Source organism: Vibrio rhodolitus (genome assembly GCF_003350325.1).
GTDB classification, from domain to species: Bacteria; Pseudomonadota; Gammaproteobacteria; order Enterobacterales; family Vibrionaceae; genus Vibrio; species Vibrio rhodolitus.
On record NZ_QLYZ01000017.1, the window covers coordinates 1 to 113,756 of the forward strand.

The window sequence follows — 113,756 nt, forward strand, 5'->3', positions numbered from 1 at the left end:
TCTGCGCTCACTGTCACCACGATGACCGACTGCCGCTCTCATGCGGTCATCGGCATTGCCCCCAATGCCAACACCGCACCACGTCGGACTGGTTACTGCGTCAAAAACGAAAGCTGTTACCTGTCCCTTACTTTATGGTGACCTTCACTTTGCCTGCTCAGTTACGAGCCTTAGCCTACTCACAACCTAAAGTGCTCTATCACATGATGTTCAGCGTCGCATCCAGCGTACTCAAAAGCTTTGCACAACGTGAACATCAAGGCGAGCTCGGGTTCACCGCAGTGCTCCATACCCATAGTCGACAACGAAATCTCCATCCCCACCTACACATTATCGTCGCAGGGGGGCGGTATGAAGCATCCAAGCAAGTATGGCACAAGAGCCATCCTCGCTACCTATTTAATGCCATGGCGCTGGCGAAAGTCTGGCGAGCGAGAATGCTCACCGCGATTCGCCAACACCCTCAACTCTGGCTGCCGAAATCCATACCGACTAAATGGGTGGTCGACTGCCGATGCGTTGGGAAAGGTCAGCCTGTGCTGGAATATCTGTCACGCTATCTCTATCGCGGCGTGCTGCCTGATAAAGACATCATTCGCTTCGAGGAGAATAGTGTCACCTTCCGCTACCAAGATAGCCAAGCTCAGCAATGGCAAAAGCGGACGCTACCCACGCTGAAATTCTTGATGCTCATCTTACAGCATGTGCTGCCAAAAGGGTTACAGCGAGTGCGAGACTACGGCTTTTTACGTGGACAAAATCGGCAAACGTTGATCCGAATACAACTATTGTTACTCAGGTTGTTTTGCACCCCGATGGCACTAGAGCCCACAATGAAAAGCAAAGCGACGCGGCTTTGCCCTTGTTGTCAGCATGAAATGATATGCGTGGGGATCACTCGACCGAGGTAGTCGAAAGGCATTAATAATAAGGATAATGACCGTCACGAAGATAAGGAGACGCAGCACATAAAACAGGCAATATAAAACAGTTAACTTATTGATAAGGCATAACTCTCTGCCTTGCAATGACGGCGCTCGCCTTGAGAAAAGCATCAAGGCCACCATCCTTCTAGAGCAGATCACACAATTTACTTATATAGAGGCTCGGGCTTGTTCAACACTCGGGATTTAACGCTGGCTACGCAGCGCTTAATCCTTATTTGTTAGCAATTTATAGTAATGCAGCAAGGGCTGGCAAAAACGGTCCTAAAACAGTTAGATGGTCGGCAGCCAATCCCATAAACTTCTGATACGCAGATAAAACAGAGCCACTTTTTGCTCCTTCACGCATTTCCTCAGTGGCAGTAACTAATGGCTCTTTATTGTCAATCTCTGAGGATTTGATCGCTTTGATAATGTCATCAAATAACGCGTCATTCACATTTAGCTGTTGATTTACATTTTCTGACTGGACCGAAATATTGCTATTTGAAACGTTTGAAATATGTACTGTATTGGTTTCTTTTTCTACTGGAATACCGTTTTCGAGTTTAAATAGATTTGTATTCTTTAGTAAGTTAATAGTTTGTCTTACCACCTTAGCAAGAGCAATTTGCTCTCTAAATGTAATAACCATTTGGTCGAAAGCCCAACAAGACTGACCATTTTGTTCTTTAGCCTTAATTGCTTCTTGAAGCGTTTGTTCTAGCCCTTCAATATCATCAATCCAAGTCCCGTCAAAACGCTCTGCTACAGCGGTTAATGTTGGATATTTTGTAATATCAAAATTAATAGACTCTAACTCTTCAGACAGAAAAAGCTCCATATCACGACCATCAGCATAGACTCGTTCAATTTTACTCTTAACACTTTGATCTTTGATTGGCCATACTAGCTGTCCCCAATCTTCTTTATGTTTAAGGTGAGACCACCAATTATCCTTCCCCCGAAACTCTTCTCCGATAGAGATTAGTCTACCGATGAGCCCTGAGACTTCTTCAAAATCGGTTCTAACTTTCAATTTATTCTCCCTAGTCAAATTTAAATTGCTAACGCCCGGCTCAGGCGCAAACAACCAGAGCGGGATTTGTGTCATAATTGGCGCTCGCTCCATTGGCACAAATGACGCAGCGGTTGGTTGTCGCTTGGAGCCGTTTGTTAGCTTCTAGACCACGGCTTCAAGCTCGTGTTTTACCTCATTGCAAATGAATGCTTTTATTTCCTTAAAGCTCCGATACCTTATAATATTCACTGACTCTCTAAAATCTGCTGCACAGAGCTCATTCACGAACGTAACATTATCTATTTCTTTAACGAAGAAAATGCACCTCTTACCTTTAGCAAGCGCGTAGCCAGCTTCAAAATGAACACTCGAAAAGAGCCGTTTGCTTAAAACAGCAATAAAATAATCACAATTATCAATTAGATTAAAGTACGCTGAAGCTTTTAAATTTGGAAACACGAAATCATCTAGTGACTCGAAACCCTCATTGATGTAATAAACATCATCTACATTTTCAAACTCTCTAAGGTCTTCGGCAATATCCACTATCGAACTTCTGAGCTCACTGTATTCTACATCAGTGAGAGTTGTGAAAGGTGTTGAGAAAAAGAGGTTTAACTTCTTATCTGGCTGTTTCACAAGTTCGAGAGGGCTACTCTCCTTTACCCAACCGCCCCGTGGGTGGGTTCGTTTTAGGTTGTAGATGCTATTAGAAATCTTCAGTCGCAAATCGAAAGTGTTTTCCCAGTATTTACACAACTTCTTTTCGGCTAATGCTCGAAAAGCTTGGAGTTTTTCTGCGGAACTTGGGTCTCTCTCACATTTATCTGCTGTCAAGGCATCGACATTCTCATAGAGAAACGAAATGATAGGTTTCCCTGTTTCTAGCGCATATCTGTATTCTTTTTCGGTATAGCTAATACCTTCACTCGAAAGTGAGCCATACCTGCCTGCAAGTATAAGAACATAGTAATCAGACTCATCGATCATCGACTTAATAAATGACCATTGGTCTACATTAGACGCAGGAAATAGCTCCATTACTACAGGGATGCAATCAGCCTCTAGTAAAGTTTGCGTCACATGTCGTCTTTCCTCAACAAGATCAAGGTATGTTGAGCTAACAAATACCTGATGCTTAACTGACATACTCGAATTCTCCTATTGAAGCTAACGCCAAGCGCAACGGTGGAATAAGCTGGCGGATTTTTTGCGCTTTTTGCAAAAAATGCGACAGCTTATGGAATCCGATTGACGCGCCTTGTTATGTTACCTGCCCGTTACATTTAAAAAAATCAAGAATCTCAACCATTAGCGAAATCCTCTTCCGAATAATGTCTTCAAGGGTATTATCATTTCCAGTCGGAGTATTAGTCATTGATGCTATTTTATCTTTGAGTATCGACTCATCAACTAAATGCCCATGATCATTTGCATATTGATTGATAAATTTAAAGAATCTATGTAAATCTAAATCATGATTCGAATGCCACGTATCTGTATTTGCCCAATTTGCTAACTTAGCTTCTGATTCTGTTGATAAATTCATAGTGCCTCACTTTGATTGGTAACATAACAGTGTATTAGGCTGAATTCTCGTTAAGATCCTCAGCCCTATCTGCACTTTCTTGCTAAGATAATATAATTTCCTTCCTATGCTCAACACCTTGCATACCTTACAAGAAAAACTGTCGCAGCCGTCTTAGTTGCAAAACGAGAACGTGTATTTATCGAGACCCAAAAAAGATGCTAATACGTGGCTTATATCACTAATTATCATCATGTTATCTACACCACTGGAGGTGAAAACGAGAATTTGGTTCTCATTAATACACTCACTATTTTGCCGAATCTACTGATTGCAATTATAACTGTATAAATAAACAGTACTCATATAACGGTGGTTTGTAATGGCAAAATCATCTTTATGGAAAAGGTAAGAACAGAGCTCAGAACTAAGCAATACAGTATACGTACAGAAAAATGTTACATGCACTGGATAAGATACTTCATTCGATTTAATGACCTTAAACACCCGGAATCGATGGGTAACGTAGAGATTGAGCGCTTTTTGAATCACTTAGCGGTTGATCGTAAAGTAAGCGCTGCGACGCAAAATCTTGCACTTTGCGCCATTATTTTTATGTATCGGCATATCATCCAAAGGGATATTCAAGGTCTAAAATATCAAAATACTCGTACCCCAAGAAGAGTTCCTGTGGTGTTGTCAGAAAATGAAGTCAGGCTAATACTCAACCAACTAAAAGGAAAATATTGGCTGCTCGCGGTTATTTTATATGGCAGTGGTTTACGTATCCAAGAAGCACTTTCTCTGCGGGTTAAAGATATAGATTTCGAATCTAAGTCTATTTTTATTTTCAACGGCAAAGGCAATAAAGACCGCTACACTATACTGCCAAAAGGCTTATGCAATCCTCTTGTTGCTCAAATAAAACAAGTGAGGGAATTGCACCAACGGGATATTTCAGAAGGCGCTGGAATGACTTCCGTGCCACCAGCTCTTTTTAGAAAATATAAGAACACATTGTCACACTATGGTTGGCAGTTTCTTTTTCCTTCAGCTAATCTCTGTATCCACCCTTATGATGGATATGTATGTCGGCATCATCTTCACGCCTCTGCATTTGCCAAGCAATTGAGAACCGCGGTGCGTTTAAGCGGTGTTGCTAAGAGAGTTACCGCCCATACATTCCGCCATTCCTTCGCAACTCGATTACTACAAAATGGAACTGATATTAGAACCGTTCAAGAGTTGTTAGGACATACCTACTTAAAAACCACGCAAATCTACACTCATGTCATCGGTGAGCGAAGGGCTGGAACCCGCAGCCCTATCGACTTTATTCTCTAGTGCAGGAAATTTTGCGCGCCGTTTAGCGTCGAAAAGTGGTAAACTTCTGCCATTACATGCTTGAATCCAACGGTTGCTAGTAAGCAAATATCCCGTAGATTTGACCAAAGTGAGCATAGAGTAAACGATTTTGACAAACACATTACCGCTCACTGGAAAATTGAATTAAAGGTAAAAGATACAAATGGTTAATAACTCTATCCAATGGTTTCCGGGTCACATGCATAAAGCACAAAAGGAGATTGCAGAAGCGATCCCACAAATCGATGTAATTATCGAAGTGCTTGATGCTCGTATTCCATTCAGTAGTGAAAACCCAATGATTTCGGAACTGCGCGGTGAGAAGCCGGTCGTTAAAGTGCTAAACAAACGTGATTTAGCTGATCCAGAAATGACACAACTGTGGATCGACCATTTAGAAAAAGAGAACAACGTAAAAGCGATGGCGATTACTACTTCTGAGCCACATGAAGTTCAGAAGATCCTCGAGCTTTGCCGCAAACTAGCGCCGCACCGTGAAGAGATCGGTAAAAACATTCGCACCATGATCATGGGCATTCCGAACGTTGGTAAATCAACCATTATCAATACTCTTGCGGGTCGCACGATTGCCGTAACTGGTAACCAACCAGCTGTAACTCGTCGCCAACAGCGTATCAACCTACAAAACGGTATCGTACTGTCTGATACTCCAGGGATCCTTTGGCCAAAAGTTGAGAACCCGCATAGTGGTTTCCGTCTTGCTGCTACTGGCGCAGTTAAAGATACAGCAATGGAATATGATGAAGTGGCGTTCTACACAGTAGAATACTTAGCGCAGGCTTATCCTGAGCTGCTTAAAGAGCGTTACCAAATTGAAGAGCTGCCAGAGTCTGATATTGAGATCATGGAAGAAATTGGTCGTCGCCGTGGTGCGCTGCGTTCAGGTGGTCGTGTTGATTTGCACAAAGTATCTGAAATTCTACTACATGAACTTCGCGGTGGTACTTTAGGTCAAATCACGCTTGAGCGCCCAGAAATGATCACTGAAGAACTGGTACAAGTAGAAATCGAAGCGACCCGTCGCGCTGAAGAAAAAGCAAAACGTAAAGAAGAGCGTCGTAAGCGCTACTTGCGCAACAAACGTTAAGCAGCATCATAAGCTTATATAAAGCAGTTACGATAAAGGGGACATTGAGTCCCCTTTTTGATTAGTTGGTATTATTGAATGCCTGCAAGTTTAAGTAGGATTTGTTCTAGTTCATCCCAAGGCATAAGCTGCGAATCAATCACTTCTAAACGAGATTCAAAACCCGACAAACTCATTTGGTTGACTGAAACAACACCATTGGCAACGTTGAAGGCATAACAGCCTTGGTCGGTGTTCACCACCGCTTTCACTCGCTCGGCAGTCAAAGCAGAAAGCATGGAAAATAGCGCATCGAAGTTAAACTCGTGTTCTGCACCAAACAACCAGCCGCAGCTAAAATATCCCTGCCCTTTGTTCTCGCGGCGGATAAACACCTCACCAGGCGGCAATTCAAATTGAGGCTCTAAGCTCGCATGTTGATGATGGTGATGTTCAATATGGCTCGAGGCACTCCCAAAAACGCGCTCAATATCCAATACCTCAAGCGGCAGTTCACCGTTTTTCACCAATTTGCTGAATACCTTTGGCGGCTGTTGCTCTGTCACCCAATTGCCAAATACATCAATATCGCTGGCATGGCAAAGATCCACCTTGTTGCCAATCACCACATCAGCACTATCCAATTGATCATTAAAATTCTGATTTGATGTGTATTTGATATTAGAAAGGTTACGCGGATCTACCAGCGCAATCGTCGCCTTTAAATCCACATAGTTTTGATATTGCTCAGAGGTTAAAGTGGCAATCACTTGTTTAGGATGACCCAAACCTGTCGGCTCAATGATTAAACGGTCAGGCTTTTGACGCAGCAAAGCGTTAATACCGACAGACATAGGCACGCCAGCAGTACAGCACATACAACCACCCGGCACTTCTTTGATCATTGCGCCTTGGTCGGTCATCATTGCACCATCGATACCAATTTCACCAAACTCATTCACAAGCACTGCCCACTTTTCGTTCTCGGGCTTACTTTTGAGTAGGTTGAGTATGGTGGTGGTTTTACCCACACCTAAAAACCCAGTAATGATATTGGTAGGGACTCTTGCTGTCATGATGCTTCTCCAAACTTAGTATGCTGGGAGTATATCGTTGATGGGTAAGTAACGTCGAGATGCTAAACGACAAAAGGCGCACTATAAAAGCGCGCCTTCTTCCCTCGTTACTCAATCGTGAGTCTGCGAATCAGAATGTCTATAGATGCATTCCGATATAATACGAGGATTTCGAAATGACTTTGTTGAATCCATCCAAATTGTAGGTAAGGCGCCATTCCTCCATGCGAGTTGATTCAGATTGCCTTACACTCTAAATATGGCTCAATACAGTAAATGTGCAAGTATTTTTTGCTATTAATTAGTTAAAACAACTCACTATTGAGCAACTAGTCACATTTATCACTATCGAGCCAAAATGCGATATTACCAGTTGATAAAACCAATTTTGGAATTCAATATTTCATTCTTATCGCTATAGTTATATCTGTAGAGGCGTATAATTTTATTTCCTTTCAAACTACTGGCTAAACAGCCATATCCGTAGGGGTGACGTTCCGAATGACCAAGAGAGAGAAAATTAAGCAATCTTTACTCGCTAAAGTTCCTAAAGATGCGATTAATCAATTTCTCTCGAAAGATAAAACCCCGGTTTCAGTGCTGTTTATGTCACTTATCGTTGGGGTATTAGCTGGGTTTGTCGGTACCTACTTCGAGCATGCCGTTGAGTTTGTGTCAGAGACTCGCACCGAGTGGCTCAAATCTGAATTAGGTAACGCACTTCCACTATGGTTAGCCGCCTTTATCATCAGCGCTGCGCTAGCATTCGTTGGTTATTATCTTGTTCATCGTTTTGCCCCAGAGGCGGCTGGCTCTGGCATTCCTGAAATTGAAGGCGCGATGGACGGTATTCGCCCTGTACGTTGGTGGCGAGTGCTGCCAGTGAAGTTCTTTGGCGGTATGGGCGCTTTAGGTTCAGGAATGGTGCTGGGTCGCGAAGGTCCGACTGTGCAAATGGGCGGCGCGATCGGTCGTATGGTGACCGATATCTTCCGTGTGAGAAACAGCGATACCAAACATTCTCTCCTTGCTTCTGGTGCAGCCGGGGGCTTAGCCGCTGCGTTTAATGCACCACTTGCCGGTATTATGTTTGTCGTTGAAGAAATGCGACCACAATTTCGCTACTCGCTCATTTCAATTAAAGCAGTAATTATCTCGGCAGTTTCGGCGAATATTGTTTTCCGCTATATCAACGGTCAAGCTGCCGTCATCACTATGCCGCAATATCAAGCCCCTGAATTATCGGCACTTTGGCTATTTTTGGTATTAGGTGCGCTATTTGGCATGTTCGGTGTGGTATTTAATCGTCTGGTGACTATTGCCCAAGATTTATTTGTTCGACTCCATCGTAATGATCGTAAACGTTATTTGCTTACTGGATCATTTATTGGTGGTTGCTTTGGCTTGATGCTGCTTTACGTGCCTGAAATTACCGGTGGCGGTATTTGGCTCATTCCGAACATCACCAACGGCGGCTATGGTGCGACATTTTTATTGCTGCTGTTTATTGGTCGTATCTTTACTACGCTGTTGTGTTTTGCCTCTGGCGCGCCGGGTGGTATCTTCGCACCAATGTTAGCGCTGGGCACTCTGTTTGGTTACGCTTTTGGCTTGATTGCTCAGCAACTTTTTCCTGAGTTACCAATCACACCGGGCATGTTCGCGATAGCCGGTATGGGCGCGCTTTTCGCTGGCACGGTACGCGCACCTATCACAGGTATCTTACTGGTAATCGAGATGACCAATAACTACTATCTCATCTTACCGCTTATCATCACCAGTTTAGGCGCGGTTATCTTCGCTCAGTTACTTGGCGGGCAGCCAATCTATAGCCAACTACTCCATCGCACGTTAAAAAATGAAAAATTACGTCAGGAAGACTTACCGCGAGATACCACACAAAATCAGCCCTAAAAACTCAGTCCCATCTCTTGAGAATCCCTTATTTTAAAGGTAAGAGATAGACCAATTGGCAATTGCCACCACCGCGTGAGGCTTGATACTATTCACGCCTCTTAAGGGGCAAGGAATGCCTCTGAATATTCGTTAAATTATGTAGTTAAGGTTAGGAGTTCGGCTTGAACTGGAGAAGGCTGACACAATTTCAAGGGGTTCCCCCGTCACAAGCAGCGCTGGCACTTGGTATTATTGGTCTTGGTCAGGCATGGGCACTGTATGTCCCTGCTGTTGGCGAAGCTATTCGCCCATTTATGGCCGGTCTTGGCGCGTTATTGCTTGCTCCTGTCCTAATTAAATACCTCAGCAATCCTAAGATTTTTGTTGCCGACTTACGCCATCCACTGAGTGGTAGCCTTATGGCGCCGATGAGCATGGCGCTGCTGATCTTATGTGATTATCTGGCGGTGATTTCGCCAATCATCGCCTACCCGATCTGGTTTGCTGCGGTCTGGCTGCATATTACGATGATGGTGATGTTTTTCACCTTCCAACTGACCAATTTTAAGATGTCGAACATCGTACCAAGCTGGTTTTTGTATCCGGTAGGCTTGATCAGCAGCTCGCTCGCAGGCACACAGTTTGGGCACACAGTATTCTCAGAAACGCTGGTCAATACATGTATTACCATCTACTTCTTTATGCTGCCGTTGGTGCTCTACCGTTTAGTGTTTGAAGGGATGTTGCCAAGACGAGCCAGACCGACCCTAGCCATTATGGCTGCACCGATTAACTTAACGCTTGCCACTTATTTGGTGAACTTTAAGCAGCCAGACCCGATCTTAACGGGCGCATTGGCAGGGATTGCGATCACCATGACGTTGATGATTTATCTGTGTTACTTCCGCTTAATGCGCCTTAAGTTTCAGCCATCAATTGCGGCGGTTACCTTTCCATCGGTGATCAGTGCCATCGCCATGCACCGCTTGACCAGTTTCTTTGAGCAATACCATCCGCGCTGGCATTGGCTGCATGACTTTGGTTTCTTTGAGCTGTCCATTGCCACCATTTTGGTGGTCTGGGTATCATTCGGTTACATCAAAATGTATTTCCCTGAAGGGTTTAACCGCTCAGCGAAAGAAAGTTAAACCAACAGGCGTGATTGAGCTATAACCATTGCCCCACTTTCCATAGCAAGGTGTCGCTGTCGGCGGGCTTAATCAAGAAGTCATTGATGCCAGAATGATAAATATCACGCGCCATTTGGCTGGATGAATCGCCGGTATAACCAATGATAGGTACAGAGACATAAGAAGAATCAACGCCGCGAATCGCTCGTGCCGCCGAAAGCCCATCTAAAGTTGGCATTTCAATATCCATCACGATAAGGTCGATTGGCGCACGCAGCAGCACCTCTAATACCTCTTCGCCATTTTGCGCTTCGATAACCTTAAAGCCATATTTCTTCATTAAGATTGCGGTATAAGCACGAATTGAGTGGTTGTCGTCCGCAATAAGCAGCGTCTTGCCGCGGAACTTTTCTTCCACAAGATCAAACTTGCGTCGGCTTTGGGGTGAATCAAAACAAAGCTCATCAATGATATTGCTGCACTGTGCAACGAACTTACTTTTCTCAACCGGGTAAAACTCAACGCTGCGCTCTAAGCCATAGCTATACACCGAATGTTTATCGAACAGATAAACTATCCGTCCTTGAGTAAAACTAAGCTTGGTCTCTAGCGCCTCAAACATCGTCTGATTTGCCATGTTACTGTCTAAATCGACCACCACCACATCATATTCAAACTCATATTCCTCTTTCTTTAATGCTTTTTCCGCACTCATATGAGAGACCTGATAGCCAAGATAGAAAGCACTATCATCCAGCGCCTTTGATAGCGAGTTGTGTGAGCCAATGTAGAGCACACTGCGGGTTTTGAACATGTCGAGTTTGATTTTCTTCACCGACGATGAGGCATACGGCGGGAAGGTTAAGGTAAATTCGGTAAACTGATTAAGCTCAGAGCGACAGCGAATCTCACCACCCATCGCTTGCATCACTTTTAAACAAAATGGCAAACCTAAACCATAGCCGCCCGCTTTGCCTTGGGTGTAAAAATCATCAAAGATCTGCTTAGTCACTTCCGAACTCATGCCGATGCCATTATCGCGCACAATCAATTGGTTAAAACCGTTAAAGCGCTGCAGTTCGATATCAATCTTAAACTGCTCACGCTTACCGTGGAAAAAGGCATTTTTCAGTAGGTTGTATAAAGTGTATTTAACTAAGGTATCGCTGCCAAAAAAGAAGAAATCTTGCTGCAAATTAACCGTCACACACTGTTTGTCCGCCTTACTTGAGTACGAGAAGCTCTTCACCGCTTGTTCAATCACCGACTGAATCGAATGCTTACGATAGGTGGCATTGGTAATACGATTTTGGTCAATCGATGTCAGCAGTAAATCGATGGTTTCCGTGCCAGAGCGAATCGCCTCATTAGCTTGGGATATCACTTCATGCGCCAGCGCCAACGAATCAGCGTCCAGCACTAACGATGGCGACTTTTGCGCATTACCGAGCGCTTTACTATCAACTGGCAATAAACTCTCTAATAGGTCGATTGATGCTTTCAAAGCGCTGAGCGGGTTACGCATTTCATGGGCGATACCCGCACCAAATGATTTCGCCAACGAGACGCGCGATTCATGTTCACTTTGGCTGCGCAGGTAAAACAAATTGCCAAAGAGATAGGTGAAGGCGAAGATTGCCACATACGCCCAGTTTACATTTTGGTTTATCACCGACCAACTCGGTCCATAAACCAATAACAGCGAACACAGCAGCGCAACACTAGTTTGCAGCAGCAAAAGCCCTGTTCGATAGACCACCAAAACATGGATAATGATCGCCGCCATAAATGACATCACCCAAATCTCTGACCAATCGTTTTTGAACATCATAAAAGAAAAGAAAAACGGTAAACAGATCGGGATGCAAAAGGCAAAATAGATGGGTAAGTAACGCTGCAACCTAGCAGGTACATAATGGCGCAGCGCAATCACAGCAAAAATTAACGAACACAAACAACGCAGCGCCAACGATTCGTAAGGCTGAGGGAAGAGATGCTGCCAAACATAGTAGTAGGCAGGAAAACCAAGAAAACCCATCCAGCCAATGACGGTCAGGTTTGGCTCAGCGTATTGATATACCTTACGAACCGATTCCATGAAACTTCTCATTCTATAAACAAGCAAAACAATTGCAGTGTGCGCTGTTTGATACAGTCTAATTGATAAACCGCACAATGAGAATTCCATTCCACACTTTCATTGTGGTTAAATAGTTTACGGATATGCTTGCCGCTTGCTCCTAGCCGCGACAAGCACATCGTGAGCGCAGCTAAGTTATTGAATGGCGCCTTGCAAGTTGATGTGGCTACCACTTCGATCCGCTTTGACATCAATTCTGAGTGGCATTTGCTCTTTTAGCTCACTAACGTGGGAAATCAGACCAATCGTGCGTCCACCTTGCTGTAGGTCGATTAAAGTTTGGATGGCTAGATCGAGTGATTCAGGATCTAAGCTACCAAAGCCTTCATCAATAAACAGCGTATCAAGGCGAATACCACCACTGTAAGACTGCACAACATCAGATAAACCAAGCGCCAGCGAAAGCGCCGCCATAAACGATTCTCCACCGGATAAGGTCGCTACATCACGCAGTTTGCCTGAATAGCTATCTTCAACCATCAAATCCAAGCCCGAGCCAGCCTGCCCTTTGGCGCGCTCTTCTTTACGACGCAACTCATAACGCCCTTTACTCATCACACGCAGGCGTTGTGACGCTTGAATCAGCACATCATCCAGCAAAACGCCAAGCACAAAGCGATGTAAACTCACCCTCGCACCGGTGCGACCATTGGCAATATCGCTCAGCGTACCAATCACTTGATACTCCGCTTGCAACGCTTGGTTTTGCTTATGAAGCTGGTGCAAAATTGTCGCCACTTTGTTGAGGTTATCAAGCTGAGACTGCAACTTCGTCATCGCTTCTTGCTGCGCCTGATGGGCGACTTTCGCTGCGCTGAGCGAATGTTGAAGCTGCTCTAAATCTGGTAGAACCTTATCGGTAAGCTCTTGCTCCAATGTCTCCAACGCACCATTTAAGCTAGAAGTGGTTTGAGCAAATTGCGCCAGTTGCTGTTCAATCTGCTCAATCTGAGCTGGCGCCAATCGTGCCTCTAAATAGCTTTGTTCGCTATCAAAATGGCTTTGTTGTAGCTGCGCTAACCACACAGATTCACACTCAGCCAGCAAGTTTAATGCCTCATTAAGCTGCTTTTCATTTTCTTGCTGCTGAGTGGTTGCTGTGACAAGTTGCGTCTGCTGCGTTTCCAGTTGTAGCTTGGCTTGCTGCTCAGCTTGCTGCAGTTGTTTGATTTGAGCATCAAGTTGGCGAATCGCGTGTTGAACATGCGCGGCGTCTTGCTCTTGCTGCGATAAATCTTGCAATAGGTTAGCTAAACTGCCCTCTAACTTGGCGACCCATTGTGAAGCTTCAACCAACTGTTGATTCGCTTGTACGTCTTGTTGCTTCAGCTGAGCGACAGATTGCTCGGTAGCTTGTAACTGGTGAGAGATTTGCTCCACCGCATTGAGATTTACCGCTGAAATTTGCTGCTCTAGCTGCCAACTTTGCTGTTGAATTACCTCGCGGGGTTGCGGGTTCTCCCCGAGTTGACCGAGCCAGCCTTGTACCGCCTGCTCAACTTTATCAACATCTCTTTGCGCAGCTTGAAGCGCTAAAGAGGCAGACTCTTGCAAGTTGTAGCTTTGTTGCTGCTTGGCACGCGCCTTATCAACTTGCGCCTTATTTACCTCTTGTGCGGTAAATTGAGCCGGTGCAGGGTGATCTTGACTGCCACATACTGGGCAAGGTTCACCTTGTTGGAGCGTTTTCGCCAGTTGAGCCGCTTGCGAGGTATGCCAATAGTATTCCTGTTGATCAGCAAAGCGCTTTGCCTGCTCAAATGCCGCTTTCGCTTGTTCAAATTCAGCCAACTTAACTTGGTAAGTTGCGCGGTAGTGCTCGGCCGCTTGTTCGGTTTTCGCTAACTCTTGGTAATTGTTAAGCTGGGTCTGTAGCTGCTTAAGCTCAGCTTGCTGAGCGGGTAACGCTGCTAAGCTGTCTTTGGCGATTTGCAACTGTTGTTGTTGATTTTTATAGGCCTCTTCCAGCGTTGCCAACTGCTTAGTATCGCGCTCATGAGCTTGTTGCAACTGCAATAACGACTGCTGCGCCTGCTGCAATTTGGCTTGCTCTTGATCGCGCTGCGCTAAGCGCTTGGCAATCTCATTAAAGGTGAAAAGTTGCTGAGTCAGTGCGGGTACAACTTGCGCTTCCTCGCTGGCTTTATCACTGTCGTGTTTAGCTTGATTAAACCGTGCAGTCGTCTGCTCAACAAGCTGCGCGCCTTGTTCACAAGCCTGCTTGGAACTCGCTTTTTTTTGTAAAGCTTGTGTCCATTGACTGTGCGACACATTGAGCTCTTGTGCTTGCAACGCCTGCTTTCTCTGGCTTGCCAATGCATCCATCGCAGGCTGTTTTGCTAAGTGTTCTGTGCGATTTGCAACAAGCTGATCTCGCTTGGCAAGTTTGGCTTGCAGTTCACTCGCCTCTTTGTGTGCAGATTGGGTCTGCTCAAATGCCTCACGAGCGGCGTTAAGCGCTTGCTGAGCCTCAGCAATTTGCGGTGCTACGCTCTCAATTTGCAGGTTTAGCTCTTCTTCACTGGCAACGCCAGCCACATCCAACGCACCCTTGATTTGATTATCAAATTCATCTTTTGCGCGGCGAATATGCGCGGCTTTTTCAAACAACGCCTTTTCTATCGCAACATAAAGGTGCGTTTGGAACAGTTGACCAAAGATCTGTTCGCGCTCTTTTGAGTTAGCAATCAATAGCTCACGAAACTTACCTTGCGGTAAAACCATCACCTGACGAAACTGTTTCACATCCAAGCCAATCAATTCACTCATCGCTTTGGCAACCGGGTTCGGTTTGTTGGCTAATAGCTCTTCTTGTTCATCTTGAATGGCAAACAATACCGCTGAATGCTCTTTTTTGGTCAACCCATCACCGCGTTTTTTTGGCAGCATTTGGCTTGGCGAACGTTCAATTCGATACTGTTTACAGCCAAGCGAAAACTCAAAGATCACTTCGGTTGGCAAAGCGGGATCGGCATGATCACAGCGCATTTGCTCACCAGTGCGCTCACTGCCCGTAGTTTCGCCGTACAGCGCAAAACAGATGGCGTCGAGTATTGAACTCTTACCCGAACCAGTCGGACCGTTAATCAGAAACAGCGGCGATTGACCGAGTTTTGAAAAATCAATCACTTGCTTATCAGCAAAAGGACCAAAGGCTTGAATGGTCAGTTTTAATGGCGTCATGGTTTAAGCCTCTTGCTCACGCGTAAGTTGGGAAATAATTGCACTGACTGCCGTTTCTTGTTCTGCAGTGAGCGGCTCTTGTTTCGCTTCTAAGAAGAAGTCTTTAAACATGTCGAGCTCACCACGAGCCAAACGCGCTTTACCCATTTGTTGATCAACACCAATCAGCATCCCCGGCTTTTCTAGATGCAATACATTCGGATAGACCTTACGCAGTTTTTCCATTGGGTCGAGAATCGCATGCTTGTCCATCAAACGAGCTAACAGGTAATCATGATTATTTGGGTCCGTTTTGCCCTGCTCAATTAAATCCGCCAATTCGCCCTCAATGATACGCATCTGATGAGGCGCGGTGAGCGGGATATGCGTCGCCGATTTAAAGCCATTGCTATCAAGCTCAACTAACGTCATCCCTTTGGCTTGATGTTGCTCTGAGAAGCTGTATTTCATCAAGGAGCCTGAATAACGGATGTATTCTTCGCCTTTTTTCTGCGGCTGATGCAAATGCCCTAACGCAACATAATCAAACACGCGAAAGTGTTCGTGGCTGACGCGATCAGAGCCGCCAATGGAAAGCGGACGCTCAGATTCAGATTCAATCGCACCATCGACAAAACAATGGCTTAACAGCACGTTTTTTTGCTGCGGCTGGAACTGTTCGCTGATTTTTTCCACCAGCAGTTGATGAGCTTGGTCGTGATCTTTGACCGCTTGCTGGCTGTAGTGACGCACCAATTCAGGGTCGTTGTAAGGCATACCATAAAACGCCACCTCGCCAATATCAGAGGTGATCACTACCGGTTTTAGCATCTCGTCAAAGTTGGCGATAATGTGCAGCCCAGAAGGTTTCATCTGACTGGCGGCAAAGCCAAGGCGCTGCGCGCCATCGTGATTACCAGGAATAATAATTACCGGTGTTGCTAGCTCACCGCACACCTTGTCGACAAACTGGTTCATCAATTCAATCGCGCTGGTTGGTGGTACGCTGCGATCATAAATATCACCTGCGATGACCAAAGCATCCACTGGATTCGATTGTAAATAAGTAATGATTTGCGCCAATACCGCTTGCTGATCTTCTAGCAAGGAGACGTTATGGAATTGTCGGCCTAAATGCCAATCGGAGGTGTGAAGGAACTTCATTTGCGCCCTAGCTTTACTGACTTAATTTATGTCTTCTAAGGCGCAAGTTTACCACTCTCAGAGTGGAGTAACTATCTAGAGAGGTTTGTTTTTACATTGCTTAATCGCATTTTCTAACAGTTCAAGCGCGCTAAGCTGACACTCAGCGAGTTGCGCATCACTGCTACCAAGTGGTGTAACTCGTTCGCCCCACTTAATATGCCCTGCGCCCCAGGTTAAACCCGCGCCAAATGCAGCAAGTAAAAGGTTATCACCCGCTTTGACTTTACCTTGCTCTAGCGCTTCACAAAGTGCGATAGGCACAGTAGCTGCCGAGGTATTGCCGTAATTGTGGATATTAACAAACGCTTTCTCTTGGCTAATACCAGCAAGGTCACAGAGCGTTTGAATGATACGGATGTTAGCTTGGTGTGGGATCACGACATCAACTTGATCAGTTGAGAGCTCACTACGAGCCAGTACGTTATGGGCTGCTGCGCCCATGCCTTTTACTGCGCGTTTGAAAATCTCTTTACCGACAAAGTCAAATTCCCAATAACCGTTATCTGCGGCGAAGCGATCCATTGAGGTACCAAATTTAGGTACAGCAAGAATATCACGACCTTGCGAATCACAACCCAGTTGCGCTTGCTGCAAACCAACTTTTTGTTCGGTTTTGCTTAACACTACCGAACCAGCACCATCGCCAAACAGCACCGCAGTATCACGCTGTGTCCAGTCAATATAGAAAGATAAGCGCTCAGCACCAATCACAAGTGCATGTTGGTAGTTACCTGCTTGAATTAAGCGGGTAGCAGTTTCTAAACCGTAAACAAAACCGGTACAGGCGGCGTTAAGGTCAAACGCGGCAGCACCTTTAATACCGAGGTTTTGCGAAACTTTTGAAGCGATATTCGGGATAAGTGAGTCAGGCGAGCAAGTCGCGACAATGATTAGGTCGATATCTTGGGCAGTGATCCCAGCACAAGCGATGGCATGCTCGGCAGCCACAGTCGCCATATCTGAGGTATCTACATGGCTGATACGGCGATTTTCAATACCAGTGCGGGTGCGAATCCATTCATCAGAGGTTTCAAGGAAAGTACTTAAGTCATCGTTAGAGAGCTTAGCTGGCGGCAGGCACTTTCCCCAACCGCTAATTTCTGCGTAATAGTTGGTCATTATTAGCCTTTATGTGTTCTTGTTTTACCTTCGATAGTATAACTATCCCCACCCTTCCTCAAGTCGACCTAAATCTAACATGTTGATTAGTGTGATTGGGCAAATAAAAACACGCCATGAATCTACCTATTTAATGCAACTAAACGATCAGATTGCGTGGGTTCTGGAAACAATCTAATTCCATTCGCAATACTATAATTGGCATGAATTTTTCTCTTAAAAATCATTCATTTATTTTCATTCCAAGCAGCGATAAATACAATCTTAATGCTCAAGAATAAACGTTTCTTTCTTCATTCGTTGGTGGGAGTATCCAGCCATGGCGATTAACTAAAACAATATTCAGCGAATTCCGAAAGGGAGAAATATTATGAAACAACAAGATAAAGTCATCACCATCGTAAACACTCACAGCGAAGCTGAGAATCTGGTAAAAATGCTTAAAAAAGAGCAGTACGATGTTTCAAAAATCTCAATTCTAGGTAAAGGCTACCATAGCGAAGAGCATGTTTCGGGTTTCTACAATACCGGCGATCGCGTAAAAAGTTGGGGTAAAACTGGCGCATTATGGGGCGGTGTTTGGGGTGCGCTCGTTGGTGCCGGTATGTTTTGGCTACCTGGTGTTGGCGCGTTAATGGTTGCAGGTCCAATTGTCGCTTCGGTTGTTGGCGCTGTTGAAGGTGCGGTCGTCACCGGTGGCGCTGGTGCAATTGGTGGCGCACTTGCCAGTATCGGCATACCAAAAGACAGCATTGTAAAATACGAATCTGCAATTAAAGCTGACAAATTTTTAGTGCTTGTACATGGCGACGCAGAAGACATTGTCAAAGCTCGAGCTATCTTGGCTGACTATCAAGCAGAACACGTTAAAGCTTAAATTTTGCTTAAGCTACCCTACCTAAACGCTTAAGCATTCAGGCAGCCTCGGCTGCCTTTTTCGTATTTGAGGTTTCGTTTGTCAAACTTCAATAGTATAACTATACCCACCCTAACTTACATCGACACAAATCTAAGTGGTTGATTGATGCGTTAGGGTGAAAAATAAAAACAAAGAGAGAATCAGTCATGTCAACATTTAACACCCGTTGCCCTTCATGTCAGGGCGTCAATCGCGTTCCTAGTGAGCGTGTTTCCGAAAGCCCAAAATGCGGTAAATGTCAGCAATCATTACTCGATGGCAAACCTATCGAAGGCACTGAATTAAACTTCGCAACCTTACTTAATAGCGACCAACCAGTCGTGGTTGATTTTTGGGCTCCTTGGTGTAACCCATGTGTTGGATTTGCCCCTGTATTTGAGCAGGTTGCAGAAGAGCTTTCTGAGCAAGTTCGTTTCGTAAAAATTGATACTGAAGCACAACAAAATCTTGCCGCGCAATTCCAGATTAGAAGCATTCCAACCATTATGGTGTTCAAAAATGGCAAAAGAGTCGATGTTATCAACGGCGCTCTACCGAAAAGCCAGTTCTCACAATGGCTAAGCCAAGCCATCCAAAAATAGTTTTATGCACTTAAAGCCGGAAATTTGCATGATTTTTCGGCTTTTTGCATATAAATATCTAGCCCAACAAATAACAAAAAACTTTTGTCGTAAAGGATAAAAGATTTCATTTTACCGCTGTTCAAAAAATCCCCATAGTCGCGCCCATAAACCACCTATTTTTTCTCCTATTTTTAGAGGGTACGACATTGGAAAACACTCTTGCTTCTGCGCCAAAAGCTCGCATTTCAGTCCCTGTGATTGCGCTTGCTCTGTATGCGGTTGCGTCTGGCTATTTAATGAGCTTAATTCCACTAATGCTTCCACACTACGGTTTGGAAAGTTCATTAGCGAGTTGGCTTGCCAGTGTGTTTTATGCCGGTCTTCTCGCAGGTGCGATGGTCTTTGAACCTATCGTAAACAAAGTCGGTCACCGTAAAGCCTTTATCTGGTGTTTGATTGCCTTTATCGCCACTATTGTGGTGCTACCTACGGCTGTTTACGCTTCTGCGTGGCTCGTTTCTCGCTTTGTTGCAGGTGTGGCAGTGGCTGGGGTTTTTGTTATCGTTGAGTCTTGGCTTCTACACGGTGATGAAAGTGCGCGCGCTAAACGCCTAGGCTTATACATGGGCTCACTTTATGGTGGTAGCTCACTAGGTCAACTTGGCATTGGCTTTTTAGGTATTACTGGTAGCATCCCATTTATTGCGATTCTAGCGCTACTAACGTTAGCAATCTTAGTATTGATGTTCGGTCGCACCGATCAACCTGAAGAAGGTCAAAGCAGTGCACTGTCACTAAAACAAATCAGCAAGCTTAACCATGCAGCGATCATCGGTTGTATTGTCTCAGGTTTAACCTTGGGTGCTATCTACGGTCTGATGCCTGTAGAACTGCATAACCGTGGCATTGCGAACGATAACCTAGGCAGCTTGATGGCACTTGTTATCCTTGGCGGTATGGCTGTACAACCGCTTGTACCTTGGTTTTCAAAATACCTTGGTCGTACCCTGTTGATGGCAATGTTCTGTCTACTAGGCGTAGCATCAATTAGCTTAGCGGCAATGAATGAAGGCATTCATGTTCTTGGTGTTAGCTTATTCATCTTAGGTATGGCGACATTTGCACTTTACCCTGTCGCAATCAACCTTGGCTGTGACAAGCTAGACCCAGCTTACATTGTCTCGGTAACGCAAGTAATGCTGTTTAGCTACAGCGTTGGCTCAGTGGCAGGTCCTGTATTGGCAGATAGCTTTATGATGGGCGAGCAAGGTTTGCTTGGTTACTTATTTGCAGCACTACTTGCAACATGCATCTACATGCTACTAGCAAGTATCAAAACCAAACGCCAAGCAATGGCTGGCGAATAAGCGCCAACAATCAATTCCAAAGGGAGCTCAGGCTCCCTTATTTTTTGTCCGTAGATGGCGGTTAGATAAATTAGCCGCTGGTTTGCTACTTGGCGCAGGGCGCTTTTCATGGCGAAGATGCCTTAGCGCTAACAGTGGATGTGGCAAGAGCATTCGGGGCCCTGAATAGCGCATTACCGCTTTCATTTGCGCTTTGGGCTCAGGCTTATAGCAATGGATCGGACAGCGATTGCATGTAGGTTTATTTTGACCATAAGGGCATCGGTCTAGCCGTACCTCGGCATAATCAAGCAGCTCACGGCACAAAGAGCAAAGCGTTCGCCCCTCTTCTCTTCTGTGATGGCGCTTACAATAGATTTCCATCATGTAGGCGACGGTTTGATATTCTTTCAACAGCTCTGCGGTTAAAAGCTCTGAGTGAGGCTTTGCCATGATTAATTACGCTGACTATCAATAATACTTTTATCATACCATCTTGTTGGCAAAGAGTGGTCATTTACCACACTTCCCAAAAAATCAGCCTTTGAGCTTTGCCACTATACTTGACGTATATAAGGAGAATTTGGTTTAGAAACATACTTAGGTACATATGTATGAAACGCCTTCTGACTCTCTGTCTTGTGCTCGCAACATTTTCGGTACAAGGCTATCCGGGCTATGGAAAACATTGGCCACACCGCAGCGTCATCTATTTCGCCCCCTCGCAAGATGAGCACGTCAATCAGTTTGAGCTGGAGACCTTGCTCAATGACTGTGCGCTGGATGCACGTGACGTCATTACCTTAGTGATCACGCAAGATGGCTACACGCAACCGGCGTGGGTTGAACAACAATTTGACTTAGGTATGCTGTTTAACCTCTATCGCGTCGATCCGACACAACACACCGCGATTTTGATTGGGAAAGATGGTGGAGAAAAGCTGCGCTGGGGAAAAACTACTGATTGGAATGAGGTCAAACAAACCATCGACAGCATGCCAATGCGACAAAAAGAAATGAAGAACAAGCAGGACCCGTGCTCAATTTAAACCGCCTTAAAAACGGATAACGAGTGATCCTGCTTGCTGGGTATTAACCCTATAACTGCGGAGCGATACTCGCAATAGCTTGTGATAACGCTGTATTTAGAGCAAGTACCAAGGATTGATAACCCGACTGTTTAAGCGCAACGCTTTGCGCAAACTGCTCACCTTTGATGATGACACCAGATTCATCAAGCAATAACCATTGCCCTGCCACTTCTGCATTACCAGAATAACTGCCATTGAACTTCTCAAGTTTGAGTAGAAGCTTGTGCGCTTGGTTAAGATTGAGCGTTGGATTTAGTTCCACCGGCCAAAACGCCTGTTGCTGACGACGTAACAAGGCAAGGGTTTGCTGCTCAACAATCTCATTAATATCCATTGCCCAAGCATGTTGCTTCGCCTGTACCACTTCTGTTGCTGACGTGCGATAAACAATACCATTCACGTCAAGATAAGGAGCAAGCTCAACTTCCACCATTAAAAGCGGAGCCTTAGGAGACGCAATTTGCTGCTGAGCCGGCTCCGGTAACAGATATTCTTGATAGCTCGTTGCTGCTTGATTGGAACAACCAGTCAGTGCCAAGATACCAATTAATAAAATATTTCTCATTGCTCTGCCCCTTTCACTGGCATTGGATCGGCTGGACTATCTTCGCCAAAAATCAACACATCTGGTTTTTGATCAATTTTCTTCAGCACTGGCTGCAATGCTTTCATGGTTTTCTCCATCTCAGCCAAACTGTTATCGAGGTTTTGATACACGCTAGAGGTAGAATTAAAGCTATCTAGCGTACGTTGCAGCTCTTGCAAGCTTTGCTTCAACTCTTGCGGAATGGACTGCGTATCGTCGCTCTCAACCATAGTGCGAATGCTGTCCATGGTTTTTTCAGCCGATGCTAAAGTCTTCTCAAGACCGGATAAAGAACGATTTAGCGATGAAACACTCTCATCAAGTGGTAGCTCACTTAAATTATTCAGTATTTCCATCATTTTGGTCTGCACTTCAGCCAATTCACTCTGCATTGATGGGAAGATGGTGTAGCCATCAACTTGCTGCGCGACAAAGTTGGCATCCGGGTCGACATAATCCAAATCAACATACAGCGCGCCTGTAAGCAAGCTGCCGGTATTTAATTTGGCACGTAACCCTTTGGCAAACTCTTGCTTGATAAGCTCAAGTAATTGCTCGTTGGTGATCGACTCACCATGGTCGAAGATGCGTCTTGGCTCTAGCTTGATTTGCACGCCCAATTTGGTTACTTCAAAACCGTCATCGAGCTTAGCTCGTTTCCAGGGCACCTTAGTTACGGTACCAATCTTCAAACCGCGAAATTCTACTGGTGCACCCACTTTCAGACCACGAAGCGAATCAGAAAACATAATCACAAACTTGAGTGACTGACGATAGATCCCTTCTTCAGCTTCGCTTTTGCTGTCATACAGCGGAAACTCACGATAGTCCTTCGCCACCACAATACCCGGGTTATCTTTTTCTAACGAGCCAAAACTCACCCCACCACCCAGTAGCGATTCTAGGGAGTCGACACGCACTTTAAAGCCTTCCGCGTTCAGTTCTAAATCCATACCCGAGTTAAGCCAAAACTGGCTGGCACTTCTGACCAACTGGTTAAATGGCTCGAAGATAAACAGCTGATATTGAGCAATACGTTTGTCAGCATCGATGGTGACTTTTTCAACGCGACCAGCAGTGAAACCTTGGTAAATAACGGGATCACCAACACTTAGTTGCCCAGCAAGTTCGTGATTTAATACCACACGTAAACCTTTCGCATTTGGCGGCGCAACAGGTGGGATATCAAGCACGTCAAAGCGCGTTTTGCGCTCGTCAGATTTGCCTGGCTGCAGTTGAATATAAGCGCCCGATAGTAAGGTTTCTAAGCCCGACACACCCTCTTTGCCGACGCGTGGCTCAACAATCCAAAATAAGCTGTCTTCGCGTAGCATGCGCTCGGCATCTTTATCCATTTGCGCCTTAACAATGATGTGCTCATAGTCTTTGCCGATTTTCACATCGGTAACGACGCCAACTTTTACGTTCAAGGCTTTGATTTTGGTTTTTCCAACCTCAATGCCTGACGCGTCGGACATGACTAAAGTGACGACAGGACCGGTGCTGTTAACGTACTGAAACAACATCCAAAGCCCAATCCCCAATGCGACCAGTGGCACCAACCACACCGCAGAAAGGCTCTTGCGCGAGCTGATATTCGCTTGAATATCATTTTTATCACTCATTTAAATTGCACTCCTCAAAGGTGCTAGCGTTGCTCCAGATACAACGAGAGTCGAACGATATAGCAGAAAGCATAGTAAGAATGACTACCGCAGCAAACGAGAGCGAAGCTGGTCCTGGGGTAATAGCCATTAAATTTTGTAGTTGCACTAACGCGACGAGGATCGCGACGACAAAAATATCAATCATCGACCAACGCCCGATAAATTCGGTCAAACGGTAGAGCTTTTGCCGCTTGATTGCTTGGGTAAGGACGTAGCTCTTAGGTCTATTGGCATTCCAGTAAATCCATGCCAAAGCGAACATTTTTGCCATAGGGATAAATACACTGGCGATAAAAATTACTAACGCAATCGGATACGATCCCAACTGCCAAAGCAAGACAACACCACCCATAATGGTTGATGGCGTTTCGTTACCTAAACTCGTGGTGTACATGATTGGGTATAGGTTGGCAGGGAAATAGAAAATGATGGCTGCCAGCAAGTAGGCCCAAGACTTTTGCAAACTCGCTACGCGATCAAACGGATGCAAGGCACTGCCACAACGTACACAGCTATTGTCATGCTCAGATTGCGGCAGATTAACCTGAAAGCACTGATGACAATCTAGGTGCTCACCTGAAATATGATCGCTCCCGACTTTGACACCGGGCTGAGAAATAGGTGGAATAAGTTGGTTCCAAATCCAGTATCTGTCTACCAGCGAGATAGCTTTTACCGCCAGCACCGTATAGGCGCAAAACGCCCAAAACGAGTAGCCCATACCAATATCCGCCATGGATGATATTTTGATCAGGCTCACCAGTACGCCAATAAGGAAAACATCTGCCATTAGCCACGGCTCAAATTTAAATAGCCACTTACATGTTGCGACCAACTTTGATGACGCCTTAATCTGCCGACCTTTAACATTCTGCTGCCATATCCGCAGATGCAAGTAAGTGACAAGTACTAAATATACTGCTGGCAGGGCAAGGACGGTAAGGAGCAATAACAACGCTAGAGCGCTTTGTTCAAAAGCATCCAGCATCGCCACTGTATTGATTAGGAAGATCTCTTGGGTGATCCCTTTGACGCTAAATGACATAAATGGGAACGACAAACTGATCGCAAGCATCACTAAGCAAGCAACAGAATAGGCAATCAACTTTTCACAAGGCTGATGGCTGACACTTGAAAGCGTATGAGAGCAACGTGGGCAATGGGCTGACTGCCCTTCCTGCATTTCAGGTAGACGACTTACCAATCCGCATTCTTCACAGGCGATCACATTTGTTGGCTGTAGCTGGTTTTTCGACACGATACGATTTCTCTTTTAACCGCCTCTAGAAGGTAATTTTAGTTCGATGGCGCACTTTTACCTTACATATGGCAATTGCGACGCGAATTTATCACTAAAATATTCAGTTAAGTCATGGTTTGGCAAAATAAAACCGCCAAATAGCTTCTAGAGTAAAAGTCGAGGAAAATTAAAACTATCGGAAAGAAAAGAGATGGAGGCGCCTCCCGGAGTCGAACCGAGGTCCACGGATTTGCAATCCGCTGCATAGCCACTCTGCCAAGGCGCCTTAAATGTACCAAATTGTATAGAAGCAACTTGGAGCGACACACGAGGTTCGAACTCGTGACCTCAACCTTGGCAAGGTTGCGCTCTACCAACTGAGCTAGTGTCGCATTTTGTTACTTTAGATGGTGTTTCGAGCCAGACTTGATGGTCCGACATTTCGGCCGGCACCGTCGAGTAGGATGTTAATCCACGCATCTAATTAAGATGGTGCCCCGGGCCGGACTTGAACCGGCACAGCGCGAACGCCGAGGGATTTTAAATCCCTTGTGTCTACCAATTCCACCACCAGGGCAACGCAATCATGCGATGGGAAACACCATCTGTTCTCAACAGGCTTTGCCCTGAGAACGAGGCGTACTTTACCCGAATAAATTTAAGCGTCAACAATATTTTCTTAAATATCAATCGTATGATTATTTTACACTCATTAAGAACATATTTTACCCCACCAAGACCAGTTAATAACCAACACAACTAAACTGACAACACATCAAATAATGATATAACACTCAAAATAAGCAGTAGTAATTCGGAATGAGCTGCTTATTTTTTCTGAACTTTTGAACCAAGCCATTAATTTGCTACACAAAATTAGGGCAAATTGATGCATATTACTCTGCTTTCATCACACTAATTGGTGAAATACCACCATCATTAACTATTTATACATAATTAGGTCATCATTTTGATTTATATCATATCGTCAAAAAGTAATCAGTTCGTATGATGCTCAGTGAATAACAAGAAAAACTAGTACTTCTAGATACATAATTTTTGGAATGGATATGAATAAAAACAGCACCACCGGTTTACCGAAAGATGCTCAGTTAAATAAAGAGTACAGCCATTCGGTCAACCTTATCTCAACAACAGACCCTTCAAGTTACGTCACCTATGCTAACCACGATTTCTGTGAAATCGCTGGGTATCGTGAAGAAGAACTGATTGGTAAACCTCATAATGTCGTTCGTCACCAAGACATGCCAAAAGCTGCATTTGAACAAATGTGGAGCTACCTGAAAGCAGGTAAAAGCTGGATGGGCTTGGTAAAAAACCAATGTACTGACGAACAACATTATTGGGTTTCGGCATTTGTTACACCTATTAAAGATGCTGAAGGCAATATTATTGAATTCCAATCTGTTCGTTCGAAACCAGAACAAGAGCAAATTAATCGCGCTTCGTCGCTGTACCAAAAGCTGCGTGAAGGAAAAAAACCGAGCACGGCAAGATTTGATTTTCATAAACTGTCTGTCGCTATCAGTGGGCTAATCTTACTCGCTGCGTTTACGCTTTCAGTACTGCAACCGCACTGGATCGCTTTCTGTCTGCTGGGTCTCTCAACAGCGCTACTTTGCACATGTGGCTATCAAATGAAACGCTTTGCGTCACTGCAAACTATCGCAAGGCAAGCGTATGATAACCCTCTGATGGAAAAGCCTTATACCAACTACTTTGACAACTATTCGCAAATTGAGCTGGCTCTGATGATGCGTAAAGCGGAGCTACGCGCGATCACAGGTCGTGCCACAGAGACTTCAGGACATATCTTGATCTCTGCCGAAGATGAGTTTGGTACCATTCAATCGATGGGACAGAGCCTAAATCAACAATGCTCCGAAACCGAACAAGTGGCAACGGCGGTTGAAGAACTCACCCAGTCCATTGCTGAAGTTTCTAACGCGGCATCGGCAGCTTCAATGATGGCAGAAGAAGCCAATGAGCACTCAAGCAACGGCTTAGCATCAATTGAAGCAACAATTAACGAAGTCGATTTGCTGGTACAAGAACTGACACAATCGCAAAGCATCATCAATCGCCTTGCGCAAGATACGCAGAAAATTGATGGCATTCTTGATGTGATCACCGCAATTTCTGAGCAAACAAACCTGCTGGCACTGAATGCGGCGATTGAAGCGGCTCGCGCAGGCGAAGCGGGACGTGGATTTGCCGTCGTTGCCGATGAAGTACGTAACCTCGCGTCTAAAACGGGGTCATCTGCCAATGAAATTCACGCCATGATCCGCCAGTTACAAGAAACGGCTGGCACTGCTGTGAGTGCCATGGATAAAGGGCTCGACCTCTCTGAGCGTTGTAAAACTCGCGCCGATGAAACCGGAGGAATGCTACGAAATATTTCCAACCAACTCGACAGCGTTAATGACAGTAGTCACCAGATCGCGGCAGCAGTGGAGCAACAAGCCTCTGTGACACAAGAGATCAACAGAAACATCGTCAACATTAAACAGCTAGCGGACGAAACTTCAATGACCTCACACAGCTCGATCGAGCGTACACGTCAATTGGTTGAGAGTATAGAAGCGCTGCAACGTCTGATGGAACAATTCCAAGGAAAAGAAGCGCGCTAAATTATCCGCATCACACAGATAAAACAGCACCGAGTAGCGCAACGCGAGCTCGGTGCTTTTTTTTACCCACCTTTTTTACTACCACGATTTCCAATCAATAAGTGAATTTTTATATTCCACAAGAAAACTGTGGACGACAGTAATTGTCTATCGTAAGGTATTGAAAAATTTAAACATAGAAATTAGAACAAGGGACGTTCAATGAAACTACAACTACCAGACAACTACCAGCCCCTACTTGAACTACGCGATACCGAAGTCGCGATTAAAAAGCTCAAAGACTACTTTGAAACTGCGCTTGCTTACGAGCTTTACCTAACTCGCGTGTCTGCTCCCCTTTTTGTCAAACCTGAGACGGGTCTTAACGACAACTTAAACGGTACAGAGCGCCCAGTAAGCTTTGATTTGCTCGACGACAATGGCGCACATGTTGAAGTGGTTCACTCACTTGCTAAATGGAAGCGTATGGCTTTAGGTCGTTACGGTTTTTTGGAAGATGAGGGCTTATACACGGACATGAACGCGATTCGCCGTGATGAAGAACTTGATAATATCCACTCCATTTACGTAGACCAATGGGACTGGGAAAAAGTCCTTAACAAGTCGATGCGTAACGAGGAATATCTTAAAGCGACGGTAGAAAAGATCTATAACGCGTTTCTAAAAACGGAAAACTACATCTACCAAGAGTACCCAGTACTGAAAAAACGTCTGCCTGAGCAAGTGACTTTTATCACTTCGCAAGAGCTTCTGGACAAGTACCCAGATCTCGATGGTAAAGAGCGTGAGAATGCGATTTGTAAGGAACACGGAGCGGTGTTTATTCGTAATATCGGTCACACGCTATCCAACGGTGAGAAGCACGACGGTCGTGCACCTGACTACGATGACTGGAATTTAAACGGTGACCTTCTGTTCTGGAACCCAGTATTAGATAGCGCATTGGAGCTTTCCTCTATGGGCATCCGCGTTAGTGAAGATAGCCTAAAAGAGCAGTTGGCCATTGCAGGCTGCGAAGATCGCGCTGAACTGCCATTCCACAGCCAAGTGCTGGAAGGCTCACTACCCTACACCATCGGTGGTGGTATCGGTCAATCTCGTATCTGTATGTTCTTCTTACAGAAAGCACATATTGGCGAAGTTCAGTCTTCGATTTGGCCTGACGCGATGATCGAAGAATGTGAAGCAAACAAGATCAAACTGCTGTAATTTAGCCACTCTTCGCATGCTCAGTAACTAATGACAATAAGCCCCATTTAATGGGGCTTATTGCTTTTAGCAGGAAACAGACCAAACTACTTGATTTCGACCAGCATGTTTAGCTTGATACAGGTTCGAATCTGCTTCAAGAAAGATTCTTTCGTTCGCTAAGATCTGTTCTGGCAATGCCGCACGACTCACACCGATCGATGTTGTGACTGCAAGCTCACCTTTAGAGGTGATAAACGGCGTATTACAGACCACTTTACAAGCTCGCTCTATTCGCTCTTTAGTGTGTTCATCAGCTTGAACAAGCCATAAAAACTCTTCCCCACCCCAGCGAACAAACAGTTCTTGCTCTTTTAGACACGACTTTACTAACAGCGCAAATTGCCTCAATACCTCATCCCCGGCTAAGTGACCGTAGCTATCGTTAATGGATTTAAAATGATCGATATCGAACACAGCAAGATGATAGTCTTTTTCTTGCTTAATTCGCTCCGGATTGCTCAACTGAAGATAATAAAAATTTCGATTATGTAATCCCGTCAGCTGATCAAAGTAAGAACTATTCTCCAGAATCAGGTTCTCTCGTTTAACTAAATACGTTCTGATTTGCATGCAAATCAGAACGAACACGGCTAAAGAACCAAGCCATTTAGCACACGTTAAATACATACTCTGACGATTAAGCATCTCACGACTCTGTTGAGCTTGTTTACTCAACGTATCCCTTTGAATCGTCAAATCGACACTTTCTTGAGCATGAGTTAAATCATGTAACTTATCTAGTAATTGACTTTTTTCTGTTCGATACACTTCTTTCGCCAGAGCGTATGCAGATACAAAATCACCACTTAAATCAAAAATGTTCGCTTTAAATTTCAGAGCCTTAAGTGTTGCCTGTGCATTGTTGACCTTTTGAAACTGCTCGAGACTCACATCAATAAATCTTAGGGATTCCGAGTAGTTTTCGTTCGCCATTTCAAGTTGTGCTAATTTAAAATAACACCGTCCTTGACTGTAGCTAAATCCCGCTCTCTGACTTAAGGAGATGCAATCATTAATCAGTGATTTTGCTAAATCATAATCACCGTTTAATAAGGCAATATTAGCACTACTACGAATGTCAAGCGTACGATAACGGTCAGTCTGCATCCCTAAACGGAAATATTTTTTAGCTTGCATGTGCGCTTCAGTTGCTCGCTCTACTTGTAGTAAATAGCCGTACAAAACCGATTCATTATACCAATAAATTTGCTGAGTACTGATACCCGGTTCTGGTAATCGGCTATGTAACTCTCTGGCTCGTTTAATGTGCTGTAACGCCTCTTCCCACTGCCCCATAAAAGAGTACATTTTGTGCAGGTTATAATGACTTTTGCTTTGAGATAACAAATCACCGTGCTTTTTAGATAAATGTATACTTCTGACTAAGTATTTTTGGGCTTGAAGCAATTCATTTTCAGATAAAGCCATCCTACCAAGCCAATTCAATAACCTTGGAGTGAGGAACATATAATTATCTTTCTCTACTTCTTTCAGCGAATCTTCAAGCAACATATAACCGACTGTTCGTTGCCCTGTATGCCAAGAATGAAGAGCAAATTCGCTTTCAAGTAACGGTGCCATCCAATTAATCAAGGTGATGGAGCTAGGGATGGTTTTGATCGCATCCAAGAGCCATTTTTCATCAAATGTCAGATTAAGATTATATAAAATCACGTAGAGATAAGCATAATCTAACGAGGAAAATACCTTTTCTTTATGTAATAACGCTTTTATGTGTTGGGCAGTTAGCAATGGCTCTGTGTGGGATTTTTCAAGTAGATCACGCCACTGGTAGCTGGGCATTACATCGCTCTCATCAAGCCACTGTTTCCAATTATGTGCTGATAGAATCGTAGGTTTCTGACCGTCAAATTCTGGTATGGATAACCATTGCTTTGCTAAATTAGGCTGAAAGCTAACAAAACAGATTGCACACAAAATAAAGAATAAAAATACAAATTTTAAGGTTCGCATTTTTCACGAAGCCATACCAAAAAAGGGACGTGATAATACAACGGTTATCATCTACTGGCAAACAATTGATAAACTTGTAACATATCAGAAGCTTAATTTGGATTAATATTAAGAACGGAAGTATGAAAGAGAATTATATCCAAGAATGGAGGCGCCTCCCGGAGTCGAACCGAGGTCCACGGATTTGCAATCCGCTGCATAGCCACTCTGCCAAGGCGCCTTTATAGAACCAAATTGTACAGAAGCAATTTGGAGCGACACATCGGGTTCGAACCGATGACCTCAACCTTGGCAAGGTTGCGCTCTACCAACTGAGCTAGTGTCGCATTTAGTGTTACAGACGTAACGAGTTAGATGGTGCCCCGGGCCGGACTTGAACCGGCACAGCGCGAACGCCGAGGGATTTTAAATCCCTTGTGTCTACCAATTCCACCACCAGGGCACACAAATCTAAATTTGCGATGCCGTTACTGAAGAAGTAAAACACCATCTAGATACCGATTAAGATTAATCGTCATCTTAAATTTGGAGCGACACACGAGGTTCGAACTCGTGACCTCAACCTTGGCAAGGTTGCGCTCTACCAACTGAGCTAGTGTCGCATTCTTTCTAAAGAAAGATGGAGGCGCCTCCCGGAGTCGAACCGAGGTCCACGGATTTGCAATCCGCTGCATAGCCACTCTGCCAAGGCGCCATTTTGAAACGCTTAAGTTACCCACCGCTGCGTTCGATGCACACTTTACGGATTCTCAGACTGGAGTCAAACAAATTTCTCAAATCTTAGTTTGTTTGCTGATTATTAACGCAGATGGGTGGCGATTTGATCTAATTGCTTAAATTTTCTCTAGCTTGCTTCGCGCGCCTTTAATACTTAATCAAACCCTAACGCCACTCGCTCAAGCTTTTTTAAACCTCTAACAACCAACTCATAAGAACGTTCGCACAGATCTTCAACAAGTCCATCTTCTACATCACCAGGGTAATAGACCGTAATCCAGTGACGCTTATTGGTATGGTAACCTGGGGTAATATCGTTAAACTGCGAAGTGAGTACCTCACCATCCTCCGGTTTTGCTTTTAACGTGACATATTCACGCCCTTCCCGGCGAGCAAGGATTGCAAACATTTTGCCCCTCACTTTATAGACCAATGCGTCAGGTCCAAATGGATAGTCTGCCTCAGCGCCGTTAAACTTATCGAGAAATTGTGCCAGTTGTTGGTTGTTCATATGAATTCCTAATCAAACTATGTAAGCCAATTATTAAATACGCCAACATAGATTAATACTTTGCTTCATCTAGTGGTGTTCACCATGCCAGACCGCTGGTGTTCGCGCCAATAAGCTACGATAGGCTAGTAATTGATATTTTAACGCGTCAAACAATCCTGCACACTTATTCAATCCGTTTACGAGGTTGAATTGTGAGTAGACACCCTGTTCGGGCAGACCGCTTGGAGCGTTAATCATGGATAATAACTTTCGCGCCCTGAAGCTGCGCGAGGCACAGCGGAAAGAAACAAAACTGCTGGAACTTAAATCCTTGGATAGAAAATAGCGTTCAGAGAAGCTTGGCAACAGCGTAAATGACTTACCACTTGCGCATAAGTCGACCCACAAGGTTAGGATGATACGCCCAGCTATGGTCAAACATGCCTAGCAGTTCTGGATTACCGTATTTTGATAAAGAAATGGCATGAAAGCGATTGGAGCACTGCTTCAATTCACGAACTTGCTGCTGTAACTCATCAAGCGGTGCCGGCGCAATAAAATCGGAGATGACCACCATATCGGCATTGCGATAACGATCGGTTTTCATCAACTCAATAGTTTGTGAAAGTACGGGCTCCAAATCAGTGCCGCCATGGAAACTATAGCTTAGGAAGTCACTGGCTTCGCGTAGACCGTCTTGTTTGGTAAGCTCGTAGGTAATGACTTGAGAGGAAAACAACATGACATAACAGTCACGGTCTTCAGCAAGTGCCATTTGCATCAGAGCATACGCCATCGCTTTAGCACATTGCTCAGGAAAGCCACTCATTGACCCTGACGCATCAATACAAACCACAAACGGTCCTTTCTCAATTTCCGCTTTACTGTGATCCGTTTTTTGCGCTCTGATTTTACGCAACGTACGGGACTTACCCTGCGTTTTGTAGTTCATTAGACGCTTATCAACCAGATGCTTGTAAAAAACCACTTCAAGTTCTGGATACGCTAAGAACATCGTCTCGTTAGGTAATAGCTTATTGAGGTCATCACCTTCATGGACACCAACAATATCATCTGTGGCTTCATCTGAAGTCTCTTCAATAACTCTAAGCTCTTCATTCGGCGAACGGTTAAGTTCCGGATCATTCACTTCGCTTGCCATGCGACCTAGTTGCTCAGCAATCTCTTGTAGTGTTTGGTTCTTTTTCAAAAATTCAGCGTGGCGCTTCATTACCGTTAAGTCAGTCTTGGTCAGTTTGGCCGAGGCCATATCCCATAAACGTCCTACGCTGTTTTCATCCCCTTCCTGCGTCACTTTTTCCATGTTTTTCATGGTTTCCATGCGCTGGTAAAGATCTTTCAACACCTTTTCTTTATTCGCTTTCAGCTCTGTCAGCTGCGCTTGACGGATCGCATCCGATAAGCTTTTGTACCACTGATCGCAAAAGTAATGTGGGAACATGGGGTTGTGAACCGCTTTGTTTTTCTCAAGTAAACGACGCGCCTCCAAATAAAAGGCACTATGCCACTCAAGCTTTTTCACCACTTCGGGCGCTTTTTGGAAAAATGTCGCTTCGTCCCAATGGATGACTTCTTGATAGAGCGCCAACTCCTGCTGGAATCGTTCTGTTTCACACACTTTAGTGATGCGTTTTTTAACGCTGCCGCGCCATTTGACCAAGTGATTTTTCACCGAGGTTTTCATACCGCGATTCTCTGCCATTACCATCACTTGTGTACGAGCCATCAAATCATTGACTGCACTGTCAATCATGCCCGAATCAGCAATCATTAAAGCAAGGTTTAGTCCGTCAGCGCCTAGCATTCGTTGCCCCTATGAGAAGAATTGGTCAAGATTCTTGAAACGAAACACCATGCGTTCACATTCACTTTTGGTGTTTTCTAACTGCTGTTGAAGGGTCTGCAAACTCGATTCCATCGCGATTGGCAACTCTGGGTTAATAAAGCCATGAGGCAAAGCGCCGTGGAAGTTCGATTTCACTTTTCGCAGGTGATATTCAGCGTCCTCTAACTGCTTAAACGCTTGCTCAGCCTTAGATAGCCACTCTTGATACAGGCCAGAGTCTAAGCCTTGCTTAGTTACAACCGTGACCAACACTGCGCGATTGGCAATATCTTTGATCACTAAGTTGTCTGAGCCATCCAATTCAAAGCGTAAGCGGCACATATTGGTGTTTTGATTAACATAGCCATAGACATCGCCGCTGCCGTCTTTAACGACGCGTTCTAGCTCATTACGCGGTACATACACCCATCGGCTATCGCCTTTTTCTTGCTCAGATACCGACATATTGCTTTGTAATAGCACTAGCTTGACCAAATCACTGGCATTGCCGACACGGTATGATTTTACTGACGACAGATCGTAATGATGGACGCTCTTTTTAATGATGCCAGTTGTCATTTCCATCGACAATTGCATGGCAAATTTGTCTTCAAGCGCTTCTTGCACATCGTTTAACTCTTCACGACAAAACGCGATTTGTTGCTCAACCTCTTGCTGATCGAAAGCGTATTTGAGGGCGAACTCTTTGATCACTTGCCAAACGATGTCTCGCGATTCAGCACTGTTCCATAAACAGTCTTGCAGCAAAAGAAGGTCAAGTGGGTTGATAGCATCACGCCCATTGAAGTACGCACTGGCTTTAAGCAACTTAACGGACTTTTTCCAACGGCGATCCGACACATACATGTCAGATTGCGCAAATTCAACGCCCGCTTGTTCCGCTTTTTGTTCTAGTAGTGATTTAAACTGGTAGAGCTTTTCAAACACATCATCAGTGAGCTTTAACTGTTCAAGCTCTTGCTGCCAAAGGTGATATTCTTGATCTGTGATTGCCAGACCGGGCGGGATTTGCGCTTCTTGATTCGTACCCACCGTAAGCATGGATTTGAAATTTTGTTTATCTTGAATTCTGTTAACGAAGATTCGCACCAACATGCGATCATAAAGCGCTTCTAATCCGCTGTCTTCATCCGGTAATTCATTCGATGCTGACACCAATAAACGCATTGGAACGCGTTCGATATCGCTGCCATTCTTAAAGGTTTTCTCATTCACGACGGTAAGCAGCGTGTTGAGAATTGCCGGGCCTGCTTTCCATATTTCGTCAAGAAAAACGACCTGCGCAGTAGGTAGGTAACCTTGGGTTAAACGAACATATCGCCCGTTATCCTTAAGCTCTTGTATGCTAAGCGGTCCAAACACCTCTTCAGGAGTAGAAAAGCGAGTCATCAGGTATTCAAAGTAAGAAGAGTTGTCAAACGCTTGAATAAGACGTTTTGCGATAAGGCTTTTTGCAATACCTGGGGGACCCAATAGGAAAACACTCTCTCCGGCAAGTGCGGCAAGGAGGCACATTTTTATTGTGTCTTCCCGTTCATACACGCCATCTGACAATGCTTGAGCCAGTTTATTTATTCGCTCTGATAACAAAGCTTTATTGGAATAATTCACTTGGGAAAGTACCGTCAACTGATCGCTCCTCTAACTAAACTGACAACTTCAAGATTAAGTTAATCAATTGTTACTATTTTGTTATATGCGAATTTGAACTCAAGAGCAAATCTTTATAGCAGATAGATTTTTATCAGTACGATTTGAAATCTTTGTTTACGTAATGTGATAGTCATCAAGGTTCATTGTTTCACTTTATGCGCAAGTATTTTTCCCATGCTTTCAATCGCTTCAAATAACGAGTAATGTAAAGACCATTTCCGAACCCCAACCTATGGCAGCATTACCCCAGTGACAGATAAGAAAGTGATCCACACGTGGAAACGCATTTCTCTCGTAGAAGAAGACGTCGAATTACCTAATGGGCAATCAATTAGACACACCACAATCGCCCACCCTGGTGCTGCAGTTATCCTGCCAATTGATGAGCAAGGTCGACTCGTTTTTATCAATCAATTCCGTCCCTCGTTGCGTAAATGGTTACTCGAACTACCCGCAGGAACGTTAGAAAGCGATGAACCGATTGAGGTTTGCGCAGCTCGAGAACTAGAAGAAGAAACTGGGTTTAGCGCCAAGGAAATTATTCCTCTTGGGCAAGTGACCCCTTTGGCGGGATTTTGCGATGAGATCCAGTACTTATTTGTTGCACGCTCATTAAGTAAAACCTGCCGCTATCAATGCGATGATGATGAAGTGATAGAAGTGCTACACATATCTCTTGCTGAAGTTGAGCAAATGATCATTAATGGCAGCATCAGTGATGCCAAAAGCATTGCATGTTTAAGCAAAGCTAAGCTGTGTGGTTATATCTAAATATAACTTCGGCTTTGGAAATGAATAGGAATAATAATGGATTTTCGTTCTGATACTGTCACTAAACCGACTCCAGCCATGCGCGAAGCGATGGCGCAAGCACTTGTTGGTGACGATGTTTATGGGGATGACCCAACCGTTAATGATCTTGAACAATGGGCAGCAAACCGACATGGTTTTGAAGCCGCCCTGTTTACTACCTCTGGCACACAGGCAAACTTACTCGGTCTAATGGCACATTGTGAGCGTGGCGATGAGTATCTATGCGGTCAACAGGCGCATAACTATCGCTATGAAGCAGGTGGCGCTGCGGTACTTGGTTCTATTCAACCTCAACCAATTGAAAACAATCCTGACGGTACGCTGCCTTTCGATAAGTTGCAGGCGGCGATAAAGCCAAATGACAGCCATTTCGCCCGCACTCGCCTGCTAAGTTTAGAAAACACCATCAATGGTAAAGTGCTACCGATGGATTACCTTGCCAAGGCGCGTGAGTTTGTTGATAACAATGGTCTAGCGATGCACCTCGACGGTGCTCGTGTTTACAACGCAGCAATCGCGCTTGATGTGGATGTCAAAGAAATCGCTCAGTACTTTGATTCTATGACGGTATGCCTTTCTAAAGGCTTAGCGGCGCCAATTGGCTCTCTACTACTTGGCAGTAAAGAATACATCGCAAAAGCACGCCGATTGAGAAAAATGGTCGGTGGAGGTATGCGCCAAGCGGGCATTCTTGCGGCAGCGGGTAAACTGGCACTGACTGAACAAGTTGAGCAGTTAAAACAAGACCACATCAATGCTAAGCGCTTGGCTGAAGGCTTAAACCAGATCCCAGGTTTTGCTGTGAATGCGGAGTTTATTCATACCAATATCGTGTTTGCCAAACTAGATGAATGCATCGACTCTCAGTTACTTGCCACCAAGTTGGCAGACGATGGCATTACAGTCACACCCGGCAATCCAATGCGATTTGTTACTCACAAAGACATCTCCGGGCAAGATATTGAGACTTGCTTGGAAAAAATCGCTAGTTACGTTTAAACAGTGAGCATTTAAGCAAATCAACTATTGAGCTTCCCCCTACGGGAAGCTTTATTATTTGTAGCACACATAATTTTCTCACTCACAGTCACCACCTTATGTATATACTCGCTTTTATTGCTCTTTTAGCTATTGCTCCGCTCGCCTACGCACAACCTTTTGGTGATGCGAAATTAGGGAAAGTGAAATCCCCGAGCTGTGTGTTTTGTCATGGTGCGAAAGGCATTGCCAACAATCCAAGCTACCCAAATCTAAATGGACAAAACGCCCAATATCTATATCAATCGATGCTCGATTACCAACAGGGAAAGCGCACCTCATCAATGGCCCAAATGATGGCAGCCCAGTTACGTCAACTTAATGAGCAAGACTTAAAAGACATCGCTGCATTCTACGCAGAGCAAAAATAGCGGTTGAACTTTGTCTACAAGGCTTATTTAAACGCGATAAGCCTTGTCTCCCTGAGCAAATTATTCCTCCTATCTAACTCATTCTATTGGTTGGATTTTATTCAAACGACATCTCATTCAGTTTTTTCGAAAGTAATAATAGAGAAAAAGACAAGTTTGTTTACTCCACCCTTCACAGCACATCACATAAATTGCAGTTAAATCATCAACATCCAAATTATTGTGATTTAGTTCAATTTTTTTGTTTGTTTTACCTACAACTTCAATATAGACTGCGCGCCCTTTTGACTTATTTATATAACAAATGAAAAACATTTCTCCCGTCTTTAGATGGTCATTTCTCCTACCAAAATATTGGGGGACGCTGCTATTAGTCGCATTAATGTATGCACTAAGCTTGCTGCCTTTTAAGTTGCAGTTGGCATTAGGTAAGCGTATTGGTCGTCTTGTTCTTGGGCGGATAAAGAAACGTACCAACACCATTCGTCGCAACCTCGATCTTTGCTTCCCTGACTTAAGCGCAGAAAAGAAAGAACAGCTCGTGACTGAAAATATCGAAAATACAGGGATAGCACTATTTGAAACCGCAATGGCTTGGTTCTGGCCAGATTCGCGCGTTAACAAACATGTGACGATTGTTGGTATGGAACAGCTTGAAGAGTTGGAGAAACAAGGAAAAGGCGCTCTGATGCTGGCGGTTCACTCAATGAACCTAGAGCTAGGTGCTCGCGCGTTTGGCATCAAAAAATCTGGCATGGGCGTTTACCGTCCAAATAGCAACCCATGCTTTGACTATTTTCAGTATCATGGTCGCTCTCGCTCAAACCGCACTTTGATCGATCGCCGTGACGTAAAACAGATGATTCACTCATTAAGTACTGGTGAACGCGTCTGGTACGCACCAGATCATGACTATGGTCGTCGCCGCTCGACATTCGCGCCTTTGTTCGCAGTCGAGAATGCCTGCACAACAACAGGCACAAGCTTATTAGCCAACGCATCAGATTGTGCGATTGTGCCGTTTACCATGGTTCGAGACAGCAATGATCATTATATTTTGACCATTCACCCAAGTCTTGATGCCTATCCAAAAGAGTGTGAACATTTGGCAGCGGTGTACACCAACCAAGCGATTGAGCGCTCCATTATGGCGGCGCCTAGCCAATATATGTGGCTGCATCGCCGCTTTAAAACTCGCCCAAAGGGCGAAGCGTGCTTATACAGCGTATAAGCTAGGATAAATTGATAAAAAAGGTCAAGCATGCTTGACCTTTTTTATTAAATTCAATTACTTGAACTATGTGCGATAAAGGACCTTTACCACGTGCCAACCAAATTTAGTCTTCACTAGGTGAGGAACCAAGGTCTCTCCAGAGAAGCAAACTTTGTCAAATTGTGGCACCATTTGTCCGCGACGAAATTCGCCAAGATCACCACCACGTTTGCCCGACGGACAAGTTGAGTATTTCTTCGCAAGAGTTTGAAACTTTGCGCCTTTCTTAAGCTGTTTGATAATGTCTTCAGCTTGTTCTTTGTGCTTTACTAAAATATGCAAAGCTGCCGCTGTGTTTGCCATAATTGTCTTAAATTACTCGTATCTCAATGAGCTAGATTGTAACTAAGATTTTTGAGATCTTCATCAAACCTTTTCATCATTATTGCAACAGAACCTCTCTCATTCATCAATCTCTGATCTGTTTCAACGAAAAATCAACTATTTGTCCTAACATAGTATGGTCAGTATCAAAAATGGGAATTGCAATGGCAGTAAAAAGCAAGGCGAATCAGTCACAAGGAATGTTGATGTTCACCTTAACGGCAAACAAACAAATGTTCGCGATTGGAACACTAAAAGTTCGTGAAATTGTCCCCTATTTGCCCACTACGCAGATCCCATATTCACATCATCATGTTATTGGTACTGTCACTATTCGCGAGCTCAATGTGCCAGTCATAGACATGCCCGCGGCAATTGGCTTTCGTCCAATTCAGCCCGAAGAGTATGCTTCATGTTTTCTGATCGTCACTGATTGCCTGCGTACCGTCGTGGCTTTTATGGTAAGAAGCATTGAAAAAATCATTGATTGTGATTGGCGTAATATCGAACCTTCACCTTCGACGGCAGGAAACAACGTCTTTGTCACAGGTATTACACGCTACGAAGAACAAATCGTACAAATGCTCGATGTTGAGCTATTGCTCTCAAAGATTTACCCACTTTCAGATTCGGAACGCATTCCGATTTTGACCGATGTGCAACGAGAGCGACTCAAAGAGCTCAATATCTTGTTGGTGGATGATTCAACCATCGCACGCCGCCAACTTTCCAATGCATTAGATAGCATCAATATTCCTTACCAAATTTGTACTCATGGCGCAGAGGCACTTGCTTGTATGCGCGAATCGGTGGCTAAGGGTAAAGCGATCGATTTACTGGTAAGTGACATCGAAATGCCAGGGCTTGATGGCTACGAATTGGCGTTTGAAACTCAGAGCGATCCTGAACTTCGTCATGCCTACATTATTTTACACACCTCGCTATCTAGTGAGATATGTGTCAATCGCGCTAATCAGGTAGGCGCGCATGAAGCATTAGAGAAATTTAATGCCGGGGATCTCATCAAGGCAATGCTGCGCGGTGCGGATCAGATCGCTAAAGACCGAGAAGCAGTTACTGACTAGCTTGTCGTTATAAGTGAATGTATTAGACGGTTAAATCACAATTCTCGGCACGATGAGTGATGGACTCTGTACCTCATAGAGCCGATTGTTTACTGTCTAGTCATTAGCAGTTTTGATACTTGAGATAGTGATTTTATGCAGCCATGCTACGTCTTAGCGATAAGCAGTTGCATCTTTATTGATTGAAACCAGACCATGACAGAAGACGTATTTAAAAAGTCGACGGCTAACCTAAAAAAAGCAGTCCCTTTAATGATGAAAAACCATGTCGCGGCAACGCCTGCCAACTATGCGCTGTGGTACACCTATGTTGACAACGCAATCCCGAAGCTCAACCATGAATTGGAAAGCGTGATTGAGAGCTTTGGTATCTGCCCTCCAGCAGCGGGAGAGCAGTTGTATCACAAGCATGTCGCATCACAAAATGAAACCAAACTCAGTGACTTACGCGCCAATATCGAGATTCTTGTTGGTGAAGTAGCGAGTTCGATGACTGACACTATCAGTGATACATCGCAGTTCTCTGAGATGATAGATAAGAGCTTTAAGAATCTTGAGCGCGTAGAAGACGAAAGCATGTCGCTTGATGAAGTCATGGCGGTCATTCGTCAATTGGTGGCGGAATCACGTGATATTCGCCACTCCACAAGTTTTCTGTCCAACCAACTCTCTACCGCTAGTAGTGAAATTAGTCGCCTTAAAAACCAGCTTGCCGATGTTCAGCGTGAAGCACTATTTGATAGTTTGTCAGGTTTGTACAACCGCCGTTCATTTGACAACGATATCCAAACACTTTGCCAAAGCGGGCAGAACTTCTGTTTGATCCTTGCTGATATCGACCATTTCAAAACTTACAACGACAATTATGGTCACCTATTTGGTGATTCAGTGATCCGCGGCTTAGCAAGAAGACTGCAAAGCAGTTGCCGAGATGGTATTACCGCTTATCGCTTTGGCGGCGAAGAGTTTGCTTTGGTGGTACCAAATCGAAGTTTACGCGTCGCGCGGCAGTTTGCCGAAAGTTTGCGCAGAGCAATCGAAAAGCTGTCCATCAAAGATCGCCGTAGCGGCAAGCAGGTTGGCAACATCACCGCTTCTTTTGGCGTTGCCGAACGAGAAGAGAGCGAAGCAGCGGAGTCAATCATTGAACGTACCGACCAATTACTTTACGAAGCCAAGCAGCTAGGTCGCAACCGCGTTATGCCAATTTAAGCAACATAGAAAAAACTCGTCTATTCTTTAGCCGTAAGCCATTGACGGAGAAAACAATGAAGAATAGTCGAGTTGCAACACCACTTCGCTTGCTCATCACCGCAGGCATTATCAGCACCCTAGCCGCCTGTGCTGGTGATGATTCCCCCTATAAGAAAACTGAATATCAAATGGCTTCAAATCCTGCAGCTGTCTACTGTGTTCAACAAGATGGCAAACTGGAAACTGTCACCGAGCAATCACAGAGAATGACCTATTGCGTGCTGCCAGATGGCTCGCGTGTCGAGCAGTGGGAATATTACCGTCAAAACCATCAACAGAACGAAGGCTACTCCAAGTAACCACTCTTACATTTCGCTGTTTGCCAAAGCTAGCATAACCGCTCAAAGCACTTCGCGGTTATGCTCTGCATCTGGATCGAATTGGCGATTAAGAGTAAGCAACAAGTGATTAAACTCAACTAACATTTCTTTGTTACGCTCTAAAGATACCTCTGGGCTTGTCTGCTCAACTAACGCAGTTAATCGTCGAAGAGCTACTTGGCTATTATACATGCAATCAAGCTGACGTAGTTGACTCAAGGCAGTTAACGCTAGTTGATACGGCGGTTTTCTCACGCTTGCAAGTGGACGCTGAAATACCCCGGCCACAACCCCTTCTAAATAAACGCGATATGTGGTCAGCTTGTCTATTAATAAAAATGCCTTGCCTTGCTCGGTTTGATATGGGTATTGAGCTATCGTGTGCTGTGCCATTACAAGTGGTAGATCAATGCTGATGCCACGCTGCTGAGCGTGGCGAATAAAACGCCCAACCAAGCCTTGCTCTGGCATCAGCTTTTCAATCTCAATAATCCGCTCAATGTGATAATCACTCGACACTAAGCGAATACAAATCGGCGATATTTTCGAACCTAAATGCTCCTCAAATAACTGCTCAGCAAGTAACTGGTCAGCGAGCAGGTCCGCAGCAAAAATCAGATTTTGAACACTGTTGGTTGACTGGTTTTCTAGCATGATTCGCTGCGGCGATAGGTATTGGGCAAAATTAGGGGCAAGCTGAGTAAAGTGCTCAAACAAAGCCTCAGCTTCTGTGCGAGCGTGCTCTTCAGGACCTCCGCCACAAAACATAATCGCCACTTGCTTGTGCGTTAGCCTAGGCAGCACTTCGACCAGCGCACTCACACGTGATCGCCCTTCCTCGGTTAACTCATCATTTACCAACCGTTTACCTAATACGATCAAGACTTCAGTCACATTCTCTATTGTTGACTCACTCAATAACTGCCTTGTCACTGCCTAATTCTTCCTTCACTAGCTATAGTTTAAGTGCCGATAGTTTTGTTTATAACCATAGGATACCGTGATGCTGTCGATATTCGATATATTTAAAATTGGCGTTGGTCCCTCAAGCTCCCACACCAACGGACCAATGCTTGCTGGGTTCGATTTCAGCCAGCGACTTAAGCAAAAAAATCTACTACAAACGATTAACAGAGTAGAAGTAAATCTTTACGGCTCCCTATCCTTGACGGGTATTGGTCATCATACTGATAGAGCAGTAATTTTAGGTCTGCTTGGTCACCGTCCCGACACCATTAAAGTCACCAGTGCAAAACAAGCATTGCAGCAAACCATCGATAACCATTTGCTAAACCTTGCCGGTAGTAAAGAGGTGATCTTCAACTACGACACAGATATTCTCTTTCACTCAGACAATTTACCACTGCATGAAAATGGCATGTCGATTATCGCCTACGACTCCGACTCAAAGCCCATATTTACTGAAACCTATTACTCTATTGGTGGCGGATTTATCGCGACTGAACAGCAGATGCTGCACGGAAAAAATCAAACTTCAGTCGAGGTTCCTTTCCCTTTTGCTAATGCTGAGCAATTGCTTGATGACGCAGAGAAAACGGGGCTCAGTCTTGCATCACTGATCCTACGCAATGAGGTCTGCTTTCAGCCGATGGCGGAAATAGAGCAAAAAGCGGAACAGATCTGGAAAGTGATGCAGCTTTGCATGCAACGCGGTTTTGAAACCGAAGGCATTCTAGACGGCGGACTCAATGTCACGCGGCGCGCTCCAAATCTGCAGAAAAAACTCGAATCTAACCATGAACTTGAAAGTGACCCAATGGCAATTATGGATTGGGTTAACCTGTTTGCCTTCGCGGTTAGTGAGGAAAATGCAGCCGGTGGACAAGTGGTTACCTCACCGACTAATGGCGCGGCGGGCGTTATTCCCGCCGTTCTTATGTATTACCATAAATTTATTCGCCGCTTAGATACTAAGCAGCTTAAAGATTTCCTCGCCGTTGCCGGAGCTATTGGCATTTTGTACAAAATGAATGCCTCGATCTCTGGTGCTGAAGTCGGCTGCCAAGGGGAAATTGGCGTGTCATCTTCAATGGCGGCGGCGGGACTCACTTCACTAAGAGGGGGCAGCAATGAGCAAATCTGTATTGCCGCTGAAATTGCAATGGAGCATTCACTGGGCATGACCTGTGATCCGATAGGCGGCTTAGTGCAAGTCCCCTGTATTGAGCGCAACGCAATGGGAGCCATGAAAGCGATTAATGCATCAAGAATGGCACTAAAACGTACCAGCAAAACGCTCATTTCACTCGATAAAGTGATCGAGACCATGTACGTCACGGGCAAAGACATGAATCGTAAATATCGCGAAACCTCTTTAGGCGGGCTAGCACTTATTCATCTCGCACCACCCTGTGAATAGATGCATCATGTCAATAAGCCTTCTGCAAACGTCACCTTGCCAGACGTTTGCAGAAGGCACTAACAATCCATCAATCTCTCACCAACGACACTTACACACATAGCTATCAAGCGCATAATTTCCAGTATCAAACACCAACAAGCAAACGTTTGCTGGAAATTTCAGAATAAAATCCTACTAAAATGTGGGGAAATTTCGTGCATCAAAAAGATTTTCTGACATAATCGTCCGCCTTCCCAATTATTTGAACTAAATCACAAGAGAAAGTTATGTGGAATAGGCTCAACAAGTCGATGATGTTCTGCCAAATGATGTTTGGCTTGTCTTTCTACGGTGTCATGGTCATCCTGACTCGCTTCTTCCTAGAAGATCTGGGTTACAGTGAAGCTGATACTATGATGGTTGTAGGTGCATTCTCCTCAATCGGTCCACTGTTCGCGATTGCGGGTGGTTTTATCGCTGACAAATTCTTAGGCGCTTACCGCTCACTTACCATTGCCTACTTTACTTTTGCCGTTGGCTATCTGCTGCTGATCCTTGGCTCTTCAGCGACTAATGTACCGATGAGTTTAGTTGGTATTGCCCTAGCCAGTTACGGTCGTGGCTTGATGTCACCGTCATACCCAAGCCTATACAAACGCACGTTCGCTTCTCAAGAAGACTTTGAAAACGGCTACCCGGTAAACTATTCGGTAAATAATGTCGGCGCCCTTCTTGGCCAATACCTATTCCCAATGTTCGTACTTGTGATTGGTTTCCACGGCAGTTTTACTCTGTCTGCGGTAATGGCAACACTTGCGCTGGTTACTCTGATTTTCTTCCGCAAACCACTTGTTGGTGTGGCAGCAGACATCGACCAAAAACCAGTTGGCATCGCAAACTGGGTAGCGTTTATTGCGTTATCTGCGGGCATGGTTGGTCTGGTGTTCTTCATGTTCTCAAACATGGATATCGGTCAAAACATCGTATACGCAATTGGCGGAGCGGCGATCCTGTACTTTATCTCGTTGATGTTTAAATCAGGTAAGTCTGCAGCACTTAAGATGGGTACTATCCTAATCATGACAGTGCTTACTACTTGTTTCTTCGTTTACTACGGTCAGATGATGACATCAATGACCATGGTAACGATCAACACCATGCGCGGTGATCTATTTGGCTTCATTCCAATTGCGCCTGAAGCATCAATGGCGATGAACCCATTGTGGTGTATTTTGGCAGGACCTGTAATTTCTTACACTTTCTCCAAACTTGAGAAACGCGGTATTACTCTATCAACTGCAAGTAAAATTGGTATCGCCTTTATTTTTACCGCGATCGCATTTGGCATCTTGACGATGGCAGTGATGAACGTTGGTGCTGACGTCATTATTCGTCCTGAAACCTTCTTCGTGATCCACTTCTTCCAAGCGTTTGCGGAAGTTATTGTCGGCAGTCTAGTGGTGGCGTTTATTCTGTCTGTGGCACCAAAGCATATTGAGAACTTCTCGGTATCTTTGTTCTACATTGCGATGGCGCTAAGTGGCATCATCGGTGCAGTATTCTCAACGTCAATTGCACTTGAAAAAGGACAAGCGATCACGCAGGAAGTTGTGCAAACCGTTTACGGTAACTACTTCCAAATGCTAACCGTTCTTGCGGTAGTGATGGTAGCCATTGCTTTTGTCTCTTCATTCATCATTCGTAAGATGCTGGAGAGTGCAGAACGCCACGAGCCGGAATTGGTTGAAGCGGATTCCGCTGCGTAGTTGTGCCAAAAATAATAAAGCCCCTGACTAAGTCGGGGGCTTTTTGAATGAGGTGAAACAAAGCGTCCCACAAAACTCACAATCTGATTATTCTAATCCTGTTAAGTGCTAGCGAAAACAGGTTTAGTCACGCTCTCTTGCGCGGTATTCATAGCTCACGCTGATGACGGGTTGATAAGCAATCGCACCTTGGCTGGTGACGATTTCTTCAATTTCCACTTGAGAGTTAAGAAGCTCAAATGAATTCAAATCTACTTGGTCGTTGCTGTTCCAGAATACATTACGACTCAACTCAATTGAGCTCATACGATTCACATCAACGATCATCATACGCCCTGACTCTAGTGCTGCTGCTTTTGAGTCGTACGCATTCCCTGTCATAGTACTGCTTTTCATTACTGTCGCATAAGGACCACTCAGACCCGCCATTGCTACAGAACTAAAAAGTAAGACACTTGCTACACCGGCTAACTTAATCATAATTATCTCCTTTACTTACCAAAGTTCGGACTCCCTCACTGCTGCCCGAATACCTAAATAGTACGTTAGAGAAGACCTTAGCGACTTAGAATAAATTGCACGTGTTCTTCGATTTTTTCGACCTTACCGTTTTTAGCCTTCACGCCGAACAGCCGTGAAAAAATTGGTCTGAATTCTGCTTTAGAGATAAAAGCTATGATTTTTAATGGTTAATTTGATTCGCGAAACAAATTTTCCACACATTCGGCTAATTTATCTATAAATGATAGTTATATCATTATAATCAATTGGTATTAAAACAATGGAAATTAAATACAACAAAGCCGCTTGAACCACTCCATATAGGAAAATTCAAGCGGCGAATTTCATCAGTTCTTCATCCCGTTCAAGGCTATCGGCGGTTGACCATACGTTTAAACTGATGGCGACGACCGCGAATCGTTACGCCCATTCGTATAATGTTTTCTGGTACGGCTAAGCCACCATAACCACCATCACCAATATGGACAATGTCCGCTCCGGCTCCTTTTGACGCGAGCGCTACTTGTTCAATATAGCTCTCACTGGCACCTTCTTGAGAAGTACCTATCGCTAATAAACCTAGTAAGCCGTGTTTATGTACCTCACTCATCATCTTAAACGCAAGATCAGGGGTGACTCCCGGTGTGGTGTATGGCGCTGGGAACATGACGATATCAGCTCCCGCTTGTGCAAATTGCTCAATGATGTCTAATTGATAATCGTTGCCTATCCCGCCACCATGCATCTTGCCAGCAATTATCACGATATCTTGGCTGATCTCACGAACTAGCTTAATCGCATCCAAAATCGTTTCTTGCGAGACAAGCATGCCTGGATTGCCCGTGAGCATAATATAATGAAGCCCAAGTTCAACGACCTTTTCTATTGTTTGCGGCGTCACCGAACGCCCAAGAGCAATCTCTGTAAATCCTTGGGGAACCGGTTCAAGGTTACAACCGACTAATCTGCCGCTCAGTTGTTTCAGCTCATCGATAGTGAAATGATCTTTTACTCCATGATTGGACGCACCATTCACGTTGCCCTTTGGTTCAAACACATCAAGGCAGTTGAGAGTGATCATATCAGCGCCAAAACCTGCGGCGATTTCAGCGCCTGAGACGAGATCAAACGGAGGCTCTGCAGAGACCACATTTTCAACCATTAAAGTTCGACCTTCAGAGCGGCGAATACAATCAACAATATCTGCTCTTTTCATCTGATTGACGTCATCACGGGTTAAATCAAAAATACGTTTCTTCATTACTGCTTCTCCGCCGTGCGCTGATAAAGTTCGACAATTTCGGTCACGATGTCTCGGCATAACATCGTGGTCATAATATGATCTTGGATATGGGTTAAGATCAGAGTCATCGTTACCTTACCCTGTCCTTCATCAAACCCAATTAAACTGGTTTGCGTTTTATGCACTTCTATCAAGGCTTCATCCGCTTGCTGCAGCAGCTGGTCAACCTCGCTAAAATTTCCATTTCTTGCTTCTAACATCGCCTGCATAATCGCCGACTTTGCAGCACCAACTTGGCATAACAATGTCATCAGAAACTCTTCACTGATTGCGTTTTCGCTATCTATAACCTGTTCCATCTGTATTACCCGTTCGTTTGAGGAGTCACTGAGACAGTTTGTTCATCCATTTGGTTGGCTTGCTCTTCTGCAAGAAGTTGCTTTTCATGCACTTTGAAAAATGGATAGTAAATCACCACACTCACCAAGACACAGGCAACCACAACCAGCGCGGCAATACTGGAGTTAGTTGCAATCACAGCACCTATTGGCGCAGGCATTGTCCACGGCGGTAGCGCAACTACTTTTGAGACCAATTCGGTTTTAAATGCTAGCCAAACAATACAAGTATTTACGACTGGCGATAGCATCCAAGGAATGAAGTAGTTCACGTTCATTACGATTGGCGTACCAAAGATCACCGGTTCATTAATGTTAAATGTGCCAGGAATAATCGACATACGTCCGATGGTTCTTAAGTGAGCAACTTTGGAGCGCATCATCAGCACCACAAAGCCCCAAGTACCACCAGCACCACCAACGAAGATAAAGAAGTCTAAAACAGGGTTTACAAAAATCTTCGGTAGTTCTTCACCCGCAGCTAGCGCATCTTGGTTAAGACCTAAGTTAATTAACAAAATTGGATAGAGGATCCCGACCACCACAACTTGCGAGCCGTGGATGCCGGCGAACCACAAAAGCTGAATGATGATCACCGCGAGTAAACAGGCAAAGAATGAATCTGACGCGGCAACAATCGGCTTAAACAGCTCCATAATTGCTGAAGGTATATTGAGGTCAAACGAGCCTAAGAAAACGTTGATTGTCACCACAATGACCGTGAGAATAACGATAGGGATCAGCAAATCAAATGAGGCAGAAATCTTAGGTGGAACCGCATCTGGTAGTTGCAAACGAATGTTTTTCGCGATGAGGAAGCGCTGCAGCTCAGGAACAAATAGACCACAAATAATAGCGGTAAATGCACCTGTGCCTCCCATGTAACCAATCGGCATAATCCCGCCAATATCATCAATAAACTGAACTGGCGCAACGGCGAGCAAGAAAGTAAACATGGTTAGCATACCGGTATTTAACGCTCGAAGTTTGTAGTGCTCAGCGAGGCTAAAGCCAATGCCAAAAGCAGCATAAAGCGCAAAGATACCCATACTAACTTGGAAGGCAGATAAAATATTACCTTGACCAATAGTGTCTACTAAAGATTGCCAGCCTTGCAAAAAAGCATTACTGGTACCTGGTGGAAACGCTAAAACTAATAGAAGCGAGCCAACTATTAAAAATGGCATAGTCGCTACAAAACCATCTTTAACCGCATTCACATGACGTTGGGTTGAAACTCGATATGCAATTGGAGTCACCACTCTCTCAACCATGGCGGAAATATTTGTAAGTGCATTCATAGCGATATCCTTATCGAGTTGATCTATACAGCTCTAGCGCTTGGTCTAAAATAGCGTCGCCTTTCATCATGCCGTAGCTCATCATATCGATAAGACCGCAAGCTTTACCGGCTTCTTCAGCCCGTTGCTTAAAGTGTTCGAACTTAAATTTCACTTGCGGAGCCACTAAACAAACATCGTTTTGTGCCAGTGACTCTTCAAACTCAGAAATCGAATAGGCGTTAATCGTGCAATCAATACCTTTGGCTTGCGCTGCTTGCTGCATTTTGTTGACCAACATGCTGGTAGACATTCCAGCAGAGCAACATAGAAATATTCTCATAGTGATAACCTCTTGTACGTCTGGATAAATTTTGCTCAATTTAATCTTCAAAATAATGAATATAAATAGAGATGATCACACTCTGTGAATATCTTCATTATTTTGAAGATATATAGTGGATTTTTCAGACGCGAATCTCACTATCAGCAGCGTGACAGTGAAGTTGAGGGTGGCAATGAGAAACGGTATTAAATGGTCAGATCAATTGTAAAGTTGGCAATGCAACCTTGCCAACTTCCTGCTATTATTCGCGACCAACAAAATCTAGGGTGCTAGCATGAACCGTAAAAAGCGTATTAACCAAATATTGAAGGCAAAACAGAAGAAGGCGAATGCCAAGCTGCACAACAGCAACAAGCCTCGTTATATCTCAAAAGCAGAGCGCGCTAAAATGGAAGCTGAACAACAAGAAAATACTTCAGCAGAGGTTCAAGCTGACATCGTCGAGCAAGAACAGCAAAACGACGCTTAATCAGCAAAACAGCCTCTCAGTGTTGATGCAGAGGCTGTTTGAAAGATCTCAAACGAGCAGAAAAGCTCTCAGTTCTCTCTTCTCAAATCTCGAGTCACGAGTCACGAGTCACGAGTCACGATTCTAAAATCTCAGCAGTGACTTCTCTATCCTCTGTTGAGTAGCAGTTGCTCCCCGATAGCAGTATAGTTATCACAGACATCAATAAGATTTTGTGCGGTCAATTCAGGTACCGAGTAAACATCCACTTTGGTGTTAAAACGCTGTTGAACTCTCTCCACCAGCATTTCAAAATCACCATCGCCTGAGAGTAGGATCACTCGGTCAACACTTGATGCGGCTTCATATACATCCAGAGCAATGCCTACATCCCAGTCTCCTTTGGCACTGCCATCCATACGCTGGATAAGCGGCTTAAGGCACACTTTAAAGCCAATACCACGCAGTATATGATGAAACTGACGCTGTTTAGGATCGGCTGACGAGATGGCATAAGCATTCGCCGCAGTGATATCAAACTCTTGGCTCACCTTTGCCCAAAATTTGTTGTAGTCAAAATTGGCTTGATAAGCTTGCTTGGTGGTGTAGTAGATGTTTTGTACATCAACAAAGATCGCCACTTTTTCCATGGGTATATATCTCTAATTCAATTCCAAGCTATCTTACCAGCCTTACTTCTCTCGCGCACACCTATTGCCCATGGAGTCAAAGACTAAACCAGCCTAATCAGCAGTTCCCCACTTTTCTGGCTCAGGATATTTATGGATGATCTGCTTAAGGTATTGCTGCTCGCTACGCAGGGCATCAACGCACAAGGCATCTAACTTCCCTTGTTGCACCATTTTCTCTAGTTCTAATAGTGCCGCTGTCACCGAGCAAGCCTGCTTATAGCTCTTATGAGTGGTCATGGAGTCAAAGATATTGGCGACCGTGATAATCCGCGCGGCAAGGGGAACCTCTTCTTGGCTAAAGCCATATGGGTAGCCGCTACCGTCAAGATACTCGTATTGAAAACGCATGATTTGGTTAAGCAGCGTGATACTTGGATGATTGGGGTTACCCACTGACGAAACAATCTCATCCATAAGCTTGATGCCGTTATCAATGTGTGAGCGCGCCGACATCAACTCATGCGGGTCAAGCCGCTTAGTATTGTAGATCAAGCTTTCTGGTAACAACGTTTTACCGATGTCATGGATTTGGGCAAATGCAGCAATCGCATCGACTTGTTCATCGTCTAAATTGCACTGCTCTGCGACATATTCAGCGATGACTTTGGTATAAGCACGCATCCGTCGCCCATGATAATAAGAGTCTCGACAATAGACGGTGCTGCCGGTGCGCAGGCGATCAGCAAACTCAACAATGGTGTTTACCACTTGGCTGTGAGATTCCACCGCAAATTGAAGCATTTCGATGTAAGGCGCAAGCGAAAGCAGTGACTTGCTATCAAACACATTCGGTTCATAAGCATTTAAAAAAACAAAGCCACTAAAACGATGGTTTTGAAAACATGGAATCGCTGCCGATGAGCGATAACCTTTGTGCCGTAGGAAAGCGAGACGGTCACAATGACTCAAATATGCAAGATCATCGATAATGCGCGGTACACCCATTGCAGCGCAGCGCTTAAGATGGTTGAGTTTACTCAGGCGCTTTTCATGGTGCAGTTCACTCCACAGCTCAAACTCACTGTCAGCATAGGTTGCAAGCGTATCGTTATCGCGATTGTATTTGGCGTAAGAAACACGGGCAATTTTAGGTGCGTGCGCATGCATTCGCTGCATCAATTGTTGTAATTGCTGGTTAAGCGGTTTTGAAGTTTGAAAATAGTGATTGTTCATCTTATCCTCCTGCACCTAGCCTTTAGGCACATTGAGCAAAGAATCAACATTCATGGATACCTTTGGATTTAAGGTTTTAATTTCTCACACGAATGTCCGTTAACATCTCTTTCAAACATACAAAACAACCGCTGGTTTCAGCCAGTAGAAACGGTGAAAATTCACTCATCTCGTGATCGCTATCAAATAGCTTAGTGCGTTACTTAGTTATTGATATTAAACCAATCCAATTTTTCATGTAGAGAGGTCACACTACCCACCACAATTAAAGCAGGACTTTGTGCCTGTTTGGCTAGATTTGGCAGATCCGCTAAGTTACCGCGAAAAACGCGCTGCTCGCGACGTGTACCATTTTCGATGATGGCACAAGGCATATCATCGGACAGACCATGAGTCAGTAGCTTGTCAGCAATGTAGCCGCTTTGCTTTAAACCCATATAGAAAACCAAGGTCGAATTTGACTGCGCCGCTGCCTGCCAATCAATTTCTTTACCATCTTTTTGTACGTGGCCGGTAATAAACTGCACCGCTTGCGCGTGATCTCGGTGCGTCAATGGGATACCCGCGTACGCTGTCGCCCCTGCAGCAGCAGTGATACCCGGAACAACTTCAAAGCGAACCCCTTGCTCGGCAAGCGTTTCTAGCTCTTCGCCACCGCGACCAAAGATGAAAGAGTCACCCCCTTTAAGGCGAACAACACGCTTACCTTCTAGAGCTTTGTCGACCAAAATTTGATTAATTTGATCTTGTGGCACGCAGTGATAATCCAACTTTTTACCCACATAAATCATTTCCGCTTTCTCATTCGCCAGTGCAAGAATTTCTGGAGAAACCAGGCGGTCATACACCACCACTTGCGCTTGCTGGATCACGCGGTAGCCTTTAACGGTCAACAAATCCGGATCACCTGGACCTGCGCCTACTAATGAGACAAAACCTTGAACGAGCGATGCTGAAGTAGAAATTGAAGTGGTCGTCATTGCGATACCTGTCTTGAAAAATTTGGTTATAAAAAGTGCTACTCACACAGATAAATAAACACTTGTTATAGCCAAACTGCCCCGCACTACAGCGGGGCGGCTTAGGGTTATTTGCTTAGCGCAGGTTCAGCGTTGAACTGTGCTTCCGCTTCATCTTCTAGACCTTTTGCGGTTTTAGCGTGAGTTAGATATAGCGGGATACAAGTAAATAGCAGACCACCCACAATGTTACCTAGAATCGTTGGGATTAGGTTGTAGTTAAGCCAAGTCGCGATACCAAAGTCAGCACCTAACATCATGCCAAGTGGGAATAGGAACATGTTCACCACCGCGTGCTCAAATACTAACGCGAAGAAGATGAAAATTGGCAACCACATTGCAGCAATTTTGCCCGCCACAGTGCGCGCGGTCATGTTGCCGATAACGCCTAAACAGACCATTAAGTTACATAGAATGCCGCGCACAAAACAAGTAATCCAACCGTCCATGCCGAGGTTTTCAAAACCTACCGTGCGAGCTGTTGAAACCTTGATAAACGTTTGACCTACAGCACCCGGCTCGGCACTGAAATTCATCGTCAGAGAAAGCGCAATTAAGAAGGCAACCAGCAAAGAACCAATTAGGTTACCCAGACCGACTAAACCCCAACAGCGCAGTACTCGTCCCCAAGTGATGCCTGGGCGCTGGTCAAACTTAGCTAAAGGCGCGAGACCAAATACACCTGTAACTAAGTCATAACCCATTAAACTTAAGATACAAAAGCCTACCGGGAAGACCAATGCACCAACGATACCAATACCCGTTTGAGTGATGGTTGTGATCGCTACCACGACCGCAAGTGACAAAATGATCCCCGCCATGGTACCGCGTAAAATCAAGTCGCGCGTTGAAGTTCGAACCTTAGTTTCGCCCGTCGCTATCATAGTTTGGACAAATTCTGCTGGTTTTAAGTAAGACATCATGTCTCTCCAAAAAGTTAAATTAAAATTGAATAGTGAAAGGCTCCCTACTCTCGTCCTGTGTCCCCCGCCAAGGATAGGAAGCCTTTAAGCTATTGAATCTTTGTTACCGGAATTGGCTAGGCTGCAATTTCCACTTCACCGCCAGTCACGCGAGCTTGATAGGCTTTGACACTAAAGCGCTCATCTTCCATGCATTGCCCCGTTACTAGGTTGAAACGTTGCTTCTTAAGCGGACTTGCAACCCAAAGTTCACCTTGGTGCTGACAAATCAATCCACGTGACAACACATTTGATTGGAAGAACGGGTCAGTGTTACTAATGGCAAACACTTCTTCCGCTTCAGTTGGACGAAAGACCGCAACTTGCTGACCTTCCACTAGTGCACACACGCCCGTTCCTGGAACGATATCGCTGATGTGACAGATTTTTTCAAATGACATAGTGACCTACCTTAATCTGCAACTGCTACGTGAAGGATGTCGCCTTTCGCTTCCGGGTGTTTTTCCGTGAAGGTGGCTGGACGGTGCTGCTCGCGCTCTGCGACGAACATTACGTTATCGTCACGCTTATCTGAGTTAATGAAATGAGCGAAGCGAGTCAGTTGCGATGGATCATTGATGGTCGCAGTCCACTCACACTCGAACTCATCCACCAATTTCGCTACATCAGCTTCAAGCTGGTCATTGATGCCTAGTTTGTCGTTAACAATCACTTCGCGTAGGTAATCAACACCACCTTCCATGTTTTCCATCCATACCGAAGTGCGCTGTAGTGGCGCGGCCGTGCGGATATAGAACATCATGAAACGGTCGATATACTTGATAAGCGTTTCTTTATCTAAGTCACTTGCTAGCAAGTCGGCATGGCGTGGTTTCATACCGCCGTTACCACATACGTACATATTCCAACCTGCATCAGTTGCAATGATGCCAAGGTCTTTTCCTTGCGCTTCGGCACACTCACGAGTACAACCCGATACACCAAACTTCATCTTGTGCGGTGTACGAATGCCTTTGTAGCGATTCTCAATAAATGAGCCTAAGCCAACAGAGTCTTGCACGCCGTAACGACACCAAGTTGAACCTACACAGGTTTTCGCCATACGTAACGCTTTGGCATACGCTTGACCCGTTTCAAAGCCGGCTTCAATCAGCTTGCGCCAAATTTCTGGTAGATCATCTTTTTGCGCGCCAAACAGACCGATACGCTGCGCGCCCGTCACTTTGGTGTATAAGCTGTATTCTTCGGCAACTTTTGCGAGTACGCCCAACGCTTGCGGCGTCACTTCGCCACCCGCCATACGAGGAATAACAGAGTAAGTGCCGTCTTTTTGGATATTGCCAAGGAAGTTATCGTTGGTGTCGTGCAGTTTAACCAATTGCGGCTTAAGGATGTGCTCACCCCAGCAAGAGGCAAGGATTGAGCCTGCTAGTGGCTTACAGACCTCACAACCGTAACCTTTACCGTACTTCTCTAATAGCTCTTCAAAGGTTTTGATCTCTTCAATACGAATCAGATGGAACAGCTCTTGGCGAGAGTAAGCAAAGTGTTCACACACATCGTTCTTCACTTCAATGCCCGATTTAGCAAGTTCGGCATTAAGCACTGACGTCACTAGAGGAATACAACCACCGCAACCGGTACCTGCACCAGTCACCGCTTTAATATCAGCAAGCGTATGATTGCCATCTGCAACGGCTTGAGCGATTTTGCCTTTGGTCACATCGAAACATGAACAAATGACCGCACTTTCTGGCAGTGCATCTGCGCCAAGGGCAGGCTTCTCTGCGCCAGCATGTGCAGGGAGAATTAACGCATCTGGATGCTCAGGCAGGTCAATTTCATTGAGCATCAGTTGCAGCAAGTCACCATAGTCAGCGGTATCGCCAACCATAACCGCGCCAAGCAATTTCTTGTTGTCTTCAGAAACGATAAGTCGTTTGTAGACTTCTTGCTCTTCGTTTTGGTAGACGTAGCTCTTACAACCTGGCGTACGACCATTCGCATCACCAATTGAGCCGACTTTTACACCCAGCAATTTTAGCTTGGCAGACATGTCCGCACCTTCAAAAGTGCTGTCGCTGTTGCCTAGAACATGGTCAACCGCAACCGTTGCCATCTTATAGCCCGGTGCAACTAAACCGTAAAACATGCCGTTCCAAGACGCACATTCACCGATAGCATAGATATCTTGATCAGATGTTTGACAGTGATCGTTAATCGCAATACCGCCACGAGGCGCGATTTCTAGCTCCATCTGACGAGCAAGCTTATCTTGCGGACGAATACCTGCCGAGAAGACGATAAAGTCCGTCTCAAGCTCAGTGCCGTCAGCAAAACGCATCACATTACGTGCAGCTTTGCCATCTGCGGTGATCTCCAGTGTGTTCTTACTGGTGTGAACGTTAACGCCCATGCGCTCAATCTTTTGACGCAGCTGGTTACCACCTGCTTGATCAAGCTGCTCAGCCATCAGTTTTGGCGCGAACTCAACAACATGCGTTTCCATGCCCAAGGCTTTCAATGCACCCGCCGCTTCTAAGCCAAGCAGACCACCACCAATCACAACACCTGATTTGCTCTTTTTCGCCGTTGCTTCAATGGCTTTAAGATCTTCGATGGTACGGTAAACAAAACAATCTTTGCTTTCATTACCTTTGATTGGCGGAACAAACGGGTATGAACCAGTGGCAAGCACAAGCTTGTCGTATTGAATTTCTCGACCTGATGAAGAGTAAACGATGCGATTCTGGCGATTAATGTTAATCGCTCGCTCACCGAGTAACACTTGAATACCGTGTTTCTCGTAGAAGCCCTCTTTCACAAGTGAGAGCTCTTGAGCGGTGTGATGAGAGAAGTAAGAAGAAAGGTGAACACGGTCATAAGCGACACGAGGTTCCTCACAGAAAACCGTTACCTCAAAGTTTGAGATGTCTGTTTTCTCAACGAGATCTTCGATAAAGCGATGTCCCACCATGCCATTACCGACGACCACTAGCTTGAGCTTGCTCATAATCTTTTCCAGTTTTATTTGGTATCTGGTCAAGATTTTCATTTATGAAGAAAAATTAATACATGATGTAAATCAATTACCAATTTAAACTACCCAAAAGGGGTATAAGTACCACTTTAGGGGTATCGCAGTGATGTTTTGGAAATTATTTGGTAATTATATTTCATAAATGGTATCTAAATTACCATTCATAGAGAACAATTATGAAAAAGGCGCAGAATGCGCCCTTGGAGATATTTGTTTATACCAATCAGGATAAGTAAGTGGTCAGAAAATTGCGCAAGGAAAATCGCTTAGAACTAGGCGCAGATTGCCGCTAACTAGTTATTCTAATTACAAAATCTGCAACAACGTTATCAGCGATTTTAATCAGCAAGAATGATCAAAGACTTATGCTGATTGATATTATTTAAGCGGTAGCCAATAAGATTGCCTTAAGCTCAGACAAACATTTTACCGTGTAACTCGGGGTTATGTCTTGGCAATGTGGTTGTTCTGTGGCATTTAACCAACAGGTATCAATACCAAAGTTAACACCGCCTAACACGTCTGAATGTAAGTTGTCGCCCACCATCAACACTCGGCTTTTCTCCGGTTGTCCCATCTGCTCCATCGCGTAGCTAAAGATACCGGCATCTGGTTTCGCCACACCGACTTCTTCTGAGATCACCACATGCTCGAACATATCGCTCAATGCCATTTTCTCTAGACGTACTTCTTGCAGCTCTGTAAAGCCGTTAGTAATGATACCTAACTTGGCTTTACCTTTTAGTGCCTCTAGTAATTCTCGAGCTTGTGGGATCATGCTACAAATATCTGCCATCGCATCAAGAAAAGCACTGTTTAGAGCGGTAGTCGTGGTATTCAACTGCTCCGCATAGCCTTTGAAGCGAATATGCTTAATGTCTGCTGCTGTAATCGTACCGTTTTGGTAGTCCACCCAAAGTGGCTGGTTCACTTTCTGGTATTGCTCGAAATCATCACGCGTATACTCAACACCCATGCGTTCAAACATTAACTGCATACCTTTAAATGCATCGAATTTAAACAGGGTTTCATCCGCGTCAAACAGAATCCAATCGTACTTCATCGCTTTACCTACAAATCTATGAGAAACGCCCTTTAGGGACTTAATGCGAGCGCATTATAGCGTTAAAATCAGCGGAAAACAAAAAAGGGATTTACAATGTAAACCCCTTTAATTTCATTATTTTAGATGACTATTTATAGAAAATCTTTCCGGTACTAACGTTAAGATAAATTTTATTGGCTTGCTTTAAACCACCGCAATAAACGAAGTAAACATCTTCACTGTACTTCACTGATTTGACCCAGCCTTTTAACTCTTCAAAGTCGGGAGGTAAACAGATGCCTTCTTTAATCAAGTCATCGGTGGTGGCAATAAACACATCAAAATATTGTTTAAAGTCGTCAGATCCTTCGATGTAACTACTGATCGTTTTAATTCTTTCCGCTTTGGTAATTGTCGGAGGCACTTCGAGCAGCTGATCCATAGGGATCCATTCTGCTACCTCCTCTTCGCCTTCATTGTAGACGTAATAAGGGGAAATGCGCCCCCAGCCATCACGCTTCTCCAGCACGTAAACCTTATCACCTCGGTATAATATTGACTCAATAAATGCGCTGCGATCTGGGTGCTCACGCACGCCCAACTTTTCCGGACTAACATAATAGTCAGTTTTCTCCGGCATCGGAGGTGGCGTTGGGGCAGCAGGCTCTGCGGGTCGAGGAAGCGTAATTGCCTCTTGATTTGCTGCCTCGCGTGCGGCTGCATCTTGCTCAGGTTTGAGATAAAACATGTAATAGCCGCCGCCCGCTAGCGCAATACCAACGAGTAGTAGGATGACCATTAATATTTTTTTCATTCGCTCGTCCAAGATATTGCATTAGGCTTTCAAACTATTTTATCGGCAAGATAGCGATTTCTTTAGTAAATAAGCGAAACTTGGAAGCAAGTTTACTTTCTTGTTGTTTATGGCTCTATTAGGTCGCATTTGGCAGCGCAGATGAAATCGTTTTTGTGTAAGCCTTTAATCGAATGACTCCACCATGTCACTGTCACCTTACCCCACTCCAGTAATATTGCCGGGTGATGAAACTCTTCTTCAGCAAGCTCGGCGACTTTGTTGGCAAATGACCAAGCTGAGAGGAAATTCTTAAACTTAAACTGCTTTTCAAGTTGCGCTATCCCGTCTCTTTCGATGATTTGCCACTCTTGTAATTGCGCCAGCATCTCTTGCTGTTCATCGTAACTTGCTGGCATCGCTTCTGGCGTGCAGGCTTCACATCTGAGTTCGTTCAACATAATTCGCTTCCTTTACTGTGTTGCTCTTTGGGAGAAAATAATGGCGGATACAAACCCGCTTGCATCGCCTGCTCTACCTCTGATGCTAAGTCTAGTCGACTCAATTGGTAGAGCTCTGATATATCATCTAGCTTGAAATAAATTGGCTGCATAATGTCAATGCGATAAGGCGTTCTTAACACCGTATTGAGCTCAAAGACCGCTCTTACCGGAACTGTCGAGTCAAGTGCATAGAGAGTTTCACCGGGTGAAGACAAAATACCGCCACCATAAATTTTCAGCTCATCATCTTGGTTTACCAAACCAAACTCGACCGTAAACCAATACAACCGAGCTAAGAACGCACGTTGCTTAGGATCAGCTTGATAACCAAGTTGACCATATACATGGGTAAAGTGGGCAAATTGAGGGTTGGTCAACATCGCGCAGTGACCAAATATTTCATGGAAGAAATCCGGCTCTTGAAGATAATCAAACTCTTCCCGTGTTCTTAGAAATGTAGCGACAGGAAAGCATCGGTTTGCCAACAATTCAAAGAAACGATCAAAGCTTATCAAGGCGGGGACAGGTACCACTTGCCAGCCCGTTTCTCGTTTTAGAATCTTATTTATATCAGGTAATTGTGGTACACGATCGTGGGGTAGATTCAATAGTTCTAAGCCGCGCAAGTATTCCTTGCACGCCCGCTTTTGTACCAAGCTTAACTGGCGAGTGACCAAGTCATGCCAAATGGCATTTTCCTCTTCACTCCAGGCGACATAACCTTGCTCATTGACCGGGTTTGATACATATTGTGTCAATCTCCCTCCTTAGTGCGCTTGCTGCACTTTTTGTTCCTTGTACTCCTTTAAGCTTATTGAGCGTTGAAACAACAGACAAAAATCTCGCTAAATTACACCCCACCTATTGCGTAACAAATGCTTTACATTGTGATTTTTAATCAACAATTACAATGATATATGTAATAAATAGGCGTAAAAAAACAGGGCATAAAAATGCCCTGTCTGTAAAAATGGTTACTAGATAAGTGATTACTTAACCGCGACCGCCATCAACACTTTAAATACACCTTGCTCGGTTGTAATTTCAAACGGCACGGAAGTTGAGACATCTTTAAAACCAACCCCACTTAGTACGCGTTCAACATGGTCTGGATGCATCGCCATCTCTTCACCCGGCTCAGTTGCGAGCCAGTCCCATTGAATAAAATGTCCGCCTTCTTCAAGCAGTGAGTAAATAATGTCTGATGTGTCTGCATAATTTGCAAGAAAACCACAAACTGACGATGCGACAACGAGATCAAACTGATTGCGAAATGCTGGGTGCATCGCAGCTAAACCGCGAGTGAGCGTGTCCACTACAGCCTCTACATTAGGCAGTGCTTTATTATCCAACTGCTCTATCATCGCCTCAGAGCAATCTAGTGCCACAATGTCCTTCACTACAGGAGACATTTTTTGGCTCAACAAACCTGTTCCACAACCAAAATCAAGCACATGCTTGCCTTTGATATTAAATGTTTTAATTAGTGAAGAATATGCTTCCTCTGCAAAGATCGCTGTCGCTTGATCTTTATCCCACGTTTCAGCATGTTCATCCCAATTGATCGCCATTGTGCTCTCCCTAAACTGCTTCAAAAAGCAAAAATCTGTTATTTATACCCAAGTATCCTTACATTCATATTGCAAAACCTAAGCGGTCATTTAAAAAGCGACTTGGGTATAACCTGTCCATTATATTCTAGCTATAGCTATGTGAAAACAGACATTTAAGATTAATTACATTACCATACAACTATGTTATCTAGCGCAGAAAATCTCTATGAACTTGTCGCAAATTGAAGCTTTCTGTACCGTAGCTGATACGGGATCGGTATCTGAAGCTGCTCGCCAACTCGACTGTAACCGTACCAAACTGAGCATGTCGATTAAAGCTTTAGAGAAAGAATTGTCGGTTGCACTGTTTATTCGCTCCGGCAATCAGTTGACACTATCGGAAGCAGGCAAAGCCATTTATCGTGATAGTCAGAATCTTCTGGTTACTGAAGCGCGTATTCGCCAAACTTGCGCACAAGTATCTGGTGAGTTTAGTGCCGAAGTGTGGATCGCTCGTGATGACTCACTGCCAGACGAACTTTGGCAAGATCTTGCTCACCGGCTAAACAGTGATTTTCCTGCCACCTCATTTAACATCGTACTCGCCTCTTCTGGGGATTTGGCAAACCTAGTAGTCACTGGTCAAGTCGATTTCGCCTTCGGGGTAGATTACGAACGTACCAACGATCCTCACGTGACTTATCAACCTCTCGGTAAAATCCGCATGATGTCGGTATGCGGCGCAGCCAACCCACTGAGTAAAATGCGCCGAGTCTCCGATGGCGACTTACGTAATGCTTTGCAAGCTGCCATGGTCTATCTCAATGAGAAAGACAACCCTGAACTGAAGCCTCTATCCTTAAGACATATTGGTTTTTCGAGCTTTGACTACATGCTCAACTCAATCTTAACCGAAGACGCATGGGGTGTGTTACCCGAGCCCTTAATTCGTCATCACTTGCGTAAGCAGGAATTAGCCGTCATCAAACATACCTACGGTTTAACCCAAGAAGATTACTGTATGTTCACACCTTCTGGCATGAAGGAGCACCCCGCTATGACTTGGCTAGCCGAGCAACTCAATGAATACCTGTTTGATTTCTGATAAGCCGATTGGACAAAAGTCACTCAGCGCCAAAAATAATGACAGCGGAATATTTAATTAAGCCTTTGTTTTGATTGAACATAAATAGAAAACTCATTTTCTAGTCATGCTCATATTGAAGATCTGGTTTGTAAAAAACCTTAGAACTCACAAGAATAGAGTCAATTCTAAGGAGATTTTCAATCATGTGTGCCCAAACTAGCTTAAACGAAAAGCGAATTCTATCTTTCTCAGCCCTTCTAGCTTCAGGGTTTGCGATCGGCGGACTTGCGGTTGGCGTCTGGATGGGCTCACTGGTTATTGTTTTTGATGGCGTCTACTCGCTGGTCAGCCTGCTGTTAACATTATTGTCGCTTGCAGCATCTCGTTATATCAGTCGCCCTTCACAAGGTCAGTTTCAATTTGGTAAAGCGGTGATTGAACCTGTGGTTATTGCTGTTAAAGGTGCGGTGATCTTAAGTATCGTTCTCTACTCTCTGTATTCAGCGGTCAGCGCAATGTTTACTGGCGGTCGCGAAGTGGATACGTCAATTGCCTCTCTTTTTGGTTTAGTTAACGTTATAGGTTGTGGTTACGGTTGGTGGTACATCCACAACAAATCGAAGCGTTTTTCTTCTGGTTTGATTCAGGCAGAAAGCAAACAATGGCAAATGGATACCCTGCTAAGTGTTGCCGTAACTTTGGGTTTCTGTGCAGCTTATGCACTAACACTGACACCATGGGCTCACTACAGCATTTATGCTGACCCAATGATGATGATTCTGATGTCATTCTATTTCATCAAAGTGCCTGCAGAGATGATTATTCAAGCAGCGCGCGAACTACTGATGATGAAGCCTGACCGCAAGATCCAAGAACGTGTGGACCATGAGGTTGAAGCTGTTCGTAAACACTTCGAACAAGAAATTGAGTTAAATGGTGTTACCAAAGTAGGTCAAGAGTTGTGGGTGAACATTGATATCCATAGCGATGCAAAACAACTTGATTTAGCCGAAGTAGAAAAAGCTCGACGCCTACTTAAGCACAAGCTTTCATCACTGAAACTCGACTTACAATTAACGATGAACGTCGCTATCTAGTAATCTGCGTCACACATTAAAGGGCTTGCTGATGCGAGCCCTTTTTTATGCCATTAAGGTCATTGATTGCAGTGCTATTAACCCGTAGATTCGGGTTATCATTCTGTGCTTGTGGTCATTATGAAACTAGTAGTCTAATATCTAGGTTAAAGGCATGGATCTGCTTAGCATTACCGGGTACCGGAGGTACATTTGAGAAAAATTAATACTAGCTTTCTAAAAACTCTGCGCGTACTGGTTGTCGATGACTCCAGTACGGCTTTGTTGTTAATTAAGCAACAGCTAGTGAGCCTTGGGGTACAACACGATGACATCCATACGGTAGAGCGCTATCAAGAAGCTATTACGGCGATGGAAACCCATCACTTTGACGTTTTAATCCTTGATTATCATCTTGAGCAACATTTAACTGGCTATGAACTCGCCATGTTACTTTATCGTAACAGGTTGATCGGTAACTCGACTGGCGTACTCATGATTTCCGGCGATGCGCGTCAAGAAACCGTGTTGACCGCACTGTCAGGAAAAGTTCGCCACTTTATTACTAAACCACTAAGCAACGCATCCCTCGCTGAAAAACTGCATACCATCCATAGAGAAACCCAAAAACTCGCACAAATAACCGAAGCGCTGCAGCAAGACAAGTCGCTTTCCCCTGCCACCATGTTTGAGATAATTAATCGTTCTGGTTTTAGTGTCAGCTTAGAAGCATATTTACTTGAACACCTTATGGCGAATAACCAGTGGGAATTTTTGGACGTTTATATCACCATGTCTTCAACGCCTTGCCACGCCTCAAAGATGTGCGCAATTGCCGGACTGCTGCATCGTGAAAACCAAACCAGTCATGCACTAGAGGAACTGCACAGCTTTCTCACCGAAAATCCACTATCAATCCGCGTCATGGATGTTATCGCTGATATCTATGCTGAAAGTCATCATTTTGAGCAAGCAGCACTTTGGGCAACCAAGGCTTTCGAATTAACACCCAGTATTGGCGAGCGAGCAGCAAAAGCAAGCCAATGGAACTTACAAGCAGGCAAACGGGCATCATTGCTCAAAGTGGGACTCACCTACGCTCAGCACATGTCTTTGGCAGATGTGAACTGGCTAAGAACCGTTATTACTCACTTCCATTGCTTGCACTCAATTTACACCTTAACAGAGAGTACACCGGCGAAAACCGAGTTGATGTATCACGCAAACAAGTTTGTTCGCTTTGCGAGTAGAAAATTAACGCCGAAAAGACTCCATCAATTGCAGGCAGTACTGCTTCTTGCTCACTGCCACGTGCTAATTCACGAAAATAACGATCAGTTGGCTCATCAAAAACTAATGCAATCATTATCGCACTTTTACGATGAGTTATTTGAATGTCCACCAGTACTCTTGGTGGAATACTTACCCGCGTTAGCCTTATTTGGAGAACAACAAATTCACACCACAATAGTGAATGTTCTCAAAGCGAGAGGGATAAAGAATCTCCAAACTTCACATATGGAGAGCTTTAACCCTTTAAAACAGTCAAACCTATTGGGGGAAACTCAGACGATCGCGAAAGATAGTCAAAGTTACCTTAAGCACTACCCTTATTCGAGCGAAGCTAAAATTGCCTTAATCCACCTTTACGGACAAAGAGATAAGGCGCTAGATAGCGATAAAATTGCTTCCATCGTATCTGAGCTCAGTGTGCTTGAACTGCCGCCCAATTGGCGAAATTGGCTAACAACAGGTAAACAACATGGCTATGCCGCCACTCCACCCGTTGCGTTTTCACTTGCTGCAAGGGACCAAAAAGGAGTGTAATCATTCAATCTAACTTATTCGTACAATGACCTAGTGCTAGGGGGAAATGTATGAATAATGAAGATCTAAACACTATGTACAATATGGTGGATTCCTTATCAGCTGATGAAAGAAAACAGCTGATTGCTTATCTGAGTAAACCCCAGAGAGAGCAAGATATTCGCCAAATCATTACCCAAGAAGAGCTAGATCTTATCTACTCAACTGCGGTACAAAATTGGCAAAAATAGATGTAAGAACGCCATTCGATGAATGGCGTTTTTGTTTGGTAAACGGCACAGCACTTCTTTAAGCTAGTCTCATAAAGCCTCTTGTGCCCTTAACGCCTTAGCACTCATTATCCAATGACGTACTGCTTGAGGTGACATCACGTTCGGATTACCAAGGTCTTTGTCCGTTGCCGCTGCCAGTTCAGGGGGTAACACATCAATAATTAGCTCAAGATCTTTGTGTGAGTCGATTTCACTCACAAACACGTCCGCCATTTCCACACTGTACTCAACTTCACGAGCCTTAGCTGCTTTGACTAAACCATCAAGCAATACATACCAGGTTGTCATGGGACCTTGCACAATCGATGCGGACTCAGCAGCCGAATCAATAAAGGCAAATGGTGTGGTTGTGATCGGCTGATTGATTTCCATCGCAGCGAAAATCCAATCCGTATCAAAGGAGAAATCATACACTGTCGGCTTTCGTAAGATCTTTTCCAGTACTTCACGACCATAAAGCTTAAACGCCGCTTGGGTATCTTTGATCCCTTGTTCAAAGATCTGTGCGCCTATCATGCGCTGCATATGACGCAATGTCTTAATACCAACCCCCCAGCGCTCTTCCTGTTTAACGAGAATTGAATCTGGGTGTTTTCTATTACCCAAAACAACTTGCTTGCCCTGCTCTGCAAATGGCTCAAGAAGTAAACCAATTTGCCCAAGATGGACTGAGTTATCTGCATCGGTATAAATAACCGCATCGGCACCGGCTGCCAAAGCTTGCTCACAACCCAAGATGATAGATCCCCCCTTGCGAGAATCATCAACATGATCCAAGCCTTTCAGCGGTCCAGTTTTAGTGGGTATCGCAGCCGAGAGCTGCAAGACATCCACACAATCACAAACCGAACGAGATTGCTGATTGGCAATTCTTTTTGCTATGTGTGCACTATCATGTGGGCAACCATCATCAACACAAATCAGTTGCCATTGAACGAGCGACTGCGCACAGACCCACTCTAATTGACGTATCTTAGTACGTAATGAATCCTCTCCATTGGGATTGGCGGACGACTTTTCCAATAGACGGTGATGTTCACCCCACATCGCAAAGACAATACCGACTATAATAGGTTTGGTGATCGACAAGAGCTTTCTTCTGGATTCAACCAAGGTAGTAGCGAGCTGAAATTCCAACGGAGCATTGTGCTGCTTAGAGAGCTCTCTTAAATGTTGGATTGATAGATTCTCCAGTGCTAGCAGTTCGTCTGCAAGAGTAAGCAACTGGGTTTGATGTGTCTGATTGGTGAGGTCAAAATCAGAATTTGCTTTGCGCAGCAAATTCATCGCAAGCGAAGTCGATGATTGCATAGATATCCCCTAGACTGACATTGTTATATTTCGTTCTAATCTAAGCTTAGTATGCAATCTGTTGACTACAAATTTTATCCTATTTATTCGTGAAATTGGTTTGGAAAGACTCTTGGCAAGTTACATCTGGAACAAAGGCGAAGTTGCGATAACGAGCAGTATAACGCGTTCTATTATCGACATTGAATTTCCCAGCCCAATTCGCTACCCCATGATCTGCAGCCCAGACATTGGCCATCACTCGCAATTTAGAGTGCTGAGCATTGGGGATAGGATCGTAGCGGTTGTTGCGCACCTTAAGCACCGATTTATCATCAATAAACCACTCCAAATAGTCTTTACCCCAATAGATAGCGTAGCGATGAAACTGCTGAGAAGCATCAAAATCGAGGAAAATCAGCGTTTCATGGGTGTTGGAATAGTCATCGTCATCAGTCCAAAAATTGAGCTGTACCATATTGGTGTTTGAGCCTAAAAACTCAATATCAATTTCATTATGTTTGCCAGTGCCGTCATTAGGTTTGTCATAAGGCCCTGCAAATAAGAAAAACGAAGTGATAACTCCCGGTGCTTTAATTGGTTTCATCTCAACTTGGTAGCAGCCATAGGAGTAAAACTGATGACTGCGAATTTCACCGGAGAAGAAGGTTCGTTGGTTTTGCTCATTAAGCACGCTGTCAGGTGCTAGCTCGATGCTCATTCCGCGTTTATCGAAATCCACCGCTTTAGCTTCCCAGCGACTAAAAAACGGATAGCCATTTTCCCAACCATCAGCAACTTGCCAGCGGTTGGTGTCAAGATGACTCAACTCATCTTCAAACACTTCGGCGCAGGTACTCGGTGCAAAACTGGCGCAAGCCATGCAAGCTGCGCAGAAAGGTAGATGATTCAATTTAAAGCCCGAATAGTCGATATATTGAGCTTTAAGCGTAATGCAAAATTGCCATATGTGCACAATCCACCCACGCTTAAAATGACAAGTGAAGGTGGATTAAAGTGCCTTCTCTAACAAGATAGAAAGATCATTTGTGTAGGCGGCTAGTGGCAGCGCCCGTTTTATCGATCGAAATTTTGGTCATATCTGGACACAGGTTAGCGACAGTTGCAAACAAACAGTCCACCAGCGCGATTTTAACTAGCCTTGCCGTGCCATTTTTACCCAAAATTGGCTCAGGTGATGCAGGGGCAAAAATAGCGCAATCCGCAAGGGAAGTAAGTTTGGAATTGTAGTTATTGGTAATAGCTATCACCGAAGCTCCTGACTTTTTCGCCTCTTCTACAGCATCAATAAGATCAATGGTTTGACCGGAGTGAGAGATCACTAAAACCACATCCTCCTCTGACATCAAACTGCCCGTCATGATCATCATGTGATAATCCTTGGGTACATAGGAATGGATGCCGATACGCAATAACTTATGGTGAAAGTCTTCTGCAATCACAGAGGTGCCACCCACCGCAAATAGACTCAATTTACGCGCATTGACCACCATTTTTGCCGCTTTCTCAATTTTAGGTACATTAGAGAAAGAGAGCACTTCCTGCAGTGCGTTTAAAGAATTGTTTAGTACTTTTTGCACGATCTGCGCGCAGTCATCGTCTTTATTGAGCTTTTGGTCAGGCAGATACTGCTTCTCGCTCTCGACTAATAGCAGCTCTGCTTTCAGTTCTTTAAAACCATCGTAGCCGAGTTTCTTCGCCAATTTAACAATCAAAGAGGTGGAAACATCGAGTTGCTCAGCGACAGAATTAATGGTGACATCTTTGCGCATCGTCCTTGGCGTCAAAAAGAACTCAGCAATCTTCTTTTCCGTTTTGGTTAAAGAAGGCATAGTCATTCTGATTCGAGGATAGACTTGGTTAGTACTAAAATTCATACGTCTCTCTGAATAAAAAATGGCTCCTTTCGGAGCCACTATAACTATTTACGGTTGAGTGCCTGCAAGGCTGCACCTGTTGCCCCGTTGAAGGACGACGATGTCGCCTTCATTAATGTCAGCTCTTCGCTCGGAAGCGGTTTACGAACATATTTGTAAATTTGCTGTCTCAGAGTACCAAACGGAAAACCTTCCATGTCCATTACACCACCACCAAGTAGCACGATGTCTGGATCAAAAAGGTTAACTGCTGTTGCAATTGCTTTAGCAGTGTTATCAACAAACTCTGATATGAAAGTCGCATTGTAACTTTGGTTAAAGAAATCTTTCAGTTCATAGTCAGCGTTTTGTGATTCATACGCAGCTTTTAGCCTTACCCCAGAAACAAGGCTTTCTAAACAACCACTATTGCCGCAACCACATTCCGCGCCCTCTTTACCATAAGGGATATGACCAAGTTCACCAGCCACACCGTGTGCGCCAGTAAAAACATCACCATTGAGCCAGATTGAGAAACCAAAACCAGAACCTAAATAGCAACCAAGTACCAATTTATCTTCCACATGCAAATGATGAGTGTCATAAGCAATCTGTAGGTTCACATCGCGCTCTAGCTCTACCGTACAATTGAACTCATGTTTTAGTGTGGGTACTAAGCTGTTAAATGTGGACTGATCAACACTTAAGTTTGGCGTCGATAATACCTTAGTTCGATCTTTAGAAATCGTCGCAGGCAAACCAATCAGCAAGCGTTCTGCAGAAAGATGGTGTTCTTCTAGTTCACGTTGCACCACACCTATCAAACCACTAACCAGACCGGGTTCTACAATAGACTCAGTCTTGTACTTATTAATGACTTTGATGTTCTTCTCTTTGTCGATAGCACAGAGACGAGTATGGGTCGCACCCATATCGATTCCGATAAAAACGGGGGTTTTACTCATTACGCCACCTCTAAAGATGCATTTTTGATGTCGTCCATCATCATGTCCCAAGCCACTGAAAGATCTGGGTCGTTATTAAACAGACCTGAAGTACCCACAATCAGCACATCAGCTCCCGCATCAAGCAACGTGGCGAACGTTTTCTTATTGCACGAACCATCAATCTCAATCTGGAAGTTCAATTGATGCTGCTGACGAAACTCGCGGAACTGACGGATCTTATCCACTACTTCTGGAACAAATGATTGACCAGCAAAGCCTGGATCAACAGTCATCAAGGTGACTTTATCAACGTGCTTTAGATAAATTTCTACATCGTGTAAACGCGTCTCAGGGTTCAATACCACGCCCACTTGCATGCCTTTTCTGCGTACATCTTCGATTAAACGAAAGGCTTTGCCGTTTACCGTCTCCGCATGGAAACTAAACATTGCGGCGCCCGCCTCTGCCAGCATATCCACGTACTGCTCAGGGTTGGTCACCATTAGGTGACAGTCCATTGGCGCGGTACTGATCTTTTTCATTTGACTGACAAAGAACGGTGATAGCGTCAAGTTCGGCACAAAGTGACCATCCATGATATCCACATGGTAGTAGCCTACCTTGTCATCAAAAAACTGAATTTGCTCTGCTAACTTAGTTAAGTCCATGCACATTAGAGAAGGTGCGATCAAAGGAGTCTTTTTCATTATTTTTTGTCCTTACGAGCGAAGAATTGGTCAAGTGCTACTGCGGTAATGATAAGACCGCCCATAACTACTAATTGGTAATATGTTTGAACTTGTAGGATGTTCAGACCGTTGTTGATGGTACCGATAATCAAGCCGCCGATAACGACGCTGGCAATACGACCTTTACCACCGAAGAATGATGTGCCACCAATGATTGCTGCTGCGATAGCAAAGGTTTCAAAACCTGTACCAGCCAAAGGCTCAGCAGAACCAAGACGCGCTGTTGTTACTATGCCTGCGATACCCGCACAGATACCTGAAATGATAAACACGATCATGGTGTGTTTTTTCACATCAATACCTGAGTAATGCGCAGAATCAGCGTTGCCACCTAAAGCATAGATATTGCGGCCAAGACGAGTCTTAGTGGTTAGGAACCACAAGATAGCAGCCACCGTCAAAGCAATGATGACAGGCGTTGGAATACCAAATAGCGTACCTGCGAAAATCTCAACGAAATCATATGAGAAACCATATACTGAGTTAGCGTCCGAAATAATCAGCGTCGCACCACGGAAAATCGTGTTAGTACCCAAAGTGATGATAAATGGGTGCAAACCTGTATAGTTCACCAGTGCGCCGTTAATTGCGCCTAGCGCACCACCAACAAAGACACCACCAATAACGGCTGCCAAGACTGGATCTACGCCAGCAATCATCAACTTAGCGGTTACCATGCCTGAGAATGCTAAGATAGAGCCCACTGAAAGGTCGATACCCGCAATCAAAATAGCAAAGAAAACACCCATACCAATCAATACGTTAACCGAAGACTGAGTAAAGATTTGTGTGATGTTGTTGCCCGTTAAAAAGTACTCAGGTGAACTCACGCCAAAGATAATGATCATTAGCACTAAGATCGCAAACGTACCGTAGTTTTCCCATAACTTACCGAAGTTGACTTCTTTCTTCGGAAGATCTTGTTTTTCTAGTTTGGTAATGCCCATTGCATTATTTCCTCTTCAGTAAGGTTATTGTTGTTGAGAACTTTGGAAATACGTCCTTCGTTTACTACTGCTACTGAATCAGACACAGACAATATTTCTGGGAGTTCGGACGAAACCATGATGACCACTTTTCCTTCGTCACACAGTTTGCGCATTATTTTGTAGATTTCAGATTTAGCGCCAACATCGATACCACGAGTGGGTTCATCGAAAATGATGATTTCAGGTTTGGCTGCCATCCATTTTGAGATAATGACTTTTTGCTGATTACCGCCCGACAATTCGGTGATTTTCTGGTGAATCGAGTCGCATTTGATCGACAGCAGCAACTTAAAATCTTCTGCCATTAGGTTTTCCGCTGCGACATCAATCTTGCCCACCATGCCGCAATAGCCACCATCTTTGAGCGAACGAGCAATAGCGATATTCTGACCAATGCTAAAGTTGTCAAAGAAACCATTTTCACGGCGAGCTTCTGTTACGTAAGCCATGCCATTGTTTATTGCTTCAAGTGGCGACTTAGGGGTTATGTCTTTGCCTTTAAAGATGATCTGCCCTGACGATGTCTCATCGATGCCAAACAAGCAGTTCATGATCTCGGTACGCCCTGCCCCAACGAGACCCGCAAAGCCAATGATCTGACCTTTACGTACATCAAACGATACGTCTTTGACTGTTTTTTGGTCGCGGGAGGTAAGATTTTTCACCGAGAAGACAATTTCGTTGTTTTCAGTCGAGACACTATCGTCACGGCTACGGTTGTCGATTTCACGTCCAACCATCAAACGAATAATTTCATCGTTTGTGGTGCCTTTAACTAAACCACTACCCATAGAGCTACCATCACGAATCACTGTGTAACGGTCGCAAATTTGGTGAATTTCTTTCAGCTTGTGGGAGATATAAACAATCGCGGTATTTTTCTCTCTGAGACGATTTACCACCGAAAACAGTTTTTCAACTTCAATCTCCGTTAAGGAAGAAGTCGGCTCATCCATAATCAACACGCGCGCTTTGGTTGATAGAGCTTTTGCAATCTCAACCATTTGCTTGTAAGAAATAGATAGGTCTTCAACTTTGGCATCTAGGTCGATTTTCATCCCGAGATCTTTCATGATCTGCTCAGCTTCGCTGCGCATGGCGTCCCAATCTACAACCTCAATGCCGAAGATACGTTTGGTTTTAAGTCGACCGATAAAAATGTTTTCCAGTACTGATAGCTCTTCAATTAGGCTCAGTTCTTGATAAATAATGCTGATGCCCAGCATTGCTGACTCTTGGTGGGTCAGTGCTTCATAGTCTTTACCGTCAACACTGATCGTGCCTGCCGTAGGTTGATGAATACCTGAAAGCACCTTCATCAGCGTGGACTTTCCTGCACCGTTTTCACCTAAAAGTGCATGGACCTCACCCTCATAGATGCTCAGGTCTACATTATTCAGTGCTTTTACTTTGCCAAAATGTTTAGCAATGTTGCGCATCTCAATAATCGGTCTTTCCATAGTAAATCCCTTGGTGATATGGCGGCAGCACACAGACTGCCGCCTGTTCGCAAAATTAGTCGATCAGAACTGCTGGCACCATCGCTGTCTTTGGTGGCGTCTTAATCGAGATCAGCTCACCGCCATCAACCGATTGAATGAGGATTTTCATACCTTCAACACCGATTTGCGCAGGATCTTGTGCAACCGTTGCTGACATTTGACCATCTTCAACCATCTTGCGAGCTTCTGGCGCACCATCGGTGCCCACTACCAAGATTGAATCTGTTTTGCCGGCATTGCGCACCGCTTGAGCTACACCCATCGCCATTGTGTCGTTAGCACAGTAAAATGCTTTTAGATCTGGGTTGCGTTGAAGAATGTTAGTTGCCACATCAAGAGCCTTCATGCGGTCCCAATCTGCTGGTTGTGAAGCTACCAACTTGATGTTTTCTGCAGCATCAAAAGTTTGTTGCGCACCAGAACGACGAGCTTCACCAGAAGCATTACCTGCTTTACCTTCAATGATTGCGACTTTACCGCCTTCAGCACCGAGCTGCTCAACGATATAAGTTGCACCTGTTGCACCTACGGCAACGTTATCTGTGGTAACAAAGCCTGCAACTTGTGCACCTGACTTGTTCATACCTTCAATATCAACACGCTCATCAAGGTTCACTAGGTGAATGCCTTTTTTGTATGCTTTGACCGCCGGGAAAACTAGGTTGTTTGCACTTAGAGGAGCGAATGCAATACCTTTGTAGTCTCGGTTTGTAACGTCTTCAAAAAGACGCATTTGGCTTTGCATATCACCTTCTGAAGCAGCTGCATAAACATCCACTTCAATGTTGTTTTCCTCAGCGTATTTTTCGATACCGTTTTTCATCTCAACCCAGAAAGGGTTATTTAGTGTTTTGAGAATAACAGCGTAATCGGCAGCAAGTGCTGAGTTAGCAAATAGACCTACAGCTAAAGCTATCGATGTGGTTTTTAATATCTTTTTCATTTTTATACTCCAGGGTAAAAGTTCACTATCTGTTGATGTCGCACTTTTGTTTCACGAACTAATGCTAGTTGGTAAACTTTATGAAAAACGATATTAAAATCACGATTTCCAAAAGATGCGTAAAGTCACAACTTACACAAAACGTACTAAGTTATTGATTTTAAGATAAATTAACAGTTGAATTTGTAAAAACAAATAAGTCAATAATGCACCATAGTTCACAAAATGGTGATTATTGGTAAATTCACAATCATGAAAACCACCGTAAACTGCTAATAAAAAATAGAATTATTGCAAAATTAGATACTTAATTATTTTTATTGGTAAACTCGCCTGATTTATCGCATGCTTTTAAAATGCATTATTTATAAATCAATACCTATTTGAGAAAAGAACATTTGAGAGATGAATATTTTAGCTTGGTAGTGGGACTAATTTTGATGAACCGAAGGGAAAAGCTCTGTATACAAGATATAGCAACTGGAAAATATAGACTTATTTTTTAGTGAATAAAAACAAATTAATATGCAACTAGACCTAATAATACCATGGTCAAACATCATCTGTTTTTGGTGAAACAAGTAATGATAAACTGTGTAATACACTCAACCAGTAACGATATGCCTTTGCATCTGTTACTCAGGAGAAAAGCTTCTCCGCTGCGTTGCTGAAATGCCCTTACTACTTTGAGCGTCAAGGTTAGCGCGAAATTTTCCAGTATCTTCACTTAAGTCCTCGCGCTTAGATTGCGTATTGTTTACCTCTTGTGTCATATCTTGCTCTGTAAATTCACGATCTAGCTTCACTGGTGAGGCAATTACATTGGGTTGTTCGAGCGTTTGTGCGCTTGCTTCATGAGTTTGGTTGTCATGTTTACTCTGTCCAATCGCACTATGTCGGCTTGGATTGAGCTTGCTCTCTGACTGCGTAGGGATAAAAGTTTGCTTCGTTTGAAAGCCCGTCGAGAGCTTTAACTGGCTATTGGGTGAGTACTGCCTGAGCTGCTCTCCGGTATTAGCACCGGAAACTTGAGTCTCCACGGTCAGATTGCTTGCTCTATTCGCTTGCAGTGCTAAATCCGAAGATGGTTGACGGTAATTGAAATAGTTCATCCTTTCTTGCCAAACTTCAATCAACGAAAAAAGCTCTAGCCATGTATTATCAACCGAGATGCCAGTGTCGTTGATAGGCATGCTGACATTCAATCGACTATTCGACTGTTCATACTCTTGATGAAGTTGACCCTGTACGTCGACCCAACTGGTGCCCGACATCAAAAAGTAACGCACACTGTTGGCCCAGTACTCATAAGCGATAGGATCTTGGTTTTTCTCTGCCGCCATTGCAGCAAGACCTTCAGCAAGCCCTGCTAGTTGCCACATCTGCTTGGTGCCGAGCTTTCTCTCCATGGTGAGTGCAAGAGTACTTTGCGCATGAAAACTCTCAGCTGCTTGCGCGAAACGCCCTTTCGATAGCATCAATGTCGGAGCGACTAATGTATCTATCGCTTCTTTAGGCACAACACTTTGTGCCATGCTAAAACAAGACAAAGTGATTAACAGCCCCAATATAAGTAGTCGTTTCATCGAAAAGTCTCCACTAAACAATTACCTGGGTGGCTAAATCGTGAATCAAATTGCACGTCGCGATATTCTTTGTGATGTGAAGTTTGGTATAGCTTACCTCTCTGCTTATACAACAAAGCTTCAAGGACACCAGAATTAGTTTTCAAGCTAAGGCTTTTTTCATACGCACTGGTCAACTCAAAACGCCCTTCATACCAGCCGCGTTGTGGGTCATAAAGCTCTTTCACCAAAGTCATAAGTCGATCGGTATAGTCTGTTTTCCACAGAGCCCACATCTGGAATGCAACCCGAGTTGATACAAGCGCGAGGTGATCGTGAGACGAGCCATCCTCAGCGATCGTGATCCAAGGAGTACCCAATGCATATATAGCGTCATAGACAAAATAGGGTTCGCCAGAAACTACATGCTCACCACGTGCGGTATATATACGCTCATTTTCCCAGCGCAATTCTTGAACTTGGTAAATAGCGTCTGCCATGGCTGACAAGGTATTGTTGCTATGACTGGCGTCGTTGGAACTATCATCACCGATATCGTCCCAGTTGAACTCTAAACCCATCCATAGATATGGCGTGGTATAAACCGGTCTTAACACATTGAATATGCGGGGATCTCGCCCATCAAAAATAATGTCGATACCATAAAGGGTCGCCACATCATAAGGCTCTATATTAAAAGCCTTTTTCGGCAATATATGCCAGTCCAAATAGCCATAAGAGGTGTATTCCTCAACACCCAAACGCCCTTCTTTGTATCTATGGATCTGACCTTGATGCACTGCCGCGCCGTAGAGTTCACCATCTTCACTCACTAGCTCACAGAAATTCCAACGTAGCACTGCTTTGTCAATGTATTCGGAAAATTCGGGCGAATGACGCTTAACAATCGCTAGGACAATAAGCAATCGACCAATGTCCAATGAAGACCAACCAATATCTTGCGGTTGATTGCCGTAGTTAACCATCTGCGCAGTTTGGGTGCTATAGACTTTATTTGGCACTTTTCCTTGGCTAAGCGGCATTTTATTAAGAAACGTTAGCACCAAAGATAAGCGCTCGTCGTATTCCTTATTAGTAATAAATTCAAACTCTTTCGCCGCAAGTAACGCAACCAAATAATCTGCAACACCAGACATGTTAGTGGTCGGATAATTATCGAGGTTGTTGACCAGACCAGTAGATAGCTGCGTATTGTTACTCACATATTTCCAAGCCGTCGCTGCCCAAGCAAGCTCTTGCTCGGTTAACTCTCCATGGCGACCCTGACGCAACATTTGCGATTGATTGATCGCATCTATCCCCTCGTTTACCCCTTGGTAAATAACTCCACAACCTGTCAGTAAATAGAGGCACGCTAATACAACCCAACTCTTTAGCATTCGCTGCCTCTCTATTCTACAGGCGTGATTTTTTTACGTGGCAAACATTGCCCCTCGTAGCCAAAAGGAGACTCCAGTGCTTTTTCCCATACGCTTGGTGCGGTGTTTTCTTGGTACTTTAATAACTTGCCTTGCTTTTTGTAGAGCAAGATTTCTAGCGTAATACCGTTGTTGTTAGAGGTGAATGTATTAATTAGCCCCGTGCCGTTTTCGAAAATACCCTCATAGAAACCTTTTTCGCGATCATATGCGGTCGCGACATGATTAAAGAGTAAGTCGGTGTATTCGGTATCCCAAAGTACCCACATTCCCATCGCGCCTTTGATCGCAACGGCAGAAAACTGAGGTAAAAAGTCACCGACTTCTGAAATGGTGTTCCAAGCAAAACCATCTGTGTAAATGGTGTCATAAACGAAATACGGTGCACCCGCTAATTGATGCTCCGTTCGCGCAGTGATAATCCCCGTTTGCTTATAGCGCTCTTCCTGTACTCGGTAGATTTGCAGTGCAAATTCAGCCATCCATTCATGGGAGTAGTTAGCATCATGTGGCGAACGATCTGAGACCACATCCCAGCCAAGCTCAATACCATCTAACACATAGCTCTCCGTTACAACGTAACTATGTGCTTTTAGTTTACGTGGGTCACGGGTATCGTATGGCACATCATAACCGTACAAGTTAATGGTTGAATATGGTTCCGGCATAATTGATTGGGTCACATCGAAGCCCCACAATTCAAACCCTTTGGCGGCATATTCTTCGTAGCCCAAACGCCCTTCTTGCAGATACTGCACTTCTTTACCTGGTTCGAGCAATGCGCCAAACATGGTGCCGTTTTCATCAATAATATTGCAAAAATTCCAGCGAAGCACTGCGGAGTCAATGCTAGGGGCAAACTCAGGGAAGCGGTTTTTAATGATATGCAGCCAAATCATCAAACGACCAAGGTCGAGCGCCGAGTAACCAATCTCTCCCGGCTGGTTACCATAGTCCACTTTCGCGGCGGTTTGAGTGTTGTAGGCTTTGTTCGGCAACTCACCTCTAAATAGATCCAGAGTATTCAAGGTTGCGATAAATCGAGTCAGGCGCGAATCCAGCTCTTCTTTTTCAATAATGCCAAATTCGTATGCGCTCACCATCCCAGCAAGGTAGGATGAGGCATCCCACCAAGTCACCGAAGGATAATTATTTACCGCATTAACCAAACCTGTCGACTCTTGGTAGTTATTCTCAAAATACTTCCATGCGATTCGAGCCATATCCATCTCTTGTTCGGTGAGATCGCCCGAACGAGGTTTAGGGATATCCCAGTGCGATTTCCTTTCAACAATATCATCAGAAAATTGGTTGTATTTGTTACCACAACCAAACAGAGCAAGCGTAATTAAACTCAGACAAACACCACGCATACAACCTTCCTTAGTTCTTGTAATTACTTCTCACCTATCGTTAACAGCGGTCCATTTTCGATATAAGCTAGCGACTCTAATACAATGCCATTGGTGTTGGCCGTGATCGCTTTGTTGGTGCGCCCATCAGACTCATAACGACCGGAGTACCAACCTTTTTTGTTTGAGTGCAATTCGCTCGCCTCTTGGATCAGTAAAACGGTATAGTCATCGTCATAGAGAGCGAACCAGCCAAAAGCTGCTTTAGTAGATAGGGTCTTAAGGTGTGATTGATCTTTGCCATCATCGGAAATGGCATTCCATTTTTTTCCGTCAGAGAAGACTGTGTTATAGACAAAGTATGGCGCTTCATCGACGTTATCTTCACTAACGGCTGTTAGAATTCCAGTCTCGTTATAGCGGCGTTGCTGCGCCTCATAAACACGATGGGCAAATATTTTAGATACACTGTCTGCACCAAACTCTATGCCATCGAGAATGTAGGACTCGCTTACCACATAGTTATGCGCATGATACTCAGCAGGATCGCGTTTATCAGTGGGAATTTGTATCCCATAGACATCAACCATCTGTAAAAAGTCTATGTATTTCATTGAATTGAAGACATCACGCCCCATTAGCGCCAATGACTTAGATGCGTATTCTTCGTAACCAATCCGCCCTTCTTGAACCAGTTCCATTTGGTCACCTTGCGCACTTGGCCTTGCACCAAACATATAGCCATCAATCAGCATCTCACCAACACTCCAATGGACTAATACATTGTTGACTTGCTGATTGAACTGCGGGTACTGCCAGATCAGAATATTCATCGGTACGAGAATTCGACCAATATCGATTGCAGACCACCCAATGCCATTGGCTTTGGGGTTATTTTCGTAGTCCACCATTTCTAGCGTCTGCGTGTTGTAGGCTTTGTTTGGCAATTTGCCATTGACCAAAGGCAAGCGTGCTAGCGTGGTCAGCGCTTTTTCCATCCGCATGTTAAACACATCACTCGAGATGATATTGAGCTTCTCAGCCGCGATAAGCCCCATCAAATAGGAAGCCGTATCCCACATCGTGGTTGAAGGGTAACCATCTACTGAATTGACCAATCCGGTGTTCTCTTGATAGTTATTTTCGAAATACTGCCAAGCAATGTTCGCCCACTCATACTCTTGTGCGGTCAGCACTCGACTTTGTTTAAAAGGAATCGACTCAGGAGCATCGAAAGAAATATTACCGAGCACTCGACCGCTTTCACGCGTTTCAATGGCAAAAGCGATAACCAGTGCGGTGGCAAGCCCAAGAATAAAAACGATGTGATGACGTGCATTCACCAATGCTTTCTTAAACTCCATATTTTAACTCCTCTGCATCCGTTGCAGCTTGCTGGTCTTCATCGACCGACGGTGGGGTCCAAAATGCTGCAGCCATCATGCCCCACATCGCCATCATGTTATTAATAATCCAAAATGTATTGAGAACTAAACCGCCGAAAGAATAATTGCCCCAAGCACCTGTGTTGTAACCGACCCACGCAAAGATGAGGGCAAATAAGCTGACAAAAAACACAATAGATTGAGGAAGAACAAGCTTGAAGAAGTTGCCGGTTTGTCTCTCTTTTGGCGTCGTTGGAAAACTAATTTTTCTTCCTCTAAGCACTGTCCATAACGCGCGTAAATTAACAGGGAAGAAAGATAAAAAGTTAGTTTTTCCCTTGTAGCCAGCGACTCCCCAAGTGCCAATCATCATCGCCAGTTCAGCGGTCAGCACATACGGCAAAAAGTGCATATAGAACGTCACGTCGTAAGCGCTCACAGGCGCAATCGAGGTCAGAAAATAGACGATTGGGCAGGCTAAGAAAATAATGTTCCAGATCGCCGAAAGGTTTGACCAAAAGCTCGCGCCATACATAAGCTTCTGCTTGAGGTTTAGTCCTTTGCGAAAGATAGGATTGTCATTCATAAAAATGTCGATCGAACCGCCCGAATACTTAAAGCGTTGCACTGTCCAAGTTTGCAAGTCTTGCGGAGATAGCATTTTACTCTCAACTCTTGGGTGCATTACCGACCGCCAATTACGCTCTTGGTCAGAATGCAGCACTATCGAAGTATAAAGGTCTTCTGAGACATGAAACTTATAAGGGGTAAATTCGGTATCAAACAGAATCTCATTGCGCAGATTGTCTGATACGTCTTTATCGACTTGCTTTTCTTTGGTTAAGCGACGGATCTGGCGCTCAACTTCATCTTGTTCCTTGGTAATTTGCTCTGCATAAGCACGCAGCGCCGCTTCCATTACCGCCTCTCGGCGATGGATGGAGCCTGCACCACAGCAAAACGAAGCGTTTGCCCAATTACGTCTGCGTTGAATAACGTCGTAAAACATCTGCGGGTCGTTAACAAACGGGTCTTCACCTAGAGTAACCGGTCCATAGAAACGCTCTACACCCTTGCCAACGGGCTCTGCCCAACTGCCCAGTTTGCGTTTGAGGAAAGCAGGAAGACGCTCACCTTCAGGTATATCAAAAAACCACTGTGGCGTTTGGACCCAAGCGACATTCGGGTCTCTAAAGTAACCAAGCGTGTTTTCCAAAATAGTCGGAAAAGGTCGCGTATCCGCATCACAGATGACAACGAAATCACCATAGGTTTGTTCCATCGCGTTACGAAGGTTACCTGCTTTAAAACCAATATTGCCTTCACGAGTGATGTAGCCAACTTGCATTTCTTCTGCCATGGCTTTCATTTCTTCACGCTTACCATCATCAAGGATATAAATATTAATATCGATATCATGTGGGTATCGAATACGCTTGGCATCAAGAATGCTGAGCTTTACCAACTCAGGCTCTTCATCGTAACTCGGGAAAAACACATCAACGCTGATGGGACGATCTTCATCTGTCTCATGGACACATTCTGCTAGCTTGAATGGCGGCTCACGTTTAGGTTCGTCTTTCACTTTCCACAAGTTATAGGTAAACAACATTGAACCAATAAACGCACAAGACTCTGCAAAAGCCAACGGAAGGGAAAACCAAAGAGCATCATAATTAAGTGCGAATGACCAACGCCACCACAAATACCAAATGCCAAGCGTCAAGTTGCATGTCGCTAAATACTGATAGAGCAGTTCTCTTGGAATACTATGTGGAACAGGTTCTGGCGGAACACGATGCTCGAAGCTCTTAAAATAGTGATCCATCCTTGTTCTCCCTATTAAAACTTACGTTGCTAGCTGAAGCTTTTATGGGTAAAGCCCTAATCGAACTCTACCAACACCTTAACCATGACAAAGGTGTTTTTATCACCCTCTTTTTTTAGCTCGACCGAATCCATCAGACTGGAGACGATGATGAAACCTCGCCCTGATGTCGTCCATGTCGATTCATCTTCAGGATCTGGCTCAATAAACTGATTACTAAGCTTGCTGTCTAATTCTTGCTGTGACATTGCAGAGCCACGATCAGAAATAGACAACTTCAATTGTGGAGGCGCTTTAGTATAAAACTCGCACTCTAACTCAATCGGCAAGCCTTCCTGTTGCTGGTATGCATGTAAAAATGCGTTGTTCATCATTTCAACAATGCACAACTCAACTTGCGAAGAGAACTCCTCTTCAATCCCCGCTTGCTGCCAAAAATCATTTAGTTCACTGCACGCCTCTCTCGAAGCATCTAAAGAGCTAGAATAAGTACTGCCAAACCGCCTTATTTGGCTATTGGTCATCCCTATTTCCCTTAGTCATTAAATTGATTTAAGCGCATCAGACACCCTATCTTTAGGATTTGAGCGCATATGACGCCACTGCATTCCTTCACAAGGTTTTCCATCATGCCCAATACAGTAATTGCCAAAAATGGTTTGTTGGTTCACTTGCGTATTTTCACCAACATGAATGTTGTCGAAAATGAGAGATGCCTCAACGTGACAATTCGCATCCAATACACAATTGGCACCAATGAGAGCAGGACCAACAATGTTTGCGGAGTCATCAATTTTACAACCACTACCAATCACCGCTGGCGGTTGTATATTGCACTTATCCAAGTCAACCACTGTATTAATACCGAGCCAAATACCCGCTCTGACTTGAGTACCTGGTATGCGATAGCCTGGTACTTTGCCGTCCAAGATGTCTTTCGTCACACCCCAGATATCATGAATGTTCCCCACATCAAGCCATTGAAACTTCAAATCAACAGCGTAAAAAGGCACGTGTTGTTCAACTAATTTAGGGAACAATTCGCTACCAATGTCATATTCTTGATCTTGAGGAATATAATCGAAAATAGCCGGTTCAAAGATGTAAATTCCGGTATTGATTTGGGTTGAAAGCGCTTCTTCTTTGGCAGGTTTTTCTTGGAAACTTGTCACTTGTCCACGTGAATCAGCAACCACTACCCCATATTTTTCCACTTCATCGGGCAAAACATTCTTAGTAATAATCGTCGCAATTCCACCCAATTTTTTGTGCTGTTGAACCGCGTCAGTCAAATCCAAGTCAATCCAAGCATCACCACAGACCACCACAAAAGTCTCATCAAAAAAGCCTGAAAACTCTTGGATTTTTTTCATCCCACCAGCAGACCCTAGCGCTTTACTTACGTACTCACCATTTAGCAATTCACCTTCATAGGAGTAAGAAAGCTGCACACCGAAATGGTGACCATCACCAAAATACCCTTCAATCACTTCTGCTAAATGACTGGTGTTAATCACTATTTTGCTGACATTGTGTTGGGCAAAGAGCTCAATCATTGACTCCATAACAGGCTTACCCAAAATTGGGATCATGGGTTTGGGAATCGATTGAGTTATTGGACGAACTCGCGTCCCTTTACCGGCGGCTAAGATCATTCCTTTCATTGCCGTCTCCTCTAGGCAGCGGTCGTCAATGCGGTTTCTACGCTATCGTAAGTCTTAATCAAACGATCCATACGCGTAAGCTTAAACAGGTCTTGGACTGGCTTCTGTGGGCTCGCAACGCTGATCCTTTTGTCTCGCAATAGCTTATACACGCCCATCACGGCACCAAGACCACTGCTATCCATAAACTTTACCGCGCCAATATCAAGCACTAAATGGGGAGCGATATCGCCCATTATCGACTCAATTTGGTTTCGAAACTCTGGAGCTAACTTCGCATCAAAACGCTCTTCATCTATTCGAAGAACTGTGCTGTCGCCTTTTTCACTAATTTCATATCGCATAAATTCTCTCCCTTGGTAGAGCCTTTCCATTCAGCAACTAACAAGCTCACATCATCATCAAAATTTTCGGTTTTCCGCCAGTCTTGCACCGACTTGACCAGCATGGCGGTCTGCTGTTGTGTCGGATATTGATTTAGATTTGCGATGGTCGAACGCAGCCCATCTTCTGAAAATTGATCCTCTCCGTTATCAGCCTCTGTGATGCCATCAGAGTAAAACCAAACTCTATCTCCAGCTTCTAATTGAATGCTAGAGGCTTGGTATTCGACATCATCAAACGCGCCAACGACAAAGTTATCGTGACCAACTAACTCGGTAAGCGTACGGTTGCCTCGGTACCACACCAATGGTGGGTGCCCTGCACAGCAATAAGACAGCAACCCAGTTTTGGTATTAAGCACCGCGTAGATCATTGTGAAGTAAAGAGCATTGGTTGAAGAACTGGAATAGATTTGGTTAAGCTTTTCTACCACCCCTTCCGGCGGAACAATTTGCCTGCCGCTTTCTGTCGAGCGAACCACAATAGAAGACTCACCACTTAGCAAGGAGAGACTTTGCTGAACAGAAAACGACATTAAAGCGGAAGAAACGCCATGACCGGCAACATCAATGAGGTAGAAAGCGACATTGTTATCATCAAGTTGCATGTAGCCCAACATGTCACCACCAATCTGTGCGCTCGGAATCGAGACATAGCTGAGCTCTAAAAACGGGAAATGCTTTTGCTTTGGCAGTATCTGCTTAATAAGGTCCCCTGCCGATTCGAGATCGCGTTTAATGGTCTCGTAAGCTGTATCTAATTGGTGGTTTTTCTGCACAACTTCATTGTGTAACGCGAGAGTACGAAAACCTGCGTGAATACGTGCTTCAAGCTCTTCTACCGAGGTTTTTTTGTCGACAAAGTCATCCGCTCCAGCATCAATACCGGTCACGATCGACTCTTGATCGTTTTTTGAAGAAAGGAGAACAAAAAAGATGTAACGCCCATACTCTCTGTTTTTTAGAGTTTGGCAAAGGTCAATGCCACTCATACCCGGCATCAACCAATCAGATAGGACAAATTGGATGCTGTCTTGCTTAGCAAGCACGTTCAAAGCCTCCTCACCGCTTGTTGCGGTAAAGACTTTAAAGCCTTTTGACTTAAGTACCGACCCCATATAAACCAAGATGGTTCGGCTGTCATCCACCAGCAGAATTTCCTTCATTCCTAGCCTTATGATTATTCGTTATTTTTAGTTTTTATGGCTGTTAATTTCAGTTAAGAAGTCTACCTCCGTCACTGATCCAGCCATTATTTAGCAAGCCCTATAACTTTAGGTTAGACTCAATTAGTAGCAATGCAAATAATTTGGTATGTTTTTCTTTACCTTACCTAAGATCGCTCGCTTTACTTTGGTCGGATTTGTTACCGAAAATGGAAGAATAAAGATTGGTAAAATGGTTTGTTAGATTTGGCTTCTTTTTCGCACTCTTAGTTAGGGTGTCTTATGCCTATGCTGACCAGTATCATGCCTATACCAGTCCTCATGCAGTGGTGCCCTCTAATCATGTTCTAACCCACTCCCCCACATTAACCAAAGAACCAATTTCTGAACCTGATGAGCTTGATGATATCTGGCAAGGCGTCAGCAGCTCTTTTGATTTCCCGTATCAAGAGTGGGAAGGAAAAACCTTTCTTGATGGTTTAAGTGGGAATATCGGCTATCACCATCCATTGGCAGAAACAGAGTCAGCCAACTTACCTGCGGGTGCCACTAGCGGACCTAGCAATACCAATACAACTTCGACACTCTCACTAAAATATTCCATTGCGGGTGCATGGTTTGTCTCAGGTACCCTCTATTACTATTGGGATAGCGACCAACAGCAAGCTTGGAATCCCGATTTTACCTATGTCTTTGGCTATAGTGATTGGCGTCCTTACACCCTTAGTTTGGTTTACTCTAACTATGGCGGAAACCGCTTCTCGCCGAGCGGAGAAGAAAAAGTCACTAATTTTAACCAAGGCACTTGGTCGCTAGGTTGGAAATTTCCTATCACGAACCCAGTGAAAGATTGGCTCACTTTTACCCCCGAAGGAGCGATTGGCTGCCAAATTGACTATAACTACACACCAGAATTTTTCGACCTTGCCTCGACTTCTTATCAAACTGCATTGCAAACTGTGAGCCTTGGCTGCAAGTATTCTATTTTTGGTAATTGGTACATCAACGGCACGGCGTTTTACTATTTTGACAGATCACAACAGCAACCGTGGAACCCCGATTTCACCTATGGTTTTGGCTATTTTGACTGGCGACCTGGTACCATTACTTTGCAATATAATAACTATTCTGGGAATCGTTGGCGTTCATCTGAGCGAGGAGAAGACACCGGGCGTTTCAAAGATGGCTCTATTACACTTGCATATAGCTTCTCATTTTAATTCTATCCTTCTGTTTTTCCGTAACTAATAAACTTTCGTAGCAAATCCGTCTCCAACGACTAGGCTTTAAAAATAAGCTCAAATATGAATCTGGTATCACAATTGCTATATACAGATTCCACCCAGTAAGGCTAGGAGAAGGCATATGGAAGGCACCAAACATGATGATGTAATCGTTGGCACCAGTGAAGACGATGCAGTAAACAGCCGTTCAGGAAACGATGAGATATCAACACTTGATGGTGATGATTTTGTCGCTGCTGGTGAAGGCAGTGACACGATCGCGGCAGGTGATGGCGCCGATACCGTCCTCGGTGATATCGAATATCAACTCAATGAGGAAGAGACTCCACAAAATAATAATGATCACTCGTGGGGAACCGCTGCCACCATCTATGAGCACTCGTCTGAACAAGGTGAAAAAACAAGCCACTCTCTGAAATTGGATAACTTTGCGGTCAATCAAGCGGTGCAAACATCAACTTCAGCAAGTGGTTTTACGGAACATGAAGAAGTCACCATCGAAATCTCAGATGAACAAGGAAATGTCATCGCGACACAGGTTGCGGCGGTTGACCAAAATGGGCAAATTACCGTCAATGTCGACATTCCTGAATCTGATCTTCCTGCCGATGGCAGTGTCGTGATCACCTTCCTTGATCAGCAATCCAATCCAATCTCCCAAATCGATGATATGAATGTGCAAGTGCGCAATATTTACAATGACACCATTGATGGCGGTGCGGGTGATGACATTCTAAAAGGTCAACAAGGCGATGATACGATTTACGGTGGCGAAGGTAATGATTTCCTTGATGGTGATATCAATGACGATACCTTGCATGGTGGCTCAGGCAACGATGTGTTAGTCGGCGGCTCTGGTGATGATGCCCTTTATGGCGACGAAGGTAACGACACCCTACTCGGCTCTGACGGGGATGACAAACTCTATGGGGGCGACGGCGACGACCTTCTGATGGGTGAGTTAGGTGATGACCACCTCGAAGGCGGAGATGGGAACGACACACTTATCGGCGACGATGGTCAAGATACTTTGCTTGGTGGCGAAGGTCACGACAAACTCTTTGGTGGTAAAGACGCCGATACCTTAGCAGGTAACGCCGGCAATGACGAAATCCACGGCGAAGAAGGTGATGACACCATAAGCGCCGGAGACGGGAATGACTTTGTCCTCGGCGGAACTGGCACAGACAATATCAGTGGTGGTCTTGGCGAGGATTTACTACTAGGCGGCGATGGTGATGACATCGTCACTGGTGATGACGGACACGATACGTTAGTCGGTGAGTTAGGTGATGACCACCTCTCTGGCGGTGAAGGCAACGATACCTTGTATGGCGATGTGGGTGACGACACTTTGATCGGTGGCGCTGGCGATGATCAGCTATACGGTGGTGAAGGTAATGACACTATCGAGGGTGGCGAAGGGCACGATGTGATTCACGCTAACGAAGGTATCGATACCATCACGACCGGTTTGGGCGATGATCAAGTCTACGCTGGCAGTGGTGATGACATCATCAACACAGGGGAAGGTAACGATACGGTATTTGGCGAGACTGGCAATAATACCATCGATTCAGGAAGTGGCGACGATACTATTTATACCGATGCGGGCAACGACTCCATCACCTCCGGCGAGGGTCATGACACCATCTATGCTGGCGACGGTGACAATACGCTCGTTACCGGCGACGGTGATGACCTGATGTATGCGGGTAGCGGTGCCGATTCAATCTCCACAGAAAGTGGTCATGACACAATATTTGCTGGTGATGGCAATAACACAATCGACTCGGGTAGCGACAATGACACTGTTTATGCCGGAAGCGGAAGCGATAGCGTCACGTTAGGGAGTGGTCATGATAAAGCCTTTACAGGTGATGGTGCCGATACGATTTATGCTGGCGAAGGAAACGACCAAGTCTTCGCTGGCGGCGGTGACGATAAAATCCTAGGTGAACAAGATAACAATCAGCTATTTGGTGAAGCTGGCAATGACCAATTGATTGCAGGTGCCAACGCCAGTGAGCTGTATGGCGGTTCAGGGCAAGATACTCTAACTGGCTCAGAAGAGAGCGACAAGCTTTATGGCGGCTCAGATGATGACTCAATCAACGCCAATGCGGGCGACGACATCATCGAAGGTAATGAGGGTAATGACACCATAGATGCTGGAGAAGGTCACGATACCGTATTTGGTGGACAAGGCGATGACCAAATCACTGGCGGCGTTGGTAACGATACTCTGATTGGTGACAGTGGCGATGATACCCTACTTGGTGGCGAAGGTGACGATGTCCTCGTTGGTGGTAAAGGGGCTGACACACTTGATGGCGGCAGTGGTCGCAGCGAAATCTACGGTGAAGACGGTGACGATACTCTGATTAGTGCCGATCAAGACGACCTACTCTCTGGCGGCGCTGGCAATGACAATATTAGCTCTGGTTTGGGTGCTGATACGGTCTTCGCTGGTGCTGGCGATGACCAAGTTGAAACTGGAGAAGGTAACGATACCGTTTATGGTGAATCTGGCGTCAACACCATCAATACAGGGATCGGTGATGATACCGTCTATGGCGGTACAGACTCAGATACAATTAGCACCGGAGAAGGCATTGACCAAATTTTTGCTGGCGCTGGTGCTGATAGCATTGATGCTGGTGAAGGCGATGACCATATTGACGCTGGTGAAGGTAACGACTTGGTACAAGGGGGAGCAGGTAACGATGCTCTATTTGGTGGCGGCGGTGACGATGAACTCATTGGCGGTGAAGGCTATGACTTTATCGCAGGCGGTGCCGGCAACGACACGATTCGTGATGATGGTCAAGACACCATTTTGGGCGAACAAGGTAATGACACTCTATATGCAGCTCAAACGGGCAGTCACAATATTTTCGGCGGCGAAGGTGACGACACCATCATAGGGAGTGATGTTGCCGATACCCTTTATGGTGGCGCGGATGCTGATACGATTACAGGTGGCAGTGGCGACGATGTGCTGTATGCCGGTGAAGGCGCTGATAACATCGATGCCGGTACAGGCAATGACACCGTGTATGGCGAAGCCGGTAGCAATACGATTTTACTTGGTGAAGGTGACGACACCCTTTACGGCGGTGCTGGTGCAGATAATGCTGTTGGTGGCATAGGAAACGATACCCTCTCAGGCGCTGGCGGAAACGACATGTTAAGTGGCGAACAAGGACAAGATCTCATTGATGCTGGCGAAGGTAACGATACAGTCTCTGGCGGTGACGACAGCGACCTAATATTTGGTGGTGGCGGTAATGACCATTTATCCGGCGATAGTGGTAATGACGAACTCTATTCTGGAACAGGCAATGATCAACTCTTTGGCGGAGTCGGTGAAGATAAGCTTGTTGCTGAAGGTGGCACCAACACCCTCTCTGGCGGCACAGACAATGACATTCTTTTAGGAGGTAGCGGCGCTGATACATTGCTTGGCGGCGATGGCGACGATTACCTTGAAGATGACTCCAACAGCAATACCCTTGATGGTGGCGACGGACAAGACACGATTAAACTCGCAGGGGCAAACAACAGCGCCTTAGGCGGTGCAGGTGATGACACAATTGAGTCAACTGGCGCAGGTTCAAGCCTTATCGATGGCGGCGAAGGCAATGACACCATTAAAGCCTCAGGAGACAATAATGTTCTCACTGGCGGTTTAGGTAATGACTCTATTCAAGTATCAGGCACTGGTTACAACCAAATTGATGGTGGTGATGGTAGCGACTCCATCTCCGCACAAGGCGGAACCAACATTATCTCTGGTGGCGTAGGCAATGATGTTATTTCTGTCGCCAGCGGAACGAACACCATCGACGGCGACGAAGGCAACGACCAAATTACTACCGGTAGTGGCGTAGATGCTCTTTCTGGTGGTGCTGGACAAGATACGCTAAGTGCTGGTGATGGTGCAGACACTCTCGATGGTGGCGCCGACCACGACAAGCTCTATGGCGGTTCTGGCGATGACAGTCTACAAGGTGGTGACGGCAATGACTCACTGTGGGGGCAAAACGATCACGATACGCTAGCTGGCGGTTTGGGAAATGACTATCTATCCGGCGGCTCAGGCAATGATACGCTACATGGTAACGAAGGCGATGACACACTGCGTGGAGACTCCGGAAATGATGAGCTCTGGGGCGGTGACGGTGCTGATAACCTAAGTGGCGGTGGTGGCAGTGACACACTTTACGGTGAGGATGACAATGATACCCTCTCCGGCAATGGGGGTAATGACATGCTTTATGGTGCAAAAGGTGATGACAAACTATCTGGTGGTTCTGGCGAAGACTACGTCTCAGGCGGAGAAGGCAATGACACGCTAAATGGCAATGATAACGCTGATACGCTCGATGGTGGTATTGGTAACGACTCTCTCTCCGGTGACTCTGGTGATGACACCTTGTTTGGTCAAACCGGTGATGACCTCTTAGATGGTGGCTCAGGGGTTGACCAACTCTTTGGTGGTGCCGGTAATGACACGCTAGTATTTGACTCGGAAGAGTTCGAAGGTGGCGAAGGCAACATGGTTCACTTTAGCGGAGGGGCGGACTTTGATGTACTTTTAGTCGGTGATGACAACGAAACGAACATGATTGATATGAGCCACAACGCCTTTCAAGAACTTGAAGGGGTCAATATTAACTCTACCGATACAGAGCTTGCCCTAGCACTTGATAAAATCGCAGCCAACAACACCGCGGGCGAAACCGCAGGACAATTCGTCTGCACTGGCGCAAGTAGCATTGACCTAAGTGGTTGGGGATGGCAACTCACCGAGAGCAACATCGAAATGAGTGATTCACTACAAAGCATCTATCAAGCAAGCAACATCGATACTGGCTCTCTCTACGGCTATCGCTTTGAAAATGAATCCGGTCAAGAAGTGGTCCTCTGGAGTGACCTAGACAGCAATGATATTAACTTCCCTGAAACTAATGATGTTTAAGCTGGAACGTTAAATTGCGGATGCAGGAAAGCGGCGCATCGCGCCGCTTACGAGGAGTGCGACGTAAAGCAAAGTTTTACCTACGGAACGCAAGCTACGGATGTGGGAACGTAGAGCAAAGCTCTACTTATGGAGTGGTATATCGTATTCTCAAGTGTTCTGCTCTAAAAAGCAGTGCTCTCCATGAGCGAAGCGCTCGGTAACTAAGTGTTCCCTCCTCCCGCATCCGTGAGCGCAGCGTTCCAATCTATACCAACTGCTTATAACATTTTTGCTCGCAATTTGGGCAATGATAAGCGTGGCGATCCACCTTGGCGGCGCAGTGAGGGCAATAGCCATGACGTCGATCTTGGCTACACAAGATTAGAATCAAGCCTATCGGTCCTAAAACATAACCAAGCAAAATACCCGCTACTGTGTTTTTCTTGTGGTAACCAACAAGCGCAGACACAACCATGAAGAAGCCGTAAAAACAGAGCCAAAATAACATCTCGTCGCTCATTACACTTCCCTCATTGCTTTGCCCACACCCACCATTATTGGGCTAACTAGGTAATCCCATAACGTGCGCTCCTCACCAAGGATTAGCACTTCAGTCAGCATTCCGGGATATAATTCTACACCATGGTGTTTGACCAGCTTATCGACAGCATCTGCATCAAAGCGAATCGTAACCAAATAGCCTTGTGTTGCTTGTTCATCCCCACCTTGTACCACTCTGTCTGCCGAGACATGCAATACTTGCCCTTCCACTGGCGGTGTATTGCGCGCACTGTATGCGGTTAAGCGCACACGCGCCTCTAACCCAGGGCGAACAACATCAATATCTTTCGGTGAAACTACCGCTTCAACAATCAGCTCATCACTATCCGGTACGATTTCCATTAGGATTTGACCTGGCTTAATCACGCCACCAATACTAGCGATATTCATTCCAACTACCTTGCCAGCAAATTCACTGCGGATAAGGATACGTTCGCGAATATCCAGTGCAGTAGTGATCAATTGCTGCACATCCCTAAGTTCATCATTCACAGCTTTAAGCTGGGTTGCGTATTCTCTTTGTAGTTCAAGAAGTTGGTTTTGATAGCTTTGGTGCAACGACTCAAGCTCTCGTTGGGTAACATCAATGGTGAGACTGATTTCCGCAAGCTCTGCATCAATGCGAGCCTTATGACGCAATAACTCTAGCATACGAGTTTTTGACACATACCCTTTTTCAACCAGACCTTTTGTCATGGCAACTTCTTGCTGAACCAAATCTCGCTGGGTTGAAATGGCTTTTTTCTGAAATTGATTGCCTTTGATTTTCTCTTCAAATAGCGCGAGTTGTTGCTGATACTGAGAATCTAACAGCTGCTGACGTAACTTCGCTTGTTCGAACTGGACGATTTCGCTACGTAAAAGTGCCTCAACCACCAAGGTTTCATCCCCTTGCTGTAACACTTCAGACCAAGTGATCGCCGCTTTATCTTCATTTAGCGCAATAAGCCGGGCTTGCTGAGCAAGCAAAGAATAACTGCGATAGAGAAAACGACGATAATCCGCTTCTGCTTTAGTATCAGACAGTTCAATCAGTGGTTGTCCAACTTCCACCTGCTGACCTTCTTTAACAAATACTTGCTTAACCCAACCACCTTGCAAATGCTGAATTTGCTTACGTTTACTCTCAACCACCAAACTGCCTTGCGCGACCGACGCAGAGCTTAACGCCATATTCATCGACCAAAATAAGAAACCGCCCACGGTAAGCAACGAAATAATCGTACCTGCTACAATTAAGCGCTTTGTACTAAATAGTTCCATATAACGCCTCCTTAAGCAGTTTTCGCTTTGGTCTGTGAAATAGTCTCACTTTCAACATGTAAGCCAAGAAACTGCTCACAAGTCCCCGCTTTTTCAACTTTGCCATCTTTGAGTTTGATAACCCAATCCATCTGGCGCAAAAAGCCCGGTCGGTGACTAATCATCACCACAGTAATTTGCTTCTCTTTGCAATGTTGCAACACTATCGCAAGCGCCGTTTCCCCTTCAGGGTCAAGATTCGAGTTAGGCTCATCCAAAACCAGTACCTTAGGGTTAGAGTAGACTGCGCGCGCAAGTCCAATACGTTGCTTTTGCCCACCAGATAGCAGTACCCCACCCTCACCAATATAAGTGTCATAGCCTTCAGGAAGCGCCATAATTAACTCATGGATACAAGCCAACTTGGCTGCATGTACCACTGCATCGTCATCCCCTTCGGTAAAACGGCAAATGTTTTGCTTTACCGTCCCAGCAAGCAAGCCCACATGTTGCGGTAAGTAACCTATGTATTGCCCAAATTGGTTGAGATCCCACTTCTCTATACTCGCCCCATCAATCATGATCTCCCCCATGGTTGGAGGATAAATCCCCATCAGCAGTCCCGCTAATGTCGACTTGCCAGAACCGGAATTGCCCATCACTGCCAAGGCATTACCAGCGCCTAGTTTAAAGTTAATCGCTTGAATAGTTGGCTTACGCGCATTGGGAAACTTTAAACTCACATTGGTAAATTGAATTTCACCCTTAGGCTCTGGCAACAGTGTCTTTTTGGTTTGCTCTTGCTCTAAAACCACTTTGTTTAAGCTTTGCCAAGCTTTAAAAGCGCTATACCAAGACTTCCAACCACTCACTGCGCTTTCAAATGGGCTAAGTACTCGACCAATAAGAATTGAACTCGCGATAACAGCACCAATCCCGATATGTTGTCCTAACGCAAGGTAGACCCCACAGGTCAGCACCGCGACTTGTAATAAAGTGCGAGCATAACGGCTAATCGCCAGCAAAAGACTCGCACGAGAATTTACCAACCACTGCTGCTGCAAAACTTGAGCATTTGTCTCTTGCCAAGCCTTACCGACGTTTTCACTCATTCCCATCGCTTTCAGTGTGGGGGCATTTCTCAAATAATCATTCAGTTCCATGCTCACTTTAGCGGTTGTCTCTTGCGCTTGCGCACTCATCTTACGTCCACCTAGCATCATCAAAAGTGCAAGTGCTGAAAAAACCACAACCCCAACCAGAGCAACCAAACCAATGTATGGGTGAAAAGCAAATAAGAGCAGCAGAAACAAAGGTGTAAATGGTAAGTCTAGAATTGAACTGGTCGAAGGTGAGACGAGGAAATTACGCAAAGTGGTTAAGTTTTGCAGCGCATGCTTCTCAATACGATTGGCTTTGGATGAGGCTGCAATGCTACCAGCCAAAAGATGACCACTTAACGTTGCGTCCAATTTGAGCGCTGAACGCTGCATAAGCATGGTGCGAATATGCTCTAGTAAAGCTTGTGAGGATACCAAGAAGAGTGTAATAGCCAAGAGTGCCAGTAAGGTTTCCACACTCGCACTACTCATCACCCGATCAAACAGTTGTAAACTGTAGACTGGCACCGCTAACACCAAAAAGTTGATGCCGACACTAAAGCTAATCGCTGCCCACAGCTCCTTTCGAACAGCATCGAAAGGATTTTTTATACCCAATTCCATCATCCAACCAACTTTGTTGCATATAGTTATAGATTGAGTATAGACCGTGTCATGCGCCTCGCTAGTTAAAGTAATTGATACTTCTGACTAATTTCATCTCCTGTCGCAAGCTCACGGTGGCTTTCTTTGATGATCCAATTGATCGGGTTTCTCACCCAAGGCTGTGGGTCGTCAAAAGGAAAATGATTGACGCCACGAAGTGCAACGACCTTCAAACCAAGTGACTGGCATGTTTCAATACAACGTTTGGCATGCCAAGCTTGAGCCACCACAATTACATTGAAACCAAGCTTTTTACTTTTGGCTCTCGCGACCACGTCAGCAGTAGTCTGATAGTCTAGATCAGCTATCGTAAAGTGATTGATATCAGCAAGATGAGAAGCAATCTCTTGTTGCAGACAAAGCGGTAGATTTGACGTTTGCTTTGTTAAGTCCCTGACAAGCGACGCCAGTTTGCTATTTGTTGACTCGCCATCGCCAAAGGAAAATGCCAATAGAAAATCAGCCTGTTCAATTTGACCAAAGTCATCGGTATAGAGGGTTTGATTTTGTAGATAATCGAACACGCGAGCTCTTGATTCCTCAGTAAGAGGATACTCACCCGAGGCGTATTGATAAATAGGATCTTGCGGCAAGGGAGAAGCAAGCAAGCTTAAAGGGGCAGCCCCAAATGATTCAACGAAAGCACGGAAATATTGCATTATTCTCATACCTAACTAAATACAAATCCATTTAGCCAGAACTGTCCGTTGAATTATTTTTTATGATTGTTATTGCAAAAACACAAATTATGTTCGGTGGTGAATATAAACCCCGATAAAAAAGTCTCAACCTCTTTTTCAACTCTAGCTCATATTCTTCTTATAGGTCGATTTTAGTTGGCTCACACAATACATTTAAAAACGTCCGACTATTCATACCGATGTAGCAAATAGTTAATCTTGTATTATCATTATCTTAGGATTGAAACTGAACGGATACTCCTACTTGGAATCACGCCGATTAACTGCCTCTATCATTACAGGATTGCTGATCTGCTTGCCAATAATTTGTTTGGCAAGCGCGGATAGCATGGATGAAGAGATCAGCTTTTATGGGCAACGAAGTGTCACTTCACCACAGCATCAGAAGCAAACGACACCTCAATTCCATCGACGAGTCATTGCCCCACCCATAGTCCAAACGCATGAGCAAGATGAAGATATTGCGGCAGATTTACATCAACAGCTTCCGATTCGCTATAAATTAAGCCGCAATGAATTACTGTTGGCAAAGAAAGCACAGCACTACATCGATAACAATCGGCGCGCGAAAACGGGGCTTTGGGATTCAGTGCAAGGCTATGCGCACACCACCATGTGGGATGTTGGCAGCGGCATTGCTGCCACCATGGCGTTAGAAGCACTACAGTTAAAAAGCCGCGAAGAAGCGCATATTGAATTATCTCAAACGCTAGCAACATTACATCAATTACCCTTGTATAAAGATCTATTGCCTAACCGTGAATACAGCACCAAAACAGGCAAGCCGTCGGGAAGCCTCAGTACAACAAAAACCAATGGGAATGGCTGGTCTGCGCTCGATATTGGTCGTTTGCTGATCTGGCTTAATATCCTTTCAGAGCAACACCCTGAATTCGAACCTCAAATCACGGCTCTGGTGAAAAAATGGCAGCTAGAAAAAGCGGTCCACCAAGGCACTTTATTCGGGACAAAACTCTACAAAGGCAAAGAGTACTATCGCCAAGAAGGTCGACATGGCTATCTACAATACGCGGCAACGGGCTTTAAGATGTTTAACTTTGATATTCCACTACCAAAACTGGAGCGTTATATCAAAACCGTAGACATCTCTGGTTCTAACATTGAAGTGGATACCCGCAACGTGCCATTTTTAACCAGTGATCCATTTGTTCTAGCTAGTATCGAGTTTGGGCAAAATGGAGGTTGGAATCAGTTAGACACAATCTATCAATTACATAAGCAACGCTCAATTGCCGAAAGCAAACTATACAGTTACGCAGAAGATGCGATGAACAAAAACCCTTGGTTCGCCTATAACAACCTGTTTTATTACGGTCAGCCTTGGACAAGCGTTAGCCCTGCGGGCAAAGTTATCGAGAACCCGCAAACTTTTAGTCACAAAGTCGCCTTCGGTTTCAGTGTTTTATTTGAGGATGAGTTCAGTGAGCAACTATTCCAATCTGTACTAACCAATAGCCTGCACGCACGCTCTATTCCGACTGGGAAATATGAAAATGGCGGGCTCAACACCGCATTCAACATTAATACAAATTCACTTATCTTAGTCGCGCTCTGGTACAAACAAAATGGTAGGCAACCTATCGCCCATGTAACAGAATCAGAACACTAAGATAGCAGTAGCCAAAATATCGACTAGGCTTTGAATATCAACAATAAAAAAGTAAATCTGTCATGGCTACTCTCAAACATTCTATTCGACTACAGATGCTTCTCGCCAGTGCACTTATTCTTGGGCTTGTAGTCGCGTTTGCCTCTCTGAATCACTATTACAAAAGCATGGAAGCCGAACTGCGTGAGTTGCAAGTCTCCATCTCTGATTCAGAAGCGCTAATGCTGGAAGTTCGTCGCCAAGAAAAGGACTTTCTAAGCCGAGTAGATAAGCAATATATTGAAGCGACACTTAGCCGAGCTAACGAGCTCAAAGCAAGTATCGATAAAATTAAGCAAACACTTGAGAAATATCAGTTTGATTTTCAGTTTTCAACTGAAGATGTCATTGCGTCCGTCAACAGCTATTCACAGACATTTGAAAACCTTTCTAAAGTACAGTTGTTTATTGAAGGTGAGGATAAAACAGGTCTAATTGAAGAGTTTAAAAATGCTTGGTTTCAGTTAGAAAAGACGATGCTGGTCAATGGCGACGAGCGCTATCATCAAACCATCATTGACCTTCAAGAGAGCACCTATTACTTTTTCCGTACGTTTGATGCTGAGCAGTTAGTCAACTCGCAGAATTTGCTGTTTAAACTCTCTTTTCTTTCAGCCGGAGATAGCGAACAAGTCCGTGATGTTATCTTCGCTTATCAGCAGAAATTTAATCAATTACAAAAAGCCTATCAAGAGTTGGGCTATAGCCACAATGATGGTCTACACGGAGCACTGCGTCGTGATATCCACGACGTAGAGAGTAAACTCGCGGTCATGCACAAGCACATCCCCGAGCAGATTCAGAAACAATTGGAAGCCATTGATCACGAAACGCATCTAGTGATGTTGGTATTAACACTCTGCCTCGCCCTGATTTTAGGCTACGCAACTTGGTCGATCGCGAGACTTGAGCGCAAACTGGTTAAATCGGAAACAGAAGCGCATATTTCTAACAAGGCCAAAAGCACCTTCTTGGCGAATATGTCACATGAAATTCGCACGCCGCTCAATGGCATCATTGGTATGTCACAAATAATTGCTGACACCACACTCACCCCCAATCAGCGTGATTACTTACATGCGATTGATACTTCGTCACAGACGCTGCTGATGTTGATTAATGATATTCTTGATCTGTCCAAGATCGAGTCTGGGCATATTGAAATTACATCTTACCCATCTGATGTGCGTGATGCAGTGTATGACACCGCAGCGATGATCGCTGTAAAAGCAGCAGAGAAAAATGTCACACTCGATGTGGATATTGGCAGTGAAACGCCATTTAATGTCAAAGTCGATGAGCATCGACTACGCCAAATCCTCATGAATCTTGTCTCTAATGCGGTTAAATTCACCGCACAAGGTAAGGTTACAATTAAAGTTGCCGCCGAAATGGATGCAGGGCAATGCAACTTAACTTTCTCAGTTATCGATACCGGGATCGGCATCGACAACTCAAAACTTGAAGATATTTTCTCACCGTTTAAACAAGAAGATAGCTCAACCACTCGTAACTTTGGTGGCACAGGGCTTGGGTTGAGTATCAGTCAGCAACTCGTTGCCTTGCTCGGTGGTCAGTTGCAGGTAGAGTCAGAGAAAGGTGTGGGCAGCCGCTTCTACTTCACCTTACCAGTAGAGGTGCTTGAACGTATTCCGCGCAAACAACCCACTGTTGCAGAACACGCCTGCATTGTTTGTCATGAAAAACAAATCGCTGATGATTTAGAACGTTCTCTTCTGTTTTATGGCATCAACAAAGTCACTCATATCAGCAATATTTCCCACAGCGTAGATTGTGACGTTTTCTTTCTCTTGCATGGCGGCAGCCAAAGTACGCTGGAATATATTGAAAAGCTGCATAAGTTGTCTCCAGCAACGCCAATTATCATTATCCAAACCCTCGAATCTGGTGGCATTGATTATGAAGACAAAGTCGATGGCATTATTAAATACCCGATATTAGGCTCGCGTGTAATTAGTGCGATTACCCAATCAAAAGAAGCCATGAGAGAGAGGATGCTGCACTACAGCGCTAAAATTCAGCATCCACCACAAGAGAGAAAGCACAATGGTCGCGTTTTGATCGTTGAAGACAATCGCGTTAATCAACAAGTCGTCTCACTCTTTCTTAAAAAAGCCAGTTACGAATATGACATTGCCAATAATGGCTTAGAAGCGCTGAATAAAATCAAGCAAGGTCAGCGCTATCAAATCCTGCTGATGGATTGCATGATGCCTGAAATGGATGGTTTTACCGCAACCGAAGAGATCCGTAGCCACGAAAAAACCAATAATTTACCGTCCACTCCAATTGTGGCGTTAACTGCCAGTGTGCTTGATCAAGATATCAAACGCTGTTTGGATGTAGGTATGGATGACTACCTCGCCAAACCGCTTAAGAAAGACAAGTTGTATTCGATACTCGAGAAGTATATTTAGTTAGTCAGGCATGGTTACACATATCCGTATTAACTCATGGCTGATTAATATTCAAATCTTGAACACTTATGCCTATACTGCACACCCTTTTGCAAAAGACAGAACAGCATGATCATTTTCACAACCAACTTTGGTGACATCACCATCGAACTCGACCAACAAAAAGCGCCGGAAACCACTAAAAACTTCTTACGCTACTGCAACGAAGGCTTTTACGAAAATACGCTGTTCCACCGTGTTATCGACGGTTTTATGATCCAAGGTGGCGGTTATGAACTTCGTGATGATGGTTTTGCTGTCAACATGGTAGAAAAACGCACCCACGCACCAATTGCTAACGAAGCATTCAACGGCTTAAAAAACCTGACTGGCTCAATCGCAATGGCAAGAACAGATGCACCGCATTCTGCAACTGCCCAGTTTTTTATCAACTTAGAAGACAATGACTTCCTCGATCACAGCGGCAAAACCAATTACGGTTGGGGCTATGCAGTATTTGGTAAAGTCACCATGGGTATGGATGTCGTGAATCAAATCGCCAAAGTCGATACGATTACGCGCTTCGGTCATGAAGATATGCCAGCGCATGATATCGTGATTGAAAAAGTAACGGTTAAGTAAGCGTTAAACTATAGGTGTCGGGGCTCTCAATGAAAGCGCCGACCCAAGCGCAAACAAAAGTCATCATAAATCGATAAAATCACTTTACGCTCATTATGACCGTTCAAGGTCTTTCTCTTCATTACGCAGCAACAGATGCAATTTTTGGTAATCACTAATCTCTAACTTACCGTCGATTTTTCTAACCACGCCATTGTCGAGTAGCTCTTTGACTGCGCGTCGATACACGCGATCCGAGCAGCCAAAGCGGTCAGACTCATTGAGGGCAACAGTAAACGAACGGTTAGGTTTTAGGTTCTGCACGCGCTGCTCTATATCGTAGGCGATTCGCGCCGTAATTGGGTTGAGCAGCTGAAAGATTAAATTGCGCGTGGCATTTTGATAGTTGATCGCAAGGTTTTTGGCTAAGAAAACGGCGACTTCACTATGCTCAATGACTATCTTTTCAAACAGAGAAATCGGGATCGCTTTTGCCACGAGATCGTCATAGGCTTTAATGCTGAATTGGCAGGGCTTACCAGTAAAGGCTTCCATCTCACCAAAAATCTGATTGATGCAGAAGAACAAACCAAAGCTGAACACGCGCCCATTATTGCAAGATGATTCGATAGTACACATATTCATATCGACCAAGTAGATGGTATCAACCACCTGATCTTGCCTAAGGATATACTCTCCTTTCGCAAACGCCTTCTCTTTGGGATTACTCTGATTAATTAAATCGAGCAACAACGCTTGTCCACGTTCAGCAATAGACTCAAAGTGACGCATAATACCCTTACCAATATGGATTCATCTGCAATTGATACTAAAACGGGCGCATCCGAAGACACGCCCGAGCAAGCTTTCCTAGCTATAAACGTTACTAGCTGGATTAGAAAGCTAAGTTTTGCCTATTATTTGAGGGTTTTAGCAAAATTGCCAACTTTATCGGTAACTTTGCTCCACTCTTGTTTGTGCTCAGCTAAATCAACCGTCAACAAACGTCCATTTTCGACAATGACTTTGCCATTAACTATGGTGTATTCGACGTTTTGTGGGTAGGCAGCAAATGCTATGGTTGAGAACGGATCGTAGTTAGGTTGCATGTTTGGCGAATCTGTTTCAAAAATCACGATATCCGCTTTTTTACCGACTTCCAATGAACCGATTTCATCTTGCATATTCAGCGCACGTGCACCGCCAATAGTGGCAAGCTCCACCAGCTCATACGGCGAAAACTTAGAGTTATCTTGATGAATAGTACGCGCGTTCATCGCGGTATAACTCATCACCGTCAGCACATCGTTTTGGTTTGATGACATAGGGCCATCAGTTCCAATTCCCAAATCAATACCTTTACTGTGCATCATCCAAGCCGGGCTTTGACCGTTTGCCCCTTTGAGGTTGGATTTAGGGCAGTGAACCACGCCAACGTTATGTTGTTTCACAAGCGCCATATCACTTTCATCTAAGTAGTTCATGTGAGCAGCAACTAAGTTGTCACCGAGCACATTGAGCGACTCTAAATACTCAACCACAGATTGCTCTTCGCTCATTTGTTTAGAGAACTTTCTCACTCCAGCATCTTCCCAGCGAAACTCTGCAAGGTGAGTGAGCATTGGCACATCGTATTTATCCGCCAGTTGTTTAGATTTAATCAGATACTCGGCAGAAACAGTGTAAGGCGCGTGAGGAGCCACCGCTGGCACAATAAGCTCATGTCCTTGCCATTCTTTGATAAACTTTTCCGCATATTCCAAGCCGCCATAAGGCTGTTTGGCATCCACCACCGGAAAACCAATCACGGTCTCACCCATTACGCCGCGAATACCAACCTCAGCCACGGCTTTTGCCACTTCATCCTGATGGTAATACATATCAGCAATCATAGTGGTGCCAGACAACGCCATCTCCATTGCTGCTTGGCGTGAAGCGGTGCGGATTAGTTGGCGATCAAGCATCTCTTTTTCCAGCGGGAACATCACTTGTTTTAAGCGGTTCTCTACCCCACTCTCGCCTAAACCACGAAATGCCGTCATGCCAATATGCGTGTGCCCATTAACCATTCCCGGCATGACAATTTTGCCACGACCATCAATAACGCGCTCTGCACGGTATCCTTGCGCTACTTGCGCGTCACCAATAGCGACAATCTGGTTTCCCTTGATGACGATAGAACCGTTCTCAATGATTTGCGTCTTACCATCCATCGGTAGGATTTGGGCATTATTAATAATAATCGTTGCTTGAGTATTGGCGCTCACATCAGAGGCATAGGCAGCAGTAGCAAGCAGGATGCTCGTTGCCAGTAGGCTTTTGCTTAATAAGTTCATTTTGACACCCTAAAAATAAAATCCACCAATCCTAGTTTTAGGGTGTATTGCTCGATAGGACATTTGTCCGAATAGTGATTGTTGATTTCACAAAACGGTTAACTGATAGGATGGCTATGGCAGTTCAAAACACTGTAAAGGCTACTCTGACTCACTTAGCGCAAATTGAATCTCATCAGAAGAAAACCCTTTACGGCTTAGCATCGCGTAAGCCTTACTGCGCTCACTATGAACACTAAGGTCATACGATTTTTTACCGAGCTGTTCAAGGCAAGAGGTGTAGAAGTCGAGTTGTTCTGAGTTAATCAGCTTTTCAACTAGGGCATCAAGGTCGGTAATATCAATTTTACGTTGACGCAGCTCTTGGCGAATCACCGTCAGTCCTTTGCCTTTGCGGGCATATTTGAGCACTTCCTTTTCGAGATCCGCTTTTTCAGCCTTAATCTCAAGGTTGGTTTTCAGTTGTTCGAAACAAGCATGCTGTTTTATCGCTTGGCTTACTTGAGCATAACTAAAGCCGCGCTTTTGCAGCGTCGCGATAAGCTTTTCTTTGCTCATGGTAAACGCCTGATAATAGTTGTTCACCCGTTGATTAAGCATGGCTTGCTCATCTATGTTTAGTGCCGCTTTCACTTTGGCGATGGCTTCATTAACTAGCGACTCATCGAGCCCTTTCTTTTTGAGTTTGTCGCGAATGTACGCACTGCCATACTCATTGAAAAACGAGCGCTCGGTGAACTGCTCAGCAAACTCTTTGTCGGATTTTAAATACCCAAAACCACGCAGCTTTTCTAAGGTATCGTCAATCCACTCTTGGTTGTCCGTCTTTAACCGCAACTTCGCTAACAGCTCTGCTTCAGTGAGATCCTTCTGACCTAAGTGCCATAGCGCTGAGTTCATTACACTTTCAATGCGTCTGGCTTTTCTTACTCGGTTTTCTTCTGGCTGCAAACTTGAGGGCTCGATTGTTGAAATGACACCTGAGAGTTTACACCAATCATAATCACAATGAAGCGCTAAATGCGTAGCCCTTTGACAACATATAATGCTTGTGTTGCGCTACTTGGCTGCTATTATGTCGCGGTAAACCCTTAATCAGTAGAGGCGCGCTGCCTATCAGTACCCGTGCGGAGGATGATCCCGATGATGCCGGAGAAAGGAGTCAGCGCCGAAGTCACTTGAGCCATCATGCCAAGTGGCTGGGTCTGTGTCGAATAGGCACAGAACTGCCATAGTATTAATTCCTATGGAGCGCTACCTGAAGGGGTAACAAGTCTTTGTCATTCCTTCAGACGTCTTTGTTACACCTCTTTTCGGTAGATCTCCACCTTATTGCAGTAGGTGTAGAGATTATGAACCTCATAAATTTTTCAGACTCTTTAATGTCTGTGATACCGCCAGTTCTGGCGGTGATTCTAGCCGTGACGACGCGTCGCGTGTTGCTATCACTTGGCGCAGGTATTATTGCCGGCGCTTTGATGCTAAACCATTTTTCCCCACTTGAAACAGCACATTACCTGTTTGGCAAAGTGCTTAGCTTAGTTTGGGCTGATGGCGCGCTAAACAGTGAAAATGCCAATATGATCATCTTTATGTTGCTACTAGGCGCTTTGATCAGTTTGATGAGTGTCTCTGGCGCAACGCAAGCTTTTGCCGATTGGGCAGCAGTACGCTGTAAAGATCGCCGCAGTGCTAAGTCTCTGACGGGTCTAATGGTATTTATCTTCTTTATCGACGACTTTTTCCATAGTCTCTCAGTTGGTGCTATTTGTCGCCCAGTGACGGATCGCTTCCAAATCTCACGCGCGAAACTGGCTTACCTTCTCGACTCAACAGCAGCACCTGTGTGCGTACTGATGCCGATTTCTTCATGGGGCGCTTACATCATTGCTCTGATTGGCGGCATCATGGCAGCTCATGGCGTAACAGACCAAAGCCCGATTTCTGCATTTGTTGAAATGATTCCAATGAACCTATACGCAGTGTTCACTTTGGTCATGGTTTTATGTGTGATCGCATTTCAGCTTGATATCGGTCCAATGCGTAAGCATGAAGAATGGGCTCTAGAGGGTAAATTATGGGATGAGTCTCGAGGTCGTCCAACCGGTCTCGATATTGAAACGCCTGAGAACAGCAACGGCGGCATGATCGATATGGTTTTGCCTATCCTAACGCTAACTCTAGCGACCGTTTACTTTATGATTGATTCAGGCTCAGCCGTTCTAACAGAAAAAGGTCTGCCATTTAGCGTGATCGGCTCATTTGAGAACACTAACGTTGGCTCATCATTAGTGTATGGCGCGATGTGTAGTTTGGTGGTTTCGATTGCGTTAGCACTGCGCCTAAAGCTAAGTGCTAAAACCTGGATGCAAGCCGCGCCGCAAGGTATCAGCGCGATGATGCCTGCGATTGTGATCCTATTCTTTGCTTGGACGATTGGTTCAGTAGTACGTGACATGAAAACAGGCATGTACCTAGCTTCAATGGCAAACGGTAACATCCCAGTTGAAATGCTGCCGGCTGTGGTATTTGTGCTCTCTTGTGCGATGGCATTTGCAACCGGTACCAGTTGGGGCACCTTTGGTATCATGCTGCCGCTAGCGGGTGATATTGCTGCAGCAAGTGATGTTCAAATGTTGCTACCTATGCTTTCTGCCGTATTGGCGGGCGCAGTATTTGGCGATCACAGTTCACCAATCTCAAGCACCAGCATTCTGTCGGCAACCGGCGCTGGCTGCCACCATATGGATCACGTCCTAACTCAGCTACCTTACGCAACTTCTGTCGCTTTCGGTGCCCTACTCGGTTACGTAGCCATTGGTTATACCCATTCAGCAATGATCGGCATGGCAGTCAGCGGCGCTTGGTTCTTAATGTTCTGCTTATATGCAATGCGTAAGAATCAACCTATCTTAACTACCGCCAAAGCGGCAAGTTAAAGCGCTAAGCCAGTTATGAGGAACACGACAAACGTCATGCAATGTGTCCCTTGTAACACTGTGTGAGTTGATCAAACTGAAACTCAAGATAATTTTGAATACTGTCTAAGCCATCTTCTTGGTAGTGAGAAACGTAGAGAAGTTGGCTTAGATTTTCTTTGGCAATCAGCTCTAGAGTATTTTTCACCAGAACTCGACCTAAATAGTCCAAACCTTGATAAGGCTCGTCCAAAATCAGCAGCGTTGGTTGTTTCACAATCGCTCGCGCAATCAATAACAAACGTTGTTGCCCATATTCCAATTGCTTAAATGACGTCTTCTCATATCGCGCCATATGAAGAATCGTGAGCCACTCCTTAGCGATATTGATTTCTTTTTTACTTGGTTGGGTATATAGCCCAATGGAGTCATAGAAACCTGACAGAATCACATCCAATGCGCTGCAGTTGACGCGGTATTGCAGGTGCAAAGCCGACGATACCATACCGATGTGTTGCTTGATTTCCCATATTGTCTCACCACTGCCACGCTTTTTGCCAAAGATGTGAATATCATTACTGTAGCACTGCGGATGATCGCCAAATATCAGCCCTAACAAGGTGCTTTTTCCACAGCCGTTGGGGCCTTTCACTTGCCAGTGCTGACCTTTATCAATCCGCCAATTTAAATCTGTAAAAATGGTTTTATCTGTGTATTCCACCTTACCGCTTTTCAGTTCAAAAATCGGGTTGTCGAAATGCGTCGAATGTTGGTGCTGACGGATCAAACCCATCATCTCTTCGCTCTGCTTTTCTGACTGAGACTTAATCTGAGCGATGATTGGGTGCTCATCCCAGCTCTGCTTATCCATGGTGCTATCGAGCTTACCGCCATTAAACAGAGCAATCAGCTCTATCCAATCCGGCATATCGGATTCACGTGAAAAGGTGATAAGCATTTGTACCGATTGAGAAAGCCTCTGCAGATATTCCGCCAATGCACCTCGATGCTCGACATCTAAGCCAGTAAACGGGTTATCTAGCAAGACTAAATCTGGCTTTGCTGCCAGCGCGCGCGCCAACATCACACGCCTTGTCTCACCCGTTGAAAGCACTCGAAATCCGCTCTGAGCTAACTGGACGAGATCGAGCTCTTCAATCAGGGTTTGCGTTAAGGCTTCATCTTGACTCACTTCAAAGATCAAATCATAAACCAAGCTGCCTTGGTCAATGCGGTCAAGAAAATCGGTGTCGTCTTTTTCAATCTCCTGCTCTAGCAAGCGCTGCTGTTCAGATAGCGAAACTTGAGCAATATGGCAGCCTTCAATTCTCAACTCGCCCGATTCAGGCTCGATTTCACCGCACAACAAGTCACCAAGCATTGAGCCAATATCTCCCTGTGAGCTAAAAATGCCCCAAGTTTGCTCCGCTTCAATGTGCCAGTTATCGACAGTGAGTGTTGAGGTGTTTTCCTTTGCAGTGAGCTGATGAAAATGAATCGGCATTGTGTCTATCTTCCATGATTTATTGTCGTTTTATTTGTTATACCAAGCTTACTGTTTCTAATGCCAACGTTTGGCACGAGAAAACCCCACGCATTGGATAAAATGTGACCTGAAAAGAGAATGTGCATTTCACAATAAAGAGCGAATAAGAAAAGTGTGAGCTACCAACATTCCATTAAGGGCTCAGAGTAAGGATGTTTTTGCAAATGCAGGACTATAAACGAGAAAACCCCAGCATTTCTGCTAGGGTTTTGAATGTGGCGAAGAATTGAAGTCGCACACGACTAGGGATTTGAGCCAAGCCACTAAAAGACCATTTCACTAAAAGCATGACGCGGAATTGTCGAAAAATTAAACCATGTCAAATTTATATTCCCCAACAATTACAGTCCGTGTTGAAACCTGAAATGCTTGTTATACTCACATCACACTTATTGTTGCGAACACAGCTATCAAAAACAGAGACACGATTACATAAGCTACGATTAGCATAATCGATATTGCTGTAAACGGCTTTTTGTCGATTTCGACAAATCTAAGCATAGTGTTTTTCACAATATCTATTCGCTGCGTAAGTTTCAGAAGAGCATATGACAATATATGCATCCATAACCAAACCGAAGTGAGCAAGCTAGAGTAGAATGCTATCCCCTCAGGAAATGCATATACTACCTCAGAATCCCATCCGCCTTTGATCTGATAATTCCCAGGAGAAATTTCAATCAGCATATCAGAAGTTAAGTCATTTAACGTTTGCATTGCAATAGGTAGCTGGTCTAAATATAACCAAGTTGAAAGTGAATCACCAATTGAGAGCCATGTAGGGTTAACAATAAAATATTTAGCCGATGTAATACCAAAATAGAAAATCAATGCTGAAATAATTAGGTCTATGATTAAAACTAAGATAAGTTTAACTAGACCTTTTGTTTTTAACTTTCTAAAAATGAGCCTAGTCGCCGACAAGGAAGCAAAATCTATAGCAATTAGAGAAAGTACTATTGGAAGAGCACTACTAAATATCACTTTTTTAAAGTTAGCTTCGTTTATCCATGCAGAATACTCAGGGAACGAAAAGTAACAAATTATTGTAATGAAAGTTACCCAACATATAGTGAGTAAGGCTGACTTAAAAAAAGCTTGAAAAGAGATTAACCTGAAACCAAAAAAATTATCAGAAATATGAGAGAAAGTAATCAACGCATGCAGAGCTACTGGTGAGCTTTTTAAGCTTTTAACGATGTTTTTCAGTTTATTCTTAAACTCATCATTCACCCCACTTTCAGCCAGGTGCGTAACATAGTATGCCATAACTATGATGCTACCAAGTCCCAAAAATAGCATCTTCGAAAAATCAAATACTGACAAACGTCCTCCTTTAACAATGTTTGATTGGGCGAGTGAGTATAACGACTCAATAACCGGCAGCTGGAACGCAGCGAAGCGCAGTGTAGGCTGTCCGGCGCCGTAGGCGCGTAGTTAATTGACTTGTTGAACGAAGCCGCTGCGCGGCAGAGTAAAGCGCATAAGCGCCATACTTCTGATACCCCATTGAACGATGGAATAGACAGGAGTAAATACCATGACACCCAACGAGCTCAACCGTTATCATTCTCTTTATGAACAACACCTTACCAACCTTAAACTGCAAGGTAAACGACCTGCAACCATTGATGCCTATTCTCGTGCAGTTCGTCGGATAAGCCGCTATTTTGATTGCTGCCCTGACACGCTCACCACCGACCAACTTAAGCAATACTTCGCCAGCCTGATCCAAACTCACTCGTGGAGTACCATCAAACTCGACCGTAACGGCTTGCAGTTCTTCTATCGTTACACCCTCGATAAACAGTGGCAATGGCTCAACATTGTCAAACCACCTCGCACCCAAACTCTGCCCGATGTGATGACGCCTAATCAGGTTGCACAATTGATTAGCCACACTCACCAACTTCGTTATCAAGTCTTCTTTCTTACTCTCTATTCCATGGGGCTTCGCCTCGGTGAAGGCTTAAACCTGACCGTGAATGACATCGACGCGCAGACGATGCAGCTCCATGTACGCAATGGTAAAGGCGGCAAAGACCGACTCGTGCCACTGCCCAATCGGACGCTTCATGTGTTGCGGGCCTATTGGCAAACCCATCGTCATCCCACGTGGCTATTCCCAGGTAAAGGCTCTCACCTTGATAACCCAATGGACCGCGGCGGCATACAAAAAGCCATGAAACGCGTGCTTAAACAGTGTGGCATTAATAAACATATCTCCCCGCACTCACTGCGCCATTGCTTTGCCACTCATCTGCTCGAGCAAGGGGTGGATTTACGTTCTCTGCAAGTGCTACTTGGTCACGCCAGCCTCAACACCACGGCGCGATACACCCGTATGACACAGCAAAAACATCACGATGCGGCGCTCGCCATCAATCAGTTGGCTGATGCATTAACCATTACGTGGGAGGCAGTATGAGTACGTTTATTGAACTGCTACGCAGACACAAAGCGGCGCTGGAACATCAGTATGGTCATCAACTCAGCCAAGCTATGCGCTCGGCTATCCAAGCAATGTTGCAGTGTAAAACAGAGCAGCAAGGTCGCTCACAATGGTTCTGCGCTCACTGTCACCACGATGACCGACTGCCGCTCTCATGCGGTCATCGGCATTGCCCCCAATGCCAACACCGCACCACGTCGGACTGGTTACTGCGTCWAAAACGAAAGCTGTTACCTGTCCCTTACTTTATGGTGACCTTCACTTTGCCTGCTCAGTTACGAGCCTTAGCCTACTCACAACCTAAAGTGCTCTATCACATGATGTTCAGCGTCGCATCCAGCGTACTCAAAAAGCTTTGCACAACGTGAACATCAAGGCGAGCTCGGGTTCACCGCAGTGCTCCATACCCATAGTCGACAACGAAATCTCCATCCCCACCTACACATTATCGTCGCAGGGGGGCGATATGAAGCATCCAAACAAGTATGGCACAAGAGCCATCCACGCTACCTGTTTAATGCCAAAGCACTCGCGAAAGTCTGGCGAGCGAGAATGCTCACCGCGATTCGCCAACACCCCCAACTTTGGCTACCAGCATCCATGCCCAATCAGTGGGTGGTCGATTGCCGATTCGTCGGACGAGGTCAGCCTGCGCTGGAATATCTGTCACGCTATCTCTATCGTGGTGTGCTGCCTGATAAAGACATCATTCGCATCGACGAAAATAGTGTCACCTTCCGCTATCAAGATAGCCAAACTCAGCAATGGCAAAAGCGGACGCTGCCCACGCTGAAGTTCTTGATGCTCATCTTGCAGCATGTGCTGCCAAAAGGATTACAACGGGTGCGAGACTACGGCTTCTTACGTGGGCAGAACAGGCAAACGTTAATCCGCATACAACTGCTGTTACTCAGGCTGTTTTGTACCCCTGACGCTCTAGTGCCAACCAACAAAAGCAGGGCAATAAGGCTTTGCCCTTGCTGTCAGCATGAAATGATGTGCGTGGGCATCACTCGACCGAGGTAGCCGAAAGGCATTAGTAATAAGGAGAATGGCCGTCACGAAGATGAGGTAGCCGAAAGGCATTAGTAATAAGGAGAATGGCCGTCACGAAGATGAGGAGAAGCAACACATAAAACGGATAATATAAAATCGTTAACTCATTGATAAGGTAGAACTCTCTGCCTTGCGATGGCTGCGCTCGCCTTAAGAAAACGCTAAGGCAGCCCCCCTTATAAAGCAGATCGCACAATTTACTTATATAGAGGCTCGGGCTTGTTCAACACTCGGGATTTAACGCTGGCTGCGCAGCGCTTAATCCTTATTTGTTATGCTTTGCTTACTCACACTACGGAAGACACGACTTCATTGCTACTTCCGGCGACTGAACTAGCCAATAACATTAAATTGTCCGCTATTTGTTTAACATCATTTCCATAGCCTATAAACTGCATTACTTTTAGTAAAATACTTCTAAACTCAGTACCTTCTTTACTGCTTTGAGACGCTTTAAGTAGCTCTTTCTCTAAACCTAATACGCTATACGCTGATGTGGCAGCTTGCTTTAAGCTTTGAATATCGTTTGTCCGAAGGTATTTTTCGATCCCGGAAATCAATTGAGCAATGTAAATATCTAGAAACTCCTTTAACTCACCGGAGATAGCATCCACTTGGGATAATTGTTCAAACAGACTCTTTAGCTCATCGCAGAGACCTGATAACGTTTTTATTTCATCCCTGCTAAATTGACTAAAATTCGGATTATCTATAATCCAAGATGCTTGCTCTAATGCGCGAAATATATCTTCGCTTATGCCTTGGTTGAAAATTGACCATGACGAACTAAAATCCATACTAGTAAATAGCTTGTCCACTTTCATTAAGGAAGGCTCTATCGTATCGAGTGGAAATTTGATTGAGCCCAAATCTTTTCTTATTCCATCGGTCAGATCAATGACGTCAGCTATACACCGATAAATCTCTGATGTCATGTTAGGGTCTACATCGAGAGTAGTAACCCAAATCTGCTTCGCCTGTGCTTGTGCATTGGTAGGATTTTTTATTTCTTTTAAGACCTGAAGTAATTTCGATGCTGGATTACTCAAATTAAACTACCTATTCTATATTTTAGTTTATTAATCAGACAACTATAACTTACTACACCCACCCAAACCACGGAAAAGGCATAACGCCCAATTAAGTAGTGAGCAACGCTACCACCTAACTCAACCATTGTGCCGTAAACACTAAAGCCGATTCAAACCCAAAGTGCCAAGCGTTGCGAATCTGCTTGAATTGCTTGTTATGTGGCTGTTTTCTTACGAGCTATATTCCGCCTCGGTTTTAGCTCTCTAATTAAGTAATCCTCTAAAGCTAAGGCTAGATATGAATACTTTTCAGGAAATCCAACGGCAGCTAACTGGTGTGCTTCAGACCACTTAGCTTTAGGTTTGTAATATCCTCGACCTTTGCTCTTATCAGTAGTAATTACATGAGCAAGTAACCGTCGCGAGATGCCATGTTCCTTATAAACAGCGCAACCTTTAGATATGCCGACGCCGACGTAGATAACTTGCCCGCTAGAGTCGAATAGTGCGTAGACACCGCCTTTATCGTGGTAAGGGACTGAACTCTTCCAATCCCATTCACCTTGCCATTTAGGTATTGGTTCATTTACAGACCAATGGCAATCAAAAAACGAATTAGTTAAGCCTATGATTTTAGATAGATTGTCCACTCATTCCCTCGATAAGCCACATAACGCCCAATTAAGGGGTGAACAACACCTACACCCAAACCTAAGGCATTGTGCATAGACACTAAAACTGAAGTAGAAGCAAAAGTGCCAAGCGTTGTGAATCCCTCTTAAATGCTTGTATGGATAATAACCACTCAAATCGGGTAAGGTGAGACCCAGACTTTAGCTTCAACTAAAGTTCTTCTATCTGGTAGTTCGATTGAACAATGGCTCCTCTAATGAGAGACCGGTAACAAGTACGAACGCCTGATAGAACTCCAAGCACCACACTCGAATAGTCTTCTGGGTCTCGAGCCCGCATTTGCAAGCAAGAGTTAGCTTATTATGAATACAGACACACTTCAAAACATTAATGTCGGCGTTGATACTGGCAAGTCACAATTAGACATTTACATCCGCCCACTCGATATTTACTTCACGGTTCCAAACACTGAGAAAGGCATCATCGAGGCAATAAAAACCATTAGAAAACATCGTACCTCAACGAGTCGTTATCGAAGCGACTGGTCGACTAGAAATGCCATTTATTCTTGCCTGTGACAAAGCCAATTTGCCTTATGTTATCGCCAACCCTTTGCATTTAAAAAGGTTCGCTGGTGCTATAGGTCAAAGAGCTAAGAATGACCGTTTAGACGCGGCACTTATTGCTCACTATGCCGAAGCCATTAAACCGAAACTCACTCAAATAAAAAGCGAAAACATACGTTTAATGAGTGACTTAGTCACTAGACGCAATCAATTACTCTCGATGCAAACCATGGAGAAAAACAGAATACAAGTTCTACCCCAATCTCTTGCCTCTTCTATAAAACCCATCTTAACTGCACTCAAAAACCAGATAACAAAAATAGAAGAAAAAATAACAAAACTCATCGATACCTGCCCTGAGTATCAAGCCAAAAACGCTCTACTACAAAGCATGCCAGGAGTGGGAAAAATAGTCGCCGCTTCTATCATCAGTAATGTACCTGAACTCGGTTATATCACCAATAAACAAGCCTCTTCTCTCATTGGCGTTGCTCCAATAACAAGAGAAAGCGGTCGCCTCAAAGGTAAGCGAATGATCCAAGGCGGACGAGCTCAAGTCAGAACCGTTTTATACATGGCGATGATGTCGGCTATCCAGTGTAATCCCCTTTTTAAAGCCACATATGAACGATTACTGGCGGTAGGAAAACCTAAAAAAGTGGCTATCGTTGGCTGCATGAGAAAGATGGTTGTGATACTAAATTCAATGCTAAGAGACGGTGTCATGTGGGATAAAGATAGCGCCAAAAATTAACTATTGACGCCATAGTCTCTTGTTATGTGCAAATTTTTATTCCACGACTCGAAAAGTAAGCACTAATTTTATACCACCTTTGCTCGCTAACCCCTGAAAACAGCTCTCTCCAATCAGGGCAGCTTTCATAATAACCACTTTCTGCGGATACAAGAAACGAGTCAATTGATTCTGGGTGGAAATTGACCCCTAGTTTTGCGAAATGCTGCTTATAATTTTCAATTATTTTTAACGATGTTTCATCGCTAGCGAGCTCTAAAGAGTTAGTAAGTATCGGGTACCAATTCATATTGTAAGTAAAAAAGTGATCCCAACCTTCCATGTCAGCTACTGATTCTAAATAGGCGACAACAAAAATAAGCCACTCATCTTCTGTAAGCAACTCAGTATTTGTAAGCCCTTTATCGAATATCTCTTCTACGTTTAACATTAATACTCCATTTGCACATAACGCCGCATTCTTAAGAATCCCCTCATAATTTCCATATAAAACAATGAGTAGACGCACATCGCTCATTCTGATCTAATGAATTTCGCCAAAAACACACCTGATTAAATGGATTTAATAGGAATTCCTAACGATGCGCGATGTTCAAATTCTACAGCAAACTATCGAAAACCAGTGCCCAAACATTCACAAAAAACGACTTAGATCTCTGATGCTTGCAACTAAAACGGTACTCGATGGTTCGGACCTTA

95 protein-coding genes, 8 tRNA genes, 2 pseudogenes and 1 riboswitch are annotated in these 113,756 nt (G+C 44.6%); of the genes and pseudogenes, 34 read left to right on the top strand and 71 right to left on the bottom strand.

The features are described 5' to 3' along the window. Positions 1-911 (top strand): IS91 family transposase (locus DPF93_RS15130; RefSeq protein ID WP_164675377.1); only part of this gene is annotated, 911 nt, incomplete at its 5' end. Between the two features lie 262 nt (positions 912-1,173). Here DPF93_RS15130 and DPF93_RS15135 read toward each other — a convergent pair. From DPF93_RS15135 to DPF93_RS15145, 3 genes are all read right to left on the bottom strand, one after another. Further along, positions 1,174-2,037 (bottom strand): hypothetical protein, encoded by an 864-nt coding sequence (locus DPF93_RS15135; RefSeq protein WP_114766966.1) that lies wholly within the window; start codon positions 2,035-2,037, stop codon positions 1,174-1,176. Positions 2,038-2,106: 69 nt separating this feature from the next. Then, positions 2,107-3,093, bottom strand: a complete 987-nt coding sequence (locus DPF93_RS15140) for a DUF4062 domain-containing protein (RefSeq protein WP_114766967.1) — start codon at positions 3,091-3,093, stop codon at positions 2,107-2,109. Between the two features lie 115 nt (positions 3,094-3,208). Further along, positions 3,209-3,493 (bottom strand): hypothetical protein, encoded by a 285-nt coding sequence (locus DPF93_RS15145; RefSeq protein WP_114766968.1) that lies wholly within the window; start codon positions 3,491-3,493, stop codon positions 3,209-3,211. Positions 3,494-3,871: 378 nt separating this feature from the next. Between DPF93_RS15145 and DPF93_RS15150 the strand changes: the two genes are divergently transcribed. Both DPF93_RS15150 and ylqF read left to right on the top strand, forming a co-directional pair. Next, positions 3,872-4,816: an integron integrase gene (locus DPF93_RS15150; protein WP_114766969.1), complete on the top strand. Its 945-nt coding sequence runs from the start codon at positions 3,872-3,874 to the stop codon at positions 4,814-4,816. A gap of 184 nt (positions 4,817-5,000) precedes the next feature. After that, complete coding sequence (gene ylqF / locus DPF93_RS15155) at positions 5,001-5,945, top strand: ribosome biogenesis GTPase YlqF (RefSeq protein ID WP_114766970.1); 945 nt, start codon at positions 5,001-5,003, stop codon at positions 5,943-5,945. Positions 5,946-6,016: 71 nt separating this feature from the next. Here ylqF and DPF93_RS15160 read toward each other — a convergent pair whose 3' ends face one another. Next, the gene (locus tag DPF93_RS15160; RefSeq protein WP_114766971.1) at positions 6,017-7,000 is read right to left on the bottom strand and encodes a CobW family GTP-binding protein; all 984 of its coding nucleotides are present in this window, start codon (positions 6,998-7,000) and stop codon (positions 6,017-6,019) included. A 501-nt stretch (positions 7,001-7,501) separates the two neighbouring features. On the opposite strand from DPF93_RS15160, the gene clcA reads away from it, so the two are divergent. Beyond that, positions 7,502-8,914, top strand: a complete 1,413-nt coding sequence (gene clcA, locus DPF93_RS15165) for a H(+)/Cl(-) exchange transporter ClcA (RefSeq protein ID WP_114766972.1) — start codon at positions 7,502-7,504, stop codon at positions 8,912-8,914. 164 nt (positions 8,915-9,078) lie between these two features. Then, complete coding sequence (locus DPF93_RS15170) at positions 9,079-10,044, top strand: TDT family transporter (RefSeq protein ID WP_114766973.1); 966 nt, start codon at positions 9,079-9,081, stop codon at positions 10,042-10,044. A 19-nt stretch (positions 10,045-10,063) separates the two neighbouring features. Here DPF93_RS15170 and DPF93_RS15175 read toward each other — a convergent pair whose 3' ends face one another. The 4 genes from DPF93_RS15175 to DPF93_RS15190 form a co-directional block, all read right to left on the bottom strand. After that, complete coding sequence (locus DPF93_RS15175) at positions 10,064-12,124, bottom strand: ATP-binding response regulator (protein WP_114766974.1); 2,061 nt, start codon at positions 12,122-12,124, stop codon at positions 10,064-10,066. Positions 12,125-12,301: 177 nt separating this feature from the next. Then, on the bottom strand, positions 12,302-15,349 hold the full coding sequence (locus DPF93_RS15180) for an AAA family ATPase (protein ID WP_114766975.1): 3,048 nt from the start codon (positions 15,347-15,349) through the stop codon (positions 12,302-12,304). A gap of 3 nt (positions 15,350-15,352) precedes the next feature. Then, a complete protein-coding gene (locus DPF93_RS15185) occupies positions 15,353-16,492 on the bottom strand; it encodes an exonuclease SbcCD subunit D (RefSeq protein ID WP_114766976.1) in 1,140 nt (379 codons plus the stop codon). A gap of 75 nt (positions 16,493-16,567) precedes the next feature. Then, a complete protein-coding gene (locus tag DPF93_RS15190) occupies positions 16,568-17,653 on the bottom strand; it encodes a ketoacyl-ACP synthase III (RefSeq protein ID WP_114766977.1) in 1,086 nt (361 codons plus the stop codon). 370 nt (positions 17,654-18,023) lie between these two features. Between DPF93_RS15190 and DPF93_RS15195 the strand changes: the two genes are divergently transcribed. The 3 genes from DPF93_RS15195 (at position 18,024) to DPF93_RS15205 (ending at position 20,502) form a co-directional block, all read left to right on the top strand. Then, on the top strand, positions 18,024-18,530 hold the full coding sequence (locus DPF93_RS15195; protein WP_114766978.1) for a general stress protein: 507 nt from the start codon (positions 18,024-18,026) through the stop codon (positions 18,528-18,530). A 188-nt stretch (positions 18,531-18,718) separates the two neighbouring features. Beyond that, on the top strand, positions 18,719-19,153 hold the full coding sequence (gene trxC / locus DPF93_RS15200; RefSeq protein ID WP_114766979.1) for a thioredoxin TrxC: 435 nt from the start codon (positions 18,719-18,721) through the stop codon (positions 19,151-19,153). A gap of 188 nt (positions 19,154-19,341) precedes the next feature. Beyond that, the gene (locus tag DPF93_RS15205; protein ID WP_114766980.1) at positions 19,342-20,502 is read left to right on the top strand and encodes an MFS transporter; all 1,161 of its coding nucleotides are present in this window, start codon (positions 19,342-19,344) and stop codon (positions 20,500-20,502) included. A gap of 27 nt (positions 20,503-20,529) precedes the next feature. Here the strand turns inward: DPF93_RS15205 and DPF93_RS15210 are convergent, their stop codons facing one another. Beyond that, entirely contained in the window at positions 20,530-20,934 is a 405-nt protein-coding gene (locus DPF93_RS15210; RefSeq protein WP_114766981.1) for a nitrous oxide-stimulated promoter family protein, read from the bottom strand. 161 nt (positions 20,935-21,095) lie between these two features. Here DPF93_RS15210 and DPF93_RS15215 point away from each other — a divergent pair, with 161 nt between their 5' ends. Next, complete coding sequence (locus DPF93_RS15215) at positions 21,096-21,530, top strand: DUF4174 domain-containing protein (RefSeq protein WP_114766982.1); 435 nt, start codon at positions 21,096-21,098, stop codon at positions 21,528-21,530. Between the two features lie 49 nt (positions 21,531-21,579). Here the strand turns inward: DPF93_RS15215 and DPF93_RS15220 are convergent, their stop codons facing one another. The 6 genes from DPF93_RS15220 to DPF93_RS15245 all read right to left on the bottom strand — a co-directional run bounded on the left by DPF93_RS15220 (position 21,580) and on the right by DPF93_RS15245 (position 25,642). Next, on the bottom strand, positions 21,580-22,137 hold the full coding sequence (locus tag DPF93_RS15220; protein ID WP_114766983.1) for a PqiC family protein: 558 nt from the start codon (positions 22,135-22,137) through the stop codon (positions 21,580-21,582). After that, positions 22,134-23,783 (bottom strand): intermembrane transport protein PqiB, encoded by a 1,650-nt coding sequence (pqiB, locus tag DPF93_RS15225; RefSeq protein WP_114766984.1) that lies wholly within the window; start codon positions 23,781-23,783, stop codon positions 22,134-22,136. Before pqiB ends, DPF93_RS15220 begins: the two co-directional genes overlap by 4 nt. After that, positions 23,776-25,083 (bottom strand): paraquat-inducible protein A, encoded by a 1,308-nt coding sequence (locus tag DPF93_RS15230; RefSeq protein ID WP_114766985.1) that lies wholly within the window; start codon positions 25,081-25,083, stop codon positions 23,776-23,778. Before DPF93_RS15230 ends, pqiB begins: the two co-directional genes overlap by 8 nt. 194 nt (positions 25,084-25,277) lie before the next feature. After that, a tRNA-Cys gene (locus DPF93_RS15235) sits at positions 25,278-25,351 on the bottom strand. 30 nt (positions 25,352-25,381) lie between these two features. Next, positions 25,382-25,457: transfer RNA gene (locus tag DPF93_RS15240), tRNA-Gly, on the bottom strand. Between the two features lie 98 nt (positions 25,458-25,555). Continuing rightward, positions 25,556-25,642, bottom strand: a tRNA-Leu gene (locus DPF93_RS15245). 493 nt (positions 25,643-26,135) lie between these two features. Here DPF93_RS15245 and DPF93_RS15250 point away from each other — a divergent pair. Together DPF93_RS15250 and asnA are read left to right on the top strand one after the other, a co-directional pair. Continuing rightward, positions 26,136-27,719, top strand: a complete 1,584-nt coding sequence (locus tag DPF93_RS15250) for a methyl-accepting chemotaxis protein (RefSeq protein ID WP_114766986.1) — start codon at positions 26,136-26,138, stop codon at positions 27,717-27,719. A gap of 201 nt (positions 27,720-27,920) precedes the next feature. Further along, positions 27,921-28,928: an aspartate--ammonia ligase gene (asnA, locus tag DPF93_RS15255; RefSeq protein WP_114766987.1), complete on the top strand. Its 1,008-nt coding sequence runs from the start codon at positions 27,921-27,923 to the stop codon at positions 28,926-28,928. 66 nt (positions 28,929-28,994) lie between these two features. Here the strand turns inward: asnA and DPF93_RS15260 are convergent, their stop codons facing one another. The 9 genes from DPF93_RS15260 to DPF93_RS15300 form a co-directional block, all read right to left on the bottom strand. Beyond that, on the bottom strand, positions 28,995-30,944 hold the full coding sequence (locus DPF93_RS15260; RefSeq protein WP_114766988.1) for a tetratricopeptide repeat-containing diguanylate cyclase: 1,950 nt from the start codon (positions 30,942-30,944) through the stop codon (positions 28,995-28,997). A 146-nt stretch (positions 30,945-31,090) separates the two neighbouring features. Beyond that, positions 31,091-31,164 (bottom strand) — tRNA-Cys (locus DPF93_RS15265). A 30-nt stretch (positions 31,165-31,194) separates the two neighbouring features. After that, positions 31,195-31,270, bottom strand: a tRNA-Gly gene (locus DPF93_RS15270). Between the two features lie 29 nt (positions 31,271-31,299). Continuing rightward, positions 31,300-31,386: transfer RNA gene (locus tag DPF93_RS15275), tRNA-Leu, on the bottom strand. An 84-nt stretch (positions 31,387-31,470) separates the two neighbouring features. Next, positions 31,471-31,546: transfer RNA gene (locus tag DPF93_RS15280), tRNA-Gly, on the bottom strand. A gap of 18 nt (positions 31,547-31,564) precedes the next feature. Next, positions 31,565-31,638: transfer RNA gene (locus DPF93_RS15285), tRNA-Cys, on the bottom strand. A gap of 177 nt (positions 31,639-31,815) precedes the next feature. Next, a complete protein-coding gene (locus tag DPF93_RS15290) occupies positions 31,816-32,172 on the bottom strand; it encodes an MmcQ/YjbR family DNA-binding protein (RefSeq protein WP_114766989.1) in 357 nt (118 codons plus the stop codon). Positions 32,173-32,533: 361 nt separating this feature from the next. Continuing rightward, the gene (gene viaA, locus DPF93_RS15295) at positions 32,534-33,979 is read right to left on the bottom strand and encodes an ATPase RavA stimulator ViaA (protein ID WP_114766990.1); all 1,446 of its coding nucleotides are present in this window, start codon (positions 33,977-33,979) and stop codon (positions 32,534-32,536) included. A 9-nt stretch (positions 33,980-33,988) separates the two neighbouring features. Next, complete coding sequence (locus DPF93_RS15300) at positions 33,989-35,650, bottom strand: ATPase RavA domain-containing protein (protein WP_114766991.1); 1,662 nt, start codon at positions 35,648-35,650, stop codon at positions 33,989-33,991. Positions 35,651-35,923: 273 nt separating this feature from the next. Here DPF93_RS15300 and DPF93_RS15305 point away from each other — a divergent pair, with 273 nt between their 5' ends. The 4 genes from DPF93_RS15305 (at position 35,924) to lpxL (ending at position 39,127) form a co-directional block, all read left to right on the top strand. Beyond that, a complete protein-coding gene (locus tag DPF93_RS15305) occupies positions 35,924-36,445 on the top strand; it encodes an NUDIX hydrolase (RefSeq protein ID WP_425275311.1) in 522 nt (173 codons plus the stop codon). Positions 36,446-36,481: 36 nt separating this feature from the next. Then, positions 36,482-37,486 carry a low-specificity L-threonine aldolase gene (ltaE, locus tag DPF93_RS15310; RefSeq protein WP_114766993.1) on the top strand — a complete coding sequence of 335 codons (1,005 nt, stop codon included), beginning with the start codon at positions 36,482-36,484 and terminating at the stop codon, positions 37,484-37,486. Positions 37,487-37,584: 98 nt separating this feature from the next. Further along, positions 37,585-37,896, top strand: coding sequence for a c-type cytochrome (locus DPF93_RS15315; protein ID WP_114766994.1), 312 nt, complete (start codon positions 37,585-37,587; stop codon positions 37,894-37,896). Between the two features lie 304 nt (positions 37,897-38,200). Further along, complete coding sequence (lpxL, locus tag DPF93_RS15325) at positions 38,201-39,127, top strand: LpxL/LpxP family Kdo(2)-lipid IV(A) lauroyl/palmitoleoyl acyltransferase (protein WP_114766996.1); 927 nt, start codon at positions 38,201-38,203, stop codon at positions 39,125-39,127. Positions 39,128-39,193: 66 nt separating this feature from the next. On the opposite strand, the gene ppiC is transcribed toward lpxL, so the two are convergent. Continuing rightward, positions 39,194-39,472: a peptidylprolyl isomerase PpiC gene (ppiC, locus tag DPF93_RS15330; RefSeq protein WP_038177557.1), complete on the bottom strand. Its 279-nt coding sequence runs from the start codon at positions 39,470-39,472 to the stop codon at positions 39,194-39,196. 185 nt (positions 39,473-39,657) lie between these two features. On the opposite strand from ppiC, the gene DPF93_RS15335 reads away from it, so the two are divergent. From DPF93_RS15335 to DPF93_RS15345, 3 genes are all read left to right on the top strand, one after another. Next, complete coding sequence (locus DPF93_RS15335) at positions 39,658-40,578, top strand: chemotaxis protein (protein ID WP_114766997.1); 921 nt, start codon at positions 39,658-39,660, stop codon at positions 40,576-40,578. A 195-nt stretch (positions 40,579-40,773) separates the two neighbouring features. Then, positions 40,774-41,790, top strand: coding sequence for a GGDEF domain-containing protein (locus DPF93_RS15340; RefSeq protein ID WP_114766998.1), 1,017 nt, complete (start codon positions 40,774-40,776; stop codon positions 41,788-41,790). Between the two features lie 56 nt (positions 41,791-41,846). Further along, on the top strand, positions 41,847-42,131 hold the full coding sequence (locus DPF93_RS15345; protein WP_114766999.1) for a putative hemolysin: 285 nt from the start codon (positions 41,847-41,849) through the stop codon (positions 42,129-42,131). A gap of 42 nt (positions 42,132-42,173) precedes the next feature. Here DPF93_RS15345 and DPF93_RS15350 read toward each other — a convergent pair whose 3' ends face one another. Next, positions 42,174-43,085: a YdcF family protein gene (locus DPF93_RS15350; protein WP_114767000.1), complete on the bottom strand. Its 912-nt coding sequence runs from the start codon at positions 43,083-43,085 to the stop codon at positions 42,174-42,176. 70 nt (positions 43,086-43,155) lie between these two features. Here DPF93_RS15350 and DPF93_RS15355 point away from each other — a divergent pair, with 70 nt between their 5' ends. Further along, positions 43,156-44,532 carry an L-serine ammonia-lyase gene (locus DPF93_RS15355; protein WP_114767001.1) on the top strand — a complete coding sequence of 459 codons (1,377 nt, stop codon included), beginning with the start codon at positions 43,156-43,158 and terminating at the stop codon, positions 44,530-44,532. Between the two features lie 269 nt (positions 44,533-44,801). After that, complete coding sequence (locus DPF93_RS15360; RefSeq protein ID WP_114767002.1) at positions 44,802-46,280, top strand: peptide MFS transporter; 1,479 nt, start codon at positions 44,802-44,804, stop codon at positions 46,278-46,280. 123 nt (positions 46,281-46,403) lie between these two features. Here the strand turns inward: DPF93_RS15360 and DPF93_RS15365 are convergent, their stop codons facing one another. The 5 genes from DPF93_RS15365 to DPF93_RS15385 all read right to left on the bottom strand — a co-directional run bounded on the left by DPF93_RS15365 (position 46,404) and on the right by DPF93_RS15385 (position 50,045). Then, on the bottom strand, positions 46,404-46,760 hold the full coding sequence (locus DPF93_RS15365; protein ID WP_114767003.1) for a DUF3316 domain-containing protein: 357 nt from the start codon (positions 46,758-46,760) through the stop codon (positions 46,404-46,406). 391 nt (positions 46,761-47,151) lie between these two features. After that, positions 47,152-48,042, bottom strand: coding sequence for a DUF7916 family protein (locus DPF93_RS15370; RefSeq protein ID WP_114767004.1), 891 nt, complete (start codon positions 48,040-48,042; stop codon positions 47,152-47,154). Beyond that, a complete protein-coding gene (locus tag DPF93_RS15375; RefSeq protein WP_114767005.1) occupies positions 48,042-48,383 on the bottom strand; it encodes a PTS lactose/cellobiose transporter subunit IIA in 342 nt (113 codons plus the stop codon). Before DPF93_RS15375 ends, DPF93_RS15370 begins: the two co-directional genes overlap by 1 nt. 5 nt (positions 48,384-48,388) lie before the next feature. After that, positions 48,389-49,723 (bottom strand): PTS sugar transporter subunit IIC, encoded by a 1,335-nt coding sequence (locus DPF93_RS15380; protein ID WP_114767006.1) that lies wholly within the window; start codon positions 49,721-49,723, stop codon positions 48,389-48,391. Between the two features lie 10 nt (positions 49,724-49,733). Further along, complete coding sequence (locus DPF93_RS15385) at positions 49,734-50,045, bottom strand: PTS sugar transporter subunit IIB (RefSeq protein ID WP_114767007.1); 312 nt, start codon at positions 50,043-50,045, stop codon at positions 49,734-49,736. A 277-nt stretch (positions 50,046-50,322) separates the two neighbouring features. Here DPF93_RS15385 and DPF93_RS15390 point away from each other — a divergent pair, with 277 nt between their 5' ends. Then, positions 50,323-50,517: a DUF2986 domain-containing protein gene (locus tag DPF93_RS15390; protein ID WP_114767008.1), complete on the top strand. Its 195-nt coding sequence runs from the start codon at positions 50,323-50,325 to the stop codon at positions 50,515-50,517. Between the two features lie 146 nt (positions 50,518-50,663). Here the strand turns inward: DPF93_RS15390 and DPF93_RS15395 are convergent, their stop codons facing one another. The 11 genes from DPF93_RS15395 to DPF93_RS15445 all read right to left on the bottom strand — a co-directional run bounded on the left by DPF93_RS15395 (position 50,664) and on the right by DPF93_RS15445 (position 61,255). Further along, positions 50,664-51,146, bottom strand: coding sequence for a LabA-like NYN domain-containing protein (locus tag DPF93_RS15395; RefSeq protein WP_114767009.1), 483 nt, complete (start codon positions 51,144-51,146; stop codon positions 50,664-50,666). Positions 51,147-51,239: 93 nt separating this feature from the next. Beyond that, complete coding sequence (locus DPF93_RS15400) at positions 51,240-52,361, bottom strand: HD-GYP domain-containing protein (RefSeq protein ID WP_114767010.1); 1,122 nt, start codon at positions 52,359-52,361, stop codon at positions 51,240-51,242. Positions 52,362-52,564: 203 nt separating this feature from the next. Further along, positions 52,565-53,341, bottom strand: coding sequence for a uroporphyrinogen-III C-methyltransferase (gene cobA, locus DPF93_RS15405; protein ID WP_114767011.1), 777 nt, complete (start codon positions 53,339-53,341; stop codon positions 52,565-52,567). 107 nt (positions 53,342-53,448) lie between these two features. Next, the gene (locus tag DPF93_RS15410) at positions 53,449-54,300 is read right to left on the bottom strand and encodes a formate/nitrite transporter family protein (RefSeq protein WP_114767012.1); all 852 of its coding nucleotides are present in this window, start codon (positions 54,298-54,300) and stop codon (positions 53,449-53,451) included. A gap of 119 nt (positions 54,301-54,419) precedes the next feature. Beyond that, a complete protein-coding gene (gene nirD / locus DPF93_RS15415) occupies positions 54,420-54,743 on the bottom strand; it encodes a nitrite reductase small subunit NirD (RefSeq protein ID WP_114767013.1) in 324 nt (107 codons plus the stop codon). Between the two features lie 11 nt (positions 54,744-54,754). Beyond that, positions 54,755-57,316 (bottom strand): nitrite reductase large subunit NirB, encoded by a 2,562-nt coding sequence (nirB, locus tag DPF93_RS15420; RefSeq protein ID WP_114767014.1) that lies wholly within the window; start codon positions 57,314-57,316, stop codon positions 54,755-54,757. Positions 57,317-57,725: 409 nt separating this feature from the next. After that, positions 57,726-58,406, bottom strand: coding sequence for a pyrimidine 5'-nucleotidase (gene yjjG / locus DPF93_RS15425; protein ID WP_114767015.1), 681 nt, complete (start codon positions 58,404-58,406; stop codon positions 57,726-57,728). 130 nt (positions 58,407-58,536) lie between these two features. After that, positions 58,537-59,202 (bottom strand): flagellar basal body-associated FliL family protein, encoded by a 666-nt coding sequence (locus tag DPF93_RS15430; RefSeq protein WP_244204737.1) that lies wholly within the window; start codon positions 59,200-59,202, stop codon positions 58,537-58,539. A 107-nt stretch (positions 59,203-59,309) separates the two neighbouring features. After that, positions 59,310-59,642 (bottom strand): 4a-hydroxytetrahydrobiopterin dehydratase, encoded by a 333-nt coding sequence (locus DPF93_RS15435; protein WP_114767017.1) that lies wholly within the window; start codon positions 59,640-59,642, stop codon positions 59,310-59,312. Further along, the gene (gene phhA, locus DPF93_RS15440; RefSeq protein WP_114767018.1) at positions 59,636-60,442 is read right to left on the bottom strand and encodes a phenylalanine 4-monooxygenase; all 807 of its coding nucleotides are present in this window, start codon (positions 60,440-60,442) and stop codon (positions 59,636-59,638) included. The genes DPF93_RS15435 and phhA overlap by 7 nt, the downstream gene beginning before the upstream one ends. Before the next feature lie 231 nt (positions 60,443-60,673). Continuing rightward, positions 60,674-61,255: a class I SAM-dependent DNA methyltransferase gene (locus DPF93_RS15445; RefSeq protein ID WP_114767019.1), complete on the bottom strand. Its 582-nt coding sequence runs from the start codon at positions 61,253-61,255 to the stop codon at positions 60,674-60,676. A gap of 208 nt (positions 61,256-61,463) precedes the next feature. Here DPF93_RS15445 and DPF93_RS15450 point away from each other — a divergent pair, with 208 nt between their 5' ends. The 4 genes from DPF93_RS15450 to DPF93_RS15465 all read left to right on the top strand — a co-directional run bounded on the left by DPF93_RS15450 (position 61,464) and on the right by DPF93_RS15465 (position 65,457). Then, positions 61,464-62,342 (top strand): LysR family transcriptional regulator, encoded by an 879-nt coding sequence (locus DPF93_RS15450; protein ID WP_114767020.1) that lies wholly within the window; start codon positions 61,464-61,466, stop codon positions 62,340-62,342. 185 nt (positions 62,343-62,527) lie between these two features. Further along, the gene (locus DPF93_RS15455; RefSeq protein WP_114767021.1) at positions 62,528-63,421 is read left to right on the top strand and encodes a cation diffusion facilitator family transporter; all 894 of its coding nucleotides are present in this window, start codon (positions 62,528-62,530) and stop codon (positions 63,419-63,421) included. Between the two features lie 192 nt (positions 63,422-63,613). Beyond that, complete coding sequence (locus DPF93_RS15460) at positions 63,614-65,227, top strand: response regulator (protein WP_114767022.1); 1,614 nt, start codon at positions 63,614-63,616, stop codon at positions 65,225-65,227. Between the two features lie 50 nt (positions 65,228-65,277). Further along, complete coding sequence (locus tag DPF93_RS15465; protein ID WP_114767023.1) at positions 65,278-65,457, top strand: hypothetical protein; 180 nt, start codon at positions 65,278-65,280, stop codon at positions 65,455-65,457. Between the two features lie 69 nt (positions 65,458-65,526). On the opposite strand, the gene DPF93_RS15470 is transcribed toward DPF93_RS15465, so the two are convergent. The 17 genes from DPF93_RS15470 to DPF93_RS15550 form a co-directional block, all read right to left on the bottom strand. Continuing rightward, positions 65,527-66,810 carry a glycosyltransferase gene (locus DPF93_RS15470; protein WP_114767024.1) on the bottom strand — a complete coding sequence of 428 codons (1,284 nt, stop codon included), beginning with the start codon at positions 66,808-66,810 and terminating at the stop codon, positions 65,527-65,529. 79 nt (positions 66,811-66,889) lie between these two features. Continuing rightward, positions 66,890-67,672 (bottom strand): family 16 glycosylhydrolase, encoded by a 783-nt coding sequence (locus DPF93_RS15475; RefSeq protein ID WP_114767025.1) that lies wholly within the window; start codon positions 67,670-67,672, stop codon positions 66,890-66,892. 160 nt (positions 67,673-67,832) lie between these two features. After that, positions 67,833-68,687, bottom strand: a complete 855-nt coding sequence (locus DPF93_RS15480) for an SIS domain-containing protein (protein WP_114767026.1) — start codon at positions 68,685-68,687, stop codon at positions 67,833-67,835. 44 nt (positions 68,688-68,731) lie between these two features. Further along, on the bottom strand, positions 68,732-69,631 hold the full coding sequence (alsK, locus tag DPF93_RS15485; RefSeq protein ID WP_114767027.1) for an allose kinase: 900 nt from the start codon (positions 69,629-69,631) through the stop codon (positions 68,732-68,734). Then, complete coding sequence (alsE, locus tag DPF93_RS15490; RefSeq protein WP_114767028.1) at positions 69,631-70,320, bottom strand: D-allulose 6-phosphate 3-epimerase; 690 nt, start codon at positions 70,318-70,320, stop codon at positions 69,631-69,633. The genes alsK and alsE overlap by 1 nt, the downstream gene beginning before the upstream one ends. Continuing rightward, on the bottom strand, positions 70,320-71,309 hold the full coding sequence (gene alsC, locus DPF93_RS15495) for a D-allose ABC transporter permease (RefSeq protein WP_114767029.1): 990 nt from the start codon (positions 71,307-71,309) through the stop codon (positions 70,320-70,322). The genes alsE and alsC overlap by 1 nt, the downstream gene beginning before the upstream one ends. Next, positions 71,291-72,811, bottom strand: a complete 1,521-nt coding sequence (gene alsA, locus DPF93_RS15500) for a D-allose ABC transporter ATP-binding protein AlsA (RefSeq protein ID WP_114767030.1) — start codon at positions 72,809-72,811, stop codon at positions 71,291-71,293. The genes alsC and alsA overlap by 19 nt, the downstream gene beginning before the upstream one ends. 55 nt (positions 72,812-72,866) lie before the next feature. Next, complete coding sequence (gene alsB, locus DPF93_RS15505) at positions 72,867-73,796, bottom strand: D-allose transporter substrate-binding protein (protein WP_114767031.1); 930 nt, start codon at positions 73,794-73,796, stop codon at positions 72,867-72,869. A gap of 635 nt (positions 73,797-74,431) precedes the next feature. Beyond that, positions 74,432-75,382, bottom strand: coding sequence for a hypothetical protein (locus DPF93_RS15510; protein WP_114767032.1), 951 nt, complete (start codon positions 75,380-75,382; stop codon positions 74,432-74,434). Further along, positions 75,379-76,761 carry a DUF3131 domain-containing protein gene (locus DPF93_RS15515; RefSeq protein WP_114767033.1) on the bottom strand — a complete coding sequence of 461 codons (1,383 nt, stop codon included), beginning with the start codon at positions 76,759-76,761 and terminating at the stop codon, positions 75,379-75,381. The genes DPF93_RS15510 and DPF93_RS15515 overlap by 4 nt, the downstream gene beginning before the upstream one ends. 11 nt (positions 76,762-76,772) lie before the next feature. Beyond that, positions 76,773-78,173: a DUF3131 domain-containing protein gene (locus DPF93_RS15520; protein ID WP_114767034.1), complete on the bottom strand. Its 1,401-nt coding sequence runs from the start codon at positions 78,171-78,173 to the stop codon at positions 76,773-76,775. A 23-nt stretch (positions 78,174-78,196) separates the two neighbouring features. Next, the gene (locus DPF93_RS15525; RefSeq protein ID WP_114767035.1) at positions 78,197-79,516 is read right to left on the bottom strand and encodes a DUF3131 domain-containing protein; all 1,320 of its coding nucleotides are present in this window, start codon (positions 79,514-79,516) and stop codon (positions 78,197-78,199) included. Continuing rightward, on the bottom strand, positions 79,506-81,365 hold the full coding sequence (locus tag DPF93_RS15530) for a glycosyltransferase family 2 protein (RefSeq protein ID WP_114767036.1): 1,860 nt from the start codon (positions 81,363-81,365) through the stop codon (positions 79,506-79,508). Before DPF93_RS15530 ends, DPF93_RS15525 begins: the two co-directional genes overlap by 11 nt. A gap of 56 nt (positions 81,366-81,421) precedes the next feature. After that, positions 81,422-81,889, bottom strand: coding sequence for an ATP-binding protein (locus DPF93_RS15535; RefSeq protein WP_114767037.1), 468 nt, complete (start codon positions 81,887-81,889; stop codon positions 81,422-81,424). 18 nt (positions 81,890-81,907) lie between these two features. After that, complete coding sequence (locus DPF93_RS15540; protein ID WP_114767038.1) at positions 81,908-83,029, bottom strand: nucleotidyltransferase family protein; 1,122 nt, start codon at positions 83,027-83,029, stop codon at positions 81,908-81,910. An 11-nt stretch (positions 83,030-83,040) separates the two neighbouring features. Then, positions 83,041-83,373 carry an STAS domain-containing protein gene (locus DPF93_RS15545; RefSeq protein WP_114767039.1) on the bottom strand — a complete coding sequence of 111 codons (333 nt, stop codon included), beginning with the start codon at positions 83,371-83,373 and terminating at the stop codon, positions 83,041-83,043. Next, positions 83,325-84,578 carry a PP2C family protein-serine/threonine phosphatase gene (locus DPF93_RS15550; protein ID WP_114767040.1) on the bottom strand — a complete coding sequence of 418 codons (1,254 nt, stop codon included), beginning with the start codon at positions 84,576-84,578 and terminating at the stop codon, positions 83,325-83,327. Before DPF93_RS15550 ends, DPF93_RS15545 begins: the two co-directional genes overlap by 49 nt. Before the next feature lie 224 nt (positions 84,579-84,802). Here DPF93_RS15550 and DPF93_RS15555 point away from each other — a divergent pair, with 224 nt between their 5' ends. Both DPF93_RS15555 and DPF93_RS15560 read left to right on the top strand, forming a co-directional pair. Next, a complete protein-coding gene (locus tag DPF93_RS15555) occupies positions 84,803-85,798 on the top strand; it encodes a hypothetical protein (protein ID WP_244204739.1) in 996 nt (331 codons plus the stop codon). Between the two features lie 145 nt (positions 85,799-85,943). Continuing rightward, positions 85,944-90,806, top strand: coding sequence for a beta strand repeat-containing protein (locus tag DPF93_RS15560; protein ID WP_114767041.1), 4,863 nt, complete (start codon positions 85,944-85,946; stop codon positions 90,804-90,806). A gap of 247 nt (positions 90,807-91,053) precedes the next feature. Here the strand turns inward: DPF93_RS15560 and DPF93_RS15565 are convergent, their stop codons facing one another. The 4 genes from DPF93_RS15565 to DPF93_RS15580 all read right to left on the bottom strand — a co-directional run bounded on the left by DPF93_RS15565 (position 91,054) and on the right by DPF93_RS15580 (position 95,016). Beyond that, positions 91,054-91,308: a hypothetical protein gene (locus tag DPF93_RS15565; RefSeq protein ID WP_114767042.1), complete on the bottom strand. Its 255-nt coding sequence runs from the start codon at positions 91,306-91,308 to the stop codon at positions 91,054-91,056. Further along, a complete protein-coding gene (locus DPF93_RS15570; RefSeq protein ID WP_114767043.1) occupies positions 91,308-92,612 on the bottom strand; it encodes an HlyD family type I secretion periplasmic adaptor subunit in 1,305 nt (434 codons plus the stop codon). The genes DPF93_RS15565 and DPF93_RS15570 overlap by 1 nt, the downstream gene beginning before the upstream one ends. A gap of 11 nt (positions 92,613-92,623) precedes the next feature. Continuing rightward, complete coding sequence (locus DPF93_RS15575) at positions 92,624-94,309, bottom strand: type I secretion system permease/ATPase (RefSeq protein WP_244204740.1); 1,686 nt, start codon at positions 94,307-94,309, stop codon at positions 92,624-92,626. Between the two features lie 71 nt (positions 94,310-94,380). Further along, positions 94,381-95,016, bottom strand: a complete 636-nt coding sequence (locus DPF93_RS15580) for a hypothetical protein (protein WP_114767045.1) — start codon at positions 95,014-95,016, stop codon at positions 94,381-94,383. A 286-nt stretch (positions 95,017-95,302) separates the two neighbouring features. Between DPF93_RS15580 and DPF93_RS15585 the strand changes: the two genes are divergently transcribed. The 3 genes from DPF93_RS15585 (at position 95,303) to DPF93_RS15595 (ending at position 99,786) form a co-directional block, all read left to right on the top strand. Next, a complete protein-coding gene (locus DPF93_RS15585; RefSeq protein ID WP_244204741.1) occupies positions 95,303-96,688 on the top strand; it encodes a DUF3131 domain-containing protein in 1,386 nt (461 codons plus the stop codon). Between the two features lie 62 nt (positions 96,689-96,750). After that, the gene (locus DPF93_RS15590; RefSeq protein WP_114767047.1) at positions 96,751-99,165 is read left to right on the top strand and encodes a hybrid sensor histidine kinase/response regulator; all 2,415 of its coding nucleotides are present in this window, start codon (positions 96,751-96,753) and stop codon (positions 99,163-99,165) included. A 108-nt stretch (positions 99,166-99,273) separates the two neighbouring features. After that, positions 99,274-99,786, top strand: a complete 513-nt coding sequence (locus DPF93_RS15595) for a peptidylprolyl isomerase (RefSeq protein WP_114767048.1) — start codon at positions 99,274-99,276, stop codon at positions 99,784-99,786. Positions 99,787-99,879: 93 nt separating this feature from the next. Here DPF93_RS15595 and DPF93_RS15600 read toward each other — a convergent pair whose 3' ends face one another. The 3 genes from DPF93_RS15600 to DPF93_RS15610 form a co-directional block, all read right to left on the bottom strand. Continuing rightward, positions 99,880-100,557 carry a Crp/Fnr family transcriptional regulator gene (locus tag DPF93_RS15600; protein ID WP_114767049.1) on the bottom strand — a complete coding sequence of 226 codons (678 nt, stop codon included), beginning with the start codon at positions 100,555-100,557 and terminating at the stop codon, positions 99,880-99,882. A 125-nt stretch (positions 100,558-100,682) separates the two neighbouring features. After that, a complete protein-coding gene (locus tag DPF93_RS15605; protein WP_114767050.1) occupies positions 100,683-102,101 on the bottom strand; it encodes an amidohydrolase family protein in 1,419 nt (472 codons plus the stop codon). 141 nt (positions 102,102-102,242) lie between these two features. Beyond that, positions 102,243-103,001, bottom strand: coding sequence for a RecX family transcriptional regulator (locus DPF93_RS15610; protein ID WP_114767051.1), 759 nt, complete (start codon positions 102,999-103,001; stop codon positions 102,243-102,245). A 191-nt stretch (positions 103,002-103,192) separates the two neighbouring features. Continuing rightward, a riboswitch (Lysine riboswitch) is annotated at positions 103,193-103,366 on the top strand. A gap of 87 nt (positions 103,367-103,453) precedes the next feature. On the opposite strand from DPF93_RS15610, the gene DPF93_RS15615 reads away from it, so the two are divergent. Further along, positions 103,454-105,040 (top strand): Na+/H+ antiporter NhaC family protein, encoded by a 1,587-nt coding sequence (locus DPF93_RS15615; RefSeq protein WP_114767052.1) that lies wholly within the window; start codon positions 103,454-103,456, stop codon positions 105,038-105,040. Between the two features lie 34 nt (positions 105,041-105,074). Here the strand turns inward: DPF93_RS15615 and modF are convergent, their stop codons facing one another. Then, positions 105,075-106,523 carry a molybdate ABC transporter ATP-binding protein ModF gene (gene modF / locus DPF93_RS15620; RefSeq protein WP_114767053.1) on the bottom strand — a complete coding sequence of 483 codons (1,449 nt, stop codon included), beginning with the start codon at positions 106,521-106,523 and terminating at the stop codon, positions 105,075-105,077. A gap of 420 nt (positions 106,524-106,943) precedes the next feature. Continuing rightward, positions 106,944-107,891 carry a hypothetical protein gene (locus tag DPF93_RS15625; RefSeq protein WP_123777557.1) on the bottom strand — a complete coding sequence of 316 codons (948 nt, stop codon included), beginning with the start codon at positions 107,889-107,891 and terminating at the stop codon, positions 106,944-106,946. 214 nt (positions 107,892-108,105) lie between these two features. Between DPF93_RS15625 and DPF93_RS15630 the strand changes: the two genes are divergently transcribed. Together DPF93_RS15630 and DPF93_RS15635 are read left to right on the top strand one after the other, a co-directional pair. Further along, entirely contained in the window at positions 108,106-108,993 is an 888-nt protein-coding gene (locus DPF93_RS15630; protein WP_114767055.1) for a tyrosine-type recombinase/integrase, read from the top strand. After that, positions 108,990-110,043 (top strand): annotated as a pseudogene (locus DPF93_RS15635) (IS91 family transposase). Before DPF93_RS15630 ends, DPF93_RS15635 begins: the two are co-directional and overlap by 4 nt. Positions 110,044-110,360: 317 nt before the next feature. Here the strand turns inward: DPF93_RS15635 and DPF93_RS15640 are convergent. Together DPF93_RS15640 and DPF93_RS15645 are read right to left on the bottom strand one after the other, a co-directional pair. Then, on the bottom strand, positions 110,361-111,122 hold the full coding sequence (locus DPF93_RS15640; protein ID WP_114767056.1) for a hypothetical protein: 762 nt from the start codon (positions 111,120-111,122) through the stop codon (positions 110,361-110,363). Positions 111,123-111,319: 197 nt separating this feature from the next. Then, a complete protein-coding gene (locus DPF93_RS15645) occupies positions 111,320-111,754 on the bottom strand; it encodes a GIY-YIG nuclease family protein (RefSeq protein WP_114767057.1) in 435 nt (144 codons plus the stop codon). Positions 111,755-112,099: 345 nt separating this feature from the next. Between DPF93_RS15645 and DPF93_RS21385 the strand changes: the two are divergent. Then, positions 112,100-113,057, top strand: a pseudogene (locus tag DPF93_RS21385) (IS110 family RNA-guided transposase). Positions 113,058-113,079: 22 nt separating this feature from the next. Here DPF93_RS21385 and DPF93_RS15660 read toward each other — a convergent pair. Continuing rightward, positions 113,080-113,574 carry a hypothetical protein gene (locus DPF93_RS15660; protein WP_114767059.1) on the bottom strand — a complete coding sequence of 165 codons (495 nt, stop codon included), beginning with the start codon at positions 113,572-113,574 and terminating at the stop codon, positions 113,080-113,082. Between the last annotated feature and the right edge of the window lie 182 nt (positions 113,575-113,756).

Coding starts and splice junctions, on each gene's coding strand:
- DPF93_RS15135 (WP_114766966.1), bottom strand. CDS start 2,037: ATGACACAAATCCCGCTCTGGTTGTTTGCGCCTGAGCCGGGCGTTAGC.
- DPF93_RS15140 (WP_114766967.1), bottom strand. CDS start 3,093: ATGTCAGTTAAGCATCAGGTATTTGTTAGCTCAACATACCTTGATCTT.
- DPF93_RS15145 (WP_114766968.1), bottom strand. CDS start 3,493: ATGAATTTATCAACAGAATCAGAAGCTAAGTTAGCAAATTGGGCAAAT.
- DPF93_RS15150 (WP_114766969.1), top strand. CDS start 3,872: ATGGAAAAGGTAAGAACAGAGCTCAGAACTAAGCAATACAGTATACGT.
- ylqF (WP_114766970.1), top strand. CDS start 5,001: ATGGTTAATAACTCTATCCAATGGTTTCCGGGTCACATGCATAAAGCA.
- DPF93_RS15160 (WP_114766971.1), bottom strand. CDS start 7,000: ATGACAGCAAGAGTCCCTACCAATATCATTACTGGGTTTTTAGGTGTG.
- clcA (WP_114766972.1), top strand. CDS start 7,502: ATGACCAAGAGAGAGAAAATTAAGCAATCTTTACTCGCTAAAGTTCCT.
- DPF93_RS15175 (WP_114766974.1), bottom strand. CDS start 12,124: ATGGAATCGGTTCGTAAGGTATATCAATACGCTGAGCCAAACCTGACC.
- DPF93_RS15180 (WP_114766975.1), bottom strand. CDS start 15,349: ATGACGCCATTAAAACTGACCATTCAAGCCTTTGGTCCTTTTGCTGAT.
- DPF93_RS15185 (WP_114766976.1), bottom strand. CDS start 16,492: ATGAAGTTCCTTCACACCTCCGATTGGCATTTAGGCCGACAATTCCAT.
- DPF93_RS15190 (WP_114766977.1), bottom strand. CDS start 17,653: ATGACCAACTATTACGCAGAAATTAGCGGTTGGGGAAAGTGCCTGCCG.
- DPF93_RS15195 (WP_114766978.1), top strand. CDS start 18,024: ATGAAACAACAAGATAAAGTCATCACCATCGTAAACACTCACAGCGAA.
- trxC (WP_114766979.1), top strand. CDS start 18,719: ATGTCAACATTTAACACCCGTTGCCCTTCATGTCAGGGCGTCAATCGC.
- DPF93_RS15210 (WP_114766981.1), bottom strand. CDS start 20,934: ATGGCAAAGCCTCACTCAGAGCTTTTAACCGCAGAGCTGTTGAAAGAA.
- DPF93_RS15215 (WP_114766982.1), top strand. CDS start 21,096: ATGAAACGCCTTCTGACTCTCTGTCTTGTGCTCGCAACATTTTCGGTA.
- DPF93_RS15220 (WP_114766983.1), bottom strand. CDS start 22,137: ATGAGAAATATTTTATTAATTGGTATCTTGGCACTGACTGGTTGTTCC.
- pqiB (WP_114766984.1), bottom strand. CDS start 23,783: ATGAGTGATAAAAATGATATTCAAGCGAATATCAGCTCGCGCAAGAGC.
- DPF93_RS15250 (WP_114766986.1), top strand. CDS start 26,136: ATGAATAAAAACAGCACCACCGGTTTACCGAAAGATGCTCAGTTAAAT.
- asnA (WP_114766987.1), top strand. CDS start 27,921: ATGAAACTACAACTACCAGACAACTACCAGCCCCTACTTGAACTACGC.
- DPF93_RS15260 (WP_114766988.1), bottom strand. CDS start 30,944: ATGCGAACCTTAAAATTTGTATTTTTATTCTTTATTTTGTGTGCAATC.
- DPF93_RS15290 (WP_114766989.1), bottom strand. CDS start 32,172: ATGAACAACCAACAACTGGCACAATTTCTCGATAAGTTTAACGGCGCT.
- viaA (WP_114766990.1), bottom strand. CDS start 33,979: ATGCTAGGCGCTGACGGACTAAACCTTGCTTTAATGATTGCTGATTCG.
- ltaE (WP_114766993.1), top strand. CDS start 36,482: ATGGATTTTCGTTCTGATACTGTCACTAAACCGACTCCAGCCATGCGC.
- DPF93_RS15315 (WP_114766994.1), top strand. CDS start 37,585: ATGTATATACTCGCTTTTATTGCTCTTTTAGCTATTGCTCCGCTCGCC.
- lpxL (WP_114766996.1), top strand. CDS start 38,201: ATGAAAAACATTTCTCCCGTCTTTAGATGGTCATTTCTCCTACCAAAA.
- ppiC (WP_038177557.1), bottom strand. CDS start 39,472: ATGGCAAACACAGCGGCAGCTTTGCATATTTTAGTAAAGCACAAAGAA.
- DPF93_RS15335 (WP_114766997.1), top strand. CDS start 39,658: ATGGCAGTAAAAAGCAAGGCGAATCAGTCACAAGGAATGTTGATGTTC.
- DPF93_RS15340 (WP_114766998.1), top strand. CDS start 40,774: ATGACAGAAGACGTATTTAAAAAGTCGACGGCTAACCTAAAAAAAGCA.
- DPF93_RS15345 (WP_114766999.1), top strand. CDS start 41,847: ATGAAGAATAGTCGAGTTGCAACACCACTTCGCTTGCTCATCACCGCA.
- DPF93_RS15355 (WP_114767001.1), top strand. CDS start 43,156: ATGCTGTCGATATTCGATATATTTAAAATTGGCGTTGGTCCCTCAAGC.
- DPF93_RS15360 (WP_114767002.1), top strand. CDS start 44,802: ATGTGGAATAGGCTCAACAAGTCGATGATGTTCTGCCAAATGATGTTT.
- DPF93_RS15365 (WP_114767003.1), bottom strand. CDS start 46,760: ATGATTAAGTTAGCCGGTGTAGCAAGTGTCTTACTTTTTAGTTCTGTA.
- DPF93_RS15370 (WP_114767004.1), bottom strand. CDS start 48,042: ATGAAGAAACGTATTTTTGATTTAACCCGTGATGACGTCAATCAGATG.
- DPF93_RS15375 (WP_114767005.1), bottom strand. CDS start 48,383: ATGGAACAGGTTATAGATAGCGAAAACGCAATCAGTGAAGAGTTTCTG.
- DPF93_RS15380 (WP_114767006.1), bottom strand. CDS start 49,723: ATGAATGCACTTACAAATATTTCCGCCATGGTTGAGAGAGTGGTGACT.
- DPF93_RS15385 (WP_114767007.1), bottom strand. CDS start 50,045: ATGAGAATATTTCTATGTTGCTCTGCTGGAATGTCTACCAGCATGTTG.
- DPF93_RS15390 (WP_114767008.1), top strand. CDS start 50,323: ATGAACCGTAAAAAGCGTATTAACCAAATATTGAAGGCAAAACAGAAG.
- DPF93_RS15395 (WP_114767009.1), bottom strand. CDS start 51,146: ATGGAAAAAGTGGCGATCTTTGTTGATGTACAAAACATCTACTACACC.
- DPF93_RS15400 (WP_114767010.1), bottom strand. CDS start 52,361: ATGAACAATCACTATTTTCAAACTTCAAAACCGCTTAACCAGCAATTA.
- cobA (WP_114767011.1), bottom strand. CDS start 53,341: ATGACGACCACTTCAATTTCTACTTCAGCATCGCTCGTTCAAGGTTTT.
- DPF93_RS15410 (WP_114767012.1), bottom strand. CDS start 54,300: ATGTCTTACTTAAAACCAGCAGAATTTGTCCAAACTATGATAGCGACG.
- nirD (WP_114767013.1), bottom strand. CDS start 54,743: ATGTCATTTGAAAAAATCTGTCACATCAGCGATATCGTTCCAGGAACG.
- nirB (WP_114767014.1), bottom strand. CDS start 57,316: ATGAGCAAGCTCAAGCTAGTGGTCGTCGGTAATGGCATGGTGGGACAT.
- yjjG (WP_114767015.1), bottom strand. CDS start 58,406: ATGAAGTACGATTGGATTCTGTTTGACGCGGATGAAACCCTGTTTAAA.
- DPF93_RS15430 (WP_244204737.1), bottom strand. CDS start 59,202: ATGAAAAAAATATTAATGGTCATCCTACTACTCGTTGGTATTGCGCTA.
- DPF93_RS15435 (WP_114767017.1), bottom strand. CDS start 59,642: ATGTTGAACGAACTCAGATGTGAAGCCTGCACGCCAGAAGCGATGCCA.
- DPF93_RS15445 (WP_114767019.1), bottom strand. CDS start 61,255: ATGGCGATCAATTGGGATGAACATGCTGAAACGTGGGATAAAGATCAA.
- DPF93_RS15450 (WP_114767020.1), top strand. CDS start 61,464: ATGAACTTGTCGCAAATTGAAGCTTTCTGTACCGTAGCTGATACGGGA.
- DPF93_RS15455 (WP_114767021.1), top strand. CDS start 62,528: ATGTGTGCCCAAACTAGCTTAAACGAAAAGCGAATTCTATCTTTCTCA.
- DPF93_RS15465 (WP_114767023.1), top strand. CDS start 65,278: ATGAATAATGAAGATCTAAACACTATGTACAATATGGTGGATTCCTTA.
- DPF93_RS15470 (WP_114767024.1), bottom strand. CDS start 66,810: ATGCAATCATCGACTTCGCTTGCGATGAATTTGCTGCGCAAAGCAAAT.
- DPF93_RS15475 (WP_114767025.1), bottom strand. CDS start 67,672: ATGGCTTGCGCCAGTTTTGCACCGAGTACCTGCGCCGAAGTGTTTGAA.
- DPF93_RS15480 (WP_114767026.1), bottom strand. CDS start 68,687: ATGAATTTTAGTACTAACCAAGTCTATCCTCGAATCAGAATGACTATG.
- alsK (WP_114767027.1), bottom strand. CDS start 69,631: ATGAGTAAAACCCCCGTTTTTATCGGAATCGATATGGGTGCGACCCAT.
- alsE (WP_114767028.1), bottom strand. CDS start 70,320: ATGAAAAAGACTCCTTTGATCGCACCTTCTCTAATGTGCATGGACTTA.
- alsC (WP_114767029.1), bottom strand. CDS start 71,309: ATGGGCATTACCAAACTAGAAAAACAAGATCTTCCGAAGAAAGAAGTC.
- alsA (WP_114767030.1), bottom strand. CDS start 72,811: ATGGAAAGACCGATTATTGAGATGCGCAACATTGCTAAACATTTTGGC.
- alsB (WP_114767031.1), bottom strand. CDS start 73,796: ATGAAAAAGATATTAAAAACCACATCGATAGCTTTAGCTGTAGGTCTA.
- DPF93_RS15510 (WP_114767032.1), bottom strand. CDS start 75,382: ATGAAACGACTACTTATATTGGGGCTGTTAATCACTTTGTCTTGTTTT.
- DPF93_RS15515 (WP_114767033.1), bottom strand. CDS start 76,761: ATGCTAAAGAGTTGGGTTGTATTAGCGTGCCTCTATTTACTGACAGGT.
- DPF93_RS15520 (WP_114767034.1), bottom strand. CDS start 78,173: ATGCGTGGTGTTTGTCTGAGTTTAATTACGCTTGCTCTGTTTGGTTGT.
- DPF93_RS15525 (WP_114767035.1), bottom strand. CDS start 79,516: ATGGAGTTTAAGAAAGCATTGGTGAATGCACGTCATCACATCGTTTTT.
- DPF93_RS15530 (WP_114767036.1), bottom strand. CDS start 81,365: ATGGATCACTATTTTAAGAGCTTCGAGCATCGTGTTCCGCCAGAACCT.
- DPF93_RS15535 (WP_114767037.1), bottom strand. CDS start 81,889: ATGACCAATAGCCAAATAAGGCGGTTTGGCAGTACTTATTCTAGCTCT.
- DPF93_RS15540 (WP_114767038.1), bottom strand. CDS start 83,029: ATGAAAGGAATGATCTTAGCCGCCGGTAAAGGGACGCGAGTTCGTCCA.
- DPF93_RS15545 (WP_114767039.1), bottom strand. CDS start 83,373: ATGCGATATGAAATTAGTGAAAAAGGCGACAGCACAGTTCTTCGAATA.
- DPF93_RS15550 (WP_114767040.1), bottom strand. CDS start 84,578: ATGAAGGAAATTCTGCTGGTGGATGACAGCCGAACCATCTTGGTTTAT.
- DPF93_RS15560 (WP_114767041.1), top strand. CDS start 85,944: ATGGAAGGCACCAAACATGATGATGTAATCGTTGGCACCAGTGAAGAC.
- DPF93_RS15565 (WP_114767042.1), bottom strand. CDS start 91,308: ATGAGCGACGAGATGTTATTTTGGCTCTGTTTTTACGGCTTCTTCATG.
- DPF93_RS15570 (WP_114767043.1), bottom strand. CDS start 92,612: ATGGAACTATTTAGTACAAAGCGCTTAATTGTAGCAGGTACGATTATT.
- DPF93_RS15580 (WP_114767045.1), bottom strand. CDS start 95,016: ATGCAATATTTCCGTGCTTTCGTTGAATCATTTGGGGCTGCCCCTTTA.
- DPF93_RS15590 (WP_114767047.1), top strand. CDS start 96,751: ATGGCTACTCTCAAACATTCTATTCGACTACAGATGCTTCTCGCCAGT.
- DPF93_RS15595 (WP_114767048.1), top strand. CDS start 99,274: ATGATCATTTTCACAACCAACTTTGGTGACATCACCATCGAACTCGAC.
- DPF93_RS15600 (WP_114767049.1), bottom strand. CDS start 100,557: ATGCGTCACTTTGAGTCTATTGCTGAACGTGGACAAGCGTTGTTGCTC.
- DPF93_RS15605 (WP_114767050.1), bottom strand. CDS start 102,101: ATGAACTTATTAAGCAAAAGCCTACTGGCAACGAGCATCCTGCTTGCT.
- DPF93_RS15610 (WP_114767051.1), bottom strand. CDS start 103,001: ATGAACTCAGCGCTATGGCACTTAGGTCAGAAGGATCTCACTGAAGCA.
- DPF93_RS15615 (WP_114767052.1), top strand. CDS start 103,454: ATGAACCTCATAAATTTTTCAGACTCTTTAATGTCTGTGATACCGCCA.
- modF (WP_114767053.1), bottom strand. CDS start 106,523: ATGCCGATTCATTTTCATCAGCTCACTGCAAAGGAAAACACCTCAACA.
- DPF93_RS15630 (WP_114767055.1), top strand. CDS start 108,106: ATGACACCCAACGAGCTCAACCGTTATCATTCTCTTTATGAACAACAC.
- DPF93_RS15660 (WP_114767059.1), bottom strand. CDS start 113,574: ATGAGCGATGTGCGTCTACTCATTGTTTTATATGGAAATTATGAGGGG.